General features: G+C 71.9%; 71 protein-coding genes, 1 other RNA gene and 3 pseudogenes. 33 read left to right on the top strand and 42 right to left on the bottom strand.

Going from position 1 to position 87,488, the window contains the following annotated elements; translation table 11 throughout:
- Window positions 1-153: 153 nt before the first annotated feature.
- Entirely contained in the window at window positions 154-3,546 is a 3,393-nt protein-coding gene (locus ACZ60B_RS30100; RefSeq protein WP_469392414.1) for an AfsR/SARP family transcriptional regulator, read from the bottom strand.
- 385 nt (window positions 3,547-3,931) lie between these two features.
- Window positions 3,932-4,120: pseudogene (locus ACZ60B_RS30095) on the bottom strand (DUF6578 domain-containing protein); the annotation flags it as partial.
- A 165-nt stretch (window positions 4,121-4,285) separates the two neighbouring features.
- Between ACZ60B_RS30095 and ACZ60B_RS30090 the strand changes: the two are divergent.
- Window positions 4,286-5,086: a site-2 protease family protein gene (locus ACZ60B_RS30090; RefSeq protein ID WP_469392412.1), complete on the top strand. Its 801-nt coding sequence runs from the start codon at window positions 4,286-4,288 to the stop codon at window positions 5,084-5,086.
- Here ACZ60B_RS30090 and ACZ60B_RS30085 read toward each other — a convergent pair.
- The 3 genes from ACZ60B_RS30085 to ACZ60B_RS30075 form a co-directional block, all read right to left on the bottom strand.
- Window positions 5,076-5,258 (bottom strand): hypothetical protein, encoded by a 183-nt coding sequence (locus ACZ60B_RS30085; RefSeq protein ID WP_392616889.1) that lies wholly within the window; start codon window positions 5,256-5,258, stop codon window positions 5,076-5,078. The two genes, ACZ60B_RS30090 and ACZ60B_RS30085, sit on opposite strands and share 11 nt — an antisense overlap.
- A gap of 145 nt (window positions 5,259-5,403) precedes the next feature.
- On the bottom strand, window positions 5,404-6,108 hold the full coding sequence (gene npdG, locus ACZ60B_RS30080) for an NADPH-dependent F420 reductase (protein ID WP_469392410.1): 705 nt from the start codon (window positions 6,106-6,108) through the stop codon (window positions 5,404-5,406).
- Between the two features lie 37 nt (window positions 6,109-6,145).
- Entirely contained in the window at window positions 6,146-7,219 is a 1,074-nt protein-coding gene (locus tag ACZ60B_RS30075; protein ID WP_469392408.1) for a sialidase family protein, read from the bottom strand.
- 117 nt (window positions 7,220-7,336) lie between these two features.
- Between ACZ60B_RS30075 and ACZ60B_RS30070 the strand changes: the two genes are divergently transcribed.
- Entirely contained in the window at window positions 7,337-7,939 is a 603-nt protein-coding gene (locus ACZ60B_RS30070) for a hypothetical protein (RefSeq protein WP_469392406.1), read from the top strand.
- 52 nt (window positions 7,940-7,991) lie between these two features.
- Here ACZ60B_RS30070 and ACZ60B_RS30065 read toward each other — a convergent pair whose 3' ends face one another.
- The gene (locus ACZ60B_RS30065) at window positions 7,992-8,225 is read right to left on the bottom strand and encodes a hypothetical protein (RefSeq protein WP_469392403.1); all 234 of its coding nucleotides are present in this window, start codon (window positions 8,223-8,225) and stop codon (window positions 7,992-7,994) included.
- 58 nt (window positions 8,226-8,283) lie between these two features.
- Here ACZ60B_RS30065 and map point away from each other — a divergent pair, with 58 nt between their 5' ends.
- Together map and ACZ60B_RS30055 are read left to right on the top strand one after the other, a co-directional pair.
- The gene (gene map, locus ACZ60B_RS30060) at window positions 8,284-9,141 is read left to right on the top strand and encodes a type I methionyl aminopeptidase (protein WP_469392401.1); all 858 of its coding nucleotides are present in this window, start codon (window positions 8,284-8,286) and stop codon (window positions 9,139-9,141) included.
- Between the two features lie 181 nt (window positions 9,142-9,322).
- On the top strand, window positions 9,323-9,970 hold the full coding sequence (locus ACZ60B_RS30055; RefSeq protein ID WP_469392399.1) for a biliverdin-producing heme oxygenase: 648 nt from the start codon (window positions 9,323-9,325) through the stop codon (window positions 9,968-9,970).
- A 91-nt stretch (window positions 9,971-10,061) separates the two neighbouring features.
- Here ACZ60B_RS30055 and ACZ60B_RS30050 read toward each other — a convergent pair whose 3' ends face one another.
- The 3 genes from ACZ60B_RS30050 to ACZ60B_RS30040 form a co-directional block, all read right to left on the bottom strand.
- Window positions 10,062-10,706 (bottom strand): PhzF family phenazine biosynthesis protein, encoded by a 645-nt coding sequence (locus ACZ60B_RS30050; protein ID WP_469392397.1) that lies wholly within the window; start codon window positions 10,704-10,706, stop codon window positions 10,062-10,064.
- Between the two features lie 115 nt (window positions 10,707-10,821).
- Window positions 10,822-12,360: an HtaA domain-containing protein gene (locus ACZ60B_RS30045; protein ID WP_469392395.1), complete on the bottom strand. Its 1,539-nt coding sequence runs from the start codon at window positions 12,358-12,360 to the stop codon at window positions 10,822-10,824.
- Window positions 12,361-12,416: 56 nt separating this feature from the next.
- A complete protein-coding gene (locus ACZ60B_RS30040; protein ID WP_469392393.1) occupies window positions 12,417-13,880 on the bottom strand; it encodes an HtaA domain-containing protein in 1,464 nt (487 codons plus the stop codon).
- Between the two features lie 122 nt (window positions 13,881-14,002).
- Between ACZ60B_RS30040 and ACZ60B_RS30035 the strand changes: the two genes are divergently transcribed.
- The 7 genes from ACZ60B_RS30035 to ACZ60B_RS30005 all read left to right on the top strand — a co-directional run bounded on the left by ACZ60B_RS30035 (window position 14,003) and on the right by ACZ60B_RS30005 (window position 21,511).
- A complete protein-coding gene (locus ACZ60B_RS30035) occupies window positions 14,003-15,010 on the top strand; it encodes a heme/hemin ABC transporter substrate-binding protein (protein ID WP_469392391.1) in 1,008 nt (335 codons plus the stop codon).
- Window positions 15,007-16,122: a FecCD family ABC transporter permease gene (locus ACZ60B_RS30030; RefSeq protein ID WP_469392389.1), complete on the top strand. Its 1,116-nt coding sequence runs from the start codon at window positions 15,007-15,009 to the stop codon at window positions 16,120-16,122. The genes ACZ60B_RS30035 and ACZ60B_RS30030 overlap by 4 nt, the downstream gene beginning before the upstream one ends.
- A gap of 97 nt (window positions 16,123-16,219) precedes the next feature.
- Complete coding sequence (locus ACZ60B_RS30025) at window positions 16,220-17,050, top strand: heme ABC transporter ATP-binding protein (protein WP_469392387.1); 831 nt, start codon at window positions 16,220-16,222, stop codon at window positions 17,048-17,050.
- 189 nt (window positions 17,051-17,239) lie between these two features.
- Entirely contained in the window at window positions 17,240-18,379 is a 1,140-nt protein-coding gene (gene efeO, locus ACZ60B_RS30020) for an iron uptake system protein EfeO (RefSeq protein WP_469392385.1), read from the top strand.
- Between the two features lie 11 nt (window positions 18,380-18,390).
- Window positions 18,391-19,674: an iron uptake transporter deferrochelatase/peroxidase subunit gene (gene efeB / locus ACZ60B_RS30015; protein WP_469392383.1), complete on the top strand. Its 1,284-nt coding sequence runs from the start codon at window positions 18,391-18,393 to the stop codon at window positions 19,672-19,674.
- Window positions 19,675-19,677: 3 nt separating this feature from the next.
- On the top strand, window positions 19,678-20,550 hold the full coding sequence (efeU, locus tag ACZ60B_RS30010; RefSeq protein WP_469392381.1) for an iron uptake transporter permease EfeU: 873 nt from the start codon (window positions 19,678-19,680) through the stop codon (window positions 20,548-20,550).
- Window positions 20,510-21,511 (top strand): SCO2278 family lipoprotein, encoded by a 1,002-nt coding sequence (locus ACZ60B_RS30005; RefSeq protein WP_469392379.1) that lies wholly within the window; start codon window positions 20,510-20,512, stop codon window positions 21,509-21,511. The genes efeU and ACZ60B_RS30005 overlap by 41 nt, the downstream gene beginning before the upstream one ends.
- Window positions 21,512-21,568: 57 nt before the next feature.
- On the opposite strand, the gene ACZ60B_RS30000 is transcribed toward ACZ60B_RS30005, so the two are convergent.
- From ACZ60B_RS30000 to ACZ60B_RS29985, 4 genes are all read right to left on the bottom strand, one after another.
- Window positions 21,569-22,306, bottom strand: a complete 738-nt coding sequence (locus ACZ60B_RS30000) for a bifunctional DNA primase/polymerase (RefSeq protein WP_469392377.1) — start codon at window positions 22,304-22,306, stop codon at window positions 21,569-21,571.
- Window positions 22,307-22,551: 245 nt separating this feature from the next.
- Window positions 22,552-23,574: a small ribosomal subunit Rsm22 family protein gene (locus ACZ60B_RS29995; RefSeq protein WP_469392375.1), complete on the bottom strand. Its 1,023-nt coding sequence runs from the start codon at window positions 23,572-23,574 to the stop codon at window positions 22,552-22,554.
- Window positions 23,575-23,756: 182 nt separating this feature from the next.
- A complete protein-coding gene (locus tag ACZ60B_RS29990) occupies window positions 23,757-24,947 on the bottom strand; it encodes a serine hydrolase domain-containing protein (protein WP_469392373.1) in 1,191 nt (396 codons plus the stop codon).
- Complete coding sequence (locus ACZ60B_RS29985) at window positions 24,884-26,197, bottom strand: multidrug effflux MFS transporter (protein WP_469392371.1); 1,314 nt, start codon at window positions 26,195-26,197, stop codon at window positions 24,884-24,886. Before ACZ60B_RS29985 ends, ACZ60B_RS29990 begins: the two co-directional genes overlap by 64 nt.
- Window positions 26,198-26,284: 87 nt before the next feature.
- Here ACZ60B_RS29985 and ACZ60B_RS29980 point away from each other — a divergent pair, with 87 nt between their 5' ends.
- A complete protein-coding gene (locus tag ACZ60B_RS29980; protein ID WP_469392369.1) occupies window positions 26,285-27,349 on the top strand; it encodes a Gfo/Idh/MocA family protein in 1,065 nt (354 codons plus the stop codon).
- Here the strand turns inward: ACZ60B_RS29980 and ACZ60B_RS29975 are convergent.
- Both ACZ60B_RS29975 and ACZ60B_RS29970 read right to left on the bottom strand, forming a co-directional pair.
- Window positions 27,336-28,991: an alkaline phosphatase D family protein gene (locus tag ACZ60B_RS29975; protein WP_469392367.1), complete on the bottom strand. Its 1,656-nt coding sequence runs from the start codon at window positions 28,989-28,991 to the stop codon at window positions 27,336-27,338. The genes ACZ60B_RS29980 and ACZ60B_RS29975 overlap by 14 nt on opposite strands.
- 722 nt (window positions 28,992-29,713) lie before the next feature.
- Window positions 29,714-30,985 (bottom strand): annotated as a pseudogene (locus tag ACZ60B_RS29970) (D-alanyl-D-alanine carboxypeptidase family protein); the annotation flags it as partial.
- Between the two features lie 218 nt (window positions 30,986-31,203).
- On the opposite strand from ACZ60B_RS29970, the gene ACZ60B_RS29965 reads away from it, so the two are divergent.
- From ACZ60B_RS29965 to ACZ60B_RS29945, 5 genes are all read left to right on the top strand, one after another.
- On the top strand, window positions 31,204-32,661 hold the full coding sequence (locus ACZ60B_RS29965; RefSeq protein ID WP_469392365.1) for an ABC transporter permease: 1,458 nt from the start codon (window positions 31,204-31,206) through the stop codon (window positions 32,659-32,661).
- Between the two features lie 105 nt (window positions 32,662-32,766).
- The gene (locus ACZ60B_RS29960) at window positions 32,767-33,489 is read left to right on the top strand and encodes an ABC transporter ATP-binding protein (protein ID WP_469392362.1); all 723 of its coding nucleotides are present in this window, start codon (window positions 32,767-32,769) and stop codon (window positions 33,487-33,489) included.
- A 203-nt stretch (window positions 33,490-33,692) separates the two neighbouring features.
- The gene (locus tag ACZ60B_RS29955) at window positions 33,693-34,238 is read left to right on the top strand and encodes a DoxX family protein (protein WP_469392360.1); all 546 of its coding nucleotides are present in this window, start codon (window positions 33,693-33,695) and stop codon (window positions 34,236-34,238) included.
- Window positions 34,239-34,274: 36 nt separating this feature from the next.
- A complete protein-coding gene (locus ACZ60B_RS29950; protein WP_469392358.1) occupies window positions 34,275-34,616 on the top strand; it encodes a MazG-like family protein in 342 nt (113 codons plus the stop codon).
- Between the two features lie 113 nt (window positions 34,617-34,729).
- Window positions 34,730-36,016 (top strand): flavin-containing monooxygenase, encoded by a 1,287-nt coding sequence (locus ACZ60B_RS29945; protein WP_469392356.1) that lies wholly within the window; start codon window positions 34,730-34,732, stop codon window positions 36,014-36,016.
- Between the two features lie 144 nt (window positions 36,017-36,160).
- Here ACZ60B_RS29945 and ACZ60B_RS29940 read toward each other — a convergent pair whose 3' ends face one another.
- The 6 genes from ACZ60B_RS29940 to ACZ60B_RS29915 all read right to left on the bottom strand — a co-directional run bounded on the left by ACZ60B_RS29940 (window position 36,161) and on the right by ACZ60B_RS29915 (window position 41,420).
- Complete coding sequence (locus tag ACZ60B_RS29940) at window positions 36,161-37,297, bottom strand: tryptophan dimethylallyltransferase family protein (RefSeq protein WP_469392354.1); 1,137 nt, start codon at window positions 37,295-37,297, stop codon at window positions 36,161-36,163.
- A 240-nt stretch (window positions 37,298-37,537) separates the two neighbouring features.
- Window positions 37,538-38,893, bottom strand: a complete 1,356-nt coding sequence (locus ACZ60B_RS29935; protein ID WP_469392352.1) for a cytochrome P450 — start codon at window positions 38,891-38,893, stop codon at window positions 37,538-37,540.
- 8 nt (window positions 38,894-38,901) lie between these two features.
- The gene (locus ACZ60B_RS29930; RefSeq protein ID WP_469392350.1) at window positions 38,902-39,495 is read right to left on the bottom strand and encodes a GTP-binding protein; all 594 of its coding nucleotides are present in this window, start codon (window positions 39,493-39,495) and stop codon (window positions 38,902-38,904) included.
- Window positions 39,470-39,847, bottom strand: coding sequence for a DUF742 domain-containing protein (locus ACZ60B_RS29925; protein ID WP_450666367.1), 378 nt, complete (start codon window positions 39,845-39,847; stop codon window positions 39,470-39,472). The genes ACZ60B_RS29930 and ACZ60B_RS29925 overlap by 26 nt, the downstream gene beginning before the upstream one ends.
- Window positions 39,844-40,245, bottom strand: a complete 402-nt coding sequence (locus ACZ60B_RS29920) for a roadblock/LC7 domain-containing protein (protein ID WP_351616640.1) — start codon at window positions 40,243-40,245, stop codon at window positions 39,844-39,846. Before ACZ60B_RS29920 ends, ACZ60B_RS29925 begins: the two co-directional genes overlap by 4 nt.
- On the bottom strand, window positions 40,242-41,420 hold the full coding sequence (locus ACZ60B_RS29915; protein ID WP_469392347.1) for a sensor histidine kinase: 1,179 nt from the start codon (window positions 41,418-41,420) through the stop codon (window positions 40,242-40,244). The genes ACZ60B_RS29920 and ACZ60B_RS29915 overlap by 4 nt, the downstream gene beginning before the upstream one ends.
- A gap of 321 nt (window positions 41,421-41,741) precedes the next feature.
- On the opposite strand from ACZ60B_RS29915, the gene ACZ60B_RS29910 reads away from it, so the two are divergent.
- From ACZ60B_RS29910 to ACZ60B_RS29895, 4 genes are all read left to right on the top strand, one after another.
- The gene (locus ACZ60B_RS29910) at window positions 41,742-42,026 is read left to right on the top strand and encodes a hypothetical protein (protein WP_469392345.1); all 285 of its coding nucleotides are present in this window, start codon (window positions 41,742-41,744) and stop codon (window positions 42,024-42,026) included.
- A 20-nt stretch (window positions 42,027-42,046) separates the two neighbouring features.
- Window positions 42,047-42,475, top strand: a complete 429-nt coding sequence (locus ACZ60B_RS29905; protein ID WP_469392343.1) for an organic hydroperoxide resistance protein — start codon at window positions 42,047-42,049, stop codon at window positions 42,473-42,475.
- Between the two features lie 797 nt (window positions 42,476-43,272).
- Window positions 43,273-43,785: a hypothetical protein gene (locus ACZ60B_RS29900; RefSeq protein ID WP_469392341.1), complete on the top strand. Its 513-nt coding sequence runs from the start codon at window positions 43,273-43,275 to the stop codon at window positions 43,783-43,785.
- Between the two features lie 484 nt (window positions 43,786-44,269).
- Window positions 44,270-47,836 carry a helicase-related protein gene (locus tag ACZ60B_RS29895; protein ID WP_469392338.1) on the top strand — a complete coding sequence of 1,189 codons (3,567 nt, stop codon included), beginning with the start codon at window positions 44,270-44,272 and terminating at the stop codon, window positions 47,834-47,836.
- Window positions 47,837-47,885: 49 nt separating this feature from the next.
- On the opposite strand, the gene ACZ60B_RS29890 is transcribed toward ACZ60B_RS29895, so the two are convergent.
- The 5 genes from ACZ60B_RS29890 to ACZ60B_RS29870 all read right to left on the bottom strand — a co-directional run bounded on the left by ACZ60B_RS29890 (window position 47,886) and on the right by ACZ60B_RS29870 (window position 55,216).
- A complete protein-coding gene (locus ACZ60B_RS29890) occupies window positions 47,886-49,556 on the bottom strand; it encodes an Hsp70 family protein (protein ID WP_469392336.1) in 1,671 nt (556 codons plus the stop codon).
- A gap of 64 nt (window positions 49,557-49,620) precedes the next feature.
- Complete coding sequence (locus ACZ60B_RS29885; protein WP_469392334.1) at window positions 49,621-51,630, bottom strand: hypothetical protein; 2,010 nt, start codon at window positions 51,628-51,630, stop codon at window positions 49,621-49,623.
- Window positions 51,631-51,693: 63 nt separating this feature from the next.
- Window positions 51,694-52,167 carry a hypothetical protein gene (locus ACZ60B_RS29880; protein ID WP_469392332.1) on the bottom strand — a complete coding sequence of 158 codons (474 nt, stop codon included), beginning with the start codon at window positions 52,165-52,167 and terminating at the stop codon, window positions 51,694-51,696.
- A complete protein-coding gene (locus ACZ60B_RS29875; protein ID WP_469392330.1) occupies window positions 52,167-54,596 on the bottom strand; it encodes an AAA family ATPase in 2,430 nt (809 codons plus the stop codon). Before ACZ60B_RS29875 ends, ACZ60B_RS29880 begins: the two co-directional genes overlap by 1 nt.
- A gap of 113 nt (window positions 54,597-54,709) precedes the next feature.
- Complete coding sequence (locus ACZ60B_RS29870; protein WP_469392328.1) at window positions 54,710-55,216, bottom strand: ATP-binding protein; 507 nt, start codon at window positions 55,214-55,216, stop codon at window positions 54,710-54,712.
- 147 nt (window positions 55,217-55,363) lie between these two features.
- On the opposite strand from ACZ60B_RS29870, the gene ACZ60B_RS29865 reads away from it, so the two are divergent.
- The gene (locus tag ACZ60B_RS29865) at window positions 55,364-56,260 is read left to right on the top strand and encodes a helix-turn-helix domain-containing protein (protein ID WP_469392326.1); all 897 of its coding nucleotides are present in this window, start codon (window positions 55,364-55,366) and stop codon (window positions 56,258-56,260) included.
- The gene (locus ACZ60B_RS29860; protein WP_469392323.1) at window positions 56,257-56,472 is read left to right on the top strand and encodes a DUF397 domain-containing protein; all 216 of its coding nucleotides are present in this window, start codon (window positions 56,257-56,259) and stop codon (window positions 56,470-56,472) included. Before ACZ60B_RS29865 ends, ACZ60B_RS29860 begins: the two co-directional genes overlap by 4 nt.
- 86 nt (window positions 56,473-56,558) lie before the next feature.
- On the opposite strand, the gene ACZ60B_RS29855 is transcribed toward ACZ60B_RS29860, so the two are convergent.
- The 5 genes from ACZ60B_RS29855 to ACZ60B_RS29835 all read right to left on the bottom strand — a co-directional run bounded on the left by ACZ60B_RS29855 (window position 56,559) and on the right by ACZ60B_RS29835 (window position 65,799).
- Window positions 56,559-57,335 (bottom strand): hypothetical protein, encoded by a 777-nt coding sequence (locus ACZ60B_RS29855; protein ID WP_469392321.1) that lies wholly within the window; start codon window positions 57,333-57,335, stop codon window positions 56,559-56,561.
- 184 nt (window positions 57,336-57,519) lie between these two features.
- On the bottom strand, window positions 57,520-60,816 hold the full coding sequence (locus ACZ60B_RS29850) for a type I restriction endonuclease subunit R (RefSeq protein ID WP_469392319.1): 3,297 nt from the start codon (window positions 60,814-60,816) through the stop codon (window positions 57,520-57,522).
- Window positions 60,813-62,009 (bottom strand): restriction endonuclease subunit S, encoded by a 1,197-nt coding sequence (locus ACZ60B_RS29845; protein WP_469392420.1) that lies wholly within the window; start codon window positions 62,007-62,009, stop codon window positions 60,813-60,815. Before ACZ60B_RS29845 ends, ACZ60B_RS29850 begins: the two co-directional genes overlap by 4 nt.
- A complete protein-coding gene (locus ACZ60B_RS29840) occupies window positions 62,009-63,628 on the bottom strand; it encodes a class I SAM-dependent DNA methyltransferase (protein WP_469392317.1) in 1,620 nt (539 codons plus the stop codon). The genes ACZ60B_RS29845 and ACZ60B_RS29840 overlap by 1 nt, the downstream gene beginning before the upstream one ends.
- Window positions 63,629-63,645: 17 nt before the next feature.
- Entirely contained in the window at window positions 63,646-65,799 is a 2,154-nt protein-coding gene (locus ACZ60B_RS29835) for a hypothetical protein (protein WP_469392315.1), read from the bottom strand.
- A gap of 230 nt (window positions 65,800-66,029) precedes the next feature.
- On the opposite strand from ACZ60B_RS29835, the gene ACZ60B_RS29830 reads away from it, so the two are divergent.
- The 4 genes from ACZ60B_RS29830 to ACZ60B_RS29815 all read left to right on the top strand — a co-directional run bounded on the left by ACZ60B_RS29830 (window position 66,030) and on the right by ACZ60B_RS29815 (window position 69,270).
- The gene (locus tag ACZ60B_RS29830; RefSeq protein WP_469392313.1) at window positions 66,030-66,650 is read left to right on the top strand and encodes a hypothetical protein; all 621 of its coding nucleotides are present in this window, start codon (window positions 66,030-66,032) and stop codon (window positions 66,648-66,650) included.
- A 204-nt stretch (window positions 66,651-66,854) separates the two neighbouring features.
- A complete protein-coding gene (locus tag ACZ60B_RS29825; protein WP_469392311.1) occupies window positions 66,855-67,436 on the top strand; it encodes a ribonuclease H family protein in 582 nt (193 codons plus the stop codon).
- Between the two features lie 73 nt (window positions 67,437-67,509).
- The gene (locus ACZ60B_RS29820) at window positions 67,510-68,106 is read left to right on the top strand and encodes a hypothetical protein (protein ID WP_469392309.1); all 597 of its coding nucleotides are present in this window, start codon (window positions 67,510-67,512) and stop codon (window positions 68,104-68,106) included.
- A 150-nt stretch (window positions 68,107-68,256) separates the two neighbouring features.
- Window positions 68,257-69,270 (top strand): EcsC family protein, encoded by a 1,014-nt coding sequence (locus ACZ60B_RS29815; RefSeq protein ID WP_469392306.1) that lies wholly within the window; start codon window positions 68,257-68,259, stop codon window positions 69,268-69,270.
- A gap of 207 nt (window positions 69,271-69,477) precedes the next feature.
- On the opposite strand, the gene rnpB is transcribed toward ACZ60B_RS29815, so the two are convergent.
- The 4 genes and pseudogenes from rnpB to ACZ60B_RS29795 form a co-directional block, all read right to left on the bottom strand.
- Window positions 69,478-69,879: RNase P RNA component class A (gene rnpB, locus ACZ60B_RS29810), an RNA gene on the bottom strand.
- A gap of 67 nt (window positions 69,880-69,946) precedes the next feature.
- Window positions 69,947-70,774 (bottom strand): annotated as a pseudogene (locus ACZ60B_RS29805) (DMT family transporter); the annotation flags it as partial.
- 19 nt (window positions 70,775-70,793) lie between these two features.
- Window positions 70,794-71,657, bottom strand: a complete 864-nt coding sequence (locus ACZ60B_RS29800) for a helix-turn-helix domain-containing protein (RefSeq protein ID WP_469392304.1) — start codon at window positions 71,655-71,657, stop codon at window positions 70,794-70,796.
- 178 nt (window positions 71,658-71,835) lie between these two features.
- The gene (locus tag ACZ60B_RS29795; RefSeq protein WP_469392302.1) at window positions 71,836-72,510 is read right to left on the bottom strand and encodes a TetR/AcrR family transcriptional regulator; all 675 of its coding nucleotides are present in this window, start codon (window positions 72,508-72,510) and stop codon (window positions 71,836-71,838) included.
- A gap of 88 nt (window positions 72,511-72,598) precedes the next feature.
- Here ACZ60B_RS29795 and ACZ60B_RS29790 point away from each other — a divergent pair, with 88 nt between their 5' ends.
- Window positions 72,599-74,179 (top strand): FAD-dependent monooxygenase, encoded by a 1,581-nt coding sequence (locus ACZ60B_RS29790; protein ID WP_469392300.1) that lies wholly within the window; start codon window positions 72,599-72,601, stop codon window positions 74,177-74,179.
- Between the two features lie 128 nt (window positions 74,180-74,307).
- On the opposite strand, the gene ACZ60B_RS29785 is transcribed toward ACZ60B_RS29790, so the two are convergent.
- Complete coding sequence (locus ACZ60B_RS29785; RefSeq protein WP_469392298.1) at window positions 74,308-75,750, bottom strand: RNB domain-containing ribonuclease; 1,443 nt, start codon at window positions 75,748-75,750, stop codon at window positions 74,308-74,310.
- A 179-nt stretch (window positions 75,751-75,929) separates the two neighbouring features.
- On the opposite strand from ACZ60B_RS29785, the gene yaaA reads away from it, so the two are divergent.
- Both yaaA and eda read left to right on the top strand, forming a co-directional pair.
- On the top strand, window positions 75,930-76,730 hold the full coding sequence (gene yaaA, locus ACZ60B_RS29780) for a peroxide stress protein YaaA (RefSeq protein WP_469392296.1): 801 nt from the start codon (window positions 75,930-75,932) through the stop codon (window positions 76,728-76,730).
- A 75-nt stretch (window positions 76,731-76,805) separates the two neighbouring features.
- Window positions 76,806-77,501: a bifunctional 4-hydroxy-2-oxoglutarate aldolase/2-dehydro-3-deoxy-phosphogluconate aldolase gene (gene eda, locus ACZ60B_RS29775; protein WP_469392294.1), complete on the top strand. Its 696-nt coding sequence runs from the start codon at window positions 76,806-76,808 to the stop codon at window positions 77,499-77,501.
- On the opposite strand, the gene ACZ60B_RS29770 is transcribed toward eda, so the two are convergent.
- From ACZ60B_RS29770 to ACZ60B_RS29760, 3 genes are read right to left on the bottom strand one after another with little or no spacing between them, the layout of a single operon-like run.
- Entirely contained in the window at window positions 77,476-79,071 is a 1,596-nt protein-coding gene (locus ACZ60B_RS29770; protein WP_469392292.1) for a bifunctional RNase H/acid phosphatase, read from the bottom strand. The genes eda and ACZ60B_RS29770 overlap by 26 nt on opposite strands.
- A 12-nt stretch (window positions 79,072-79,083) precedes the next feature.
- Complete coding sequence (locus tag ACZ60B_RS29765; RefSeq protein WP_469392418.1) at window positions 79,084-79,827, bottom strand: zinc ribbon domain-containing protein; 744 nt, start codon at window positions 79,825-79,827, stop codon at window positions 79,084-79,086.
- A complete protein-coding gene (locus ACZ60B_RS29760; protein ID WP_469392290.1) occupies window positions 79,824-80,687 on the bottom strand; it encodes a Nif3-like dinuclear metal center hexameric protein in 864 nt (287 codons plus the stop codon). Before ACZ60B_RS29760 ends, ACZ60B_RS29765 begins: the two co-directional genes overlap by 4 nt.
- 231 nt (window positions 80,688-80,918) lie before the next feature.
- On the opposite strand from ACZ60B_RS29760, the gene ACZ60B_RS29755 reads away from it, so the two are divergent.
- Window positions 80,919-82,100: a hypothetical protein gene (locus ACZ60B_RS29755; protein ID WP_469392288.1), complete on the top strand. Its 1,182-nt coding sequence runs from the start codon at window positions 80,919-80,921 to the stop codon at window positions 82,098-82,100.
- A 97-nt stretch (window positions 82,101-82,197) separates the two neighbouring features.
- The gene (locus ACZ60B_RS29750; protein ID WP_469392286.1) at window positions 82,198-82,353 is read left to right on the top strand and encodes a hypothetical protein; all 156 of its coding nucleotides are present in this window, start codon (window positions 82,198-82,200) and stop codon (window positions 82,351-82,353) included.
- 72 nt (window positions 82,354-82,425) lie between these two features.
- Here the strand turns inward: ACZ60B_RS29750 and ACZ60B_RS29745 are convergent, their stop codons facing one another.
- The 3 genes from ACZ60B_RS29745 to ACZ60B_RS29735 form a co-directional block, all read right to left on the bottom strand.
- Window positions 82,426-83,370 carry a 3-oxoacyl-ACP reductase gene (locus tag ACZ60B_RS29745; protein ID WP_469392284.1) on the bottom strand — a complete coding sequence of 315 codons (945 nt, stop codon included), beginning with the start codon at window positions 83,368-83,370 and terminating at the stop codon, window positions 82,426-82,428.
- Between the two features lie 36 nt (window positions 83,371-83,406).
- Entirely contained in the window at window positions 83,407-84,483 is a 1,077-nt protein-coding gene (locus tag ACZ60B_RS29740; protein ID WP_469392282.1) for a Zn-dependent alcohol dehydrogenase, read from the bottom strand.
- 127 nt (window positions 84,484-84,610) lie between these two features.
- Window positions 84,611-85,471 (bottom strand): MaoC/PaaZ C-terminal domain-containing protein, encoded by an 861-nt coding sequence (locus ACZ60B_RS29735; RefSeq protein ID WP_469392280.1) that lies wholly within the window; start codon window positions 85,469-85,471, stop codon window positions 84,611-84,613.
- A gap of 475 nt (window positions 85,472-85,946) precedes the next feature.
- On the opposite strand from ACZ60B_RS29735, the gene ACZ60B_RS29730 reads away from it, so the two are divergent.
- Complete coding sequence (locus ACZ60B_RS29730) at window positions 85,947-87,377, top strand: sensor histidine kinase (protein ID WP_469392416.1); 1,431 nt, start codon at window positions 85,947-85,949, stop codon at window positions 87,375-87,377.
- Window positions 87,378-87,488: the final 111 nt, after the last annotated feature.

The raw sequence follows: 87,488 nt of genomic DNA, 5'->3' as shown, positions 1-87,488 counted from the left end.
GTGGTGTGGCGGCGGTCGCCCCCCAAACGCCCCCCCCCCCCCCCCCCCCCCGGGGGGCGCCCCGGCCCCCCCCCCCCCCCCCCCCCGGGGGGGCCCCCCCCCCCCGGGCCCCCCCCGCCGCCCTGCCGTGGGCCTCGGAGCTGTTCGGGGCCCTCAGACCCGGGCCGCGGCCTCCTCGTAGGAGAGACCGCCGCCCGCCGCGTACGCGGTCTCGTACTCCTCGTCGCCGAGCGCGGCCCGCACGGAGCGCTCCGCCAGGTCCTGCACCGCGCGCTCCATGACCCCGGCGACATGGCCGGGGGGCAGCAGTCCGGCGGCGGTGCCCAGGCAGCGGGCCGCGTCCCGGGCGCGGGCGCCGCCGTCGACCTGGGCGAGGGAGACCGCCGCGACCGACAGGTAGATGGAGCGCATGTGGGGGGCGATGTTCTGCGCGAGCCGGTCGCCGGCCTTCTCCAGTGCCTGCCGGACGGTGGCCAGGGACTCCTCGTGGCGGCCGTCGACCGCGTCCAGCCAGGCCTCCGAGCCCAGGATGAACGCGTCGAAGACCACGAAGTGGGCCAGCCCGAACTCCTCGCGCAGCAGCCCGATGTGCTCGCGCGCCTCGACCGTACGGCCTTTCACGCTGAGCCAGCCGGACAGGAAGAGCCGGGCGAAGGGCCTCGCCTCGTTGGACGGGTTCTCCCCCAGGCCGATCACCCCGCGCAGCAGGCGCTCGCCCTCCTCCTCCTGTCCCGCCTCCAGCAGCGCGGCGCCGAGCCGGGCGGTGAGGATCGCCACCTGGGCACGGGCGCCGAGCCGGTCGGAGTGTTCGATGGCCGCCTCGTAGTCGGCGGCGGCCGCTGTATAGGCGCCCTTGCGCTCGTGCGCCTCGGCACGGGCCGAGAGCGCCTCGGCGGTGCCCCAGGCGTCCCCGAGCCGCTGGAAGATCTCCAGCGCCTCGTCGGCGTCGTGGGCCGCGTCGCCCGCCCAGTCGGTGCGGTTGGCCAGCAGGTTGGCACGCATCTGGAGGCTGCCCGCGAGCTCCCACTCGAAGTCCGGCGTCTCGCGGCAGGTCCGCACGGCGGCGTCGATGATGAGCCGGATGCGCTGCATGTCGCCGGTGAGCATCACGGCGAAGAACCAGAGCATCCCGGGCGCGCGGCAGATCTGCGGCATCCCCGGCTCGTACGTCTGGGCCACGACGCGCAGCTTGGCCTGCGCCTGCGGCTGCTGCCAGGCCTCCATCTCGGTGTCCATGCAGGCCAGATGGGAGAGGTGCAGGCCGCGACGGGCCTCGGCGAGGACCTCGCCGGTCATCGGCGGCGGCGCGTCCGTGCAGCGCTGCCACACCGGGGCGGCCGGCCGGACGGGCTCGGTGAACGGGTCGGGGCCGAGGGTCATGACCTCGGCGCACCAGCTGCGGGCCTCGATGCGCAGATCACGCATCTGCCAGTACCAGACGAGCGACAGGACCAGGCACAGGGCCTCCTGCTCGTCGCGGGCGGCCACGGCGTGGCGCAGCGCGGTGCGCAGGTTCTCGTACTCCGTCTGGAAGCGTTCGATGGCGGCGCGCTGGCCCGGTCCGCGCAGCAACGGGTCGGTGGTGCGGGCGAGTTCGCGGTAGTACGTCAGGTGCGCGCGCTCCGCCTCGACACGCCGGCCCGCCTCGTCGAGGCGCTCGCCCGCGTACTCGGCGACGGTCTCCAGGAGGCGGTAGCGCATCCCGGCGTCCGGGCCCTGGGCCGGGCGCGGCTCGGCTCCCGGCGCCGGGCCCCCGCCCGGGGCCCGGTCCGTGCCCAACTCCGGCGGGACGGCCGAAGGCGCGGCCACCACAAGGGACTTGTCGACCAGCGAGCCGAGCGCCTCCAGCGCGGCCGGACCGCACACGGCCTCGGCGGCGGCGAGGTCGCAGCCGCCCGCGAAGACCGACAGGCGCCGCAGGACGTCCCGTTCGTCCTCGTCGAGCAGGTCCCAGGACCAGTCGACGACCGCGCGCAGGGTCTGCTGGCGGGGGCGGACGGTACGGCTGCCGGAGGTGAGCAGCCGGAAGCGGTCGTCGAGCCGGTCCGCGATCTGGCGGGGCGTCAGCATCCGCAGCCGGGCGGCGGCGAGTTCGATGGCCAGGGGCAGCCCGTCGAGCCGCCGGCAGATCTCGGCGCAGGCCTCGGCGTCGTCCGCGATCCGGAAGCCGGGCCGGGCGGCCGCGCCGCGCTCGGCGAGCAGCCGCAGGGCGGCCGGCTCGGGCAGCGGCTCCACCGGGCGCAGCAGTTCCCCGGGCACGCCGAGGGGCTCGCGGCTGGTGGCGAGCACCGTCAGCTCCGGGCAGCGTTCCAGCAGTTCCTCGACGAGCCGGGCGGCCGCCTCGACGACGTGCTCGCAGTTGTCGAGGACGATCAGCATGCGCCGTCGGGCGCAGTGCTCGACCAGCCGCTCCACGGGGTCGTCGTACCGGTCGGCGGCCGCCGCCCGTATGCCCTCGGCGCCGGCGCCGTGCAGCACGGTCTCGCGGGCGCCGATGGCGGTGAGCACGGCCTCCGGGACGTCGGACGGATCGTCGACGGGGGCGAGTTCGGCCAGCCACACCCCGTCCCGGGCCAGGTCGCGCACGCCCTCCGCGGACTCCTGGGACAGCCGGGTCTTCCCGGCGCCGCCCGGCCCGAGCAGGGTGACGAGCCGGGCCCCGGCGAGGTCTCCCCGGATGGCATCGATGTCGGCCTCCCGGCCCACGAAGGAGGTGAGGCGGGCCCGGAGGTTGCCCGGCCTCTGGGGGTGGGACTCGTCGGCCACGGCGGGCGGGCGGGCGCCGGACACCTGCCGCGCGGGCCCGGCCGTCCCCACGGGCGGGTTGAGCAACTCCGTGTGCAGCGCCCGCAGTTCCGGTCCCGGATCGGAGCCTAGACGGTCCGCGAGCAGCTGTCGTACGTCCTCGTAGGCGGCCAGTGCCTCGGCGGTGCGGCCCGCGTCGCGCAGGGCGCGCAGCCGCAGCGTCTGAAGGGGTTCGTCGAGGGGATGGGCCTCGCACAGCGCGGTCAGTTCGGGCAGGGACTGCTCGGCCTGGCCGAGGGCGAGCGCGGCGGTGTGGCGTGCGCGCAACGCGTCCAGGCGCCGGGTCCCGCAGCGGGCGGCCCGCGCGGTGCGGTCGGGCAGGTCGGCGAGGGCGGGTCCGTGCCACAGGGCGAGGGCGTCGTCGAGGACGCCGGCCGCCTTCGCGGGGTCGCCGTCGGCCAGGGCGCGCAGGCCGTCGGCGGTCAGCCGCTCGAACCGGTGCAGGTCGATGTCGTCGGCCGCGGCGGTGAGCCGGTAGCCGCCCTCCACGGAGGCCACCGCGTCCGCGCCGAGCGCCCGGCGCAGCCGGCCGACCAGCGCCTGGAGCGCGCCCGGCGCGTCGGCGGGCGGGTCACCGTCCCACACCTCGTCGACCAGCAGGCTCACGGGGACGGTACGGCCGGGCCGCAGGGCCAGCACGGTGACCAGGGCGCGCAGCCGCGCCCCGCCGACCGCGACGGACGTGCCGTCGGCGCGGAGTGCCTGGGTGGTGCCGAGGATGCGATAGCGCACGGGGTCCATTGTCTCCGGTGGCGTCGGGGCAGGTCACGGGGTTCGGTCGGCGGGGCGTGCCCCGGGGGTCGTGGGGAGGTCGCTCGCGCCCCGGTGGCCGTCTCCCCGCCCACCTCCGGCCGCCTGTCCCCCGTCCCCTCACGACGGCCCGCTCCCGGAAACCGTACTCAGCCCCTCCGGCAGCGTACGCAGCGCCTCCGGCGCCGGTCCCGCGGTCCCGGCGCCCGGCACGGCCCCGGCGGGCGGGACGCCCCGCGCCCGGCGCGCCGCGCGGGACAGCCGTGAGCCGGCGCCGGGCACCTCCGGCGTCACCGGGCCCCCTCCTCGGACCGGTGGCGGCCCCGGCCGTCCTCCCCGCGCACACCTCACCGTCGTCGGAACGGACGTCGAACCGGTCGTCGGACCACTTCGGGCAGCCCTCCGCCGGCCGCAGCCGCAGGCGTCCGGGCACCGGCTCCCACGAACGCGCGCCGCGCGCGGTCCCGGCGTGGTTCCGGCACACCGCCCGGACGGCCCGCACCCGGCCGGGGACCTCGGGCCACCGGGCGCCGTGCCGTCGGCTTCGAACGGGGTGCCGCAGCATTCCGTCCGTCGGCCGGGGTAGAACACGTGCCAGAGTCCCATGGCCCCACCTTCCCGGGAACGGCGACCGGACGCGAGACGTTTTCCCCGTGTTCGCCCCGCGCCCGGTACGGTCGGGCTTCCCAGCACCCACGCAGCGCCCGGACGCAGTACAGGAGCCCGACTGATGACCGCCACCACCACCCGCCACAGCGACCGGCGGATCAGCCCCGTCTTCGTCGGCATCCTGGCCGTCACCGCGGTCACGGGCTGGGCGACCTGGACCGGCTTCGCCGAGCAGCCGGGGGTGGCCGTGTTCCTGTTCGTGACGGCCGCGTGGATCGTGTCGCTGTGTCTGCACGAGTACGCGCACGCGCGCACCGCCCTGCACAGCGGCGACATCACGGTGGGGTCGAAGGGCTATCTGACCCTCAATCCGCTCAAGTACACCCACGCGCTGCTCAGCATCGTGCTGCCCGTGCTGTTCGTGATCATGGGCGGGATCGGGCTCCCCGGCGGTGCCGTCTTCATCGAGCGCGGGCGCATCCGGGGACGCTGGCGGCACAGCCTGATCTCCGCCGCGGGACCGCTGACGAACGTGCTGTTCGCGGCCGTGTGCACGGCCCCGTTCTGGCTGGGCGCGCTGGACGGCGTGCCGAGCGGCTTCCGGTACGCGCTGGCCTTCCTCGCCCTGCTCCAGGTCACGGCCGCGCTGCTGAACTTCCTGCCGGTGCCCGGTCTCGACGGCTACGGCGTCATCGAGCCCTGGCTGTCGTACAACGTCAGGCGCCAGGTGGAGCCGTTCGCGCCGTTCGGACTGCTGTTCGTGTTCGCGCTGCTGTGGCTCCCGTCCGTCAACCACGCCTTCTTCGACGTGATCGACACGATCCTGCGCGGCCTCGGGATCAGCGGCAACGACACGTACTGCGGCCAGGCGCTCTACCGCTTCTGGGAGGGTACGAACGAATTCTGCGCGGTCAGCCCGTGACGGAGGGGCCCTGCGCCCGGGAGCGCTTGAAGTAGTACCAGGTCATGTTGGACGACAGACCCGCCAGCAGCACCCAGACGACGCCCAGCCAGCTGCCCTGCACGAACGAGACGACCGCCGCGACGACGGCGAGGAGGCAGACGACGAGGCTGTAGAGGGCGAGGCGGGGCATGGGGACGGCTCCTGTCGGGGGACACTGCTGGCGCCGTCCAGTGTCCCCCATCGCGCCGGCCGTCCGGCACGGGCTCACCCGCCGGGGCGCCGTCCGCGCACCGGTCGGCCCGCGGACGCCGCGCCGGGCCGGCCGGCGGCGCGGCTCACACGTCGGTGACCCGCAGCCCCGCGTGCGCCTTGTAGCGCCGGTTGACGGAGATCAGGTTGGCGACCAGCGACTCCACCTGGTGGGCGTTGCGCAGCCGGCCGGCGAAGACACCGCGCATCCCGGGGATGCGGCCGGCCAGCGCCTGGACGATCTCCACGTCGGCGCGCTCCTCGCCGAGGACCATGACGTCCGTGTCGATCTCGTCGATCTCCGCGTCCTGGAGCAGCACCGCGGACAGGTGGTGGAAGGCGGCCGTCACCCGCGAGTCCGTAAGCAGGGCGGCGGCCTGCTGGGCGGCGCTGCCCTCCTCGGGCTTCAGCGCGTAGGCGCCCTGCTTGTCGAAGCCGAGCGGGTTGACGCAGTCGACCACGAGCTTGCCCGCGAGTTCCTCGCGCAGCGACTGGAGCGTCTCGCCGTGGCCGTCCCAGGGCACGGCGACGATCACGATGTCGCTGCGTCGCGCGGTCTCGGCGTTGTCGGCGCCCTCGATCCCCAGACCGAGTTCGTCGGCGGCGGCCCGCGCGCGTTCGGCGGCCCGCGAACCGATGATCACCTTCTGCCCGGCCCTGGCGAGCCGGTAGGCCAGGCCCTTGCCCTGCGGCCCGGTCCCGCCGAGCACACCGACGACGAGCCCGGAGACGTCGGGGAGCTTCCAGGGGTCCTTGGCGGGGGCCTTCTGTGCACTGTCGCTAGAGGTCATGCGCCGACTTTACGTGCGGGCCGGGCCGCCCATCGGGTCAGGTGAGCTCCGTCACGGGCACGCGGTGGAACGCGATCGTCTCGTAGGGGCCGAAGTCGCCCGTCTCGTAGAGCAGTCCGACGGTGTCCGAGTCGACGCGCACCAGGTCGGAGTAGGCGGCGGGCAGCCCGCTCACCGTGTGCGCCGGCCGCCAGGTGAGACCGCCGTCGACCGAGGCGCGCACCGTCATCAGGGCGCGGGCGGCGGGGTCGGCGGGGCCGGAGAAGAGCAGGACGTCGGGGTCGCGCAGGTGCAGGACGCTGCCCTCGCAGACGGGGGCGGTCAGACCGGCCTGCGGGCGGAAGGGTTTTTGCAGGGTGCGGCCGCCGTCCGCGGAGTGGGCGTCGGCCCTGTTGCCCGGTGACGGGGAGTCGTTGCGGGTGTTGAAGTAGACGCGCCCGTCGGGGAGTTCGGCGGCGGTGGTCTCGTTGACGTTGACGTAACCGTCGGTGTTCTCGTCGACGTAGCCGAGGTACCAGGTCGCGCCCCGGTCGTCGCTGAGCAGACAGTGGCCGCTGTTGTACCGCGGCTCGTTGCCGAGGTCGGTGCCGGTGGGCGGGACGGTGTGGTTGGCGGCGACGACCACCCGGCCCGAGCTCAACTGGAGGGCGTGGCCGGGGGTGGTGGCGTACCAGCGCCAGCCCGGCCGTTTCACCTGCCTGGTGATCTCCGTCGGGCGCGACCAGGTCACGCCGTGGTCGTCGCTGTGCTGCACCCACACCCGCCGGCCGTCGGCGTCCTTGACCTTGCCGCGCAGGACGGCGTCCTCGGTGGCGGTGCCGGATGCCCGGACGTGGACGAGCAGGACCCGGCCGGTGTCGAGGACGACCGGGGCGGGATTCCCCGCGAGGTCGGTGCCGTTGGCCGCGACCACGGTCCGCGCGCCCCAGGTGCGGCCGCCGTCCGTGGAGCGCTTCAGCACGATGTCGATGTTGCCGTGGTCGCGCGCGGAGTCGACGCGGCCCTCGCAGAAGGCGAGCAGGGCGCCGGAGGCGGCGCGGACCACCGCCGGGATCCGGTAGCTCGCATACCCCTCGCGGCCCGCGCGGAAGGGGACGGTGGTCTCGGTCATGGGAACTCCTCAGGCCCTGTCTCCCGTGTGTCCCCCACGTCCCCTCCTTCCCCGGGTCGGGCGAATTCGGGGTGAACTGCGGGTCACGAGTGATGGGTTGAGGCAGTATGCGGCTGTATGGACGCCGTACGGGTCGCGCTGTTGCGTGAAGTGCTCGCCGGGACCGAGTGGCTGGGCGCCACCCGGCGGTTCGCGGGGGTGCTGCGCGGATCCGTGGTGTCGCACGGGGGCGGTCTGCTGCTGGTGGGGACGCCGGGGTACGAGCCCTGGCATCTGGCCGCGCATCTGGTGGACGAGGCCGCTTGGTCGGGGACGCCGGAGCTGGCCCCCACGCTCGTACGGCACGACGCGCGCGCCTCGGACCCGGCGCACCTGGCGGCCGGTCTCGGCCGGATCGAGGCGGCGCGGCGGGGCGAGACGCTGCTGGTGGTGGCGCCCGAGGGGCCGGGCGGCCCGCTGCTGGAGCGGGTGCACGACGCCCGCCGGGCCGGGGCGACGGTCCTGACGCTCGGCCGCGGGGACCGCGACCTGGTGTCCATGGCCCATGAGTCGCTCGCCGTGCCGGAGAGCACCGATCTGGACCTGGACACCGTGCAGCACCTGGTCAGCGCCGGGGCCGGGGAGAACGCGCTGCCCGCCCCCCGGGGGCGCCGACGGCTGCGGGACCGGCTGTCCGGCCTGGCCGACCGGCTGACGGCACCGCCACCGGCCCCCTGGTGAGGACCGGGGCGGCGGGACCCGGCGACCGGGGCCCGCCGCCCCGAAGGCGTGGTCAGTCCTCGTCCGGGGTGCCGCCCGCCGGGGTGTCGTGCCAGCGGGGGTCGGTCTCCCACTGGAGGTTGCGCTCGCGGGCGGTGTCCATCGCGTGCTGGGCCTCTTCGCGGCTGGTGTACGGGCCGAAGCGGTTCTTGCCCGGACAGTCCGGCCCCTCCTCCACCTTCTTGTGCTCCAGGCAGTAGTACCACTCGCCCGGCTTGCCGACGGTGCGCTTCTTGAACAGGGCCATGACCAGCTCCTCTCGCCATCGACATGTTCCCCCATCCCCGCTGGTTAGACTCGCTGGCATGTCTGGCCAGTCGCTGCTCGTACCAGGTGAGCTCTCTCCCGCCCGTTCCGTGCCCGGAAACATCCGCCGCCCCGAGTACGTCGGACGGCCCGCGCCGAAGCCGTACACCGGACCGGAGGTGCAGACGCCCGAGACGATCGAGGCGATGCGCCGGGCCGGCCGGATCGCCGCGCGGGCGATGGCCGAGGCCGCGAAGGTCATCGCGCCGGGTGTGACGACGGACGAACTCGACAAGGTGGCGCACGACTACATGTGCGACCACGGCGCCTATCCGTCCACGCTCGGCTACCGCGGCTTCCCCAAGTCCCTGTGCACCAGTGTCAACGAGGTCATCTGCCACGGCATCCCCGACTCCACGGTGCTGCGCGACGGCGACATCGTGAACCTCGACGTGACGGCGTACATCGGCGGGGTGCACGGCGACAACAACGCCACGTACCTGGTCGGCGAGGTGGACGAGGAGTCGCGGCTGCTGGTGGAGCGGACCCGGGAGTCCCTCGACCGCGCGATCAAGGCGGTCCGGCCCGGTCGGCAGATCAACATCATCGGCCGGGTGATCGAGTCGTACGCCAAGCGGTTCGGGTACGGCGTGGTCCGGGACTTCACCGGGCACGGGATCAACTCGTCGTTCCACTCCGGGCTGATCGTCCCGCACTACGACAGTCCGCACGCGACGACGCTGATCCAGCCGGGGATGACCTTCACGATCGAGCCGATGCTGACCCTCGGCACCCACGAGTACGACATGTGGGACGACGGCTGGACGGTCGTCACCAAGGACCGCCGGCGGACGGCCCAGTTCGAGCACACGCTCGTGGTCACGGACACCGGCGCGGAGATCCTCACCCTGCCGTAGCACCGCCCGCCCCGCTTCAGGCCCGCTCTCCCCGGAGAGCGGGCCTTCCTCGTTGCCCGCCGACACGGGGGCCGCTTCCCGTTACGAGGGCCGGGATCCGGGGAAACGTCCTTGCAGACTTGCCGACAGAACGTCGGCAACCTGTTGACTTAGGTAAGGCTTACCTTAGATGATGCGCTCCATGGACTCCTTTTCGACAGTCATCCGCACCGCGTCGCACGAACAGCACACGGAGGCCGAGACCTCGACGTTCATGAGCGATCTGCTCGGCGGCCGACTGGGTGTGGACGCGTACACGCGCTACACCGAGCAGCTGTGGTTCGTCTACGAGGCGCTGGAAGCCGCGTCCGAGCGGCTGGCCGGGGACCCGGTGGCCGGGCCGTTCGTCCGGCCGGAGCTGTTCCGGCTGGCCGCGCTGGAGCGGGACCTGGCGCATCTGCGCGGTGCCGACTGGCGGACGGGCCTTTCCGCGCTGCCCGCGACGCGGGCGTACGCGGACCGGGTGCGCGAATGCGCCGAGCGGTGGCCCGCCGGGTACATCGCCCACCACTACACCCGTTATCTCGGCGACCTCTCCGGCGGCCAGATCATCCGCGACCGGGCGGAACGGACCTGGGGCTTCGCGCGCAAGGGCGACGGGGTCCGCTTCTACGTCTTCGAGGAGATCGACAACCCGGCCGCGTTCAAGCGCGGCTACCGCGAGCTGCTGGACACGGTCCGGGCCGACGATCTGGAGCGGCAGCGGATCGTGACGGAGTGCAAGCGGGCGTTCGCGCTGAACACGGCGGTGTTCGGCGCGCTGGCCGAGGAGTTCCCGCTCAGCGCGTGAGCGCGCCCCACGCACCCGCGGGGCCGCCGGCGGAGGGCGTCTCCCGGCCCCGAGGCGTCCGGGCGGCCCCCGAACGCCTCCCGGGCGGGCGTCAGCGTTCCAGGAGGACCCGGCCGCCGATCTCCACCCAGCCGTACGGCTGGGGCGCGGTCAGGATCTGGGAGCCCGCGCCCTGCGTGATGTTGAGCGCCCGGCCGAGCTGCTCGGTCAGCAGGATCGCCGCCGCGCCCGTCGCCTCGTCCTCGTCGATGCCGTCGTCACGGCCGGGGAAGGCGCGGGCGCGCACGCGTCCTGCGGCCTCGTCCTCCCAGGCCCAGGCGTAGATCCACTCGCCGGGCGGCGGGACGGTGAGGGCGTCGACCTCTGCCGCGGTGGCGTACTGGCGCAGGGTGCGCGGCGGGACCCATTCGGCCCGCGCCTCGATCCAGCTGAACTCGCCGTCCTGCCGCGCCCCGACCACTCCGGCCGGTGTGACCAGTTCGGGCACGTCCACGAGCCAGGCCGTGCCGACGCAGGGGTGTCCGGCGAACGGCAGCCGCAGGGTGGGCGTGTAGATGTCGATGACACCGCGCTCGGGGTCGTCCACGAACACCGTCTCGCTGAAGCCCAGTTTCAGCGCCAGGGCCTGCCGGTCGTCCCGGTCCGGCAGCCGGGAGCCGTCGCGGACGACACCCAGCTCGTTGCCGTACCCGCCGTTCGCCGCGCAGAACACGCGCAGCACGTCGTAATCAGTCACCGGGGAATTGAAGCACCGACCGGGACGCGACGTCGTCCCAGGTGGCCGGGGTGCGGCAGGGGGCGGACCGGGGCGGCCCGACACGGCCGGCCCGGTCCGCCCCCGGACAGAGGTGCTACGCCTCCGTACGGCGCCTGCGCACGACGTACACCGTGCCCGCGCCCGCCGCCACGGCCGCGGCGCCCGCCGCGCCCAGGGCGCCGACGGGGACGCCCGCACCGGTCGCCGCCATGCTGCCGCCGGTCGTGCCGGCGGACGTGCCGCCGGTGACGGAGCCGGTGGTGCCGCCGGTCGTGGAGCCTCCCGTCGTGCCACCGGTGCCGTCCGTGCCGCCGGAGCCGCCCGTACCGCCGGAGCCCCCGGAGGGGAGTTCGGCGTCGTCGGTCAGGGCCACCGACAGGTCGACCGGGTCGAGTGCGGTGCCCTGGGTGTAGAAGCCGCCGAAGGCCTTCGCGCCGGCCGCGGTCAGCGTCGCGGTGACGTCGTCGAGGGTGAGGACGTCGTCCTCCGGGGTGAGGTCGGCGGAGGCGGTCGTCAGGTCGGCCAGGACCACGTCCTGGGAGGTCCTGCCCAGGCTCGTCACATCGGCGGTCAGTTCGCCCTTGCCGCCGTCCACGGTGGCCTTCAGGCCGGCGAGGGTGAGGTCGAGGCCGTAGGTGCCGTTGTCCTCGTGGCCCTTGAAGTCCACCGCGCCCTCGAAGGCGGCGGAGAGGGTGCCGGCCTCGGTGTCGTAGGTGCCGGTGGCGTCGGGGAAGGTGAAGACGCCGTTGCCCGCGGCCTGGGCGGCACCGCCGGACGCGGTGATGGTGCCCTGGGCGGCGCCGCCCACGACGTACGTGCGGAAGGACTCCTTCACACCCCACACGAGCGTGCCGTCGGCTATGTCACCCCGCGGCGCGGGCTCGGTCGCGGAGCCGGAGGGCGACGGCCTGGTGCCGGGGGACGCGGACGCCGACGCGGAGGCCGAAGCGGTCGCGGACACCGACGGGGACGCGGAGGCCGACTCCGTGGCGGACGTCGACGGGGACGGCGAGGTCGACCCGGTGACCGACGGGCTCGGTGACTGCGTGGCCGGCGGCTGCGCCACCGTCAGCGGGTCGCCGGCCGCGTTCGCGTAGGAGGCGCTGCCGAGGAACGCGCCGGCCTCGGCGGTGAGCGTGGTGCCCAGGTCGGTCATCTCCGGGCCGGTCGGCGCGGCGACCTCGGCGACCGGCACGTCCTGCTGCTTCGCTCCGTCGTCCGCGACCAGGTCGGCGGTCAGGACGCCCGCGCCGCTGTCGTAACGGAGGTCGGACAGCACCCGGGTGAAGCCGTGGGCCGTGGACCGGACGGTCAGGGTGCCCTGGAAGGCCAGGCGCACGGCGTGGGTGGTGGTGTCGTAGGTGCCCTGGCCGTCGGTGAAGGTGAAGACGCCGTTGTCCGCGGCCTGCGTGGCGCCGTCGGACGCCGTGAACGTGCCCTGCGCCCAGGGTCCGGTCACGTAGGAGCGGTACGACTCCTTGATGCCCCAGGTCAACCGGTAGCCGGTGAGCGGCACTTCGGCCGCGGAGGCGGTGGGGGCGAGGGCGAGCGCGGCGGCGCCCAGGGTGGTGGCCGTGGCCACCGCGGCGGCGAGGGCGAGCGGTCGTCTGCGGGGACGGATGCTGGCGGGCATGGCGGGATCTCTCCTCGATACGGGGATGCAGGGGGAACAGGGCCGGCCGGGGCCGGTCAGGGCCGGTTCTCGGCAGGCGCGTGGGCAGAGGCGTCGGCAGAGGCGTCGGCGGTCGCCGTGCGGGGGCGCCGGGTGCGGCGGCGGGCCGCCGTGAACAGCGCGGCCGCCAGCAGCAGGGCGCCCGCCGCGAGGGCGAAGGCCTGGGCCGCGCCGCCTCGGCCGCCGGTGGAGGTGCTCGCGACGGGCTCCGCAGAGGTCTTCGGCGCGTCCGGCGACACCGGCGTGGGCACGGCGGACGCGGTGTCGCCGGCCGTGTCGCCGAGGTCGGGCAGCGCGGGCAGCACGGCGCCGTCGGTCAGGGTCACGGCCAGCGACACCGGGTCCATCGCGGTGCCCGCCGGGTACACCCCGCCGAAGGCCTTCGCGCCGTCGGCGGTGAGCTTCGCGGGCGCCTCGGTGAGCGCGACCAGACCGTGGTCGTCCTTCAGCCCATTCGCGGCGAAGGTGACGAGCGGGACCTTCTTCCGGGTGAGGTCCGCGCCCGCGACATCGGCGTACAGGGTGCCGACGCCGTGGTCGACGACGGCCCGCAGTCCGCTCAGTTCCAGGTCGAGGCCGCGGTCCCCGGTGAAGCGCACCGCCCCGGCGAACCGGGCCGTCAGAGCGCCCTCGCGGTACGTGCCCCGGCCCGCGGGGAAACGGAAGAGCGCGCCGCCGTCCCGGGCGCCGGCGGACAGGGTCCACCGCCCGTTCGCGATGCCTCCGGTGACGTACTCCCGGTAGGTGCGCCGTACGCCCCAGTCGACGGCGCCGTCCTCGATCGCGTCGCCCGCGCGCTCCTTCCTCACGGCCGCCTTCGTGCGCGAGGGCGTGGGCGTGGCCGGGCCCGGGGCCTGCTTCGCGGGCCGCACGTCCACGGCCAGGCTCACCGGGTCGAGGGCCGTCCCGGCGGTGTAGTACCCGGCGAAGGACCTGGCGCCCTGCGAGGTCAGCGTGGCGGGCACGCCGGCGAGGACGACCGAGGTGCCGGCGCCCCTCATGTCGATGCCGCCCAGGGAGAGGGCGGCGAAGGGCACCTGAGAGGACGTCGTGACCGTCCCGGTGCCCTTCGCCTTGCTGGTGACGTCCAGGTAGAGCGTGCCGGTGGAGCCGGTGACGCGGACGCTGGGGCGGCTGAGCGTGAGGTCCAACTGGTAAGCGCCGTCCGCCGCCTTGTGGCCGACGAAGCGGACCCCGCCCGCGAAGGCGGCGCGGAAGGCGCCGGTGGCGGCGTCGTAGGCGCCCGTCGCCGAGTGGAAGCGGAAGCCGCTCGCGCCCACGGTGGCGGCGCCGCCGGTCAGGGAGTAACCGCCGTTCGCTACGGGCCCGGTGACATAGCTCTGGAACGAGGACTTGACGCCCCAGTCGAGCCGGCCGCCCTGGACGGTACGGCTCGCGGCGTGCGCGCCGGCGGCCGGGAGCAGGGCCCCGAGCACAGCCGCGCACAACACGGCGACGAGGGCACGAAGACGTGCGGGCATGGCAGGTCCTCCGGACACGGTACGGGAGCGGTGACGGTGGCGAACATAGGTAAGGCTAACCTAAGCTTCATCCGCTCCACACCGACTGACGCCCCGAGAGAAACGGACGGACCGTGCGACGCTTGCGCACCCAACTGGCGGCAGCACTGGTCTCGGTGCTCGCCCTCACCCTCACCGCGGCCGGCTGCACGGCCGCCTCCGACGGCTCCGGAGCACCGGGGCGAGCGGCCACGGCGACCGGACGGGCCGACCGCGTCGAGCCGTTGACGGACACCCCGCAGCCCCGGCTGCCGGTCACCGTCACCTCCGCCGACGGCCGGAAGGTGACCGTCGCCGAGGCCCGGCGCGTGGTGCCGCTGTCCGGCAGCCTCAGCGAGATCGTCTTCACGCTCGGCCTCGGCGACCGTGTCGTCGCCCGCGACATCACCGCGACCTTCGAACAGGCCGCGGAACTGCCGGTGGTGACCCGCAATCACGACGTGTCGGCCGAGAGCGTGCTCGCCCTGCGCCCCGATCTGGTCCTCGCCGAGACGACGACCGGCCCGCGGGAGGCGATGGACCAGATCCGGGCCGCGGGGGTGCCCGTCCTGGTGGTCGGCCCGGCCCGGGGTCTGGCCGACGTGGGCCCGCGCATCCGGGCCGTGGCCGACGCCCTCGGCGTACCGGCCGCGGGGACGGAACTGGCCCGGCGCTCGCAGCAGCGGATCGCCGCCGTGCGCGAGGAGATTCCACGGCACACCGGCAAGCCGCGGGTCGCCTTCCTCTATCTGCGCGGCTCGGCCTCCGTGTACCTCATCGGCGGCGCGCGCTCGGGCGCGGTCTCGCTCCTGGAGGCGGCCGGGGCCGTCGACGCGGGCGCGGAGTCGGGGCTGGACAAGGACTTCACCGCCATCACCACCGAGGCGCTCGTCCGGGCGGCGCCGGACGCGATCCTCGTCATGGCCAAGGGACTCGAGTCGGTCGGCGGGATCGAGGGGCTGGTGAAGATCCCCGGTGTCGCCCAGACGCCGGCCGGGGCGGACCGGCGGGTGGTGTCCGTCGAGGACGGCGTGCTGCTCAACTACGGGCCGCGCACCGACCAGGTGCTGGAGTCGATCGTGACGCAGCTGTACGGGGGTGATGCGCGATGACCGCCGTCGAGGACGAGCCGGTACGGTCCACGGCCGTCGGGGGCGGGCCCGTACGGCCCCCGGCCGTCGTCCCCGCACCCGCCGGACGCGGCACCGCCGCCTGGCTCACCGCCGGGCTGGTGCTCGGTCTGCTCGTCCTCGTGCCGGTCGCCGCCGGGCTGGGCGCGTACCCGATCCCGACCGGTGACGTGCTGTCCTCCGTGCAGCACCGGATCGGCCTGGGCGGCGCGGAGTCGGACCGGGTCGCCGAGTCGGTGCTGTGGAACGTGCGCTTCCCGCGGATCGTGCTCGCGCTGCTCGTCGGCGCCTCGCTGGGCTGCGCGGGCGCCTTGATGCAGGGGGTGTTCGGCAACCCGCTCGCCGAGCCGGGCGTCATCGGCGTCTCCTCGGGCGCGGCGGTCGGCGCGGTCGCCGCGATCGCGTTCGGGCTGGACTTCCTCGGCAGCTGGACGGTGCCGGCCGCCGCCTTCGCCGCCGGGCTCGGCACGGTCCTGCTGGTGTACGCGATGTCGCGCTCCGGCGGCCGTACGGAGGTGGTGACGCTGATCCTCACCGGGATCGCGGTGAACGCCTTCGCGGGCGCGCTGATCGGGCTGTTCCTGTTCCTCGCGGACACCGCGGCGGTCAACCAGATCGCGTTCTGGCAGCTCGGCTCGCTCTCCCAGGCGACCTGGCCGAAGGTGCTCGCGGTACTGCCGTGCGCGGCGGCCGGGCTGGCGCTGGCGCCCCGGTACTCCCGCCGGCTGGACCTGCTGGCGCTGGGCGAGCGGCCGGCCCGGCATCTGGGCGTGGAGGTGGAGCGGCTGCGGATCGTGCTGGTCCTGGTCATCGCGCTGCTGACGGCGGCGGCGGTGAGCGTCTGCGGGATCGTGGGCTTCGTCGGCCTGGTCGTACCGCATCTGCTGCGGATGGCGGCGGGGCCGGGGCACCGGTTCCTGGTGCCGGGCAGCGCCCTGCTGGGCGCGTTCGTCCTGCTCGCCGCCGATCTGACGGCCCGTACCCTCGCCGCCCCCGCCGAACTCCCGCTCGGCGTCCTCACCGCCCTGCTCGGCAGCCCCTTCTTCTTCTGGCTGCTGCGCCGCACCCGCCGCGGACAGGGGGGCTGGGCATGAACGCTCGGCGGCCCGGGCGCGAGGAGCGCGTCCACGGGGCCGCCCCGAAGGCGGGAACAGCACGCAGGACATCTCCCCGAACGCATGAGGAGCGGCCGTGAGACTCCCCCGAGCGCTCCTGCGCCCCCGCCCGCTGCCGCCTCCCCCGGTCCGCCCGGGCCAGGTCCTGGCCGCCGCCGAGGCCCTGCGCGTGCGTCTCGGCACCCGCGAGGTGCTGCGCGGCGTGGACGTGGACGTGCGGGCGGGCGAGGTGCTCGCGCTGGTCGGGCCCAACGGCGCGGGGAAGTCGACGCTGCTCGGCGCCCTCGCCGCCGACCTCCCGGCCGCCGGGGGCGCGGTACGCGTCCACGGGCGCCCGGCGGCCGAGTGGTCCGCCGCCGAACTGGCCCTGCGCCGCGCGGTCCTGCCGCAGGAGGCCGCGCTGTCCTTCCCGTTCACGGTCGAGGAGGTCGTCCGGATGGGCCGCGCCCCGCACCCGGCCTCGCCCGCGGAGGACGACCGGGCGGTGGCCGAGGCGATGGCCGCGACGCAGATGTCCGGCTTCGCCGCGCGGCCGTTCTCCGCGCTCAGCGGCGGTGAGCGGGCCCGGGTCGCGCTGGCCCGGGTGCTGGCCCAGGCGGCTCCGCTGCTGCTGCTGGACGAGCCGACCGCCGCGCTGGACCTCAAGTACCAGGAGTCGGTGCTGCGGCTGTGCCGGGCAAGGGCGCAGGCCGGTGACGCGGTGGTCGTGGTGTTGCACGACCTGGGGCTCGCCGCGGCCTACGCGCACCGGGTCGCGATCCTGTGCGCCGGTGGTGTCGCGGCCGACGGGCCGCCGGCCGAGGTCTTCTCCGAACACCTGCTGTCCGAGGTCTACGACCACCCCGTCGAGGTGCTGCGTCACCCGCGCACCGGCGCCACGCTCGTAAACCCGAAGCGGAATCTTTGAATCAGCTTTGACTCGTTGTTTACGTACCAATTGAGCAGTCGTGATCATCTCGTGGCCTTACGGCGCCTATGAGAGGTGAATCACGCCACGCAGGGGTATCGGACAGGTAAGCCTCGGTTAAGTTAGGCCAGCCTCACCAATCCTTGTGAGTACCGTCACGCCGTTTTCCAGCCACCCGTGGGAGCCTGCATGCGAGCCGCCAGACTGTCCGTCGTCACCGCCGTCGCCACCGCCGCGGCTCTGACCGCCGTCACGGGCTGCACGCAGAAGAGCACCGCCTCCGACGACGCCGGCGCGATACAGGTGACCGCCGCGGACTCGACGTGCAAGACGTCCACCGCGTCGGTGCCGGCCGGTCAGGTCACGCTGAAGATCGAGAACAAGGGCTCCAAGGCGACCGAGGTCGAGATCCTCTTCCCGGACGACCGGATCGTCTCCGAGAAGGAGAACATCGGCCCGGGCACGAAGTACACGCTGACCGCCGAGGTGAAGTCCGGGTCGTACGAGATCGCCTGCCGCCCCGGCATGAAGGGCCTCGGCATCCGGCAGAAGCTCACCGTGACGGGCGGCTCGGCCGCCAAGCGCAACCCCGAGCTGGACAGGGCGGTCGCCGCCTACCGCGAGTACGCGCAGGAGCAGGCCGACGCCACGCTGCCGCTCGTCGAGACCTTCGCCGCCGCCGTCAAGGCCGGTGACCTGGAAGCCGCCAAGAAGGCCTTCGCGCCCTCCCGCCTCGGCTGGGAGCGCACCGAGCCGGTCGCCGAGTCCTTCGGCGACATCGACCCCAAGGTCGACGTGCGCGCCGACGGCCTCGAAGAGGGCCAGGAGTGGACGGGCTGGCACCGCCTGGAGAAGTCGCTCTGGGAGGACAAGAAGATCGCCGACACCGACAAGAGCCTCGCCGACCGGCTGGTCACCGACCTGAAGGACTGGCAGAAGCGGGTCGGCAAGGCCGAGATCACCCCGACCTCGATGGCCAACGGCGCCAAGGAACTGCTCGACGAGGTCGCCACCGGCAAGGTCACCGGCGAGGAGGACCGCTACTCGCACACCGACCTGTCCGACTTCAAGGGCAACGTCGAGGGCGCGCAGAAGGCGTACGAGCTGCTGAAGCCGGTCGCGCAGAAGAACGACGCGGCGCTGGCCGGCGAGCTGGACAAGCAGTTCGCCGCGCTGGACGCGCTGCTGGACAAGTACCGCGCGGACAAGACCTCGTACGACTTCGTCTCCTACGACAAGGTCACCGGGGACCAGCGCAAGGAGCTCTCGGACGCGGTGAACGCGCTCGCCGAGCCGCTGTCCAAGCTCGCCGCCGCCGTCGTGAAGTAGGAGAGGCACCGATGACGGACGCTCAGGACACCACCGCCGAGGCGGCCTCCGGCGGCGCGCCCACCCGGCGCTCGCTCATCGGCTGGGGCGGCGCGGGCCTCGCGCTCGGCGCCGCCGCCGCGGGCGGCGCGGTGGCGATGACCCGGGTCGGCAACGACGTGGACCCGGCCGCCGCCGAGACCGGCGCCGCGGTCGCCTTCCACGGCGCCAACCAGGCGGGCATCGCGACGCCGGTCCAGGACCGGCTGCACTTCGCCGCGTTCGACGTGAAGACCGACGACCGCGCCGCGTTCGTCCAGATGCTGAAGGACTGGACCGAGGCCGCCCGGCGGATGACCGCGGGCAAGGCGGTCGGCGAGGGCGCCTACGGCGGGCTCGCCGAGGCGCCGCCGGACGACACCGGCGAGGCGCTGGGCCTGAAGCCCTCGCGGCTGACCCTCACCATCGGCTTCGGCCCGTCGTTCTTCGACCGGTTCGGTCTGGCCGACCGGCGCCCGGCGGCGCTCGTCGACCTGCCCAAGTTCCCCGGCGAGAACCTCGACAGAGCCCGCACCGGCGGCGACCTGTGCATCCAGGCGTGCGCGGACGACCCGCAGGTCGCCGTGCACGCGATCCGCAACCTGGCCCGCATCGGCTTCGGCAAGGTCGCCATCCGCTGGTCCCAGCTCGGCTTCGGCAAGACCTCGTCGACGACCCCCGACGCCCAGACCCCGCGCAACCTCATGGGGTTCAAGGACGGCACCCGCAACATCGCGGGGACGGAGACGGACCGGCTGAAGAAGTTCGTCTGGGTCGGCGACTCCGACGTCGACGCCAAGTCGTCCTGGATGAACGGGGGTTCGTACCTCGTCGCCCGGCGCATCCGGATGAACATCGAGACCTGGGACCGCACCTCGCTCCAGGAGCAGGAGGACGTCTTCGGCCGCGACAAGGGCGAGGGCGCGCCGGTCGGCAGGGCCAAGGAGCACGACGCGCCGTTCCTGAAGGCGATGAAGCCCGACGCGCACGTGCGCCTCGCGCACCCCGACTCCAACGACGGGATCACCATCCTGCGCCGGGGCTACTCCTTCACCGACGGCACCGACGGTCTCGGCCGGCTCGACGCGGGTCTGTTCTTCCTGGCCTACATGCGCGACGTGCGCAAGGGGTTCATCCCGCTGCAACGCCGGCTGTCGGCGTCCGACGCGCTCAACGAATACATCCAGCACGTGGGTTCGGCGCACTTCGCCGTCCCGCCGGGCGTCCGGGACAAGGACGACTGGTGGGGCCGGGCGCTGTTCTCCGAGGAGGCGTAGTCCGTGTTCTCCAACTATCTGATCGGCCTGCGCGAGGGACTGGAAGCCAGCCTCGTCGTCTGCATCCTGATCGCCTACCTGGTCAAGACCGGCCGCCGGGACGCCCTGCGGCCGATCTGGATCGGCATCGGCATCGCGGTCGCCATCGCGATGGGCTTCGGCTGCGTCCTCGAATTCGGCTCTCAGGAGCTGACGTTCGAGGCGCAGGAGGCGCTCGGCGGCTCCCTGTCGATCGTCGCGGTCGGCCTGGTGACGTGGATGGTCTTCTGGATGCGGCGCACCGCCCGCCATCTGAAGTCCGAGCTGCACGGCAAGCTGGACGCGGCGCTGGCGATGGGCACCGGCGCGCTGGTCGCCACCGCCTTCCTCGCGGTGGGCCGGGAGGGCCTGGAGACCGCCCTGTTCGTGTGGGCGTCGGTGCACGCGGCCAGCGACGGCACCCCTCGCCCGCTGGTCGGCGTCGCGCTGGGCCTGGCGACCGCGGTCCTGCTGGGCTGGCTGTTCTACCGGGGCGCCCTGAAGATCAACCTCGCCAAGTTCTTCACCTGGACCGGCGGCATGCTGGTCGTGGTCGCGGCGGGCGTGCTCGCGTACGGCGTGCACGACCTCCAGGAGGCCAACTGGCTGCCGGGCATCCGCAGTCTGGCCTTCGACATCAGCGACACCGTCGACCCGGGCAGCTGGTACGGCACCCTCCTCAAGGGCGTCTTCAACTTCCAGCCCGACCCGACCGTGTTCCAGGTCACGGTGTGGCTGCTGTACCTGGTCCCGACACTCGCGGTGTTCCTCGCCCCGGTAGGGTTCGCCTCCGGGAAGGGGAAGGTGACGGCACCTGATGACCAGGGTTCGCGGCCCGCGAAGGCCGAGCAGTCTTGAGCGGAGCGCGCTGATCGCGGCCTCGGTGGCCGTCCTGTCGCTGACGGCGGGCGGCTGCGTGGTGGTGCACGGCGAGCGCGAGGTGCTCCCGGCCACCACGGCCCCCGAGGCCGCCGAGGCGCTCGGGCAGTTCACCACCGCGTACAACAAGGCCGACCAGGCGTACGACCGTTCCCTGGACGCGGACTTCGTCACCGGCGCCCTCTCGGACATCGACGGGGCGCGGCTGACGGCCGGGCACAGCGTCAGCCCGTCCGGCAATGCGGCGCACACCGCGCTGACGTTCACCGACGTGCGGTACACCATCCCCGAGAAGGCGGGCTGGCCCCGCTGGTTCGTCGCCGACGCCAAGGCCAACAAGGGCGGCACGGCACGCTGGCTGATGGTGTTCCTGCGGAGCGGCCTGTCCGAGCCGTGGCGGGTGTCGTACCTGACGCTGGTCGCCCCGGACGCCGTACCGCGGTTCGCCAAGGACAAGGACGGCTGGGCGGAGGCCGTCCCCGTGAACTCCACGGAACTGGCCGTGTCCCCCGCCGACCTGAGCCAGGACTACGCGACGTACCTCAGGAACGGCGGGAAGTCCTTCGCCGACGGCACGTACACCAGCGTGCTGCGCGCGGACCGGACGAAGGGCGCCAGCCGGCCGGGGCTGGCCACGCAGTACATCGACGAGGCGCTGACCCGGGACGACTACGCCCCGCTGGCGTTGCGCACGGCGGACGGCGGGGCGCTGGTGTTCTTCACCACGCACCACTACGTGAAGCAGACGGCCGCCGCCGGCGCGTCCGTCCCCACGCCCAACAAGAGCGTGCAGGCGCTGACCAAGGGCGAGATCAAGCAGTCCCTGACGATGGAGTTCGTCTCCAACCAGGTGGTACTGGACCCGAAGCAGGGCGCGGGGGCCGGCCAGGTGTCGATGATCGGCAAGGTCCAGGGCCTGACGGCGGGCCGGGGCGAGTAGCCCCGACGTACGTGCGCCGGGCGGTCGGGCGCACGGCCCTGGCGCCGGGCGCCCTCGTCAGTGGCGCAGGGGCCAGGCCGAGGCGGCGTGGTCGGGCTGGGTGCCGGCATGGCGGGAGCAGGCGTCGGTGAGCGCCTCCAGCAGGGTCAGCGGGTCCGGCAGCCGGTGCTCCGGGCCGCGCAGCCAGCGCACCTGCCGTCCGTCGTCCCCGGGCAGCCGGGCCGGCGGTACCAGGACGTAGGAGCCCCGGCAGTGCCAGCGCATGCCCGGGTGCTCGTCCGCCGTCTCCGGATGGCAGTCCAGCTCGCACGGCCACCACTCGTCCTCGTCCTCGGGGGTGCCGCGGGTGAGGGTGAAGAAGAGCATCCGCCCGTCGTCGCTCTCGGCGACCGGACCGACCTCGACGCCTGCGGACAGCAGGCTCTCCAGCGCCTCGGCACCGGCCTCCAGGGGCACGTCGAGGACGTCGTGCACCATGCCGGTCGCGGTGATGAAGTTGGCCTGCGGCTGGTGCCGGGCCCAGCGCTCGATCTGCGCGCGGTCGGTCGTGGACTGCGTCTGCCACGCGAACGACACGGGGTGCCGGGCGGGCGTGGGACAGCCGACGCGGTCGCAGGAGCACCGGTAGCCCGGTGCCGGGTGCGCGGCGGGCGCGAGGGGCAGTCCCGCCCGGGCGGCGGCCAGCAGCAGGGCCTCACGGCCGCCGGTGTCGGCGGTCTCCTTCGGGCGGCGTCCGCGCAGCCACTGGGTGAGTCTGCCCTGTCGGCGGGTACCGCCACCGTTCTCCGCGCTCATCTATCGCCTCGCCTCGCTGTCGTGCGGCCAGCATGCCTCATCGTCCCACCATCCTGCCCATCGGGGAGCCAGTGCCCCCGATCGGGGCAGGTGGTGACGAGGGGGGCATAGGGGTTACGGCGGGTTACATGCGGCACATCGACACCCGGATCGTTAACTTTCGCGCCTCGCACGCCGTCCGCGCCCGCCTTGCACGCCCGCCTTGCACGCCTGCCTTGCACGCCTGCCCTCCGCGCCGGGCGGGCTCAGCCGGTCGCGTCGTCCCCGGCGTCCCCGGCGCCATCGCCGTACGGAGGCCAGGCGTCGCCCCAGTCCGCGTCGCGCGCGGCCCTGTACAGGTCGCCGTGGCGCTTGGTGACCGTCGTACGGCGCAGCTGTTCGTCGGCCTCGCACAGGTCGAGCAGGACCTGGCCCTTGCGGATCTGCGGGCGCCGGACCACCCGCGCGGGGGCCGGGGTCGCCGGGAGGCGGGTGGCGGCGACGTAGCTGAACTTCTCGTCCTCGTACGGGAGGGAGCCGCCCTTGACCTGCCGGTGCAGCGAGGAACGGCTGACCCGGGCCGAGAAGTGGCACCAGTCCGTGCCGGGGACGATGGGGCAGGCGGCGCTGTGCGGGCAGGGTGCGGCGATCCGGAAGCCGGCGGCGACCAGGCGGTCGCGGGCGGCGATGACGCGGGCGTAGCCGTCGGGGGTGCCGGGCTCGATGACCACGACGCTCCCGGCGGCGGCCGCGGCCGCGTCGACGACGGACGCGCGGTCGGCCTCGGTGAGTTCGCCGAGCACGTACGACACCGTGACGAGATCGGTGCTCTCGATGGTGAGCGCCGCTCCGATCCGAGAGCGCTGCCAACGGGCGTCCCGCAGGGCGGGGTTGGCCGCGGCGATCTCGCGGCCCAGGGCGAGCGCGGGCTCGGCCCAGTCCAGCACGGTCACCGGCCGGGCCCCGTCCCAGGTCGCGCTGACCGCCCAGGTCGCCGCGCCGGTGCCGCCGCCGACGTCGACATGGCCGGCGGGCGCCCAGCCGGGCACGGCGTCGGCGAACGCCTCCAGCGCGGCCCGTACCGCCTCGAAGGTCGCCGGCATCCGGTACGCCGCGTACGCGGCGACGTCCGCGCGGTCCCGCAGGATCGGCGCGTCGGTGGGGGTGGCCCCCCGGTAGTTGGCGATGAGCCGCTCCACGGCTTTCGAGGCCTGCCTGGGCGGGAGCCCGTCGAGAAGGGCGGCAAGGGCGCCGCGGAGGGTCTCGGCCGGGGCTGCGGGGACGTTCACCCGGTGATTCTCTCAGGTCCCGGACGGCCCCGGGCCGCCCGGGGACCCGGCGGCCACGCGCCTGCGGGCCCGGCGGTCGCGCGCCACCGGGCCCGACCACGCGGCCGGACCCTCCCGGCTGTCCGCCATGGTGGATCCCGTCGGACGGGTCGCCGTGGAGGACTTGTCGGACGGGGGCGCCGCTACGCCCCGCGCACCGCTCGGGCCAGCCGGGTCGCGGCCGCCGCGCGCGGTCCGCTGTCCGCCGGGCGTCGCCTCGGGTGGACCGTGTTGGCCAGCAGCACCAGGAACGTGTCCGTGGCCCGGTCCAGGACCAGCGACGTCCCCGTGAAGCCGGTGTGGCCCGCCGCCCCCCGGCCCGCCAGCTCCCCCATGAACCACGGCTGGTCCAGGGCGAAGCCGAGGCCGGGCGCGGTCAGCAGGAGTTCCACGAAGTCCGGGCCGAGGATGCGGGCGGGCCCGTACGAGCCGCCGGCCAGCAGCGCGCGGCAGAACACCGCCAGGTCGCGCCCGGTGGAGAACAGGCCCGCGTGACCGGCCACCCCGCCCAGCGCCCAGGCGTTCTCGTCGTGCACCACGCCCCGCAGCATCCCCCGGTCCGCCTTGGCCCACGGGCGCCGCTGGTCCTCGGTGGCCGCCGCGCCCGGGCAGGGGCCGTACCGGGTGGCCGTCATGCCCAGCGGGCGGGTGATGCCGTCGTGGACGAGCACGTCGAGGCCGCGGCCGCCGACGCGTTCCAGGACGTGCTGGAGCAGCAGCATGTTCAGGTCGGAGTAGCGGTACGCGCCGGGCGCGCCCACCGGCGCCTCCGTCCGCAGCCGCGCCAGCCGCTCGGTGTCGTCCGCGCAGTCGTACAGCGGGAGTTCGGGACGCAGCCCGGAGGTGTGGGTGAGCAGCTGCCGTACGGTGATGCCGTGTTCGGCGGCGGCACGGAAGTCCGGCAGATACGCGCCCACCAGGGCGTCGATGCCGAGCGTGCCCCGCTCGATCTGCTGCACGGCGGCGACCGAGGTGAACAGTTTGGTAAGGGAGGCCAGGTCGAAGGGCGTGTCGACGGTCATCGGCACCCGGGCCCCGGGCGGCGCCTCCACCCCGGTGTCGGTCTCCGGGTCGTACGAGGCGTAGCGCACCGCCCAGCCCGCGGCCTCCGCCACGGCGATCACCGGGCCGCGTCCGGCGACCACGACGGTGCCCGCCGCCCAGGGGCGCTCCCCCGCGGTGAGTTCGCGCACCTCGCGGACGAGGCGGCCCAGTTCGCGGGCGTCCAGCCCGGCGCGCTCCGGTGTGTCGATGCGCAGTCTCGGCGCGCTCAGTTGCCCTCCCCGGGGCTCTCGGCCTCGTGCGTGATCGCACGTGCGTGCCAGGGACGGCACAGTCCCACGAAGCAGGCCACCGCCACCAGTGCGGCCGTCAGCTGGACGAGCGCCATGGGGACGGCGGTGTGCTCGCCCGCGATGCCGACCAGTGGTGAGGCGATCGCCCCGACGAGGAAGGAGGTCGTGCCGAGCAGGGCGGAGGCGGCGCCCGCGGCGTGCCGCACGCGCATCAGGGCGAGGGTCTGGGCGTTGGGCAGGGTGAGGCTCATCGCGGACATCAGCACGAACAGCCCGGCGGCGACCGGGACCAGGCCGGCCTCGCCGAACGCGCCGGTCGCCATCAGCAGCAGGGCGACCGCGGCGAGGACCACGACCGCGAGGCCCGCGGCCAGCACCCGGTCCAGGCGGACCCGGCCGACCAGCACCCGGCCGTTGATCTGGCCGACGACGATCAGTCCCACGGAGTTCAGGCCGAACAGCAGGCTGTAGGTCTGCGGGGAGGCGCCGTAGATCTCCTGCACCACGAACGGCGAGGCCGATATGTAGGCGAACAGCGCGGCGAAGGCGAAGCCGCCCGTGAGCATGTACCCGGCGAAGACGCGGTCGGCGAGCAGTCCGCGCATGGTGCGCAGCGCCTCGCCGACCCCGCCGCCGTGCCGCCGCGCGGGAGGCAGCGTCTCGGGCAGTCTCGCCCAGACCACCGCCGTCAGCACGACGCTCACGCCCGTCAGCAGGACGAAGACACCGCGCCAGTCGGTCAGCCGCAGGATCTGCCCGCCGACGAGCGGCGCGACGATCGGGGCGACCCCGGAGACCAGCATGAGCGTGGAGAAGAAGCGGGCCATGGCCACACCGTCGTACAGGTCGCGCACGACCGCCCGCGCGATCACGATGCCGGCGGCGCCCGCGAGCCCCTGCGCCAGCCGGAAGGCGACGAGGAGCTCCACGTCGGGCGCCAGTGCGCACAGGGCGGTGGCGAGGACGTAGACCGCGAGTCCGGCGAGCAGCGGGCGCCTGCGGCCCCAGCGGTCGCTCATCGGGCCGACGACGAGCTGTCCGAGCGCCATGCCCGCCAGGCAGGCGGTGAGGGTGAGCTGGACGGTCGCGGCGGGCGCGTGCAGGGCGCGGGTGACCTCCGGCAGGGCGGGCAGGTACATGTCCATCGCCAGCGGGGGTGTCGCGGTCAGCGCGCCCAGGACGAGGACGACCAGCAGGCCGGTCCGGCGCTGCGCCGGACCGCCGGTCGCCGTCGCCCCGGACTCGACGCCGTGCTCCAGTCCGGGTGTCCCCGCGGTGCGCTCGGACATGCGCCCCTCCCTCTCCGAGTGATCCGCCGCCTATGCTCTCAGCTCGTACAGACTGCCGAAGGCCACATGAGCGAGGGTGGGGGCCGCATGACGGTGACGGAAGACAGGGTGCGCTGGGGGGTCCTGGCCACCGGCGGGATCGCGGCGGCGTTCACCGCGGACCTGGTGGACCTGCCGGACGCGCAGGTGGTGGCGGTGGCCTCGCGGACGCGGGCGTCGGCGGAGGCGTTCGCCGAGCGGTTCGGGATACCGCGGGCGTACGGCGAGTGGGAGGCGCTCGCGCAGGACGCGGACATCGATGTCGTGTACGTCGCCACCCCGCACGCGGCCCACCGGGCGGCGGCCGGCCTCTGTCTGGAGGCCGGGCGCAACGTGCTGTGCGAGAAGGCGTTCACGCTGAACGCGGGCGAGGCGCGGGAACTGGTCGCGCTGGCCCGTGAGCGCGGGAGCTTCCTGATGGAAGCGATGTGGATGTACTGCAACCCGCTGGTGCGGCGGTTGAAGGCGCTGGTCGATGACGGCGCGATCGGTGAGGTGCGCACGGTGCAGGCCGACTTCGGGCTCGCGGGCCCCTTCCCGCCGTCGCACCGGCTGCGCGACCCGGCGCAGGGCGGGGGCGCGCTGCTGGACCTCGGGGTGTACCCGGTGTCGTTCGCGCAGCTGCTGCTCGGGGAGCCGTCGGACATCGCGGCGAGAGCAGTGCTCTCGGACGAGGGCGTCGATCTCCAGACCGGAGCACTGCTCTCCTGGGAGGGCGGCGCTCTCGCTTCGGTGCACTGCTCCGTGGTGGGCGGTACCGGCACCACGGCCTCGGTCACCGGCTCCGCCGGCCGCATCGACATCCCGGACGGCTTCTTCCACCCGGACCGCTTCGTCCTGCACCGCGACGGCCGCGCCCCCGAGGAGTTCGCCGCCGACCCGGCAGACGGTCCCCGCACCAGCCTGCGGCACGAGGCGAAGGAGGTCATGCGGGCCCTGCGGGCGGGTGAGACCGAGTCCCCGCTCGTCCCTCTCGACGGCACCCTCGCCGTGATGCGCACGCTCGACGCGATCCGCGACCGCATCGGGGTCCGCTACCCCGGCGAGGCCCGCGGGCCCGGCGCGGCCGAGTCCGCCGGTCCGGCCGGACCCGGTCCGCTCATGCCGGTCTGAGGCCCGGGGCCCCCGCCTCCGTCACGAAGGACCCGGCCGTCGTGATCGGCGCGCCGGGCGTCGTCACGTACGGCACGGTCCTGAAGTCGGCACGGGCCAGCCGCTGCCCCAGCGCGACCCGGGCGTAGCCGCGCCGTCCGTCGTAGAACCGCAGGTGCGGGTTGGCCGCCATGCGCGTGGCCCAGTTCCCGGGCCGCGGGACGCCGTCCCCGCCGCTGGCGATCGACGTGGCCACGATCTCGGTGCCGAGCGTGCGGGAGGCCGGGTCGTCGAAGTCGTCCTTGATGTCGAAGGCGTAGCCGACGTGCACATCGCCGGTGAGCACCATCAGGTTCTCGACGCCCGCCGCCTCGACGCCGTCCAGGACGCGGCGACGGGCGGCCGGGTAGCCGTCCCAGGCGTCCATGGAGACCTTCGCGGCCGCGCCGGCCCCCAGCCGCTGCCGGGAGAAACAGACCTGCTGCGCCACGACGTTCCACAGCGCGGCCGAGTCCCGCCAGCCGTCGAGCAGCCACCGCTCCTGGGCCGCGCCGGTCATCGTGCGTGCCGGGTCCTCGCTCTGCGGCCCCGGCGCGTGCGGGACGTCGCCGTAGGCCTGGTCGGAGCGGTACTGGCGGGTGTCGAGCACGTCGAACTGGGCGAGCCGGCCCCACCGCAGACGCCGGTACAGCCGCATGTCCGGTCCCACGGGCAACTGCGCTGCGCGCAGCGGCTGGTGCTCCCAGTAGGCGCGGTAGGAGGCGGCGCGGCGCAGCAGGAACTCCGCCGGGGAGACCCCGTTCTCGGGGACGGCGCCCGCGTAGTCGTTCTCGGTCTCGTGGTCGTCGAAGGCTACGACGAAGGGGTGCGCCGCGTGTGCCGCCCGCAGGTCGGGGTCGGTCTTGTAGAGGGCGTAGCGCAGCCGGTAGTCCTCCAGCGACACGGCCTCGTGGGCGAACAGCGCGGGGAGCCGGCGGTCGGTGTAGGCGCGGGCGCCGCCGGTCGCGTCGACGGCGTACTCGTAGAGGTAGTCGCCGAGGTGGAAGACCACGTCGACGTCGTCCTCGGCGAGGTGCCGGTAGGCGGTGAAGTACCCGTCGTGGTAGGCCTGGCAGGCGACGGCCGCGATGTTCATCGACGACACGGGGCTGCCCTCGGCGGGTGCGGTCCGGGTGCGGCCGGTCTCGCTGAGCCAGCCGCCCACGCGGAAGCGGTAGTGGTAGACACGGCCGGGTTCCAGACCGTCGGCCTCGACGTGCACGGTGTGCCGGAACTCGGGATGCGCGACGGCGGTCCCCCGCCGGACGACGGTGACGAAGCCCTCGTCGCAGGCCAACTCCCATTCGACGTCGACGCGTCGGGCGGGCAGTCCGCCGTCGGGCTGGTACGGGGCGGGCGCCAGCCGGGTCCACAGCAGGACCGAGTCGGGCAGCGGGTCGCCGGAGGCGACGCCGAGGGTGAAGGGGTGGGCGTCGATCCGCGCCGCGTCCAGCTCCGCGGCGGCCGCCACCCCGGCCGCGGGGAGGTCGGCGGCGAAGGCGAGCGCCAGCGCAGCGCCGGAGACACCGAGGAAGCGGCGGCGGTCGAGACGGCGGGCGGCGGCCCGGAAGCCGGACGCGTGCCGCGAGGATGTCCGATGCGACGAGGGCGCTGCGATGGTCATCTTTTCCTCCCCGGACAGTTGAGGGAGGAAGCGGGGAACCGGCCGCGCCCGACACGCCCCGCCGGCCGCGCGCCACCCGAACGGCGGACACCGGGGGACGGCCGGGCGCGGGGCGCGAATCGTCAACTCCTCAACCTACACAAGCGGAGTTTGACCGTCCGGACCATGGCGGACCGATGCCGGGCTTATGCTCAACTCCCCTGCACAAGAGCTTCACATATGACGCAATCGGGTTCCGTCGGCCACACCGAGGGGGGAGGCGGCGGCCGTTCCACGGCGTCGGGTGGGGGTGGGCCTCGCGTGGGACCGCGGGGCACGCACCGATCCGTGGAACGGCCGCCGCGCACGTCGACGCGGTCCGGGGGCGCGTGCGGTCATCCGCGCCCCCGGACCCGCGCCTGCCCCGGGCTCATACCTGCCCCGAGGTCAGACCTGCCCCGGTCCCGCGCGGGTCAGGGTGCGTCGGCCCCGGACCCGCCGCTGTCGCGCACCCCGGCCGCACCGCTTTTCGGCACCTCGCCCGCGCCACCGCCCGGCACCTCGCCCGCGCCACCGCCCGGCACCACGGCCGTCCGGCCGTCCGGCGCCTCGGACACCACGCTGTCGGACACGTCGCTGTCGGGCACAGCGCTGCCGGCAGCGACGGTGCCGGGCACCGCACCGTCGGGCACAGCGCTGCCGGGCGTCCCGGGTCCGTCGCCGCCCGGAACCCGGCCACTGTCGCCCCCGGCGGCGGCTGCCGTGTCCCGGCCCGCGCGCCCCGCCAGACGCCGCCGCAGTGCGTACACCCCGCCCGCCACCAGCGCGAGCGACATCGCGCCGCCCGCCACCAGCCGCCACGGCGAGGCGTCGTCCGCCGTCGCGCCCGCCGCTCCGGCCGCCCCCCGCACCGCCTTCCCCGACGGCGACGCGCTCGCCCCGCCCTCGCTCGACGGCTTCACCAGGGTGCCCACCGCGCGCGCCGAACCGCCCATCGCGAAGCCCCAGTCGAGCAGCGCGGCCGTCTCCTCGTAGACGGAGTTGTAGCCGCTCTCGGGATGCATCACGGTGACGATCAGGGTGCGCCCGCCGCGGGTGGCGGCGCCGGTGAAGGTGTTGCCCGCGTGGCTGGTGTAGCCGTTCTTCACGCCTATCAGGCCCGGGTACGTCTTCACCCCGTACGCGCCCGACAGCAGACGGTCGGTGTTCTGGATCTGGAACGTCTTCTTCCCGCCCGCGGGGAAATCGGCCGTCCGCGTCCCGCAGTACTCGCGGAAGTCGGCGTTCTGCAGCCCGTGCCGGGCAAAGAGCGTGAGGTCGTACGCCGACGACAACTGCCCCTTGTGGTCGAAGCCGTCCGGGCTGACCACATGCGTGTCCAGGGCCTGCAGGTCCACGGCCCTGGCCTGCATCTCGGCGACCGTGCGCGCCAGTCCGCCGTTCATCAGCGAGAGCACGTGCACCGCGTCGTTGCCCGAGCGCAGGAAGACGCCCTGCCACAACTGCTCGACGGTGTAGGTGATTCCGGGCTTGATGCCGACGAGGCTGGAGCCGGAGGGTATGCCGACCAGGTCGGCGTCGGTGACCGTGTAGCGCTCGGTCCGGGCGAACTTCGGCAGGACCGTGTCGGCGAACAGCATCTTCAGCGTGGACGCGGGGGCCAGGCGCTGGTGCGCGCGGTAGGAGGCCAGCACCTCGCCGGTGTCGTGGTCGGCGACCAGCCAGGAATGGGCGGAGAACTTCCCGGGCAGCCCGCCGACGCCGTCCACCTGGACCCCGGGCCGCCCCAGCCGCTCACCGCCGATCACCGTGGCGGCCGTGCCGATCGTGGGGGTCGGGGCGGAGGTCGCGCCCTTCGTGGCGGAGGGGGACGCGGACGCGGACGCGGGCAGGGTGACGGCCAGCGGGCCGGCCGCGGCGAGGGCGAGCAGGGAGCGCCGGGACAGCCGAGAGGATTCACTCACTCCGGGACCGTACAAAGCGCGTGCGCGGCACCGTACGGCGGGTCCCCTCATGAGCCTGCCAAGTCCGTCGAGGAGGCCCCGGCCGGTCATTGAACAGGGGTTTCCTGGCAACGGGCCCATCACAGCCTAGGAATGAGCTGTCTTACGGAACTTTGATTCCGGGCCGCACATTCTCAGTTCTCACACATCCCCTACTCAGGGGGACTCAAAGGTTTCTTCCTAGCTTGTGGCCGCGCCCACAGCGGGCGCCAAGAACCTCGAGGAACGGGATGTTTGGCATCTATCTCAAGCGCGAGCTGAGCCGGCGCAAGAAGGCGGCTCTGGTCATCGCACTGGGTCTGGCGCTCGGTATCGCCCTGGTCATCACCGTGAACTCGGTGTCGGCCGGCATGACCCAGGCCCAGGACAAGGTCCTGCAGTCGCTCTACGGCCTCGGCACCGACATGACGGTCACCAAGGCACGTACGGCGCCCACCGGCGACAGTTCGGGGAAGCCGAACTTCCAGTTCGACGCGAAGTCCGAGGACGACGACTCCACGCAGAGCTCGGACCGGGTGATGACGCAGGGCGGTCAGGCCCTGGCGTCCTCGCTCGTGACCAAGGTCGCCGCGCAGAAGGGCGTGTCCAGTGCGGTCGGCGCGCTCAGCCTGAACGTCGTCAAGGTCGACGGCTCCTTCACCCAGGGCAAGGCCAAGAGCTCCACCAGCGGCCAGGGCAACCAGGGCGGCCCCGGTGGCGGCAGCGCCGGCAGCATGCCGCAGGTGCAGGGCGGCGGCGCCTCGTTCGACGTGAACTCGTACTCGGTCGGCGGTGTCGACGTGACGAACCAGGACCTGGGCCCGCTGTCCACGTCGAAGATCACCTCCGGCACGACCTTCACCGCAGCGCAGACGAACGCCAAGGTCGCCGTGGTCAGCAAGTCGTACGCCAAGGAGAGCAAGTACAAGGTCGGCTCGACCTTCAAGATCTCCGGCACCAAGTACACGGTCATCGGCATCGCGACGCCCGACAGCAGCGACTCCACCACGGACGTCTACCTGCCCCTGAAGCAGGCCCAGACGCTCGGCGACGCCAAGGACAAGGTCACCACGATCTACGTCAAGGCGACCGACTCGCAGCAGATCGACACGGTCAAGGCGACCATCCAGAAGAACATCTCGGGTACGACGGTCACCACCTCCGCCGACCTCGCCGAGACCGTCTCCGGCTCCCTGTCCACCGCCTCGAACCTGGCGACCAGCGTCGGCAAGTGGCTGTCGATCGCGGTGCTGGCCGCCGCGTTCCTGGTGGCCGCGCTGCTGACCTCCTCGGCCGTGTCCCGCCGGGTGCGCGAGTTCGGCACCCTGAAGGCGCTCGGCTGGCCGAGCCGGCGGGTGACCCGTCAGGTCGTCGGCGAGTCCATGGTCAACGGTCTGCTCGGCGGCGCCCTCGGCATCGGCCTGGGCCTGGCCGCCGCGTACACCGTCACCGCGATCAGCCCGAAGCTGACCGCGCAGCTCGGCAGCTCCGGCGGCGGTGGCGGCATGGGCGGCGGTCCGGGCGGCGGCGGTCCCGGTCAGCAGTCGGCCCGGAACACCATGGAGATCGCCCTGTCCGCGCCGGTCTCGATGACCACCATCGTGCTCGCGGTGGGCCTCGCGGTCGCCGGCGGTCTGATCGCCGGCGCGATGGGCGGCTGGCGTGCCTCCCGGATGCGTCCGGCCGACGCGCTGCGCAGCGTCTCGTAACACCCCCGTACCGGGGCGCCGCCTCACCCTTCCCCCCGGGAGGCGGCGCCCCACCTTCCTTCCTCCCCTTCCTCCCCTTCCTCCTCCTCAACTCACGGAGCACCGATGTACAGACTGACCGGCGTCACCAAGCGCTACACCCGGGGCAAGGAGACGGTGGAGGCGCTGCGCGGCGTCGACCTCACGATCGAGGACGGCGACCAGCTCGTCATCCAGGGCCCCACCGGCGGCGGCAAGTCGACGCTGCTCCAGATGATCGGCGGCCTGGACCGCCCCTCCGCGGGCAGTGTCGAACTGGACGGCGTGGACCTCGCCACCATCAGCGAGGCCAAGCTGACCCGGCTGCGTGCCGAGAAGATCGGCATCATCTTCCAGGCGTTCAACCTGATCCCGACGCTGACCGCGCAGGAGAACGTCGAGACCGCGCTCGTCCCGCTGGGCGTCAAGCCCGCCGAGCGGCGCGAGCGGGCGGCCGAGGCGCTGCGCTCGGTCGGCCTCGGGGAGCGGCTCGGCCATGTCCCGACCGAGCTGTCCGGCGGCCAGCAGCAGCGGGTGGCCATCGCCCGCGCGCTGGTGAAGAAGCCGAAGGTGCTGCTCGCCGACGAGCCCACCGGCAACCTCGACGAGGGCACCCGCGACGACATCATGGGCCTGCTGGAGGGTCTGTGGCACGAGTACGGGCTGACCTTCGTCATGGTCACCCACGACTCGTCGATCGCCCGCCGGGCACCGCGGCTGGCCACCATCAAGTCCGGCCTGATCACCCTGACCGAACAGGGCGGCGCACGCCAGTACGCGCAGCAGGCGCCCGGCGCGCAGGCGTACTGAGCCCGCGGCGGCCGACGGGGCCGCCCACCTGCCGGGCATCCGGTCGGCGTCGGCCGGCCGTCCGGCGGTGGGCGGCCCCTCACGGCTCGTCCGCGCCACCCGAACGGCGGCCCGGACGAGTCGCCGCGGGGGCGGCGGTGCGACGGTGGACACCGGAAGAGGGGGTGGGGATCCGTTCCCGCTGTCGACTCTGGGGAGTCCTCGTGACCTGCTACGACCGACGAGATCTGGGCCTGCTGCTGCTCCGACTGGGTACCGGAGGGGTGCTGGCCGCGCACGGCACGCAGAAGCTGTTCGGCTGGTTCGGCGGCCACGGGCTGGAGGGGACCGGCCATTTCATGGAGTCCGTCGGATTCGCGCCCGGCAGGACGAGCGCGCTGGCGGCCGGCCTCGCGGAGACGGGCGGCGGCACACTGCTGGCCCTGGGGCTCGCGACACCGGCGGCGGGCGCGGCGGCGGCCGGCGCCATGGCCGGGGCGTCCGCGGTGCACGCCCCGAACGGCTTCTTCGCGCAGGAGGGCGGCTACGAGTACGCGGCGAGCCTGGGCCTGGCCGCCACCGGTCTGGCGGTCACCGGGCCGGGCCGGCTCTCCCTGGACCACGCCCTCGGGCACGTCTTCGACCGGAAGTGGATGGTGCCGATGGCGCTCGGCGCGACGGCCGCGCTCACCGCCCTGGTGGTGGGTGCGCGCAACGCACGGGTGCGCAGGCGGGCGGAGGGCGAGCAGCAGGCGCTCTTCGAGGAGTAGGGTCCGGACGCCGGGGGGCCGTGGCAGGCTTCCCGCATGAGTGATCAGGACTCCCCCGCCGCCCCCGCGGATCTCTGGGCCGCCGTCGACGGGCTGTGGGCCTGGCTGGAGGCCGACCGCCCGTCCGGCGGCCGGGAAGGGCTTCTGCTGCGCATCCTCAAACTGTCGGAGGAGGTCGGCGAGGTCGCCCAGGCGGTGATCGGCGCGACCGGCCAGAACCCGCGCAAGGGCGTCACCCACACCTGGACGGACGTCGAGGCGGAGCTGTGCGACGTCGTGATCACCGCCCTGGTGGCCCTGCGCACCCTGACGCCCGAGGCCCGTGAGGTGTTCGCCGGACATCTGGCCCGGGTCACGGACCGCTCGCTCCCGCGCTGACAACCTCCCCGTCTGTGGCCTTCGTTACGGATGTTCCGCGTGTGTCCGATGGGGGCGATGGGCAGTCACTGCACGTGCGCGAAGCCGTCCAGTCCGTCCCATTGGGGGGAACCGTGAGTGTGTGCGTGATAGGTGCGGGTCTGTCGGGTCTGGCGACGGCCCACGCGCTCGCGCAACAGGGGGTCGACTTCGTCTGTCTGGACAAGGCCCCGGACGTCGGCGGCATCTGGCGTCAGCCGGGGGCCGGGGAGAAAGGTCCCGGTTACCTCTCCCTGCACCTCAACACCGCCAAGCAGCTCACCGGTTACGCGGACTTCCCGATGCCCGACTCCTACCCCCTCTACCCTCGGCACAGTGACGTCGCCGCCTATCTGCGCGCGTTCGCGCAGTGGGCGGGCGTGCTGGACCGGATCGAGACGGGCGTCGAGGTGCTGTCCGTGACCCAGGAGCCCGAAGGCGCGTGGACGGTGGTCAGCCGGGGCGCGGACGGGGTCCGGACGCGGCGGCGGTTCGCGCAGGTGATCGTCGCCTCCGGTCACAACGCCGAGCCGGCCCTGCCGCACCCGGCGCCCGGCTCCGAGTCGTTCACCGGACGGATCCTGCACTCGCTCGACTTCCACGACGCCCGGGACTTCGCCGGCCGGCGCGTGGTCGTCGTCGGGCTCGGCGCGTCCGCGGTGGACATCGCCTGCGACCTCTCCCGGCACGCCGCGCACACGATGCTGTCGGTCCGGCGCGGGCTGCACGTCGTCCCGAAGCAGTTGTACGGCATCTCCGTCGACGAGCTGGCCGAGACGCCGTGGTTCACCGAGATGTCCTTCGCACAGCAGCGCGAGTTCGTCGAGAAGGCACTGCACACCGCCCGGGGCAGGCTGTCGGACTACGGGCTGCCCGAGCCCGACCACCCGGTCTTCTCCTCGGCGATGACCCTGTCGGACGAGATCCTCAGCCGGATCCGGCACGGCGCGGTGAGTCCGAAGCCGGCGATCGAGTCCGTCGAGGGCGACCTGGTCCGCTTCGCCGACGGAACCTCGGCGGAAGCCGACGCGATCGTGCACTGCACGGGCTTTCGCATGTCGTTCCCGTTCCTGCCGGAGGGCTGCCCGGTCGGCCCCGGAGGGTCTGTCGAGCTGTACCGGCGGGTCGTCGCGCCGGACCGTCCCGGTCTGCACTTCGTCGGTCTGGTCCGCCCGGTGGGCTCCGTCACCCGGCTCGTGGAGGCGCAGTCGCGGTGGGTCGCGCGGCTCGTCGCGGGCGCGGCCGCGCTGCCGTCCGCGGAGGTCATGCGCAAGGAGGTCGACGGGTACCTGAGCGCCGTCGCGGAGCGGTACGGCAATGCCGAGGGCTCCTCGATCCAGGTGGACGTCGCCCCCTACCTCGCGGAACTGCGCGACCTCTAGGGCCTGTCCGACAATTCGCGTCGCCGCCGGGCAGACGGGAACTGTCGGACGGGCCCCAGGACGTACCGACGGCAGGGAACGGATTCCCCGCCGTCGCCGAAGGGCGTCGGGCCGGACGGGCCGACGCCCCGGTCGTGCTGGATGTCATCCCACGGCGGGCACCCGCTCCCTCGCCGACGGGACCGGCGGCCGGACCCGGTAGGCCTCCGAGGAGATGTACGCGGTCACCCGCGGCGGCCTGTCCTGCTGATGGGCCAGCGCCAGGTAGGCGACGAGCCCCACGCCGTCCTCGGGAGCGCGCGAGGTGACGGCGGACAGGGCCCGGCGCAGCGCGGTGGGGTCCATCCCCCGTCGGCGCAGCACGGCCGTCGCCCGCGCCAGGGCGTCCCGGTCGTGGCGGACGTAGTCCCGCACCGGGATGTGCAGGGTGAACCCGGTGGGGGTGCGGGCCGCCCGGTCGGTGAAGGCGTGGCAGGTCAGGCCGGGCCGGCCGGCCCGCAGCGGACCGGCGCCGAGCGGGGCGGTGACGTCGGCGTGTCCGGAGACGTCCTGGAAGAACTCCCGTACGGTCCGTCCGTCCGGCCCCGGACGCATCCGGGACAGGTCCGCCGCCCGGGCGGCCGTCAGGTGGTCGTGCCGGAGGTAGACCTTCGCCCGGGGCTCGTCCCAGTCCCCCAGGTCCAGGGCGAAGAAGGGGTATCCGTCGGCCTGCGGCAGGACGGCGAACGCCCGCCGGTGGCCGATCCGGCGCAGCGCCTCCCGAACCGTCTCGGCGGAACGATTCCTCCCGGACGCCGCCGGATTCAGGTACACCTTCACCTTGGGCATCCCGCCGGGCCGCAGCTCCAGCGCGCACCACAGGGTGAACGGGCCGTGCGGGGACGACGGGAAGAACAGGTCCTCCAGGTCGTCCAGCCGGTCGGTGCCGAAGTTCCAGCGCCGTGCCATCGCGCGGACGGCCCGCAGACCGGCCCGGCCGCCCTCCGCCGGATCCGCGGCGCCCGCGCCCGGTTCCAGCAGGACGCGCAGGGCGGGGGGCGCGCCCGGCAGGAAGGCGAGCGAGAACTCGACCGGGGTGTGGTCGTCCGAGAGGAAGCTGTCGGAGGGCGGCGGGAGGCTGAGCGGCCGTTCGGCGACGGGCCCCAGCATCTCCAGGAGTATCCGCGCATAGATCTCCGCGTCGGAGGCGCTGAGCCCCGCGACGTCGCACAGCCTTGCCAACTGGCCCGCGGTGAAGGCTCCGAGGCCCGGAGCACCGGAGTCCTTCGGGGGACGGGTCACCGGACCTCCCCGTGAACACGAAGATACCCGCCGGCCGGGGCGGGTATCTCGGTGTGGTGCGCGGAGCGGGGCTCCGGTATGAGGGGAGGGAGCAACGTGGTGGAGCGGTGAGCGGCGTCAGTGGATACGTTCTCCACGACACCTCCTTCGACTCGTGACCGACACGTCATGCCGCGTTGCTCACTACCCGAGTGGTTCAAGCTTCATGCAATCCTGTGAAGTGCGCGGATGTCGCGTAAATCACCTTGTCAGCCAGGTCAGGAACGAGCTCCACATGCCCGACCGTTCGGGCTTGCGGCCCCGCTCCTCGACGCGTCCCCCGGCCGGCTCGGGTGCCTGCGCCGCGGCGGTCGCGCCCGGCCGGCGCACCGGCTGAACGGGGGTGAAGCGGGCGGGCAGGGCGGCCAGAGCCCGGTGGAAGGGGCCCGGACGCCACGTCAGGCTGTCTGCGGGAACGGCGAGTTCGACGTCCGGGAGCTGATTGAGCAGGTTCTCCACCGCCGACACGGTGATGTGCCGGGCGGGGTCCTTGGACGGACAGGCGTGCGGACCCGCGCTCCAGGCCAGATGGGCCCGGTTGCTGCCCGCCTGACGTGCGGCCGACAGCGTCGGACCGGTGTTGGCCGCGGCGAAGCTGACCAGGATCAGATCGCCCGCCCGCACCTGCTGTCCGGCGAACTCCATGTCTGACGCCGGGTAGTGCGGCGCGTAGTTCGACATGGGCGGGTTCTCCCACAGGGTGTCGTCGAGGGCTTCCTCGATCAGACCTCCCTTGAACGCGTACCGGTCGTCGGTGAGCACCCGGTGCAGGGTGTTGGCGATGAGGTTGCGCAGAGGTTCGGCGCCCGCGCCCAGGAGCAGGGCCAGCTGGTGGACCATCTCCTCGTCGGTGAGGGCGGCCGGGTGCTTCATCAGCCAGGAGGTGACGTCGTCACCGGGCCTGCTCCGCTTCAGCGCCACCAGTTCGCCCACCGCCTGGAACAGCACCCCGACGGCTTTCTCGGCGTTGACGCCGTCGAACATGCCGGAGATGCCGAACAGGACGCGGTCGCCGATGTCGGCGGGGCAGCCGAAGAGTTCGTTGAACACGAACAGTGGCAGCTGCTTGGCGTAGTCGCCCAGCAGGTCGGCCGAACCACGGCCGACGAACTGGGAGATGAGGTAGTCGGAGATCCGCTCGGTGCTCTGGCCCAGCTTGCGCGAGTCGACCCGGGCCATGCTGTCCGTGACCGCCTGGCGCAGCCTCAGGTGCTCGGCGCCGTCGCTGAACATGCAGTTGGGGCGGTAGGCCAGCAGAGGCGCGACCGGGCTGTCCGGCGCGATCCTGCCGTCGTTGAAGTCGCGCCAGCGCCGGGCGTCCTTGCGGAACGAGCCGGAGTCCTGGAGCAGTTGCAGCGCCGTCGCGTAGTCCGTGACGAGCCTGGCCTCCACTCCGGGGGCGAGTTCCACGGGGGCGGTCGGACCGTAGTGGCGCAGGTAGTCGTAGTACGCCTGCGGATTGGCCGCGAACTCCACACCGTGCAGCGGCACTCGGCCGCCGGAGTTGTGCGCCGGGCACCCGGGCGGGGGCACCGGGGAAGGGGACTGGGCGTCCATCTCTGCTCCTAGTGGGCACGTTCCTGCAAGTGGCGGACGAGAGTGATCAGCGCCTGGGCCGAAGACCGCTCGTCGCGCGCGTCGCAGGTGACGACGGGGGTGTCGTCGAGCAGGTCGAGTGCCTCGCGCAGCGCCTGCTCCTCGCGCAGCGGCGAGCCGTCGAAGTGGTTGACGGCGATGGCGTAGTCGAGTCCGTACTGCTCGATCAGATCGATCACGGCGAACGAGTCCGCCAGCCGCTCGGGGTCGACCAGGACCAGCGCGCCCAGGGCGCCGCGGGCCATGTCCTCCCACATCTGCACGAAGCGCTGCTGTCCGGGCGTGCCGAACAGGTACAGCACGACCTGGTCGCTGATGGTCAGGCGGCCGAAGTCCATGGCGACCGTCGTGGTGGTCTTGCCCTCCACGCCCTTGAGGTCGTCCACCCCCTCGGCGGCCCGGGTCATCGTCTCCTCGGTGGACAGCGGGGCGATCTCGGAGATCGCCCCGATGAACGTGGTCTTGCCCACCGCGAAGTGGCCGACGACCAGGATCTTCACCGCGGTCTGGGTCGCTCCGGCGCGGACGTAGTCCCGCTCATCCAAACTTGGCCCTGAGCCCATTCAGCACCTCCTCCAGGATCTGCCGGTCGGCGAGAGCGGCCCGCGCCACCGGGGGACGGGTGACGAGATGACCGCTCTCGGTGAGCGAGGACAGCAGGATCTTCACCACGCCCAGCGGCAGCCGGGTGTGCCCGGCGATCTCCGCGACCGAGAGGTAGCCGGCCCCGCACAGGTCCAGCAGGTTCTGTTCCTCGGGCGACAGCCGGGTGGGGCGCCGCTGGTCGTCGTCGGCCGCCGTGACGAGGGTGATCAGCGAGAGCTGCTCCTCGTCGGGCAGGCCGCGGCCCTTGGTGATGACGTACGGGCGTACTAACTCCGCGTTCCCCGAGTCCAGTTCGTCGCCGTAGCTCATGAGCGGGCGCCGAGGTTCTCGCGCGGCGGCGTGGTGAGCGCCTTGCCGAGCTGGCCGACGAGCTGCTGCATACGGAAACTGATGTCCTGCATGTCGACGTCGGGAGAGGCGGACACCCCGAGGTAGGCGCCCTCGCCGGCGGAGATGAGGAAAACCCAGCCGCCGTCGAACTCCACGAGCGTCTGCCGCCACTGGAGCGCCTCGCCGTCACAGAAGAAGGCGAGCGACCGGCTGAGCGACTGCACACCGCTCATCGCGGCGGCGACCCGGTCGGCGTTGTCCCTCTCGAAGTCCTTCGTACGGGCCATCAGCAGCCCGTCGGCGGAGATCAGGACCGCGTGCAGGGCCCCGGGAATCTCCAGGGCGCTGTCGAGCATCCATGACAGGTCGTCGTTCACGAGAACTCATGCCCTTCGCTGTCAGCACCACGGGTGCTGCTCGTCTGATCCGCGGGATCCGGCTGCGTCGACCGGCCCGACTGCGTACCGCGCTGGAAGGCCCCCATGATCGCGGCGGTCTCCGCGCCGGAGCGCGACGGGGCGCGGGTGACGGACGCGCTGCCCGGCACGATGGCCATCGGCCGCTTGCGGCGCCGCTTCGGCAGCCCGTCGGAGGTCGAGGACGCGGCCAGGGTGGGCTCGGGTCCGCCCGGCACGGCCTCGGCGGCCGTTTTGGGCGTCGCCTTTGGGGCGGCCGGCGCCTTGCGCTCGGGCATGCCGGTGAGCAGGTCGTGCGGCAGGAGGACCACCGCGCGGACACCGCCGTAGGGGGACGAGGAGTCCACGGACACCTCGAAGCCGAAGCGCTCGGCCAGCACGCCGATCACGGCGAAGCCGAACTGGGGCGGGTTGCCGAGTCCGGAGACGCCGGTGACCCGGTCGCTGGACAGCAGTCGCTCCGCCTTGGCGCGCTCCTCGTCGTTCATTCCGACACCGGCGTCGTCGACGACGATGCAGATGCCCTTGGGCACGGTGCGGATATTGATTTCGACGACGGTGTCCGGGCTGGAATAGCTGGTCGCGTTGTCGAGGAGTTCGGCGAGCGCGAGCGCCACCGGTTCGACGGCCCGGCTGGTGATGCCGAAATCCACCTGGGACAGAATTTCGACGCGGCGGTAATGCCGAATGCGCCCCTGGGCGCTGCGCACCACGTCGTAGACGGAGGCGATGTCACGCTGCCGTCCGAGCCAGCCTTCGCACAGCACGGCGATGGACTGGGCGCGCCGGCCGAACTGCGAGTTGGTGTGGTCGATTTCGAGCAGATCCTGGAGAATGACCGACTCGCCGTACTTGTTCTGGAGTCGGGAGACCACCAGCTGCTGCTCGGCGGCGAGGCCCTGAAGTGTCCGCATGGCGGACTTCAGCACCGTCTTGGTGGCTTCCTCGGCCTGCTCCTGAGCCGCCTGGACGGATTGGGAGTATTGATTCTCCAGTTCGGAGTAATGGGCCTTCAGCCCGTCCATCTCCTGCCGTAAGGCATGAATTGCCCGACGCTGCCGAACAATCAAGGCAATTGCGACAAGGATGACGACGAGCAGAGCCCAGAGCACTGGGTTCTGTATGTATTCCGTCATAAGACTCTCTTCAGGCGACTGACGGCCGACTGCTGAAATCCCGTCCGTGCGGGCGAGTCGGCGGACCGCCCGCATGAGGGTTTCCGCCCGGGCCGTCCCCGAAGTCGGGTATGCCGTCCTGCGTCCATCCGCCCGACCCGCAAGCGTGGTGATCGTATCACCGTGCGAACACATGACTGACCGTCAATATGTGCGATAGAAACCCATATTGACGGCCGGTTACATGTCGACTTACCGAGAAACATCCCCTCTTGGAGCGCACGGCTCCGCCGCCCGGCCCGGACCGGGCGGACGGCACCCGATGGCACACATCCGGCCGAATTGCTCGAACTCCGCCGCAACACGGCCCTGTCGGGCCGTCCTGGCGTACGTTACGACCAGAGCCGAGAAATCCTTCCGGGGCGTATCGACGGCGACTCACTCGCACTGGAGTGCGACGACGAACCGGCCACCGGCACCCGTGTCCGTACCCGCTGCACCATCGGCACATCGGCCGGCGCACCGCCGGTCCTCGCGCCCGCTCCCCGGACGGGCCCGGAGGACCGCGACCGGCTGCTCGCGACCACCGGCACCGCGCGTCACCGATCCGCGTCCGACCGCAACTGACGGCAACCGAAAGGCACGTCATGCCCATCCAGCACACCGACGCACTCTTCTACACCGGCGTCGTCACCGCGGAGAGCGGCCGTGAGGGCCGTGTGTCATCCGACGACGGCAAGCTCGACGTCACCGTGAGCCAGCCCAAGGAGCTCGGCGGCGCCGGCCGCGGAACCAACCCCGAGCAGCTCTTCGCCGCCACCTACAGCGCCTGCTTCCACGCCTCCGTCGCCATCGTGGCCGGCATCGAGAAGGTCGACATCACCGGCTCCAGCGTCACCGCCCGCGTCGCCATCGGCAAGAACGACGACGGTTTCGGCATCATCGCCGACCTGACGGCGCACCTGCCCGGCGTCGAGCCCGCCGTCGCGCAGAAGCTCGTGGACAAGGCGCACGAGATCTGTCCGTACTCCCGCATGACGCGGGAGGGCATCGAGGTGAGCCTTCAGATCGGCTGACCCGACGCGGGCCGCACCACGAGGGCGGGCGGCGCGCGACCGACTCCGGTGCGCACCGCCCGCCCTCGGCCGGTTCGGGTCCAGGCGCGCTCCTCGGGGCCGTCGGTGAAGGTACGGACCGTGACGCCTGCCGTATGGCGGGTGTCCAGAAGGAGACGGCCGGAGAGCGCGCGGAACTGCTCGCCTACGGGCGGCGGGTTGTCGTACAGAGGAATGCGACGGGGAGACGGACGAAGACGTCGTACGAGGCGAGTGGGCGGTGAAGGAACTCACGGCCCAGGTGGCTGAGGACGCTGCGGTAGACGTCATCGGGGTCGACCCGCACGGCCTGCGGCCCCTGATCGGCGCCGGGGTGGAGACCGACGACAAGTCGGGCCGTTGCGTAGGCCCTCTCGCGCAGGACGGAGCCGTGGGAGAGGAATCCCCCAGGTAGGCGACCACGGCCAAAACCGCTCGACAGGGCGGCGCACGACGAGCTGGATCAGTTCGGGTTCGGTGGCGGACCGGACTGCACCCCGATCCCGGTGCCACCCGCTGCGCCGCCATCCTCGCCATCCTCTGGGACGGCGAGTAGCGGTTCGGGCCGTTGATGCAACCGGGACCACAGCCGCTCGAAGTCCGCACTCGCCGCACATAGCTGGCGCGCCATGAAGTTTGGATCGCCGAGAAAGCGGACGGCCTGGACGCGGAACTACCCGACGAGGCGGCTCGCCACCTTCGGCCAGTGAGGGATAGCGGCTTCCTTCGCGAACCTATGCAGAGACAACCGGGCCTACCCCCAGGAGCCTTGCGGCTTCGTGGACGAAACCGTACGCTCTCCATATGGGTTCGTCCACGAAACCACAGGGGGCCTTCTGATGGATCACGCAACTCTGCGCACCACTGTCGTCGCGGCGCTGGCCGAGGCCGATTCCCTCAGAGAGAAGTTGAACGGACTGCTTGCCGAGATCGACGGAACCGAAAGCGCAATCGACCTCGGACGCCAGGGGCTCTGGACGAAGGCACAGGTTGCACTCCTGTGGGACAAGGCGAACCACCTTCCCGGAGTCCGCGCGCTGTTTGAGGTCACCGCCGAACGCCCTGGCGAAAAGGTCACCTTCACGGAGATTCTCGAGCGCTCCAAGCTTCCAGAGCGGCAACAGAGCAACGAGCATGCGGCTCTCAGCCGCATCTCCGCGCAGTTGTTCAAGGAGAAGCGCTGGCCCATCGAGAACACTCAAGGAAGCTCCGACAGCGCAACGGGCAAGGCCGAGATGTTGTACTGGATGGACAGCCGCGTCGCCGCGTGGTGGCAGGAAATCACCAAGTGAGGAACCCCTGGTGGCCGACGGCACCCGACGTCGGCTGCCCCGGTCAGCCATCGCGGAGTGCTCGGGCAATGTTCGCAGCTGGTCGGGGTGGGCTCATAGCGGGTCGCAATGCCACCCCGTTGATCGTGTAGCCGGGTCCCGTCACCGTGACCCAGCCCTCTCGGAGTCTGACACCCCGAGTTGGAACCGGTACACCAGTTCCAAGAACACAACCCCCGCAGACCGGCATGTCATTGATCTGCAGGTCCTAAGTGCTGACAGTTCTCGCAGAGGGGACGGACCTCCGCTGAGTGTTACGAAGTAGTCTTGCGCGGGCCGAAACGGCTTTGCGCTGAGGCTATGGCTCACGCATGAGCCCGGAAGCAAGGGGATCGCGATCCCCCTGTTGGCCAGCTCGACAGTCTGGACCACTCCGCCTCCTTCAAGCGGCCGGAGCTGATCCGCTTGAGGGGCCGGGCAGGATATCCAACAGCCAGGGGGCAGGATGAGGGAGACATCGGCAGCGGCGGCGGGAAACCTGTCGGCAGCAGCAGGGGTGCCGCTCGATGATGACCGGCTCCGACTGCAGTACATCCCCTGGGGGGATCCAACCGGAGCAACGGCGTTGGAAGCGCTTTGCGAAGCCCAGCATTTCTTCTACGACAGCCCGGAGTGCTCCGAGCGGATCCCAGTACCGGCGGCACGACAGTATCCCGTGCCGCAAGCACTTGGCGGCGACACCCGGAGCAGGCTGCCCCGTGGCATCTACCTCTTTGAGTCGCGCGCTGACCGGGTCCTCGTCGGATTCGCATTGGGCAACGGTGGAGATGCGGTTACTCCCCAGCGAAAGCGTCTCCGTGACATAGACGACGGCCACATGCTCCACCGGGCCCTTCTCCAGTACCGGGAATGGTGCGCCACTGTCCCCGACGATGCCACACCCGCTTTCGCCCGCGGCGACCTCGTCCGTCTGGCGGGGAGGCGAGAGACCTTCACGGTGCTCAAGGCGACGCCAACGCGGGACGGAAGCGTCCAGTACAGGTTGCAGGACGCGACCGGCGGTCGGCGTATGGCGTTCGAGGAGGATCTCGAGACTCTTCCGCCCAGCGTGGATGAACCCGAGGACTGGATTTTCCGTCCGCCCGCTCCCGCTGACCGGACCGCGCTGACTCTCACTCTGGCCAAATTGAGCACGCCGCTAACGGATGTGGTGTATTCGTACCAGTCGAGCCGCACGGTGTTCCGGCCCTATCAGTTCCGTCCCGTGCTCAAGCTGATGAGTTCGGATCGCCAGCGTTTGCTGATCGCGGACGAAGTCGGTCTCGGCAAGACGATCGAAGCGGGCTTGATCTGGAACGAATTGGAGCAACGTACCCATCTGCGGCGCTCCTCAGGACGGCGTGGTGGCACGCACTTCCGCGGCCTCGTCGTGTGTCCCGCCGCACTCGTCACCAAGTGGCAGAACGAGATGCGCGACCGCTTCGACCGGCACCTGCGTGTCCTCGACAAGGAGGGCATGGCGGAGTTGGTGGAGCTGTTCCGCAGCGGGGACGCCAGCGATTCGTTCGCCGGAGTGGTGTCCCTGGAACGGCTCCGGCGGGCCGGGCAGCTCGACGAGCTCGCCGACCTCCAGCCCCGATTCGACCTCGTGATCGTGGATGAGGCGCACTACCTGCGCAACGCGAGCAGCCGGAGCCACGCCGCAGCAGCCCTGCTCGCCGACTGGGCGGATGCCCTGATCTTTCTCTCCGCCACTCCCCTCAACCTCGGCAACCAGGACCTGTACAATCTCGTGCACCTTCTCGACGAGTCGTCCTTCCCGGATCCCAAGGTCTTCGAGAACCAGCTCGAGCCCAACCGCCATCTGAACGCGGTCGCGGTCGGTCTCGCCGAGGGCAACGCGGGCGCCCCCGCCGGCGCTCGGGCCATGCACTCCCGACTCATGCGGGTTCAGACCTCCGCGTACGGCAGGATCACCGCTCGACGACCGGAGTTCCGGCGTCTCCAGGAGCTCTTGAGTACCAACGAACCGCTGTCTCCCCACCAACGAGCCGAGGCCCGGCGGTGCATCACTGAACTCAACGCCCTCGCAGGTGTCGTCAACCGTACGCGCAAGGTCGACACACCCGACCGCAAGGCCCTGCGCGAGGCCGAGGACGTCGCCGTCATCTGGACCCCACAGGAGCGCTCCTTCTACGACGCCCTACACAGATGGTGCCTGGAGCGCGCCGCCCGCAGCGGCACCGCTGCCGGCTTCGCCGCACAGATGTGGCTGCGGCAGACAGCCAGCTGCATCCCGGCCATGCAGCGGCGGCTGAGGGAGCGCTTCTCGCCCCGGCCGGCCGATGAAGGGGCCGTCGAGGAACTCCTTTACGAATCCGGGATCGTTGACGACGCTGAGGACGCCCCAAACGACAACTCCAGGAAGTCGGCCGCCTCCCCCGAGAAACTCGCTCGCGAACTTGCGGAGCAGGCAGACGATCTCTCCGCGTTGCGCTCCCTGCTGCGTGAACTCCCCGTCGACACTAAGTTCGAGCGGTTCGCGGAGATGCTGCGGAGCGCCCGCGCGAAGGGCATGCGGCAGGCGATGGTCTTCTCCTTCTTCACCCGCACCCTGGAGTACCTGGAAGAACGGCTGGCTCCTGAGTTCAAGGTACGGGTGATGCACGGGAAGATCCCGCCGGTCGAGCGGGAACGCATCATGAAGGACTTCCGTGCTGACGCGTTCGATCTGCTCCTGGTGAGCGAGGTGGGCAGCGAGGGCCTGGACTTCGAGTTCTGCAACGTCCTGGTCAACTACGACCTGCCCTGGAACCCCATGCGGGTCGAACAGCGCATCGGACGCCTCGACCGGTTCGGCCAGAGGCACGAGAAGATCTTCATCTTCAACATGCAGGTCCCCGGCACCATCGAGACCGACATCTTCCAGCGCCTCTACGCGCGCATCGGGGTCTTCCAGGACTCCATCGGCGAACTCGAACCGATCCTGCGCGGACGCCTCAAGGAGTTGCACCGCATCGTTCTGGATCCACGACTCACGCCGGAACAGCGGCGCAGCCAGGTCGACCGGATCGCGGTCGCACGGGTGGACCGGGAAAAGGACCTGGAAACACTGAACGACGCACAGGCACTTCTCACTGGCCTGGACGGCTTGCTCATCGAAGGCTTCGACGAAGCCAGCCCGGGCAGGGGGCGCTATCTCGGCCCCAAGGAGATCCGCGGCCTCGTCGAGTCCTTCCTGATGGACAGCGAGTGCGGCCTGGTGCGCGAAGTCCCCGGCGAGGACGACCTGGTGGACATCTCAGGCAGCAGCGACCTGCTCAAGGCGATGTACGAAGCGATGGACGCAGGCGCCTTCCCCCACCCCCGCGGCGATCTGCTGGCCAGGCTCAAGAGCGGCTCACCGATGCGCGCCTGCTTCACCGCGAGCACCTCGTCGGCGAGCGGAGTTCCGTTGCTCAGCGTCCGTCATCCGCTGGTGCGCACCGCACAGTGGTGGTACGACCAGCGGCCCGAGCTGCTCCCGCGCTACGGACGGGTACGGCTGCCGGGTCTGCCACCCGGCTCCCGCTATCTGGTGGAGGTCCGGCTGGCGCGTACAGACGGCACACGTTCACGCCGCGAGTTGTGGACCACCGCGGTCGACATCCGAACGTTGCAGGAGGTGCCCGAGGTCGGCACCGCGCTGCTGACCTCTCTCGCCCGCGGCGAACTGACCCACGCCTACGAGCCGCTGCCCGCGGGTATCGACGGGTCGCTCGCCGAGACTCTGGATGAGGTGCAAGCCCTCGCGGCCGTGCAGGAGCACTCGACCAAGCGGCTCTACGAGGCCGAGAACACGCGGCTCGCCGAAGGTCGGCGCGCGACGGTGCGGGACACCTTCCACGTGAAGATCGCGCGGGCCCGTCGTCTAGCCCACGAGGTGGACCACCCCTCGATCCGCCGTCTCCACGAGAGCCGGGTGACTCACCTGGAGACCCGGCGGGACGCCCTCCTGGCACAGATGGAGCGGGACGCCCGCTTCAGTCTGTCCACCGAGACGGTCGTCCTCGTTCTGGTCGAAGGGGACTGACCGGACGCCGCCGGTGGCCAGGTACACACCCGGGCCACCGGCGGGCGCCTCACTGCCACGGATGGGAATACAAGTCGGTGAAGGATGGCCACTGGTGTTCCTGGACGACCTTGCCCACACGCGTCAGACGGATCGCACCCTGCTCTCCCGCCCGGAGCACAGGCCACCGCTCCACCCTGAACGTCATGGGCCGGGCCGTGGAATCATGCACGATCATTTCCCCGTTGAGCCGCAGCGCGAGGGAGAACGCCGTCCTCGGATGAAGTACGACGGGCAGATATGGATGCGTGCTGCCCTCCACCGAGAAGTCCATCGGTTCCCCGTCCACCGCCATCGCCCGGATCCGGGCCTTGGTGACCCTTCCGACGTCCGGCATCCCTCTCCAGTGATGGGCCAGTTCCTCGCGGCGTATGACCTGGTGTGGGGTGTAGAGAGGCTGGAAGGCGGGATAGAGCAGTTCGCTGCGTCGGCCGCCGTCGGAGTCGTCCCACTCCAGCACCAAGTCGAAGCCGGGCCGGGGGAGGTTGAGCCGGTGGTAGTTGTGCACCACCAGGCCTGTCACGACCGACTGCTCCGGCGATTCCAACGCTCTGTCGAACTCCACCGTGGCATGGGGGAACTTCTCTTCGAAAGCCTGCCGTACCAGAGGCACCTGGGACATGCCTCCGGCGAGCAGGACGTGCTGCACGTCGGTCGCCAGTTCCGACAGCGGCATACGGGCCAGACGCGCGATGTCGGGTGTCGTGCGCCTGCGCAGCCGCGCCTCGCACAGAGCAGCCCTGACGTGTTCCAGGGCTTCCTCCATCTGGGGCCGGAAGGCCTCCTCCAGCCGTTGGCGCGTGTACGTGAGCAGCGGCAGGTCGGTGTACCCACCGCCGACGGGAACCGCCTGTTCGGCGTACCGCGTGTCGGAGAGCAGCACCTTGAGCCGTCGAGCCGCCGCCACGAGCAGCGCCCTCAGGGTGGAGGGATCAAGCATCCGGTCCACCGATATGCCCATGACCTCCAGGTCTTGTTCCAGATCCCGGGCGATCCTTAGGTCCAGCGCGTCACCGGCCCTGGCCACACCGCGTGCCGAGAGCACGGTGAGCTCGGGGGCGCTGTCCTGGAGTGATTCGGTGACCTCCACCACGGCGATGTCGAGAGTGCCCCCGCCAAAGTCGAAGACCAGCGTGATTCCGTCGGGCCGGTCCTCGCCAAGTTCCCAGTAGAGACCCTCCGACCAGGCGAGTCCGGCAGCCACGGGCTCGTCGACGATGTCCCCGACGGCCACCGGAATACCCGCGGCCCGGGCCAGAGTGGCAAGCCGCCTGCGCTGCGGTCCGTCCCAGATGGCTGGGCAGGCAAGACGGAAGTGGGCGTCCTCCGTGTCCGCCCCGGCGGCCCTGGCACGCAGCAGCACATGCTCCAGCAGCTGCTTTATCAGAGTGTCCGCCGACTGACGGATCTTGCCGCTCCCCTCCTGGCCAGGAAGCGCGTCGGGCGCCAGGCCGAGGGTTATGCACTGCTTCACGGACCGCAGCGCGGAGGCCCCGGCCGCCGTCTCGGCACCTTCGCCGAACAGGAGCTCACCGGAGCGCGAAACGGAGATCACGCTCGGCATCCAGGCCGTTCCGTGACCGATCGGCACGTTTTCCGGCGTACCACCGGGGAGCCGCTGGCTCACCAAGGTGGTCGCGGTACCGAAGTCGATACCGATCAAGGGCTTGTCGTGCTGCACCGATGTCCTCCATGCACCCTAGCTGCCGGGCTTCGGTCCCGGCAGCGCAAATCAACTGTCCTGCCTACTGCTCGGCCCTGCGGACGATGGCTTGTTCCAGCACGACGGGCCCGGGTTCACGAGGGCCCTGCCACACGAAGCCGGGCCGCTCCACCACTACCCGTGCCGCTGGTCCACCGGGGGCCCGGTGAACCACCGGGTCGTAATCGGTCTCCTCGCCGAGTACGCCGATGTCCAACACCCCGGCCGCTGCCGCGCGCGCCAGTGCCCTCCGATACAGAGCGTTGGCCGGCCCTGCCTCCTCTGCCTCGTGGACCGCCTGGTCCGAGACTTCGGCGAGCACTGCGGCGAGCACGCGCAGCGTGTCGATCCTTGCCTGCCGCAACTGCGCCTGCGACGCCCCTCGTACGGTCTGCCGGGACTGCCGTAGCTCGTCGTCCCGCAGCCGGAGCTGCCGTGTCATCGCCTCGGCCCGCTGAACCGCCTCTTCCTGGCCCCGCTGGGCCGATTCCCACTTGACCTCTGCGGCGTGGGCACGCGCCTCGGCCTCGGCGCGGTGCTTCTCCTCGTCCTCGACACGGAGCCGCAACCGGTTCGCCGCTGCTTCCGCCTCGGCCAGCGCGGCCGACGCGGCCCGACGCTCCCGCTCGTGCTCGGCCCGAGCCACATCGGCGTTGCTCCGTGCCTCGTCCAGCAGGCGGGTCAGGGCCGCGATCTCGGCCTGCGGGTCCCGCTCTGGCTCCTGCTCCGCCTCAGATGCCCCGTGCGAGACGCTTTGTGTCACGTCCTGGGGAGGATCGCTGGCCTCGGTTGCGGCGTCAGAAAGCGCGGTTGTGTCGGCTTCCTCACCTGCGTCGGCAGTAGACACGGCGGCCTGGGCGGCTTCGGCTGCTTCTCGCAGTTCGGCGGGGATGGCCGGATGCTCGGCCACATGCTGGGCCCATTCCAGCACGATTCCGTTCGACTGCTCCCAGATCCGGGGATCCGCCAGCAACGCGTAGGCCCGGGCAGCCATTTCCTCGGCAAAGTCTCGCGACGGAGCGCCATCTTCCTTGGCCCGCTTGGTCAAAGTCCTCCGCAACAGGCCCTTGGCCCTGACCAAGTAGGGGCCCAACCAAGCTTCCTGATTTGGCGCATCCTCCGACTCGGTCTCTACGGACAGCGCTTGTTCGAAACAGTCCATAACGGCACGCAACCCGTTCCGTGCGTGTTCGCCACTCATCAGGCTGGCTGCCTTGTCCGCCGCAGGGCTTGGAATGGGCATCGCAGCCAACGGAACCAGCAACGACACAAGATCGAGGGACGGCGGGATCTCCGCTGCCTTCCTCGCGGCCCGGCTGGGCTCGGTACCGGGGAACGTGATCCGGCCCATTTCGCGCGTTACGTCACCGATGTGCGCAACGGCAAGCAACCGCACGCCTTCGGGCATGCGTTCGGGACGCGGGTCCGCCCACTCCTGCGGCCACTCGGCCACAGGCACGTCGAGTGCATGCGCCGCCAGCCGTTCGTAAGGTGAGAGTTCATGCAGTCCGGCGGACACTACGTCGGACAGTGACTTACGGGTTGTCTCCCGCATCCTGCGCGACTTCTCCGCCAACTCCCGAAGAGCCTCGGACGCTGACAGTTCGCGACGGCGCCTGGCGGGATTACCCCCTTCCCCGACCCATCGCAGGCCCTTCTTCGCGTCCTGTTGGATATGAGGGCTGGCCACGAGCGACTGACGCAGGTCGCTCCACTTGTCGACGAACCCCTGCGTGTTGATCCCCAGGCTCTCGACCTGTTTCCGAAGTGCGGTGACGGTGGTCCGCTCCCCCGTTTCACGGATCAGTTCCGCCAGCACTTTCACAGGGTCGCTCTCGAACTCACCCTGGAGCGCGCTGAGATTGGTGGCGGCCTTGTATCGGATTGTTCCCGGCACGAGAGCCCTCACCGACTCCGGTGCGGGCACAGGCAAATGCTCACTCTCACCCCCCTCCCACTCGATGACGACTTCTGTCTCGTTCAGCGCACGAACGGTACCCACACGACGTACGGCACTGCCGTCGCATTGCTCAACCAAAGATCCGATTTCCACAGCGCGAAACCCTATCGGCCGTCTCCACAGTTCCGGCGGGCGCCAGCCCGTTACTGGCGCTCCTTACGTGTGCTCACCGTCGTAAGCCGCCGTCGTCAGCCCAGCCTGCGGACGCTGTGTGCCCCTCTGCTGGGGGAGGTTCAGGTCCGTCCCCGGTACGGCGAGCTGCTCGACGAGCGTCTCCACAGCCGTCTGCCAGGCGCGTACCTGGGCGTGGCTCGGTCCGAGCTCGTCGTGGTGGTACTTGCAGCCCGTACTGAGTCCGCTCCAGAGGGCGTTGGCACGGTGGGCCAGGACAGGGCCGGCGTAGTGGCGCAGACACAGCAGTTTCGCGCGCATGGTGACCTGACGGAGTCCGGCTTCCTCGGCGGTGAGGACCGCGTCGACGGCGGCTTCAAGGGCGATCCGCAGGGCGTAGGCCGCGCCACGGGCCTGGCCGGCCGGGGTCAGCGGGCCGCCCAGGCCCGCGGTGAGGAGGCTGTCTGCGGTCGCGAGGAGTCTGGCGACGGTGCCGACGCTCGCGCGGTCGGCGGACATCAGGCGTTCACCTCAGACTTGCGGATCCGGTTGGCGAGGTCCTCCACCTTCCTGACGAAGGCGACCGGGTCGTGCGGAAGGAATCCGTCGGGGTGGGCGCCGCGCTGGCACTGGCTGATCAGGGTCGTGCTCTCGCCTCCGTACAGGGCACGCAGGCGGCTTCTGACGTCGTCGTCGGGGTGGACGAGACCGTCGTCGAAGAGGGCGAAGGAGGCGAGCGGGATGAGCCGGTCGGTCTCGTCGATGGCGGCCTGCAGACGCTCGGCGGGCTGTCCGGTGCGGCTCCGACGGATCCAGGCCGCTTCGACGATCGCCTTGGTCAGGGCCTCGCGGCACAGGGACGGCAGGACGTTGCGCAGCGCCGTGTCGGGGCAGCCATCGGTGTGGGCGAGGGCCATGGCGTCGGCGATGGCCTCCTTGACCGGGTCGGTCTCGGGGGTGACGTTCACCTTGGACCTCTCGCCGCGCTCCACCTTCAGCACGGTCACGGGCAGGCCCTGGCTGCGGAAGGCGTGCGGCAGCCGGGTGTCGTGGGTGAAGACGACGACCTGCCGGTCGCGGCCGAGTTCGTCGAGCACCTGGGCCAGGCCGTCGACCTTCGCCGGGTCCATGGACTGCACGGGGTCGTCGACGACGACGAAGCCGAAGGGGCTGTCGGCCGTGGCGGCCCGGGGCAGGAACAAGGAGAGGGCAAGGGAGTGCAGTTCGCCCTGGCTCATGACGCTGAGGGCCGGGGCCTCGGTGTCGTCGACGGTGACGTCCATGATCAGTTTGCGCACGTTGGCCCGCTCGCTGCCGTGCAGGCTGACGGGTTTCAGGTCGACGCTGCTCTGGCGGCGGAGCTTCTCCCAGATCCGCTGCGTGCGGTCGGAGAAGGCGTCGACGCGCAGGTCGCGGATCTCGGTCGTCACCTTCTTGAGCCAGGTGAGGGCGGCGCCAATCTCCGTTCTGCGCGGCTTGGCGGCCTCGGCCTGCCGGGAGAGCTTCGTCCACTCCGCCAGCAGTTCGACGACCGCACGCCAGCGTTCGTCCTTGGCGGCCAGTTCCGCACGCGCCGTCCTGGCCACGACCTCGCACGCGTCCGACAGGGTCACCGCGGCCTTGAACGCGCGCTCGGCGAGTTCGGCGGGGTCGGTGATCCGGCGGCAGTCGCCCCAGGCCCGCCACGGATCGTCGAGCACGGCCGGGACCTCCCGCGGGAGGAGGATCAGGTCGTGCAGGGTCCGCGTCGCGGCCCGCAGGCCGGCCTCCGCCTCGCGCACCGCTTCGGCCTCACGCCGGAGCGCGGCGATCTGCTGCTCGGCGCGCAAGGCCCACTCCCGGTCCAGGACCTGTTCCGTGCCGCAGACCGGGCAGGCCGTGTCGTCGGCATGGCGGTCGCTGTGCCCCAGGGCCGCCTGGAGCAGCTGCGCCCTGCTGTGGGCGTCGGCGGCCGCGGTCCCCTGCAGGTCGTCGACGTCGGCGAGGGCGTACCGCAGTCCGTCGACGGCGGCGCCGACCCGGTCGAGGTCGGGGCCCTCGGCGGCGGCCTCCAGCCGGGCCTCCCGCAGCCGGCCCTCGTCGGCCGTGGGCACACCGGCGATCAGGTTGTCGAGCACGGCGTGGTCGGGGCCGCCCTTCTCCTCCATCGCCAGAAGGGCCTTGAGCGCCCGGTCGTCGTGCCCCACGTCCTCCAGGGCCGCGTGGAGCAGCGGCTTCTTCTCCTTCTCGGCGTTCACGACGGCGTCGAGTTCCTTCTTCGCCGCCGTCAGCCGTCGCGCGGCAGCGTTGAGGTGGTCGAGTCCGAGGATCGCGGCGATGTTGTCGTACATCTCGGACGGCTTGCCATTGATCAGGTTGCCCAGGTCGACGTACGACAGGAACGGCCGGTACGCCCGCGTCACCTCCTCCCAGCCGACCTGCTCCAGCGGGGCGGTGCCGTGTCCCGGCCGTCTGAGCACGGCCTGGGAGTCGGTGAAGGTCTCGCCGGCCCAGGTGCGGGAGAGGGTGCTCGGCGACGGGTCACCCTCGACGGTCACCTTGGCCTCGACGGCGGTCTGTTCGCCGTGGTGCAGGTTGCGCCAGCGGACCGCGCGGTTCGGGTGCTGCGCGGAGCAGTGCGCGTTCGTGCCGGTGAACAGGGTCTCGATGGCCTCGGCGATGCTCGACTTGCCGGAACCGTTGCGGCCGACGACGAGGGTGACTCCCGGCTTCGGCCGCAGATTGAGCCGCGCCTCCGAACCGACGCCACGGAAGCCCTTCACCGTGACCTTCCCCAGGTAGACGGGGCCGGCGGGGGTGTGGGACTCGCGTACGCCCTCGGACTCGCCGAGCGCCTCGCGGATGCGGCTCTTCACCCCGTCGGTGAGCTTCGGATCCCCGGCCAGCCGCGCCTCGACGAGCTGGGGCAGCGGCAGAGCGTTGCTGCGGTGCGTGTGCGTCGCGTCCATGTGGTGCCTCCTGTGGCTTCCGCGCTGACGTGTGGGGGACCGTAGGAGCGAGGCGGGCACTTATGGCTTCACAGAAGCGATAACCCTGGTTATCAAGGAAGTTGGAGCATTTTTCACGCATCGACGAGCGTCGTGTACTCGGCCCAGACCGTCTTGCCCGGGCCGTCCGGGCGCGGGTGCCAGTCCCAGCGGGTCGCGAGGTGCGATACGAGGACCAGTCCGCGGCCGGCCTCCCCCTCACCGGCGACACCGACCGGGGCAGCCGATCCCTGGGCGTGGCGAGGGCGGCGGGGGTGGCGTTCGGTGCGGGTGTCGGTGACCTCGACGCGTACGGTTCGGCCGTCCGGTGCGGCGTGCAGGCGGAGCCGGAAGTCCCGGCCGGGGACATGTCCGTGCCGCACGGCGTTCGCGGTGAGCTCCGCGACGATCAACACGATCGCGTCATGGTGTCCGGTGCCGTACGGAATCCCCCAGGCGTCCAGCCGGACCGCCGCCAGACGACGCGCGAGACGGGCCCCGCGGGGCGTGGACGTGAAGCACATCTCGAAGTCGCGCCCGAGGAGCAGGGGTTCACCGACGGCGCTCCGGGCAGTGGCGGGGCCGGTGGGTTTCTTCGTCATGCATCCAACGGTCCTACCGGTCGCGTAGCGTGACCAGTGGTGACGCTATGACAGACGCGGTTGTACGCGCCCCGCCCGCACGTGTACGCACCGTGCGCCGTTACAGCTTCACCGGCACGGGAGTTGGGTCCAGGAGGCGGTGAGGGCATGGCAGAAAGCAAGGCTGCGGCAGCGGGAGAGCGGACGGTCCCCGGAGCACGTCAGGACGACTCCGACGACGGGGCGGGACGACGCCCCGAGGACGACGGCGCCAAGGGTGTCGTCCTCGCCTTCGGTCAGACCATGAAGACGTTACGGCTGCGCGCGGGGCTGGAACGGGAGGAATTCGGCCGACGGATCGGCTACTCGGCGTCCACGGTCGCGTCGTTCGAGCAGGGGCGGAGGATCCCGTCACCCCGCGCGATCGATCGGGCGGACGAGGTGCTGGGGGCGGGCGGGTTGTTGTGCCTGTGGAAGGAGCAGGTGGAACGGGCGCAGTTCCCGGTGTTCTTCCAGGGGATGGCTGCGTTGGAGAAGGAGTGCCTTGAGCTCCTTATGTACGACACTCATGTCGTCAACGGACTGCTCCAGACTGAGGAGTACATGAGGGCGCTGCTCGCGATGCGACGTCCGCCCCTGGACCTGGAAACCGTCGAGCAGCGAGTGACCTCGCGGTTGGCCCGGCAGGACATCTTGGACCGACGGTCGGCCCCGCTGTTGGGCTTCGTGATGAATGAGGCGGTGCTGCGGCATCGATACGGCGGCAAGGACGTACTGCGAGGGCAGCTGGAGCTCGTCCTCCTCGTCGGTCAGAAGCCAAACGTCGAGATCCAGGTCATGCCGACCGAGTGCGAGGAGAACGCAGGCGTCAACGGCCCGTTCACGGTCGTCACACGCAAGGACGGCAAGAAGTTCGTCTACGCCGAGACGCACACCACCAGTTCTCTAGAGACCGACCCAGAACAAGCAGCTCTCGCCGCCGCCCGCTATGGGATTATCCGGTCACAGGCTCTCAGTCCGCGAGAGTCAACGAAGTTCATCGAAGGGTTACTGGGATCGCTATGAACAACGCTGAGTCCTCGACCGTCGCGTCCGGCCTCGCCTGGTTCAAGAGCAGCTACAGCGGAACCGAGGGCGGTCAGTGTGTGGAGGTCGCACCTGCCAAAGCAGTCGTGCACGTCCGTGACTCCAAGGCCGCTGCCGGACCGGTCGTCACGGTCTCGCGTGAGGCGTGGGCGGGGTTCGTCGGGCTGGCCTCGTCGGAGACGCGCGTCTGACGCTCGCACGGCCATGAAGCCCTGCCGACCGGGGCCTCGGTCGGCAGGGCGCTCAAGGTGAGCGTTGCACCCTTCTCAAGCGTGCCCTACTGGATGCCAAGCCAACTTTCAAACAACATGAGATGTTCACCCACGGCACCCAGCGAGGAAGGGTTGTTCTTGTACCGCTCGGAGAGCGCCACTTCATAGACCTTGTACGCCGGCTTCGCTTCCTTGCCTGCAGCGTCTACGGCCGCAAGCGTCTCGAGTGCCTCCTCAAGATCGCCGTTCTCGGCACTGAACACGAGCCTGGGACAGAGTTCCTCGGTGATGTACTCGCACAACTCCATAAGATGCCGCCCTGCGCGGGTCGCCCGGTCTCGGACGGCGTCCATTCGCGCTTCATGAAGTGCATCTTCGAGGTCGGCCTCGTCACCTTCGTCGCACCAGATCTGCCGTGCAGAAGCCTCCTGTTTCTTGAGTTCCCTCTGGGAGTCACGCAGCAATTCTTCCAGAGTGAGGGTGGGGTGCACGAGCTCTTCGGCTGGCAACTCCGGCAGCGATTCAATTGCTGCCGGATCCGGGAGCGCTGTGCCATCTCGAAGCGCTTGGAGCAAGAGAACCTGACGAAGTATGGGAAGCAAGATCTCGCCGTCAGTGGCTCCGCGGATCTCGTACGTTGAGCATCGCACAGCTGAATAGTCGCAGTCTGCGATGTATCCATCCAGCTCGAACCTCACCTCGGAAACGGTGGAATAAATTCGCCGGATCTCGTCCAGCAGTTCCTCACAAACATCTGAGAGGCGGTCGGCGATCTTGTGTGCCTCTTCCGCCTCACTCACTTGCCGCTCCAGCTTGGCAACAAGGTCGATGAGCTCACTCACGGATCCCCCTGGGATCGAGCAGTTCGTTAGACCATTCCAGTTGTGCAAGATGATGACCACCGCTCACACGCATTCACTTGGCCGGGTTCATCGGACTGACTTCCCCTAAAAGCAATGCGCCCGAGCTTGGTAACCACAAGGGCCCTACCGTCACTCCCTGACGACAGGACCCTTGCATCACTGCTCAGTTGTCCGACAGGCCGTTCTCAGACCACTCATTGGCGAAGTGTTCCATCTGGCGGAGGACCAGGTCGATGGCCTCCTTCTGCTGGTCCGGCGGGTACTTGTTGCGGGCCAGGAGCCGCTTGATCGTGCTGCGCAGGCGGGCGCGGACCGACTCGCGGGCGATCCAGTCCGGCTTGAGCTGGCGGCGGACCTCGGCGACCAGCTCACGGGCGATGCCAGCCAGGACCTCGTCGCCCATGAGCGAGCGGGCCGTGCCGTGGTCGGCGACGGCGTCGTAGAAGGCCAGCTCGCGCCAGTTCAGCGGCGGCTCGAACTTCTCGCCCCGGCGGGCGTCGGCTGCGACCTCCTTGGCCATCTCGACCAGCTTCGCGATGAGTTCGGCGCTGGTGTACTGCTGGCGCATGTAGCGCACCATCAGGTCCTGCAAGCGCTGAGAGAACGTGGCCTGCCGGACGATGTTGTGCCGGGTGACCTCGCGCATCTTCTGCTCGACGAGCCGCCGCAGGGCCTCGGCCGCCAGGTGCGGGGTGTCGCTCTGCTGGAGCTGGGCGACGAGCGCGTCGCTGAGGTGCGTTAGGTCGGCGGTCTCGAGTCCCGCCTCGGCGAACAGATCCGTCACACCGCCGGTCTCCACGACCGATGAGGTCAGCTGGGACAGGTACAGCTCGACGTCGCGGGCCACCGGCAGGCCGCGCGCCTCGCGGTTCATGGCGTCCAGCTTGGCCATGTAGGCGCGGACCTCGACGAAGAACTGGATGTGCCGCTTCCAGGCGGGCCGGTCGGCGAACCGGTCCCCGACGTCCTTCGAGCTGCCGGCCAGCGCCCAGAAGCGCTCCAGACGGTAGGCGTGGTCGCGAAAACGACGGCCCAGGGTCTGGCGCGGATCGTCGAGCTGGTCGGGGTTGTTGCCGGGCGAGAGGGGGTCGAGCAGGTAGTTGGCTGTGCGCAGGGCCGCGTCGACGAACGCCTTGGGGCCGGGCTTGTCGAGCAGGGGCTCCCAGGCGAAGCCGCGCAGGATGCCGGTGAGTACGTCGTATTCGTTGCGCAGTTCGTCCAGTGCGCGCTCGACGTCCTGACCGAGGGTGCGGTCGCGCTGGTCGGCCTCGGTGTACTCGGCGATGGCCTTCTGAAGGTTCTCCGTCAGCGGGGCGTAGCCGACGAGGAGGCCGTCCTCCTTCCCGCGGAAACGCCGGTTGACACGGGCGAGAGCCTGCATCAGGTTGGCGCCTTTGAGCGGCCGGTCCAGGTACATGGTGTGGACCGGCGGGGCGTCGAAGCCGGTCAGCAGCATGCTGTTGACGATGAGCAGTTCCAGCTCGTCGTCGGGGTTCTTGGCCCGGTTGATGACGGCCTTGCGCACACTGTCGCGCAGCGCGTGGGCGAGCAGCTCGGGTGAGTCCTTGCGCGAGTCCGAGGAGAAGACGATCTTCATGACGCCCTTGTCGTGCTCGTCGCTGTGCCACTCGGGCCGCAGCTCGCGCAGGGCGTCGTACACGCGGACGCAGATCTCGCGGGTCGCGCAGACGACCATCGCCTTGCCGGGCGCACCGCCGGCCTCGGAGACACCGACGAACGGCTTCATCCGCTCGCGACGGGCCTCCCAGTGGTCCACCAGGTCGGCGGCGAGGTCCCTTATCCGGGCCGGCGCGCCGTACATGGCGTTCATGGTCGCGACGGCCTGCTCGACGCGGCGGCGCTCGGTGTCGTCGAGGCCGTCGGTGATGCGGTCGGCCTCCTCGTCGATGGTGGTCGGGTCGACATCACGGTCCAGGACGAGCTGGATGACGCGGCTCTCGTGGTAGACCTTCACGGTCGCGCCGTCGTCGGCGGCGCGCTTGAGGTCGTAGACGTCGATGTAGCCGTTGTAGTCGCCCTTGTCGCCGAACACCTCGCGGGTGTTGCGATCGGCCTCCGACATCGGCGTACCGGTGAAGGCGAGCAGCGTGGCGTGCGGGAGCGCGTCGCGCAGGTGGCGGGCGAGGCCGTTGAGGTCGTCGTAGTGGCTGCGGTGCGCCTCGTCGACGATGACGATGATGTTCCGGCGGTCGGAGAGTTTCGGGTGGTCCGTGCCCGACTCCCGCTCCTCCTTCGTCTTGCCGAACTTCTGGAGCGTGGTGAAGAGGATCCCTCCCGTCCTCTTTGCCACGAGCTCCTCTCGGAGTTCGGCGCGGGTGACGACCTGCTTCGGCGTCTCCGGGAGGATCTCGCTCTCCAAAAACGTGGTGTAGAGCTGGTCGTCGAGATCGGTGCGGTCGGTGACGACCACAACCGTGGGGTTCAGCAGCGCCGGGTCCCTCATCACCATGGTGGTGGTGAGGACCATCTCCTCCGACTTGCCTGAGCCCTGCGTGTGCCAGACGACGCCTGCCTTGCCGTCGATCGCCGAGGCGGTACGGACGGCGTCGGCGGCGCGCGTGACCGCGTGGTACTGGTGCGGCTTCGCGATCCGCTTCATCCGCTTCGACGGCACGAAGTTGATGAAGGAATGGACCAGTTGAAGGAAGCGGGGCTGCGTGAACAGGCCGTGGATGGCCAGGTTCTGCCCCGACTCAGCGAACCCGTCCGCCGTCAGCGGGTCGACGCGGGCGCCGAACTCGTCCGTGTTCCAGGGCGCGAAGTGCTCGTACGGGGTGAAGGGCGTGCCGTACTTCGCCGTGATGCCGTCAGACAGCAGCACGATCGCGTTGTAGCGGAACGCGGTCGGGAACTCCTCGACGTAGCGCGCCACTTGGGCGTGGGCCGTCTGGAGGGTGGCGTCCTCGTCGCCGGCACGCTTCAGCTCGATGACGGCGAGGGGCAGGCCGTTGACGTAGAGCACGACGTCGAAGCGGCGGTGCTTCTCGCCGTCGATGACGGTGACCTGGTTCAGGACGCGGTAGGTGTTCGCGTCGGGGTCGGCCAGGTCGAGAAGGCGGATGGTGGGGTTGTGCTCGGCGCCGAAGTTGTCGGTGTAGGTGACCGAGCGTATGCCGGAGGTGAGGAAGCGGTGGGCGGTCCGGTTCTCCTCGTAGGTGTCCTGCGAACCGGGAGTCACGGCAGCGGCCACGGCGTCCCGTACGGCGTCCGGGGGCAGCTCCGGGTTCAGCCGCTCGATCGCCTCGTGCAGGTCCGGGTAGAGGATCAGGTCGTCCCAAGACTTCCGGTGCCCGGACCCGGGCGCGAACTCGTTACCGCCGGCTGGCACCCAGTCCAACTCGGCAAGCTCATCGAGCGCGAGCACCTCCCAGTCGGCCTCGGTGGGACGGCGGTCCGCTCTGTCGTCGACGTGCGTGTTCCCGTCCTGCGGTGCGGTCACGTGGCATCCTCGACAATCTTCTCGGCGTCCATGATGCGGAGACGGCCGGACATGAGCTGGGGAAGGAGGGTGTCGCGGAGGGTGGACAGGGTGCGAATCTCCGCTTGCAGAGACCTGATGTGGGCGAAGGCAGAGGAGGCTTCCCGACCGAAGCTAGCCAAGGCGTCCGCATCAGGCCGGTTCACCTGATAATTTGCAGCATCCGCCGCGCTGACCCGCTGACGCCCGGACGTGCCGACCATGTTACGGATCGCGTGCTCGCGGAATCTGCTGTCCCGGGCCAGGAAGTAGCTGAGTTCGCTGGGCACTCCGGACAGTGAGCGCACGACGATGAACTCGGTCGACCCAAGGCCGACTTCACCATCCTCCATGAAGTCGACGTAGCCTGTTTTGCCATTTTCCAGGCAGGGGGTGATGCGAGCAAGAAGCGTGTCACCGTTCATGAATCTTGGACCGGACTTGGGTGCCCTACGTGTCCAAGCGGGAATACTGAATCGGCCGGTCTGCAGTGCCGCCATATCCACGTAGATGGGCTCATCCAAAGATGGCTTCGCAAGCTTCGGGTTGAAGGCCACAAGGTCTGTAACAGGTACAGCCATTTCAGGGTCCGGCTCATCTGCCAGGCCCAACTCTGCATAGCGGCACAGCAGCAACTGCTCGTACGTGGTCGCAATGCGCTCGTTGACGGCGATCTTGTCATCCAGTGCGCCCAACACCAGGCCAATCCGTCGCTGTTCTTCGACAGCCGGAATCGCCGGAATCCGCAAATCACGCACCTGCGCCACTCGCAAGTGCGCCACCGTAGACCCCGAGGCCTGAGAATGCAGGAGTTCCTGGAGCCTGGGGCTCAGTAGGAAATAGTGAAGGAACCGCGAGTCAGAACGCTGCGGATCGGGTCTAAGCAGCATTGTCCGTTGCCCAAGGCAGAGTCTCATGCCCTCTTCCACACGGCCGACTCTCCCCACAGGAGCCTCGCGAGTCAGAACTACATCGCCAGGTTGCGGCACCGCACGCGCAGTCCACACCTCGAAGGTAGCGGCATTGACCGGTTTGGCTTCCGCCAACCGAATGCGCCCATCGATGATGTTTGGAGTCCCAATTGCGAACCCGGCAACCTCTTCACCCAGCGCGGCTACTGGCGGTGTTCGGTTCTTGCAGTCCACTACCAGGGTACAGAGATCAGCGAGAGTCATCATCGGAGTCCCTCCAGCTGCGCTCGCACCGTCTTCTCGAACTCCGCCGACTTTTCGAACAGCTCGTACAACTCCTCCGTCAGCGTGCTGATCCGCTCAGCAAGAGTCCCCGCGTCCTCTTCCTCCGTCGCCACGGCCCCTACGTACCGCCCCGGCGTCAGCACGTACCCGTGTTCCCGAACCGTCTCCAGATCGGCCGAGTAGCAGAAGCCCGGCTCGTCCTCGTATGTCAGACCAGCCTCGCGGGCCGACGGCGTGCCCCGCCACGCGTGATACGTGTCGGCGATCTTCGCCAAGTCATCCGTCGTAAGGATGCGTTCCGTCCTGTCGACCATCTCGCCCAGCCCCCGGGCATCGATGAACAGGATCTCGCCCCGCCGGTCGTCCAACCGCCTTGCACCCTGAGGGGACTTGTCGCGGGACAGGAACCACAAACACGCCGGGATCTGCGTCGTACGGAACAACTGCGACGGCAGCGCCACCATGCACGCCACCAAGCCGGCCTCCACCAGCGCCGCGCGGATCTCTCCCTCGCCACTCGACTGCGAGCTCATCGACCCGTTCGCCAGCACGATGCCAGCCGTACCCCGCTCCCCCAGCTTCGAGATCATGTGCTGGAGCCAGGCGTAGTTGGCATTGTTGCGCGGCGGGACGCCGTACCTCCAGCGCGGGTCGGTCTCATCCCTCGCCCAGTCCTTGATGTTGAAGGGCGGGTTGGCCATCACGAAGTCGGCCTTGAGGTCCGCATGCTTGTCGTCGGCGAAGGTGTCGCCCCACCGGGAGGCAAGGTTGCCGTCGATGCCGTGGATGGCCAGGTTCATCTTGGCCAGCCGCCAGGTGCGCTCGTTCAGCTCCTGGCCGTAGACCGCGATGTCGGCCTTGTGGCCGCGGCCTCGGTGCGCCTGGATGAATTTGCTCGCCTGCACGAACATGCCGCCCGAGCCGCACGCCGGGTCGTACACCCGACCCTCGTACGGCTCCAGGATCTCGACGATCAGCCGGACGACAGAGCTCGGCGTGTAGAACTCGCCGCCCCGCTTGCCCTCGGCACGGGCGAAGTTACCGAGGAAGTACTCATACACCTCGCCGAGCAGATCCTGGGCCGGCCGCCCCTCGCTGCCGCCGAAGCGCGCGTCACTGATGAGGTCGACGAGTTCGCCGAGCCGCTTCTGGTCGACGCGGTCCTGGTTGAAGATCTTCGGGAGGACGCCGGTGAGAGAGGCGTTCTCCCGCATGATGGCGTCCATCGCCTCGTCGAGGAGCTTGCCGACGCCCTGGGCCTTGGCGTTGGCAGCGATCCAGGACCAGCGGGCGGTCTCCGGGACCCAGAAGACGTGAGCCCCGGTGTATTCGTCGCGGTCCTCCAGGAATTCGCCGATCTGATCCTCGGAGATGCCGTCCTTGGCGAGCTCCTTGGCCAGCTCCTGCCTGCGCTCCTCGAAGGCGTCCGAGACGTACTTCAGGAAGATCAGACCGAGCACGAACTCCTTGTACTGGGCGGCGTCGATGGAGCCGCGCAGCTTGTCGGCCGCCTTCCAGAGGATGTCCTGGATCTCTTTGGCCGTGGAGGCTGTGAACAGCTCCGCCTGGTCGGCGGGCTTCTTCTGGCGTGGTGGCATCGGGTGGACCGTCTCCTTCAGTGGGCGTCGATATCAGCGGTGGCGTGCGGGAGGTGCTGGATGGTGAGCGTGCCGTCGGCCATGCCGGCCGCCATCACGCGGGTCAGGTCGTCGAGGGCTGCGGTCTGCTGCCGCAACAGCTCCGCCCTGTCCTCGATCTCGGCGAGTACGGCCTCGTAGAGGTCGGCCTCGGCGCGGCTCAGGTCGGGGACGACGAAGTCCTCGATACGCCGGGACGCGCGCACGGCACCGCTGGTGCGGGCGTGCTCGGCGGCAGCGGCACGCAGTAACGAGGCCAGCACCCGGGGCCGTACGGGCGGATCGGCGTCCGGGTGCACCCGCAGGACGCGGGCCGGGGCCGCGACCAGAGAGAGGCCCTCGGTGTCGACGTACACGCCGAAGTGCGGGTGGGCGGTGACGACGAGGTCGCCGGGCTCGGTGAACTGGGCGTGTCCGTAAGCCGTGAGGAAGATACCTCGGTCCATGCGGCGGCTACCGATTCGGGCGGTGCCGAGGATCTCCTCGGGGGTGAGGACCGTGTAGTGGCCGTCGCGGGTGAGGTGTTCGGGGGCGAAGCGGTGACCGGGGCGGCGGCGCAGACGGTGGGAGCGCAGGAGGCAGGCGACGGACGTACGGCGTACCGGCTGGCTCTCGGGGCGCAATTCCGCCTGGGCGTGCAGCCGGAGTTCGCCCGTGCGCGAGCGCTCCTGAAGCTCGCTCAGGCGGCGTTCCAGGTCGGAGATGACCGCCGGGCGTTCGACGACCGTGCGCGTGTGGCGGGACGCGAGCGTGCGGTGCTGAGGAGTGAACGCGGCGCCGGGGCGGTCGTCGAGGACGGTGCCGCGGACGATGGTGGCGTGGCGGGGTTCGTGGCGCGCGTCGAGGGTCCAGCCAGAGGTGCGCCAGATGGCTATGTCCTCGGCGAGGGTGTCGAGGACGGGCTCGGTCAGCGGCTGGGCGGAGTAATCGGCGAGGAGGACGAGGCCGGTGCGCTCGTCCGCGGGGACGCGGGCGAGGAGCCAGACCGCCGTACGGTAGCCGGGGCGGAAGGCGTACGCGCCGTCGGGCAGACTGATCGCGGCCTTCAGGAGGCCCGGTTCGAGGAAGGAGCGGCGCAGACGGTCGGCGTCGCCGTGCCGGGCGAGCGGGCCGGTGAGGACGTCGGCGGGGCCGAGGACGACCGCGGTGGAGCCGGTGTCGAGGTAGTCGGTCAGAGCGGCGACCCGGTCCAGGACGGCCTTGGGGTCGCGGGTCTCGGCGGCCTCGTACGGAAGGGCGCAGACGAGCAGGTCCGGGTCGCCCCACTCGTCGACAGACAGGTCGTCGCCGTCGACCACATCGAGCCGGAACTCGTACACCCCGCGCACCAGCATCCGCCGACGGACCAGGCGTACCCGGGCCGGGTCGGGGTCGGCGGCCAGGTAGGTGTGGCCGGAGTCCTCGGCGGCCCGGTCGTGCAGGGCGGCCGGGAAGTCGCCGGCGCGGGCGTACGGGACGGCGATCACCGAGCCGTCGTGGAGGGTGCCGGCGCCGGACAGGGCGGCGAGGGCGCGGACCACGGCCGGGCTGGGCTCGTCGGCGGTCAGGTCGCGGGAGCCGAGCCGGTGGCGGGCCTGGAGGATCCAGTCGAAGGCCTCGGCGGGGTTGTAGGCGGCGTCGATCAGTTCGTCGGCGAGTGCGGCGAGCGCCGGGCCGGTGCGGTCCGGGTCGGGCAGGGCGCGCAGTTCGGAGACGAGGAAGCGGTCCTCGGGGTCGAGGTCGGCGGCCTGCTCCAGGACCGTTTCCCAGGGGCGGCCGTCGGCAACGGGGGCGTCGAGCTGCTGGTGCAGGCAGACCAGCGAAGTCAGCGCACTGATCAGGACGGGCGCGGGCAGCGACGGGGTGCGCCAGGCGGCCAGGGTGTGCAGGGCGAGTTCGGCACGGAGCCGACGGGCCTCGGTGTTGCCGCGGCCGGTCGAGGCGAGCCAGTCGACGACGGCACGGGCGTCGAACAGCGGACGGCCGTCCTCGTGGGCGACTGGTGAGGGAAAGTCAGGGTGACGGCGGGCCCAGGTGGTGGGAACCGGGCGCTTGACCTGGGCGAGGGCGGCGATCTCGGCGTACGTGATCCGCCAGGCCGACGTTTCGGGCAGGATGACGGAGGGCGTCTTCGCGGCCGTGTGCGTCGTCATCGGACGTGATTCCCCCTCTTCCCTCGGGCCGTCGGAGCCGGCGTCGCCGCCTTCGTGGTGCGCGGTCCGCCCCCTTCGGCGGGGCGGACGTCAGCAATCTATCGCTCTCGCGGACGGTCGAGCACAGCCCAGCTGATAATAGGGGTTATCAGCGATGTATGAGTGCGTAACCCGGAGCGGCAGGCACCTTGTGGTGGCCAAGTGACACGACGCCACCGGAGGTCCCCGCGATGAGCCACACGCCCTCGATGCCGCCCGCCAGCCCGCAGTTCCCCGGCCCCGGCGGTGTACCGGGTGGGGGCGCCGCGCCGGTCTTCCCGCCGGCCGATGGCGGGCAGCCCTTCCCGGGACAGCCGACGGGTCCGAAGCCGTCGCGGCGCAAGGCCTGGCTCACCCACGGCGCGACCGCGTTCGTCGCGCTCATGGTCGGCGTCGGCATCGGCGGCGAGGACTCCGGCGGTACGGGCGGCTCCGCCGCTCCTGCCCCGGCGGTCACCGTCACCAGAACCGCGGCCGCTCCCGCCGGCGGTGAGCCCGAGCCGGCCGTGACCGTCACCGAGAAGGTCAAGGTCACGCCCAAGCCGGCCAAGAAGCCGGGGGCAGCCACCACCGTGGAGGGCGACGGCCAGTACCTCGTCGGCGAGGACATGCAGGCCGGCACCTACAAGACCGCCGGCCCCGACAAGAGCGGTCTCATCGACAACTGTTACTGGGCCCGCACCAAGGATGCCTCCGGGGAGTTCGAGGCGATCATCGCCAACGACAACCCCCAGGGCCAGGGGCGCGTGACGGTCAAGAAGGGCGAGTACTTCGAGACCAACGGCTGCCAGGAGTGGACCAAGGTCGGCTGACCAGCTGCCGTACACGCCGCCGCGCTCGTGGGGGGACGCGGCGGACCCGGGGTGGTCGGCCCGGCCGAGACCGGGCCGGCCGCTCCGTCCCCTCCCCCGTTCCTCTCTCCGCCACCCGCCCGACGTGAACAGGAGGGTCCGCCGATGGGCCGTCGTTCTCCGCTCGCCCACGCACCCCGCCCCGCTCTCCGGAGCCCTCGACAAGTGCACTTCGACGACGCGGTCAAGGCCGTCGGCCGGACGCCGATCGTGCTCGCCACGGACGCCTCCGTCACCGCCGACAAGGTGGGCACCGGCTACCTCGCCACCACCGGCGAGACCGGACTGCGCGCCCACGTCTACCCGCGGTACCTCACCACGCCCCGCGTCCGCGTGGTCGTCAGCGAACTCCGGGCCGTGTACTGGGGGTTGCGGCGGATCTTCGCGGCGCACCCCGGGCGGCCCGTCGAGGTGCGCGTCGACAACCTCGACGCCCTGGCCCTCCTGCACGCGTGGCAGAACGGCGGCGACCGGATGCCGGACGGCTACGAGACCCGGCTGCGCTTGCAGGGCCGCCGCCCCAGCCTCGTCAAGCTGCAGATGTACGCGGAGTACACGCCCGGCCTGACCTTCGTCCACGAGAAGGCCCACGTCGGCAACCCGCTCAACGAGGCCGCCGACTCCCTGGCCAAGCTCGGCCTGCGCTCCCTGCACGGCAGGGTTCCGGCGACCGAGATCCCCCGGCTGGTCCCGCTCTGGGCGAGCGGAGCGCTGGCCGAGTACCGGCGGGACCGAAGCCGGGGCTGAGCCCCGTCTCGCCTCGCCACGCCCTTCTCCCGTCACACCTCCCTGCCTTCTCGCCCCGAGAGGAAGTTCCGCGATGTCCGTCCCCGAACAGCAGTCGCACACCCCTCCCCCGGCCACGGTCCCCGAGACCGCCTGGACGGCGGCCGAGGAGCTGGCCCCCGCGTCCGCCGAGCCGGTGCCCGCCCTGCCCGACCACCCGCCCACCGCGTCCACCCCGCCCGCTCCGTCCGCTTCCCGCTGGTCGCGGCTGTCGCGCGGCGCCGTCCTCGCGATCGGCACCGGCCTCGGGGCCGCCGTGGTGGGAGCCTGCTGGGCGGGAGTGTCTCTGACCGACGGCGCGGAGGAGACGTTCGGCACCGACGGGACGCTCACCGTCAGCGGGATCGGCCTGGGTCTCGACTCCGGCGCTCTGTGTTCCGGGACGGACGGCTACTCCGACATCGACTTCGGCACCCAGGTCAGCATCACCGACGCCGCCGGCACCCTCGTCGCCAAGGGCGATCTGGGCTTCGGCCGGAAGACCGAGCTGGGCTGCGAGTTCCCGTTCACGGTCGACGACATCACGCCGGGGTCGAAGTTCTACACGGTCGAGGTCTCCCACCGCGGCGGACTCACCAAGACCGAGGACGAACTGCGCGCGGGCGGCCTCGCGTTCACCCTCGGCGACTGAACGGCCAAACGGCTCGGGGCAACTGCTCAGTTCCTTCCCGGCGTATCCCCGTTTCTTTCGGAACTTTTTACTGAACGATCTACCCCACCCTCGTGTCGGCCGGTAGAGCACCGTGGCCCTGACGATCACAGTCAAAAAGGGAGAACCTCGATGAGCACGTACGCCGGTCCACCCGTCGACGGCGCGCCCCCGATGAGCACCTACGAGAGGCAGGTATGGGACACGCTCAACGAGCACTGGCAGCGCCGCAACAACCGCCGCGGCCTGCCGAACCGGGCGAGAACCGCGCTCGGTCGCACTGGTGAGGTCGCGGGAAACGCCGCGAGACGGGTCAAGGACGCCGTGCCGGAGGTGGTCGTGGAACCGATCCGTCGCACAGGCGCCGCGGTCGCCGAAACGGCCGTGCGACCGGCGCTCGCACGCGCGGCAGCGCTGCTTGAGTTGGTCAACGACTCGGCCCTGGAATTCAACGACCCGAAGAACGTGGAGAAGCTCGCCCGCAAGCGAGGCTTCGACATCGACAGTTTCACCGAACTGCGACAGCAGGACCTCAAGGTCTGCGACCGGCTGCTGACCCGCAACACCCTCACGTGGCGGGCTGTCGGCGTCATCGAAGGCGGCGCCATGGGCATGCTGGCTACGATCCCCATCGTCGGCACCCTCACCGCGATGACAGCGGACATCCTCGCCGTCCAGGTCATGAGCATGTCGATAGCGGCACGCATCACGTACTCCCACGGTTACGACGCCAAGGACCCCAAGGAGCAGGACTTCATTCAACGCCTGGTACAGCGGTCCTTCATGGAACAGGCGACCAAGGTCAAGCCGATGTGTCACACCGTACGGGCGGCGGACGCGGTCAAGGGACGCGTGAACTGGTCGCAGAAGCTCCGCAACGACCACCGTCTCCTGGCCGCCCTGGAGAAGCTGATGCAACAGCTGGGCCCGGCCGGCTCCAGGGTGCCGGTCACAAACGTCGCCAAGGCCGTGCCGTTCGTGGGTGTCTTCATCGGTGCCAGCGTGAACGGTGCGGTCCTCGGCAGGGTGGCCACCGACGCCCAGCGGTACTGCCAGACCCGCTTCTTGTGCGACAAGTACGGGCTGCCGCTGCCGACTGCACTGGCGACCGGCTGGGACGACGACCTCCAGACCGAGGCCACGTAAGCGGTAGCCGGTGTCCACGATGCAGCCTCTGCGGTTCCCCATCGGGAATTCCAAGCTCCTTGCAGAGCTCTGCGACGTTCGATATCGAGCTGCCGAGTGAATCGTCCCGGCTCGGACGGAAGCTCCGGACTGTCGCAAGAATTGGGCGGAGTCGAGTTGCAAAAATGGCCCTGCCCCGGGTAGATACCCAGGTCAGGGCCATGAAGGCAGACGAGTCGGGCTGTACGCCGGGTTCTGTCACCCGGTCGCCTCGCGGCGGCCGGGGAGACGGCCATCCATCTAGGGCCGGCGTTGCCGCCGGCCTCGTGCGGTCTACCCGCGGACTCGGGCGGGCAGCCCTCGAACGTCCGCGCAGAAGCACCGGGGTGCTTCCTTTTGACCTTGCTCCGGGTGGGGTTTACCTAGCTGCCCAGGTCGCCCTGGGCACTGGTGGTCTCTTACACCACCGTTTCACCCTTACCGGGGACCGAGGTCCCCGGCGGTCTGTTCTCTGTGGCACTGTCCCGCGGGTCACCCCGGGTGGCCGTTAGCCATCACCCTGCCCTGTGGAGCCCGGACGTTCCTCGGGAAGCCCCTAAGGGGACTCCACGCGGCCGTCCGCCCGGCTCGTCTGCCGTGTGGACCATGCTACCGGGCGCCGGTCCCTCTTCGGTCCCGCCGCCGTCGCCAGCACCGAGCCCGCCAGGATCAGCAGGAAGGCGGCCAGGACCCCGGCCGTGAGGCGCTCGTCCAGGAAGGCCGCGCCCGCCGCCACCGCGACCGCCGGGTTCACGTAGGTGATGACCGTCGACCGGGTCGGGCCGACCTCCTTGATGAGTTCCAGGAAGGCGACGAAGGCCACGGCCGTGCAGATCACGCCCAGGCCCGCCAGAGCGGCCAGGACCTCGGCCGAGGGCATCGCGGCGGGCCGGCCGGCCACGGCGGCGGGGGCGTAGACCAGGGCGGTCAGGGTCAGGCAGGGGGTGATGAGCTGGAGGGTGGGGATGTCCTTCAGGCGACGGGCGGCTATCAGGGGGGCGGTGGCGTAGCCGATCACGGTGAGCAGCACCTCGGCGAGGGAACGGGCGTCGCCGCCCGTCAGGTGCGGGACGGTGAGGACGCCGACGCCGGCCAGACCGAGGACGAGACCCGCGATCCGGCGTACGCCCAGGACCTCCGCGTCGCCGAAGAAGCGGGCCGCGAGGACGCCGACGATCGGGACGCCCGCGATCAGCAGTCCTGCGGTGGAGCTCGACAGATGCCGTTCGGCGTCCGTCAGCGTGAACCAGGGACCCATGATCTCGATGCACGCGAAGGCCAGCATGGGTGCCCAGTGCGCCCGGACGGTGCGGATCAGACCGCCCTGCCGGATCGCGAAGGGCAGCAGGAGCAGCGCGCCGAGCGCACAGCGGGCGAACACCACCGTGGCGGGGGACAGGTCCTCCACCGCCACCTTGATCAACAGATAGGGGATACCCCAGACCACTCCCATCAGGGAGAACAGAAACCAGCCGCGTGCAGTCATACGGCGAGTGTCGGCCCGGTCAGCGCCGGCTGTCTTGAACGCTGTTGCGGTACGCCGCCGGGGTGACCCCCAGCACCCGGCGGAACCACCGGGTGAGGTGCGCCTGGTCGGCGAAGCCCACGAGCGGGGCGACCTCGGCCGGGCGCAGCCCGGACTCCAGCAGGCCGCGGGCGCGGGCCACCCGGTACTGGGCGAGCCAGGCGTACGGCGGCACCCCCGTCGCCGTACGGAAGGCCCGCAGCAGCTGGTAGCGGGACAGGCCCAGGCCGGCGGCGAGGTCGGCCAGGGAGGGCGGGGCGAGGAGTTCGTCGGCGAGCCGGTCCCGCACGATGTGCGCGACCCGGTCGGCGCCGGGGACCGTGTCGTCGGCCGCGCGGGCCGTGGAGTGGCGCCGGGCCAGGGCGGTGAGCAGCCAGGGCAGCCGGGACTCGGTCTCCAGCGGGTCGGGGCAGGTGCTGAGCTCGGTGTGGGCCAGGCGCAGGGCCGCGGCCAGTTCGGGGTCGTCGAGGACGGGGTCGCGGAAGTGCGGCAGGCCGGTGCCGAGGACGCCGTCGGTGAGCAGGGACGGCAGCGCGTACAGGGCCCGGTAGGCGTAGCCGTCGGTGCTGTTGGCGGGCCCGCCGGTGTGCATCTCGCCCGGGGCCAGGACGACGATGGCGCCCGGTCCGTTGCGGATGTGGCCGCCGCGGTAGTCGATGATCTCGGAGCCTCCGACGCAGACGCCGACGGTGAACTCCTCGTGCGCGTGCGGGGCGTAGACGTGCTTGTCGAAGGAGGCGGTCAGGAGATCCAGGGGTGGCCCGCAGCGGCCCAGCCGCGTCCGTGTCCACAGCGCTTCCTCGGCCACCCGGCGCCCCCTTCTTCCGTCCCGCGGCACCCCCATGGCTGCCCGTACCCGTCCCCTGGCGATCCCTCGGCCGCCCTGCGGATGGTGCAACGTCCGCGCGTGGCGGATCCATGCCGCTGCGGGGGCGCGGTTTCGGGGAGGACGGTTTCGGAGCGGTCGCCGGGGTGCGGCTCCGGTGCGCCGGGCGCGGCACGTCGGTGCGGCGCGCCCGGTGTCAGCCGCTCCGGAGGCCCGCGACCGCCCGCTCCAGCGCGTCGAAGGCGGCGTCCACCCGGGCCCGGTGGTCGTCGGCGAGGTCGGCCGCGCGCTCGCCCGCGAGCAGTCGGGTCGCGGAGGTGAGGTAGACCGTCCGGTAGGCGGCGACGGTCAGGGCCGCGACGAGGCGGGGGTCGGCCAGGTCCGGGGCGGTCTCGGCCAGCGCCGCCGCCAGCGCCTGCTCCACCTCCTCCACGCCCTCCCGGGCCCGGGCGCGCAGCGCGGGCGAGTCCACGACGATCCGCCAGAAGCCGGGGAACCGGTCGCCGACGGCGGACAGCGGGTGGTGTCGGTCGAGGAGCGCCAGCACCAGGCGGCGCAGCGCGGCAAGGGGGCTCTCGCCGGGGCCGCGTCGCCGTACGGCCTCGGTGAACAGCTCGACGGCCTCGGGGATGCGGTCGAGGAAGAGGTCCTCCTTGCGCGGGAAGTGGTTGAAGACGGTCATGGCGGAGACGTCGGCGGCGCGGGCGATCTCGGCGACGGTCACCTGGTCGAAGCCGCGCTCCACGAAGAGCGCGGTGGCGAGGTCCGAGATCCGCTGCCGGGTGGCCCGCTTCTTGCGCTCGCGCAGGGACGGCGCGGTCCCGCCGCGCGCGCCCTCGTTCTCTTCCGTCGGCTCGGGCTCAGTCGTCACACGAAGAGTGTAGCGAATACAAAGTTTTAGTGACTACAGTGAAGGTGTGAGCGAGGCACGGACACACTTACGCGGCCGGGAGGCGGACATGAGCGAGGCGGTCATGAGCGAGGCGGTCATGAGCGATTACGACGTGGTGGTGGCCGGGGCGGGGCCCGCCGGACTGATGCTGGGCTGTGAGCTGGCACTCGGCGGAGCACGGGTGCTGATCGTCGAACGGCTGACGGAGGTCGACGAGACGATCAAGGCGGGCGCGATCAACGTCCCCACCTCGGTGGCGCTGGACCGACGGGGTCTGCTGCCCGCCCTGACCGCGGTGCAGGAGCGGGCGATGAGCGGCTTCCGGGAGTTCATGCGGCAGCGCGGCGACGGCGGGAACGCCTCGCCGCCGCCGAGGTTCGCCGGGCACTTCGCCGGGATCATGCTGAGCGGCGACCTGCACGACGACTCCGACCCGGCCTTCGCGGACCTCGGGCCGGCCGGTGACGTCGGCCTCGTCCCGCAGGCGGCCCTGGAACGGCTGCTCGCCGGGCACGCGGACGGCCTCGGGGTCGAGCTGTGCCGGGGCCTCGAGCTGACCGGTTTCGACACCGACGACGGGGTGACGATACGTCTGGCGCCCGTCGACGGGACGGCGCCCCGGACGGTCCGCGCGGGCTGGCTGGTCGGCTGCGACGGCGGCCGCAGCACCGTGCGCAAGCTCGCCGGGTTCGACTTCCCCGGCACCGCCCCGGAGATCACCGGCTATCAGGCCATGGTCACGATGACCGGCGCCGAGGGGCTCGGGAGCGGCTGGCACACCACGGCCACCGGTACCTACGCCCACGGTCCGATGCCCGGCCGCGTCCTCGCCGTCCGCTTCGACGGGCCGCCCGTGGACCGCGACGCGCCCGTCACCGCCGAGGAGCTCCAGGACGGCCTGCGCCATGTGTCCGGCGTCGACGTCACGGTGACCGACGTGCGCACGGCGACCCGCTTCACCGACAACTGCCGTCAGGCGAGCAGCTACCGCGCGGGCCGGGTGCTGCTCGCGGGCGACGCGGCGCATGTGCACTCGCCGTTCGGCGGGCAGGGGCTGAACCTCGGCATCGGGGACGCGATGAACCTCGGCTGGAAGCTCGCCGCGGTGGTGCGCGGGTGGGCCCCGGCGGACCTGCTGGACTCCTACACCGCCGAACGGCATCCGATCGGCGCCTGGGTGCTCGACTGGACGCGGGCCCAGATCGCGCTGATGCGCCCCGAGTCGCACGCGCGCGCCCTGCACGCGGTGGTCACCGACCTCGCGGGGACGGTCGACGGCACCACCCACCTGGTCAAGAAGATCTCCGGCGTCTGGCAGCGCTACGACCTGCCCGGCGGTCATCCGCTGGTCGGACGGAGCGCCCCCGACCTGGAGCTCGCCGACGGCGGCCGGCTCGCGGACCGGCTGCACGGCGGGCGGCCGCTGCTCCTCGACCTCGCCGACGACCCCAAGCTGCGGGCGCGCGCCGACGGCCACGGCGACCGGGTCGACGTCGTCACCCTCGGCTGCGCCGCCCGGCCCGACCTCGCGGGGCTGCTGGTGCGTCCGGACGGGTACGTCGCCTGGGCGGCGGACGGCGGCACGGCCGACGGGGACGGCCTCGCCGACGCGCTCACCAGGTGGTTCGGCGAGCCCTCCGCCTCCTGACCGGGGCGCACCGCGGCACGGGCGGGCGTGGCGCGGCGGGGACCGCCGAGGACGGCGGCCGTCAGGGACGGCGGCCGTCAGGGACGGCGAGGCGTCAGGGACGGCGAGGCGTCAGGGACGGCGAGGCGTCACGCCGGGGCGAAGCGTACGTCCGGGGCGAGCGGGTCGGCGTGGGTGAGGCGGACCCTCAGCCGCTCCCCCAGCGGCAGGGGCTCCCCCCTGCCGTCCTCGATCCGCCCGACCACCGCCGGGTCCGCCAGCCGGACGGTTCCCACGGCCGGCCGGTGCTCCTCGACGTCCACCACACAGCCGTCGAAGACCTCCCCGACCCGGTCGGCGAGCACCGCGGCCTCGACGATGTCGACACAGGCCCGCTCCACCTCGGCCGCGCGTCGGCTGCCGTCCCGCATCCGCGCGGGCAGCGCGTCCAGGGCGGCGAGCACCCACTCGGGCGGGGCCTGGCCCGCGCCGGCCGCGAGACAGAGCTCCGAGGCGTACCGGTCGGCGAGCCGACGCAGCGGGGCCGTGCAGTGGGCGTAGGGCGCGGCGACGGCCGCGTGGGTGGAGACGGCGGGGAGGCCGCCGTCCCGGAACACCGTGTAGCCGGCGCCGCGCAGCAGGGTCGTGCACTCCTGGAGGAAGGCCGCGTGCCGCGGCAGGTGCGGGTCGAGGGAGCGGACGAGCGCCGCGTACGAGACATGGTGCGGCCACTCGATGTGCAGGGCGTGCGCGGTACGGCGCAGCCGGCCGACAGCGCCGTCCGGCGCGGCGGGCAGGGTGCGCAGCACGCCGGTGCCGTACATCAGCATCAGGTCGGCCGCCGTCATGCCGGTGAGCAGGGAGATCTGGGCGTTCCAGGTCTCGGCGGGGAGCGGGGCGCGGTAGGTCGGCTCGTAGGCGTGGTCGTGCCGGACGATCTCCTGCTCGGGCACGTCGAGCGAGATCCCGCCGCGTTCGGCCTCCAGCCGTGCGCGCAGCCGTCCGACGGTCTCCAGCAGCGCGAGGGGCTCCTCGGCTGTGCCCTCGTCGATCCGCTGCTGCGCGCCCGCGTGGTCGAGTGCGGCCCGGCTGCGCACGAGGGCGCGGCGCACGTCGGCGACGAGCTTGCGGCCGTCCGCGTCGAGGTCGATCGTCCACAGCACGGCCGGGCGCACCCGGCCCGGCAGCAGGCTCGCGGCGCCCTCGCCGAGCGACGGCGGGTGCAGCGGGACGTGCCCGTCCGGGAAGTACAGCGTGGTCACCCGCCGCCGGGCCTCCGCGTCCAGCGCTCCGCCCGGTACGACGAAGCAGGCGATGTCGGCGATGGCGTACCGGACGCGGTAGCCGGTGGCCGTCCGGGACAGGTGCAGCGCCTGGTCGAGGTCGGCGGAGCCGGGCGGGTCGATGGTGAAGAAGGGGATGTCGGTGGCGTCGACGCCGGGCGGCGCGGGGGCCGCCGCCGCCCGGTCCGCCTCGGCCAGGACCGCGGGCGGGAAGCGCTCGGGCGTGCCGAGCCTGGCACGCAGCGCGGTGAAGGCGGTCCGCAGCGGGGCTTCGGGGGCGCCGGGCACGCGGATGGGGCGGCGGGGCATACAGCGAGCGTAGGGCGGGGGCAGGGGGGCGGCATCCGGACACCCGCCCGGCCGTCCGACCGCACTGTCCCCTGCCTCCTGCCTCCTGTCCCCCGCCTCCGCACCCCGCGACCGTACGCCGTCCCGGCCGGTCACCCGAACGCCGTACGCTGGCGCCGAGCTCTACCGAAGGAGTACGTGTGCTTGTCCTGCTGCCCCCGTCCGAAGGCAAGGCCGCTTCCGGCCGCGGCGCCCCGCTGAAGCCGGAGTCGCTGTCGCTGCCGGGGCTCACCGCAGCCCGCGAGGCCGTGCTCGGCGAGCTGGTCGAGCTGTGCGCGGGCGACGAGGACAAGGCGCGCGAGGTGCTCGGGCTGAGCGAGGGTCTGCGCGGCGAGGTCGCGAAGAACGCGCACCTGCAAACGGCGGGCGCACGGCCGGCCGGGGAGATCTACACGGGTGTCCTCTACGACGCCCTCGGGCTGTCCTCCCTCGACGCGGGGGCGAAGCGGCGGGCCGCGCGGTCGCTGCTGGTCTTCTCGGGGCTGTGGGGCGCGGTCCGGGTGACGGACCGGATCCCCTCCTACCGCTGCTCCATGGGCGTGAAGCTGCCCGGACTCGGGGCGCTGGGCGCGTACTGGCGTACGCCGATGGCGTCGGTGCTGCCCGAGGCGGCCGCGGACGGGCTGGTGCTAGACCTGCGGTCGTCGGCGTACACGGCGGCGTGGAAGCCGCAGGGCGAGGTCGCCGGGCGGACCGCCACCGTGCGCGTGCTGCACTCCCAGGTGGTGGACGGGGTGGAGAAGCGGTCGGTGGTCAGCCACTTCAACAAGGCGACCAAGGGGCGGATCGTGCGCGCCCTGCTGACCGAGGGGATCGCGCCGAAGGACCCGGCCACGCTGGTGGAGGCGCTGCGCGACCTCGGGTACGTGGTGGAGGCGCAGCCGCCCGCGAGGGCCGGGCGGCCGTGGGCGCTGGACGTGGTGGTGACGGAGATCCACTGAGCCGCGCCAGGGCATTGCGTTGCAGCATGCGCAACGATCTTTGCGCATGCTGCACGCCACGGGCAGGATGAGGCCATGACCTCGCCACCGCCCTCCCCTTCGGCTGCCCCGGTACCGGGATCGGCACCGGTACCGGTGCCCGCGTCGGTGCTGGATCTCGCGCCCGTACTGCCGGTGGTGGTGCTCCCGGACGCCGCCGACGCCGTACCGCTGGCGCGGGCCCTGGTCGCGGGCGGGCTGCCGGCGATCGAGGTGACCCTGCGGACCCCGGCCGCCCTGGACGCGATCCGCGCGATCGCGGGCGCGGTGCCGGACGCGGTGGTCGGCGCGGGCACGGTGATCACGCCGGAGCAGGTGCGGGCGTGCACCGCGGCCGGGGCGGGCTTTCTGGTCAGTCCCGGCTGGACGGACGTACTGCTGACGGCGATGCGGACGTCCGGCGTGCCCTTCCTGCCGGGGGTGTCGACCGCGTCGGAGGTCGTGGCGCTGCTGGAGCGCGGGGTGCGGGAGATGAAGTTCTTCCCGGCGCAGGCCGCGGGCGGCACGGCCTATCTGAGGTCGCTGGCCGGTCCGCTGCCGCAGGCCCGGTTCTGCCCGACCGGCGGGATCGGGCCCGAGTCGGCCCCGGAGTACCTGGCGCTGCCCAACGTCGGCTGCGTGGGCGGAAGCTGGATGGTCCCGGCGGAGGCGCTGGCGGCCCGCGACTGGGACCGGGTCGAGCGGCTGGCCCGCGCGGCGGCGGCCCTCAGCGCAGGTGGGACGTGTCGTTGAAGAGCCGCACGCTGGCGTTGCCGTCCGCGTAGTACGCCACCGCCGACAGGGAGGCGGCCGACAGTTCCATCCGGAACAGGGACTCGGGCGGGGCGCCCAGGGCGAGCCGCAGCAGCGTCTTGATCGGGGTCACATGGCTGACCAGCAGCACCGTACGGCCCGCGTGGGCCGCGACCAGCCGGTCGCGGGTGGCGGCGATCCGGTCGGCGGTGGCCGCGAAGCTCTCGCCGCCACCGCTGGGCGCGGCCTCGGGGTCGGCGAGCCAGGCGTCCAGGTCCTGCGGGTGGCGCTCACGGACCTCGCCGAAGGTGAGCCCCTCCCAGGCGCCGAAGTCGGTCTCGCGCAGCCCGTCGTCGATCGTCACGTCGAGACCCAGGCGGGCGGCCACGACCGCGGCGGTCTCCCGGGTGCGGGCGAGCGGGGAGGCGACGATCGCCTGGACGGTGCCGCGCCGAGCCAGCGCGGCCGCGACCCGCTCGGCCTGCTCCCGCCCGGCACCGGAGAGCGAGGGGTCGGTGCCGCCGCTCCCGGAGAACCGCTTCTGCGGGGTCAGCGGCGTCTCCCCGTGCCGCAGCAGCACGAAGGTCGCCGGTACGCCCATGTCGGCGGGGGCCCACCCGGCCGCGGGCACGGCACGGGCGGCCCGGACGTCGGCGGCGGCTTTGACGGCACGGGCGACGTCCACGGCGGGACCGACAGCGGGCGCGGCAGCGAGCGCGGCAGCGGGCGCGGCGGGGCCGGTGGGCGCGGCGGAACCCACGGGCTCCGCAGGCACGGCGGACGCAGAGCGAGCGGTGCCAGGCGCACCGGCATCGGCGGCAGGCGCGACGGCGGACGTACCGGTCGCGAGGGGCGCGGAAGGCGCGGCGGACGTACCGGTCGCGGCGGCGGGCGCGGCAGGGCCGACGGGCTCGGCGGGCGCACCGCCGACCGCGCCGACGCCGGTGGTGCTGTCGATGCCGGCCACGTCGGTGCCGGTGCCGCGCGCTGCCGTGTCGGCGGTGGGCCGACGGGCCGCCAGGGCCGCCCGGGCCCTCGCGGCGCCCGCGGCGGCGTCGCCGGGCGGGCCCGCGGGCCCGGGGGCCGCGGACGCGGCGGCCGCGTACCTCGACGCACGGGTGTCCAGGTCGGCGGTGGACGCCGACGCGGACCACTGCTCGCCCCGCTTGCCGGCGTCCATCGCCTCGTTCGCCAGCCGGTCGGCGTGCTTGTTGCGCTCGCGGGGGATCCACTCGTAGGTGACCTGAGCCGGCGGGAAGACCCGCGCGGCCTCGGCCGCGAGCGGCCTCATGTCGGGGTGCTTGATCTTCCAGCGGCCCGACATCTGCTCGACGACGAGCTTGGAGTCCATCCGGACGTGGACCTCGGCGGACGGGTCGAGTTCATGGGCGGCGCGCAGCCCGGCCACCAGACCCCGGTACTCGGCCACGTTGTTCGTGGCGACGCCGATGAACTCCGCCCGCTCGGCGAGGGTCTCCCCGGTCGCGGCGTCGATCACCACGGAACCGTAGCCCGCGGGCCCCGGGTTGCCCCGGGAACCGCCGTCGGCCTCGACGATGAACTCCCGCACGCCGAAGGCCCCCTACAGGCCGGAGTCGGACGTACGCACCAGGATGCGGCCGCAGTTCTCGCAGCGGACGACCTGGTCCGAGGCGGCCGCGCGGACCGCGTTGAAGTCGGTGATCGACAGCTCCTGGCGGCAGCCCTGGCAGGTGCGCTGGTACAGCTTGGCCGCGCCGATGCCGCCCTGCTGCAGGCGCAGCTTGTCGTAGAGCTTGAGCAGGTCGGCGGGGACGGAGGCGGCGACGACCTCGCGCTCCTTGGTCACCGTGGCGGCCTCGCCGTCGATCTCCTCGAAGGCCGCGTCCCGGCGGGCCGTGGCGTCGTCGATCTTCGACTGTACGGAGCCGACCCGCTCGGTCAGCTCGGTCACCCGCTCCTGCGCGGACTCGCGGCGCTCCATGACCTCGAGGACGACGTCCTCCAGGTCGCCCTGGCGCTTGGCGAGGGAGACGATCTCCTTCTGGAGGTTCTCCAGGTCCTTGGGGGAGGTGACGGCGCCCGAGTCGAGGCGCTGCTGGTCGCGGGCGGCGCGCTGGCGGACCTGGTCCACGTCCTGCTCGGCCTTGGTCTGCTCGCGGGCGCAGTCGCTCTCCTCGGTCTGCGCGGCCACCAGCAGGTCGCGCAGCTGCGTGAGGTCCTTGGTCAGCGACTCGATCTCGGCGTGCTCGGGCAGCGACCGCCGCTTGTGCGCGAGCTGCTGGAGGCGGACGTCGAGGGCCTGGACGTCGAGAAGTCGGATCTGGTCGGCGGGCGCGGCGTTCAGTTGGGGGCTCCAGGGGTGTTCGTCGTGGTGGACGCCGCGTGGGCGGTCCAGGGGTCGGTGACCGTCTTCGAGACGTGGACGCGCAGGTCCCATCCGTGCCGGTCGGAGATCTCGTCGAGCTGGGCGGCCGCCAGCTCGCACCAGGGCCACTCGGTGGCCCAGTGCGCCGCGTCGAGCAGCGCGAGAGGACTGTGGGCGGTGCCCGCCAGGAACTCGGACGCCGGGTGGTGGCGCAGGTCGGCGGTGAGGAAGGCGTCGACCCCCGCCGCGCGCACCCGGTCGAAGAGGCTGTCGCCGGAACCGCCGCTGACCGCGACCGTGCGGACGACCTGCTCGGGGTCGCCCGCGACGCGGATGCCCTGCGCGGTGGCGGGCAGCCGCTCGGCGGCGCGGGCGGCGAACTCGCGCAGCGGCAGCGGGTGGTCCAGCTCGCAGACCCGGCCCAGGCCGCGGCGGCCCTCCGGGTCACCGGGATCCGGTACGAGCGGACGCACCACCCGCAGGTCGAGCGCCCCGGCGAGCGCGTCGCTGACGCCCGGGTCGGCCGTGTCGGCGTTGGTGTGGGCGACGTGCAGCGCGATGTCGTTCTTGATCAGGGTGTGCACCACGCGGCCCTTGAAGGTGGAGGCCGCGACCGTCGTCGTACCGCGCAGGTACAGCGGGTGGTGGGTGACCAGCAGGTCCGCGCCCAGCTTCACCGCCTCGTCGACGATCTCCTGGACCGGGTCGACGGCGAACAGGACCCGGGCGACCTCCTGGCCGGGGTCTCCCACGACGGTGCCGACCGCGTCCCAGGACTCGGCCCGCTCGGCGGGCCACAGGTTCTCCAGCGCGGCGATGACTTCAGACAGACGGGGCACGGGAGCAAGGCTACCTGGCCGTTCTGCCCGGCCGTACCGGCTCGGGGCGGCCGTTCCGCCCGGGCCCCGCCGGCTCGGGGCGAGGCGGCCGGGACCGCCGCCGGTCAGCACATCGGTCCCGCCCCCCTCAGCTGAATCGCTTCTGCACCACACTTATGTGTGAAGCGACCGCTCGGCGGTCCCTCCTCCGCGCGTACGAAAACTAGCGTCGTCGCCGGAGGTGACCGAACGATGACGGCCTGTGCGATCGAACCCGCGGCGACCGACGAGGACGACGGCGCGCCACGGCCCGGCTGCACGATCACGGCGGACGGCGCCTACGCCGCCCGCCTCGCGCGCACCGGCGACTCCTGGCTGCCGGAGCGCTGGACGCTCGACGGCCCCGAGCCGTACGCCGTGCCGCTGCCCGGCAACCAGCCCGAGGAGCCGGGCACCGAGGTCCAGCCCATGCGGGACGGACGGGTCCTGATCCGCCGGGCCGTGGCCGACCGGCACGTCTTCTCCCTGCTCTACCCCACCGGGCCCGACACCGGTGAGCTGCCCCTGGGCTCGGTCGAGTGCCCGGACGACGGCACCCGGCTGCGGCTGCTGCCCCCGGCCCCGGGCGGCCGGCGGGCGTACGCGCTGGCCGTGGGCGCGCGCTCCACGACGGTGTGGCTGGTGGCCGGCGGCGACTTCGGGCCGGAGCACGTCGCCGAGGTCCCCGGGCGCTGCTCGGGCGGGGCGTGGCTGGACCGCTCGGGGCGGATGCTGGCGCTCGACCGGGAGCTGGGCGGCCGGACCAAGGCGGTCGTGGTGGATCTGGAGCGCGATGGCGAGGTGTCGCCGCTGCTCCAGATCGCGGCGGACAGCGACGACCGGGTGCTGCTCGCCGACGCGGACAGCGGGCTGCTGCTGATCCGCTCCGACGCGCCCTCCCCCGGGGAGCACCGGCTGGGCTGGGGGGTGCTGGGCAGCACGCTGCCGGTGCGTTTCCCGGAGTGTCTGCGGGTGGCGGCGTGCGCGGTGACGCCGTTCGCGATCCAGCCGGAACAGGTGCTGACGCCGGAGAGCTGCGCGGTGGCGCTGCGCATCGACGGGCCGCTCGGCAGCTGGGTCGGGGTGTGGCGGCCGGCCGAGCGGCAGATGCACCACCTTCCGGCGCCCGAGGGGTGGCTGACGGGCACCGGGCTGTGGACGCCGAACGGGGTGCTGCGACTGCCGTACGCCACCGAGGAGGTGCCGTGCGCGGTGGCGGAGGTACAGATCCCGGCGGCGCCGCCGCGTGCGCTGGGACCGGGGCCGACGGCGCCGGGGACGCCCACGGGGAACCCGGTGCCCCGGGAGCTGCCGGAAGAGGAACCTCCGTCGCCGGTCGCGCCCCGTCCGGTGCCCTTGCAGCAGGCGCCGCTGGCGCGTCATGTAACGAACTAGTGCCGGTTGGCGTGGTCGCCTGGATCCGACCCGCGTCAGGTTGGTTAAACTCACCCGGCTGTTAAGAAGGATCATGTTGACGGGGTGAAGTTTTCCGATGAGCGACGCAAGCACGACGCAGCCGCTGTCCTCCGACACCTGGGAGGACGCCGGTCACGGCAGGCACCGCGGGCAGATCGCGGCGCAGGACACGGAGACGGCCCCTCACGGCCGTCACCGCAGGCCGACCGAGAACGTCGAGGCGCCTGCCTGACAGTACGCCGCAAGGGGCCCGCGCACCAGAGGTGAGCGGGCCCCTTCCGCTTTTCCGGGGCCCCGCGTGTGCCTAACGGCGCTTGAGTCCCAGTACCTCCGCCGCCGCGAACGTCTCCGTCGACGGCCGGTCCGCGTAGTGCGGGGTCAGCAGGGCGTCGAGCTCGTCGTAGCTGAAGGTGTCCTGCTTGCTGTCGAACTGCGCCTGGACGCGGGGACGTTCGACGACCGCCACCATGCCGCCGTGGACGACGAGCAGTTGCCCGTTGAGCCGCGCGGCGGCCGGTGAGGCGAGGTAGCCGACGAGCGGGGCGACATGCTCCGGGGCGAGCGGGTCGAGCCCCTCGGCCGGGGACTCGAAGCCCGCCCCGGAGAAGACGTCCTCGGTCATCCGGGTGCGTGCGCGCGGGCAGATCACGTTCGCCGTCACCCCGTACTTGGCGAGGGCGAGGGCCGTGGAGGTGGTGAGGCCGACGATCCCGCCCTTGGCCGCCGCGTAGTTGGGCTGGCCGGCGGAGCCCGCCAGGAACGCCTCCGAGGAGGTGTTCACGATCCGCCCGTAGACCGGCGCACCCGCCGCCTTCGACCGCTCCCGCCAGTGCGCGGCCGCGAAGCGGGTCGTGTTGAAGTGCCCCTTGAGGTGGACCCGGAGCACGGAGTCCCACTCCTCCTCGGACATGGAGAAGACCATCCGGTCCCGCAGGATCCCGGCGTTGTTGACCAGGATGTCCAGTTTCCCGAACGCGTCGACCGCCGCAGCCACCAGCCCACGGGCCTGTTCGAAGTCGGCGACGTCCCCCGTGTGGGCGAGGGCGCGGCCCCCGGCCCGGCGGATCTGCGCCACGACGTCCTCGGCGGGCCCGGCGTCGGCCGTGCCCGAGCCGTCCCGGCCGGGCTGCCCGAAGTCGTTGACGACGACGGCCGCGCCGAGCCTGGCGAGCTCCAGCGCCTCGACCCGGCCGAGACCGCGGCCCGCGCCGGTGACGATCGCCGACCGCCCCTCCAGTGGCAGTGACATCGGTTCCCCTTCCCCGCTGCTCGCCCGCTGCCGGATTCAGATCTCGATGCAGGTGCGCAGGGCCGTCCCCGTGCGCATCTGGTCCAGGGCCTCGTCGATCTCCGCCAGCGCGACCCGGTGGGTGATCAGGCCCGCCAGGTCGATCCGGCCGGCCCGCCACAGGGCGATGGTCCGCTCGTAGGAGCGCAGCACGTCGCCGCCGCCGTACATCGAGGGCAGGATGCGCTTCTCGTCGAAGAACAGCTCGAACATGTTCAGTTGGAGCTGGTCGTCCATGGCTCCGGCGCCGACGACGACGAGCGTGCCGCCGCGCCGGGTGTTGTCGTACGCCGTGCGGGCGGTGGCGGACCTGCCGACGACCTCGAAGACGTAGTCGAAACCCTCGCCGCCGGTGACCTGCTGCTTGGCGCCGGGCAGTTCCTCCGGCGACACGGCCCGGGTGGCGCCGAACCTCAGCGCGGCCTCGCGGCGGGCGGCGACCGGGTCGACGGCGACGATCTCGGCGGCGCCCCTGAGCCGCGCCCCCTGGATCGCGGAGATGCCCACGCCTCCGCAGCCGATCACGGCGACCGACGAACCGGCCGTCACGTCCGCGGTGTTGAGGGCGGCGCCGAGTCCGGTGGTGACCCCGCAGCCGATCAGGGCGGCGATGTCGAAGGGCACGTCGTCGGGTATCGGCACCGCGCATCCGGCGTCGACGACGACCTCCTCGGCGAACGTACCGGTGCCGGCGAAACCGAAGACGTCCCCGCCGGGGCGCCGGAAGTTGGGGGTGCCCGCGTTCATGAACCCGGCCAGGCACAGCTCCGTCTGGCCGCGCCGGCAGGCCGGACACGCCCCGCAGGCGGGCAGCCAGCAGACCACGACCCGGTCACCGGGCTTCAGGCCGGTGACGCCCTCGCCGACCTCGGTGATCTCGCCCGCGCCCTCGTGTCCGGGCACGAACGGCGCCGGCTGCGGCAGCACCCCGTTCATCGCGGACAGGTCCGAGTGGCACAGGCCCGTGGCCCGGACCCGGATCCGCACCCTGCCCGGGCCGAAGCCCACCGCCTCGACGTCGTCGAGGACCTCCAGCTTGTCCTGGCCGATCTCGTGCAGTACGGCTGCGCGCATGGTGCGGCTCCCCTCGGCGGTGGCTTCGACAGCGGCTTGTTCGTCGGCGGCTTCGGCACTGACCTCTTCGTCGGCGGCTTCTTCGGCAGTGACTTCGTCGGGGCGGCGGCTCCGGCGGTACGCGGGCTCAGGAGTGGCGGACGACGGTGTCGGCGAGGACGGGGGCGTCGTCCCGGTCCACGGAGCTCACGGCGACCCGGACCTCCCCGTCCGCGGGTCCCCACATACGGATGCGCAGGCTCTCGCCCGGGTACACGACCCCGGCGAAGCGGGTGTCGTAGCCGCGGACCCGGGTCACGTCACCGCCGAGCAGCGTGTCGACGACCGCCTTCAGCGCGATCCCGTAGGTGCACAGCCCGTGCAGGATGGGCCGCTCGAAGCCGGCGACCTTGGCGAACTCGGGATCGGCGTGCAGCGGGTTCCAGTCGCCCGAGAGCCGGTAGAGAAGTGCCTGGTCCTCACGGACGGACCGTTCCACGACCCGGTCCGGCGGACCCGCCGGAGGTTCGAGCCGGGCGGACGGACCGCGGTCGCCGCCCCAGCCGCCCTCCCCCCGGACAAAGATCTGCGCGTCGTTCGTCCACAGCGGGCCGTCGGCGTCGGCGACCTCGGTGCGCATGACCAGCACGGCGGCCCTGCCCTTGTCGTACACGGCGGCGATCCTGCCGGTGCTGGTCGCGGTGCCCTGGACGGGCAGCGGACGGTGGACGGTCAGCGACTGCCCGCCGTGCAGCACCCGGGCGAGGTCGACCTCGATGCCGGGCATGGACAGCCCGCTGATCACACCGGGCCGGCCGGCGCCCGCGACGGTGGCGAAGCTGGGCAGGACGTGCAGCCGGGACTCCAGCGTGTAGCGCAGCTCGTCGGGGTCGGTGGCGGGGATTCCGGCCCCGATCCCGAGGTGGTAGAGCTGGACGTCCCTGCTGTCCCAGCTGATCTCACCGGTGCGGGGTGCGGCGGCGAGTGCCTTGGCTGCGTCGATGGGCATGGGGCTCCTGAGGGTGACGGCCGGCCCGGACGGCGGGCGGTGCGGCGGACTCGTACGGTCGACGTGGTCGACGGGGGACGACGGGGGACGACGGGCGCGGACGGAGGGTCGGGGCGGGCGGTTCGGGCGGCGGGCAAGACCCCGGCACGGCCGTCCGCACCGTCGGCCGCACCGAGGTCGTCACGGGGCCACGGAACCCGCCGGATCTAGAACGCGTTCCAGTACGGCGACCCCCTGTATAGCCCAGGCTTCGGCACTTGTGAAGACTCCTGACGCTGCGTCAGCTCTCGTGGCGGCGCGGGCCCTATGACATTTGTCCTGCCCAGGTCCGTACAAGCGCATCTGCCCGGCCGGCGCCCCGGTCCGTAACGTCGGATTCGACGCTCGTACTGGCGTCCAGGTCGCCGCGTTCGGTTCGTACGCTGTCCTGTCGTACCGGCGGTCCGGACCGACCGCCTGATCGGGGGAACACATGATGTCCTGGCTTCGCGAGGTCGCCCACCGGGTCGACACGCCACGGAAGGCGGTCCGCCGCGCCTGGCGGCGGCAACGGCTCCACCGGCAGGACCACAAGCGTCTGATGGCGGAGTTCCGTGCCGCGCGCAAGGCCGGAAAGGAACAGGAGCACCCGGGGCCGCCGCCGACCGGCTTCAGCCTGCTGCCCTGGCTGCTGATGGGGATGGGCGCGTTCTCCAACCTCTTCCAGGGGGAGACGCCCAATGCCTGGATCGGCGGTCTGGGTCTGCTCACCTTCAACTCCCTCTACATCTACGTGGTGTTCCGCGCCTTCCACAAGGAGACGCGGGAGGCTCTGTCGACCCGGGTGGCGCTGGGCCTGATGACCGTCGTGACCTGCGGGCTCGCCATCGGCTACGGCGGCAGCTGGCTGCTGTTCTTCCCGCTGCTGGGCCTGGCGACGGGAGCGGTGCTGCGCCTGTCGCACCTGCGGTCCTTCGGTACGGCCGTGGCGGTGCTCGCGGGCGTGGTCTCCTGCACCCGCGACGGCTGGGACGGCCTGAACATCGCCTACGCCACCTGGATCTCGACGATGGTGACCGCCGCGATCCTGTCCCTCTCCGAGGCGGTACGGGAGCTGCGCGCCGCCCGGGAGGAACTGGCCCGGCGCGCGGTCGAGAAGGAGCGGCTGCGCTTCTCCCGCGACCTGCACGACCTGCTCGGTCACACCCTGTCGGTGATCGTGGTCAAGTCGGAGGCCGCACGGCGGCTGGCGCCCGGGGACCTGGCGGCCTCGCTGGCCCAGATCGCGGACATCGAGTCGGTGGGCCGCCAGGCACTGACGGAGATCCGCGAGGCGGTCACCGGCTACCGCGACGGCAGCCTGGCCACGGAACTGGACCGGGCCCGCTCCGCCCTGACCGCGGCGGGCGTCGAGCCCTCGGTGCGGCAGTCGGGGCCGCCCCTGGTGTCCCAGGCCGAGGCCCTGCTCGGGTGGGTGGTGCGCGAGGCGGTGACGAACATCGTCCGGCACAGCGACGCCTCCCATTGCGACATCGTGGTCTCGGGGGGCGAGGAGCAGGTGCGGCTCACGGTCACCGACGACGGAACCGGCCCGGCGGGCGCGGCCGGCAGCGGAGATGGGACAGGAGCCGGGACGGGCGACGGGACGGGCGACGGGACGGGCGACGGGCTCACGGCGGTAGAGACGCCGGACACGGGCAGAGGCCGGGGCAGGGGCATCGGGGCGGGGACGGCGGGCGGGACGACGGCCGGTCCGGTGGCCGGGGCCGTCGGCGGCACCGGCCTGAAGGGCCTGACGGAACGTCTCGCCGCGGCGGGCGGTTCCCTGTCGGCGGGGCCCGGACCCCGGGGCGGCTTCGTGGTACGGGCGCAACTCCCGGTGGCCGCGGTGGAGCCGGAACCGGACGGGGCGGCGGCGAGAGCGTGAGCGGGTCCGGGGGCCGGGCGGACTCCGCCGGGCCCGGGGGCCGGGCGGACCTCGGTCGTCCGGCCCCCGGGCCCAGGCGGACTCCGGCCGTCCGGCCCCCGGGCCCAGGCG

The organism is Streptomyces sp. NPDC104096 (assembly GCF_055584385.1).
This window is presented reverse-complemented; position numbering and strand designations above follow the sequence as displayed.

Excerpts from the sequence above, each read along its gene's own strand:
- ACZ60B_RS30100 (WP_469392414.1), bottom strand. The coding sequence starts at position 3,546 with ATGGACCCCGTGCGCTATCGCATCCTCGGCACCACCCAGGCACTCCGC.
- ACZ60B_RS30090 (WP_469392412.1), top strand. The coding sequence starts at position 4,286 with ATGACCGCCACCACCACCCGCCACAGCGACCGGCGGATCAGCCCCGTC.
- ACZ60B_RS30085 (WP_392616889.1), bottom strand. The coding sequence starts at position 5,258 with ATGCCCCGCCTCGCCCTCTACAGCCTCGTCGTCTGCCTCCTCGCCGTC.
- npdG (WP_469392410.1), bottom strand. The coding sequence starts at position 6,108 with ATGACCTCTAGCGACAGTGCACAGAAGGCCCCCGCCAAGGACCCCTGG.
- ACZ60B_RS30075 (WP_469392408.1), bottom strand. The coding sequence starts at position 7,219 with ATGACCGAGACCACCGTCCCCTTCCGCGCGGGCCGCGAGGGGTATGCG.
- ACZ60B_RS30070 (WP_469392406.1), top strand. The coding sequence starts at position 7,337 with ATGGACGCCGTACGGGTCGCGCTGTTGCGTGAAGTGCTCGCCGGGACC.
- ACZ60B_RS30065 (WP_469392403.1), bottom strand. The coding sequence starts at position 8,225 with ATGGCCCTGTTCAAGAAGCGCACCGTCGGCAAGCCGGGCGAGTGGTAC.
- map (WP_469392401.1), top strand. The coding sequence starts at position 8,284 with ATGTCTGGCCAGTCGCTGCTCGTACCAGGTGAGCTCTCTCCCGCCCGT.
- ACZ60B_RS30055 (WP_469392399.1), top strand. The coding sequence starts at position 9,323 with ATGGACTCCTTTTCGACAGTCATCCGCACCGCGTCGCACGAACAGCAC.
- ACZ60B_RS30045 (WP_469392395.1), bottom strand. The coding sequence starts at position 12,360 with ATGCCCGCCAGCATCCGTCCCCGCAGACGACCGCTCGCCCTCGCCGCC.
- ACZ60B_RS30040 (WP_469392393.1), bottom strand. The coding sequence starts at position 13,880 with ATGCCCGCACGTCTTCGTGCCCTCGTCGCCGTGTTGTGCGCGGCTGTG.
- ACZ60B_RS30030 (WP_469392389.1), top strand. The coding sequence starts at position 15,007 with ATGACCGCCGTCGAGGACGAGCCGGTACGGTCCACGGCCGTCGGGGGC.
- efeO (WP_469392385.1), top strand. The coding sequence starts at position 17,240 with ATGCGAGCCGCCAGACTGTCCGTCGTCACCGCCGTCGCCACCGCCGCG.
- efeB (WP_469392383.1), top strand. The coding sequence starts at position 18,391 with ATGACGGACGCTCAGGACACCACCGCCGAGGCGGCCTCCGGCGGCGCG.
- ACZ60B_RS30005 (WP_469392379.1), top strand. The coding sequence starts at position 20,510 with ATGACCAGGGTTCGCGGCCCGCGAAGGCCGAGCAGTCTTGAGCGGAGC.
- ACZ60B_RS30000 (WP_469392377.1), bottom strand. The coding sequence starts at position 22,306 with ATGAGCGCGGAGAACGGTGGCGGTACCCGCCGACAGGGCAGACTCACC.
- ACZ60B_RS29985 (WP_469392371.1), bottom strand. The coding sequence starts at position 26,197 with ATGTCCGAGCGCACCGCGGGGACACCCGGACTGGAGCACGGCGTCGAG.
- ACZ60B_RS29980 (WP_469392369.1), top strand. The coding sequence starts at position 26,285 with ATGACGGTGACGGAAGACAGGGTGCGCTGGGGGGTCCTGGCCACCGGC.
- ACZ60B_RS29975 (WP_469392367.1), bottom strand. The coding sequence starts at position 28,991 with ATGACCATCGCAGCGCCCTCGTCGCATCGGACATCCTCGCGGCACGCG.
- ACZ60B_RS29965 (WP_469392365.1), top strand. The coding sequence starts at position 31,204 with ATGTTTGGCATCTATCTCAAGCGCGAGCTGAGCCGGCGCAAGAAGGCG.
- ACZ60B_RS29960 (WP_469392362.1), top strand. The coding sequence starts at position 32,767 with ATGTACAGACTGACCGGCGTCACCAAGCGCTACACCCGGGGCAAGGAG.
- ACZ60B_RS29950 (WP_469392358.1), top strand. The coding sequence starts at position 34,275 with ATGAGTGATCAGGACTCCCCCGCCGCCCCCGCGGATCTCTGGGCCGCC.
- ACZ60B_RS29935 (WP_469392352.1), bottom strand. The coding sequence starts at position 38,893 with ATGGACGCCCAGTCCCCTTCCCCGGTGCCCCCGCCCGGGTGCCCGGCG.
- ACZ60B_RS29930 (WP_469392350.1), bottom strand. The coding sequence starts at position 39,495 with ATGGGCTCAGGGCCAAGTTTGGATGAGCGGGACTACGTCCGCGCCGGA.
- ACZ60B_RS29925 (WP_450666367.1), bottom strand. The coding sequence starts at position 39,847 with ATGAGCTACGGCGACGAACTGGACTCGGGGAACGCGGAGTTAGTACGC.
- ACZ60B_RS29915 (WP_469392347.1), bottom strand. The coding sequence starts at position 41,420 with ATGACGGAATACATACAGAACCCAGTGCTCTGGGCTCTGCTCGTCGTC.
- ACZ60B_RS29905 (WP_469392343.1), top strand. The coding sequence starts at position 42,047 with ATGCCCATCCAGCACACCGACGCACTCTTCTACACCGGCGTCGTCACC.
- ACZ60B_RS29895 (WP_469392338.1), top strand. The coding sequence starts at position 44,270 with ATGAGGGAGACATCGGCAGCGGCGGCGGGAAACCTGTCGGCAGCAGCA.
- ACZ60B_RS29880 (WP_469392332.1), bottom strand. The coding sequence starts at position 52,167 with ATGTCCGCCGACCGCGCGAGCGTCGGCACCGTCGCCAGACTCCTCGCG.
- ACZ60B_RS29875 (WP_469392330.1), bottom strand. The coding sequence starts at position 54,596 with ATGGACGCGACGCACACGCACCGCAGCAACGCTCTGCCGCTGCCCCAG.
- ACZ60B_RS29870 (WP_469392328.1), bottom strand. The coding sequence starts at position 55,216 with ATGACGAAGAAACCCACCGGCCCCGCCACTGCCCGGAGCGCCGTCGGT.
- ACZ60B_RS29865 (WP_469392326.1), top strand. The coding sequence starts at position 55,364 with ATGGCAGAAAGCAAGGCTGCGGCAGCGGGAGAGCGGACGGTCCCCGGA.
- ACZ60B_RS29860 (WP_469392323.1), top strand. The coding sequence starts at position 56,257 with ATGAACAACGCTGAGTCCTCGACCGTCGCGTCCGGCCTCGCCTGGTTC.
- ACZ60B_RS29845 (WP_469392420.1), bottom strand. The coding sequence starts at position 62,009 with ATGACTCTCGCTGATCTCTGTACCCTGGTAGTGGACTGCAAGAACCGA.
- ACZ60B_RS29840 (WP_469392317.1), bottom strand. The coding sequence starts at position 63,628 with ATGCCACCACGCCAGAAGAAGCCCGCCGACCAGGCGGAGCTGTTCACA.
- ACZ60B_RS29835 (WP_469392315.1), bottom strand. The coding sequence starts at position 65,799 with ATGACGACGCACACGGCCGCGAAGACGCCCTCCGTCATCCTGCCCGAA.
- ACZ60B_RS29830 (WP_469392313.1), top strand. The coding sequence starts at position 66,030 with ATGAGCCACACGCCCTCGATGCCGCCCGCCAGCCCGCAGTTCCCCGGC.
- ACZ60B_RS29820 (WP_469392309.1), top strand. The coding sequence starts at position 67,510 with ATGTCCGTCCCCGAACAGCAGTCGCACACCCCTCCCCCGGCCACGGTC.
- ACZ60B_RS29815 (WP_469392306.1), top strand. The coding sequence starts at position 68,257 with ATGAGCACGTACGCCGGTCCACCCGTCGACGGCGCGCCCCCGATGAGC.
- ACZ60B_RS29800 (WP_469392304.1), bottom strand. The coding sequence starts at position 71,657 with ATGGGGGTGCCGCGGGACGGAAGAAGGGGGCGCCGGGTGGCCGAGGAA.
- ACZ60B_RS29790 (WP_469392300.1), top strand. The coding sequence starts at position 72,599 with ATGAGCGAGGCGGTCATGAGCGAGGCGGTCATGAGCGATTACGACGTG.
- ACZ60B_RS29785 (WP_469392298.1), bottom strand. The coding sequence starts at position 75,750 with ATGCCCCGCCGCCCCATCCGCGTGCCCGGCGCCCCCGAAGCCCCGCTG.
- eda (WP_469392294.1), top strand. The coding sequence starts at position 76,806 with ATGACCTCGCCACCGCCCTCCCCTTCGGCTGCCCCGGTACCGGGATCG.
- ACZ60B_RS29755 (WP_469392288.1), top strand. The coding sequence starts at position 80,919 with ATGACGGCCTGTGCGATCGAACCCGCGGCGACCGACGAGGACGACGGC.
- ACZ60B_RS29750 (WP_469392286.1), top strand. The coding sequence starts at position 82,198 with ATGAGCGACGCAAGCACGACGCAGCCGCTGTCCTCCGACACCTGGGAG.
- ACZ60B_RS29745 (WP_469392284.1), bottom strand. The coding sequence starts at position 83,370 with ATGTCACTGCCACTGGAGGGGCGGTCGGCGATCGTCACCGGCGCGGGC.
- ACZ60B_RS29740 (WP_469392282.1), bottom strand. The coding sequence starts at position 84,483 with ATGCGCGCAGCCGTACTGCACGAGATCGGCCAGGACAAGCTGGAGGTC.
- ACZ60B_RS29735 (WP_469392280.1), bottom strand. The coding sequence starts at position 85,471 with ATGCCCATCGACGCAGCCAAGGCACTCGCCGCCGCACCCCGCACCGGT.
- ACZ60B_RS29730 (WP_469392416.1), top strand. The coding sequence starts at position 85,947 with ATGTCCTGGCTTCGCGAGGTCGCCCACCGGGTCGACACGCCACGGAAG.